At 64.6% G+C, this 113,653-nt stretch carries 98 protein-coding genes and 2 tRNA genes; 27 read left to right on the forward strand and 73 right to left on the reverse strand.

Going from position 1 to position 113,653, the window contains the following annotated elements; genetic code table 11:
• Positions 1-789: 789 nt before the first annotated feature.
• From LY622_RS21580 to LY622_RS21590, 3 genes are read right to left on the reverse strand one after another with little or no spacing between them, the layout of a single operon-like run.
• Complete coding sequence (locus LY622_RS21580; protein ID WP_234292781.1) at positions 790-4,707, reverse strand: ATP-binding protein; 3,918 nt, start codon at positions 4,705-4,707, stop codon at positions 790-792.
• A 32-nt stretch (positions 4,708-4,739) separates the two neighbouring features.
• The gene (locus tag LY622_RS21585; RefSeq protein WP_234292782.1) at positions 4,740-5,423 is read right to left on the reverse strand and encodes a MiaE family protein; all 684 of its coding nucleotides are present in this window, start codon (positions 5,421-5,423) and stop codon (positions 4,740-4,742) included.
• Positions 5,424-5,449: 26 nt separating this feature from the next.
• Positions 5,450-5,929: a DUF1289 domain-containing protein gene (locus LY622_RS21590; RefSeq protein WP_234292783.1), complete on the reverse strand. Its 480-nt coding sequence runs from the start codon at positions 5,927-5,929 to the stop codon at positions 5,450-5,452.
• Between the two features lie 313 nt (positions 5,930-6,242).
• On the opposite strand from LY622_RS21590, the gene acnB reads away from it, so the two are divergent.
• From acnB to rraA, 3 genes are all read left to right on the forward strand, one after another.
• Entirely contained in the window at positions 6,243-8,846 is a 2,604-nt protein-coding gene (acnB, locus tag LY622_RS21595) for a bifunctional aconitate hydratase 2/2-methylisocitrate dehydratase (RefSeq protein ID WP_234292784.1), read from the forward strand.
• 356 nt (positions 8,847-9,202) lie between these two features.
• A complete protein-coding gene (locus LY622_RS21600; RefSeq protein WP_234292785.1) occupies positions 9,203-9,805 on the forward strand; it encodes a porin family protein in 603 nt (200 codons plus the stop codon).
• Positions 9,806-9,958: 153 nt separating this feature from the next.
• Positions 9,959-10,447, forward strand: coding sequence for a ribonuclease E activity regulator RraA (rraA, locus tag LY622_RS21605; RefSeq protein ID WP_234292786.1), 489 nt, complete (start codon positions 9,959-9,961; stop codon positions 10,445-10,447).
• Between the two features lie 202 nt (positions 10,448-10,649).
• Here rraA and LY622_RS21610 read toward each other — a convergent pair whose 3' ends face one another.
• The gene (locus LY622_RS21610; RefSeq protein WP_234292787.1) at positions 10,650-10,859 is read right to left on the reverse strand and encodes a hypothetical protein; all 210 of its coding nucleotides are present in this window, start codon (positions 10,857-10,859) and stop codon (positions 10,650-10,652) included.
• Positions 10,860-11,307: 448 nt separating this feature from the next.
• On the opposite strand from LY622_RS21610, the gene LY622_RS21615 reads away from it, so the two are divergent.
• Positions 11,308-13,167, forward strand: a complete 1,860-nt coding sequence (locus LY622_RS21615; protein ID WP_234292863.1) for a glycerophosphodiester phosphodiesterase family protein — start codon at positions 11,308-11,310, stop codon at positions 13,165-13,167.
• 29 nt (positions 13,168-13,196) lie between these two features.
• Here LY622_RS21615 and ggt read toward each other — a convergent pair whose 3' ends face one another.
• Positions 13,197-14,966: a gamma-glutamyltransferase gene (gene ggt / locus LY622_RS21620; protein WP_234292788.1), complete on the reverse strand. Its 1,770-nt coding sequence runs from the start codon at positions 14,964-14,966 to the stop codon at positions 13,197-13,199.
• Between the two features lie 167 nt (positions 14,967-15,133).
• Positions 15,134-17,506: a phosphoenolpyruvate synthase gene (ppsA, locus tag LY622_RS21625; RefSeq protein ID WP_234292789.1), complete on the reverse strand. Its 2,373-nt coding sequence runs from the start codon at positions 17,504-17,506 to the stop codon at positions 15,134-15,136.
• Between the two features lie 235 nt (positions 17,507-17,741).
• On the opposite strand from ppsA, the gene ppsR reads away from it, so the two are divergent.
• Positions 17,742-18,575, forward strand: a complete 834-nt coding sequence (gene ppsR / locus LY622_RS21630) for a posphoenolpyruvate synthetase regulatory kinase/phosphorylase PpsR (protein WP_234292790.1) — start codon at positions 17,742-17,744, stop codon at positions 18,573-18,575.
• 3 nt (positions 18,576-18,578) lie between these two features.
• Positions 18,579-19,355, forward strand: a complete 777-nt coding sequence (locus tag LY622_RS21635) for a DUF3750 domain-containing protein (RefSeq protein ID WP_234292791.1) — start codon at positions 18,579-18,581, stop codon at positions 19,353-19,355.
• Positions 19,356-19,870: 515 nt separating this feature from the next.
• Here the strand turns inward: LY622_RS21635 and LY622_RS21640 are convergent.
• The 6 genes from LY622_RS21640 to LY622_RS21665 all read right to left on the reverse strand — a co-directional run bounded on the left by LY622_RS21640 (position 19,871) and on the right by LY622_RS21665 (position 27,812).
• Positions 19,871-21,091, reverse strand: coding sequence for a CaiB/BaiF CoA transferase family protein (locus tag LY622_RS21640; protein ID WP_234292792.1), 1,221 nt, complete (start codon positions 21,089-21,091; stop codon positions 19,871-19,873).
• Between the two features lie 26 nt (positions 21,092-21,117).
• The gene (locus tag LY622_RS21645; protein ID WP_234292793.1) at positions 21,118-22,299 is read right to left on the reverse strand and encodes an acyl-CoA dehydrogenase; all 1,182 of its coding nucleotides are present in this window, start codon (positions 22,297-22,299) and stop codon (positions 21,118-21,120) included.
• A gap of 118 nt (positions 22,300-22,417) precedes the next feature.
• On the reverse strand, positions 22,418-23,812 hold the full coding sequence (locus LY622_RS21650) for an MATE family efflux transporter (protein WP_234292794.1): 1,395 nt from the start codon (positions 23,810-23,812) through the stop codon (positions 22,418-22,420).
• 651 nt (positions 23,813-24,463) lie between these two features.
• Entirely contained in the window at positions 24,464-25,366 is a 903-nt protein-coding gene (gene mmsB, locus LY622_RS21655) for a 3-hydroxyisobutyrate dehydrogenase (protein WP_234292795.1), read from the reverse strand.
• A 57-nt stretch (positions 25,367-25,423) separates the two neighbouring features.
• Positions 25,424-26,578, reverse strand: coding sequence for an enoyl-CoA hydratase/isomerase family protein (locus tag LY622_RS21660; protein ID WP_234292796.1), 1,155 nt, complete (start codon positions 26,576-26,578; stop codon positions 25,424-25,426).
• 67 nt (positions 26,579-26,645) lie between these two features.
• A complete protein-coding gene (locus tag LY622_RS21665; RefSeq protein ID WP_234292797.1) occupies positions 26,646-27,812 on the reverse strand; it encodes an acyl-CoA dehydrogenase family protein in 1,167 nt (388 codons plus the stop codon).
• A 259-nt stretch (positions 27,813-28,071) separates the two neighbouring features.
• Here LY622_RS21665 and LY622_RS21670 point away from each other — a divergent pair, with 259 nt between their 5' ends.
• Together LY622_RS21670 and LY622_RS21675 are read left to right on the forward strand one after the other, a co-directional pair.
• A complete protein-coding gene (locus tag LY622_RS21670; protein ID WP_255762688.1) occupies positions 28,072-28,512 on the forward strand; it encodes a MerR family transcriptional regulator in 441 nt (146 codons plus the stop codon).
• Between the two features lie 115 nt (positions 28,513-28,627).
• Positions 28,628-30,331, forward strand: coding sequence for an AMP-binding protein (locus LY622_RS21675; protein WP_234292798.1), 1,704 nt, complete (start codon positions 28,628-28,630; stop codon positions 30,329-30,331).
• A 325-nt stretch (positions 30,332-30,656) separates the two neighbouring features.
• Here the strand turns inward: LY622_RS21675 and LY622_RS21680 are convergent, their stop codons facing one another.
• From LY622_RS21680 to LY622_RS21695, 4 genes are all read right to left on the reverse strand, one after another.
• Positions 30,657-31,235 carry a hypoxanthine-guanine phosphoribosyltransferase gene (locus LY622_RS21680; RefSeq protein WP_234292799.1) on the reverse strand — a complete coding sequence of 193 codons (579 nt, stop codon included), beginning with the start codon at positions 31,233-31,235 and terminating at the stop codon, positions 30,657-30,659.
• A 45-nt stretch (positions 31,236-31,280) separates the two neighbouring features.
• Positions 31,281-32,294 carry a beta-N-acetylhexosaminidase gene (gene nagZ / locus LY622_RS21685; protein WP_234292800.1) on the reverse strand — a complete coding sequence of 338 codons (1,014 nt, stop codon included), beginning with the start codon at positions 32,292-32,294 and terminating at the stop codon, positions 31,281-31,283.
• Positions 32,295-32,382: 88 nt separating this feature from the next.
• Positions 32,383-32,901, reverse strand: coding sequence for a L,D-transpeptidase (locus tag LY622_RS21690; protein ID WP_234292801.1), 519 nt, complete (start codon positions 32,899-32,901; stop codon positions 32,383-32,385).
• 1 nt (position 32,902) lies between these two features.
• The gene (locus LY622_RS21695) at positions 32,903-33,568 is read right to left on the reverse strand and encodes a TetR/AcrR family transcriptional regulator (protein ID WP_234292802.1); all 666 of its coding nucleotides are present in this window, start codon (positions 33,566-33,568) and stop codon (positions 32,903-32,905) included.
• A 193-nt stretch (positions 33,569-33,761) separates the two neighbouring features.
• Between LY622_RS21695 and lexA the strand changes: the two genes are divergently transcribed.
• Positions 33,762-34,406, forward strand: a complete 645-nt coding sequence (lexA, locus tag LY622_RS21700) for a transcriptional repressor LexA (RefSeq protein WP_234282988.1) — start codon at positions 33,762-33,764, stop codon at positions 34,404-34,406.
• Between the two features lie 49 nt (positions 34,407-34,455).
• The gene (gene dinB / locus LY622_RS21705; RefSeq protein WP_234292874.1) at positions 34,456-35,502 is read left to right on the forward strand and encodes a DNA polymerase IV; all 1,047 of its coding nucleotides are present in this window, start codon (positions 34,456-34,458) and stop codon (positions 35,500-35,502) included.
• Between the two features lie 87 nt (positions 35,503-35,589).
• On the opposite strand, the gene LY622_RS21710 is transcribed toward dinB, so the two are convergent.
• Both LY622_RS21710 and purU read right to left on the reverse strand, forming a co-directional pair.
• Positions 35,590-36,261: an energy-coupling factor ABC transporter permease gene (locus LY622_RS21710; protein ID WP_234292803.1), complete on the reverse strand. Its 672-nt coding sequence runs from the start codon at positions 36,259-36,261 to the stop codon at positions 35,590-35,592.
• Between the two features lie 21 nt (positions 36,262-36,282).
• Entirely contained in the window at positions 36,283-37,137 is an 855-nt protein-coding gene (gene purU, locus LY622_RS21715; RefSeq protein ID WP_234292804.1) for a formyltetrahydrofolate deformylase, read from the reverse strand.
• 248 nt (positions 37,138-37,385) lie between these two features.
• Between purU and LY622_RS21720 the strand changes: the two genes are divergently transcribed.
• Entirely contained in the window at positions 37,386-38,978 is a 1,593-nt protein-coding gene (locus LY622_RS21720; protein ID WP_234292876.1) for a ribonuclease J, read from the forward strand.
• Positions 38,979-39,524: 546 nt separating this feature from the next.
• Here the strand turns inward: LY622_RS21720 and LY622_RS21725 are convergent.
• The 7 genes from LY622_RS21725 to mobA form a co-directional block, all read right to left on the reverse strand.
• Positions 39,525-39,815, reverse strand: a complete 291-nt coding sequence (locus LY622_RS21725) for an H-NS family histone-like protein (RefSeq protein WP_234292805.1) — start codon at positions 39,813-39,815, stop codon at positions 39,525-39,527.
• 150 nt (positions 39,816-39,965) lie between these two features.
• Positions 39,966-40,964: a GTP 3',8-cyclase MoaA gene (gene moaA, locus LY622_RS21730; RefSeq protein WP_234292806.1), complete on the reverse strand. Its 999-nt coding sequence runs from the start codon at positions 40,962-40,964 to the stop codon at positions 39,966-39,968.
• Entirely contained in the window at positions 40,948-41,430 is a 483-nt protein-coding gene (moaE, locus tag LY622_RS21735; protein WP_234292807.1) for a molybdopterin synthase catalytic subunit MoaE, read from the reverse strand. Before moaE ends, moaA begins: the two co-directional genes overlap by 17 nt.
• 1 nt (position 41,431) lies before the next feature.
• Entirely contained in the window at positions 41,432-42,259 is an 828-nt protein-coding gene (gene moaC, locus LY622_RS21740) for a cyclic pyranopterin monophosphate synthase MoaC (protein ID WP_234292808.1), read from the reverse strand.
• The gene (gene moeA, locus LY622_RS21745; protein WP_234292809.1) at positions 42,256-43,527 is read right to left on the reverse strand and encodes a molybdopterin molybdotransferase MoeA; all 1,272 of its coding nucleotides are present in this window, start codon (positions 43,525-43,527) and stop codon (positions 42,256-42,258) included. The genes moaC and moeA overlap by 4 nt, the downstream gene beginning before the upstream one ends.
• Positions 43,524-44,105 carry a molybdopterin-guanine dinucleotide biosynthesis protein B gene (gene mobB, locus LY622_RS21750; protein WP_234292810.1) on the reverse strand — a complete coding sequence of 194 codons (582 nt, stop codon included), beginning with the start codon at positions 44,103-44,105 and terminating at the stop codon, positions 43,524-43,526. The genes moeA and mobB overlap by 4 nt, the downstream gene beginning before the upstream one ends.
• Positions 44,102-44,707 carry a molybdenum cofactor guanylyltransferase MobA gene (gene mobA / locus LY622_RS21755; protein WP_234292811.1) on the reverse strand — a complete coding sequence of 202 codons (606 nt, stop codon included), beginning with the start codon at positions 44,705-44,707 and terminating at the stop codon, positions 44,102-44,104. Before mobA ends, mobB begins: the two co-directional genes overlap by 4 nt.
• Positions 44,708-44,887: 180 nt before the next feature.
• Between mobA and LY622_RS21760 the strand changes: the two genes are divergently transcribed.
• Positions 44,888-45,469 carry a cupin domain-containing protein gene (locus LY622_RS21760; RefSeq protein ID WP_234292812.1) on the forward strand — a complete coding sequence of 194 codons (582 nt, stop codon included), beginning with the start codon at positions 44,888-44,890 and terminating at the stop codon, positions 45,467-45,469.
• Between the two features lie 51 nt (positions 45,470-45,520).
• Here the strand turns inward: LY622_RS21760 and LY622_RS21765 are convergent, their stop codons facing one another.
• From LY622_RS21765 to LY622_RS21795, 7 genes are all read right to left on the reverse strand, one after another.
• Complete coding sequence (locus LY622_RS21765) at positions 45,521-46,765, reverse strand: uracil-xanthine permease family protein (RefSeq protein ID WP_234292813.1); 1,245 nt, start codon at positions 46,763-46,765, stop codon at positions 45,521-45,523.
• 253 nt (positions 46,766-47,018) lie between these two features.
• Complete coding sequence (gene upp / locus LY622_RS21770; protein WP_234292814.1) at positions 47,019-47,648, reverse strand: uracil phosphoribosyltransferase; 630 nt, start codon at positions 47,646-47,648, stop codon at positions 47,019-47,021.
• A gap of 63 nt (positions 47,649-47,711) precedes the next feature.
• The gene (ung, locus tag LY622_RS21775) at positions 47,712-48,407 is read right to left on the reverse strand and encodes a uracil-DNA glycosylase (RefSeq protein WP_234292815.1); all 696 of its coding nucleotides are present in this window, start codon (positions 48,405-48,407) and stop codon (positions 47,712-47,714) included.
• A gap of 3 nt (positions 48,408-48,410) precedes the next feature.
• Complete coding sequence (gene gpt, locus LY622_RS21780; RefSeq protein WP_234292816.1) at positions 48,411-48,887, reverse strand: xanthine phosphoribosyltransferase; 477 nt, start codon at positions 48,885-48,887, stop codon at positions 48,411-48,413.
• A 7-nt stretch (positions 48,888-48,894) separates the two neighbouring features.
• A complete protein-coding gene (locus LY622_RS21785; protein WP_234280927.1) occupies positions 48,895-49,440 on the reverse strand; it encodes an adenine phosphoribosyltransferase in 546 nt (181 codons plus the stop codon).
• A 24-nt stretch (positions 49,441-49,464) separates the two neighbouring features.
• The gene (locus LY622_RS21790; RefSeq protein ID WP_234292817.1) at positions 49,465-50,769 is read right to left on the reverse strand and encodes an NCS2 family permease; all 1,305 of its coding nucleotides are present in this window, start codon (positions 50,767-50,769) and stop codon (positions 49,465-49,467) included.
• Positions 50,770-50,999: 230 nt separating this feature from the next.
• On the reverse strand, positions 51,000-51,629 hold the full coding sequence (locus LY622_RS21795) for a riboflavin synthase subunit alpha (RefSeq protein ID WP_234292818.1): 630 nt from the start codon (positions 51,627-51,629) through the stop codon (positions 51,000-51,002).
• A gap of 415 nt (positions 51,630-52,044) precedes the next feature.
• On the opposite strand from LY622_RS21795, the gene LY622_RS21800 reads away from it, so the two are divergent.
• The 4 genes from LY622_RS21800 to LY622_RS21815 all read left to right on the forward strand — a co-directional run bounded on the left by LY622_RS21800 (position 52,045) and on the right by LY622_RS21815 (position 55,153).
• Positions 52,045-53,118: a methionine ABC transporter ATP-binding protein gene (locus LY622_RS21800; RefSeq protein WP_234292819.1), complete on the forward strand. Its 1,074-nt coding sequence runs from the start codon at positions 52,045-52,047 to the stop codon at positions 53,116-53,118.
• Positions 53,099-53,752, forward strand: coding sequence for a methionine ABC transporter permease (locus LY622_RS21805; RefSeq protein WP_114575290.1), 654 nt, complete (start codon positions 53,099-53,101; stop codon positions 53,750-53,752). Before LY622_RS21800 ends, LY622_RS21805 begins: the two co-directional genes overlap by 20 nt.
• A 27-nt stretch (positions 53,753-53,779) precedes the next feature.
• A complete protein-coding gene (locus tag LY622_RS21810) occupies positions 53,780-54,595 on the forward strand; it encodes a MetQ/NlpA family ABC transporter substrate-binding protein (RefSeq protein ID WP_234292820.1) in 816 nt (271 codons plus the stop codon).
• Between the two features lie 99 nt (positions 54,596-54,694).
• Positions 54,695-55,153 (forward strand): free L-methionine (R)-S-oxide reductase MsrC, encoded by a 459-nt coding sequence (locus tag LY622_RS21815; RefSeq protein WP_234292821.1) that lies wholly within the window; start codon positions 54,695-54,697, stop codon positions 55,151-55,153.
• Between the two features lie 381 nt (positions 55,154-55,534).
• On the opposite strand, the gene LY622_RS21820 is transcribed toward LY622_RS21815, so the two are convergent.
• The 3 genes from LY622_RS21820 to glpK form a co-directional block, all read right to left on the reverse strand.
• Positions 55,535-55,611 (reverse strand) — tRNA-Val (locus LY622_RS21820).
• 37 nt (positions 55,612-55,648) lie between these two features.
• Positions 55,649-55,725, reverse strand: a tRNA-Val gene (locus tag LY622_RS21825).
• A gap of 72 nt (positions 55,726-55,797) precedes the next feature.
• On the reverse strand, positions 55,798-57,285 hold the full coding sequence (gene glpK / locus LY622_RS21830) for a glycerol kinase GlpK (RefSeq protein ID WP_234292878.1): 1,488 nt from the start codon (positions 57,283-57,285) through the stop codon (positions 55,798-55,800).
• A gap of 149 nt (positions 57,286-57,434) precedes the next feature.
• On the opposite strand from glpK, the gene LY622_RS21835 reads away from it, so the two are divergent.
• Complete coding sequence (locus LY622_RS21835; RefSeq protein WP_234279735.1) at positions 57,435-58,193, forward strand: DeoR/GlpR family transcriptional regulator; 759 nt, start codon at positions 57,435-57,437, stop codon at positions 58,191-58,193.
• Between the two features lie 160 nt (positions 58,194-58,353).
• Complete coding sequence (glpD, locus tag LY622_RS21840; RefSeq protein WP_234292822.1) at positions 58,354-59,856, forward strand: glycerol-3-phosphate dehydrogenase; 1,503 nt, start codon at positions 58,354-58,356, stop codon at positions 59,854-59,856.
• 9 nt (positions 59,857-59,865) lie between these two features.
• On the opposite strand, the gene LY622_RS21845 is transcribed toward glpD, so the two are convergent.
• Positions 59,866-61,245 (reverse strand): class II fumarate hydratase, encoded by a 1,380-nt coding sequence (locus tag LY622_RS21845; protein ID WP_234292823.1) that lies wholly within the window; start codon positions 61,243-61,245, stop codon positions 59,866-59,868.
• A gap of 349 nt (positions 61,246-61,594) precedes the next feature.
• Between LY622_RS21845 and LY622_RS21850 the strand changes: the two genes are divergently transcribed.
• On the forward strand, positions 61,595-62,122 hold the full coding sequence (locus LY622_RS21850; protein WP_234292824.1) for a hypothetical protein: 528 nt from the start codon (positions 61,595-61,597) through the stop codon (positions 62,120-62,122).
• Here LY622_RS21850 and LY622_RS21855 read toward each other — a convergent pair.
• Positions 62,114-62,812, reverse strand: coding sequence for a helix-turn-helix domain-containing protein (locus tag LY622_RS21855; protein ID WP_234292825.1), 699 nt, complete (start codon positions 62,810-62,812; stop codon positions 62,114-62,116). The two genes, LY622_RS21850 and LY622_RS21855, sit on opposite strands and share 9 nt — an antisense overlap.
• 562 nt (positions 62,813-63,374) lie before the next feature.
• Here LY622_RS21855 and LY622_RS21860 point away from each other — a divergent pair.
• From LY622_RS21860 to LY622_RS21870, 3 genes are all read left to right on the forward strand, one after another.
• On the forward strand, positions 63,375-64,322 hold the full coding sequence (locus LY622_RS21860) for a sensor domain-containing diguanylate cyclase (protein ID WP_234292826.1): 948 nt from the start codon (positions 63,375-63,377) through the stop codon (positions 64,320-64,322).
• Positions 64,323-64,457: 135 nt separating this feature from the next.
• A complete protein-coding gene (locus LY622_RS21865) occupies positions 64,458-64,838 on the forward strand; it encodes a phasin family protein (RefSeq protein WP_439649607.1) in 381 nt (126 codons plus the stop codon).
• A 152-nt stretch (positions 64,839-64,990) separates the two neighbouring features.
• A complete protein-coding gene (locus LY622_RS21870) occupies positions 64,991-65,524 on the forward strand; it encodes a carboxypeptidase-like regulatory domain-containing protein (RefSeq protein ID WP_234279729.1) in 534 nt (177 codons plus the stop codon).
• 53 nt (positions 65,525-65,577) lie between these two features.
• Here LY622_RS21870 and hda read toward each other — a convergent pair whose 3' ends face one another.
• Positions 65,578-66,279, reverse strand: a complete 702-nt coding sequence (gene hda, locus LY622_RS21875) for a DnaA regulatory inactivator Hda (RefSeq protein WP_234292827.1) — start codon at positions 66,277-66,279, stop codon at positions 65,578-65,580.
• On the reverse strand, positions 66,276-67,352 hold the full coding sequence (locus tag LY622_RS21880) for an AI-2E family transporter (RefSeq protein ID WP_234292828.1): 1,077 nt from the start codon (positions 67,350-67,352) through the stop codon (positions 66,276-66,278). The genes hda and LY622_RS21880 overlap by 4 nt, the downstream gene beginning before the upstream one ends.
• Positions 67,353-67,528: 176 nt before the next feature.
• On the opposite strand from LY622_RS21880, the gene purM reads away from it, so the two are divergent.
• The gene (gene purM, locus LY622_RS21885; protein ID WP_234292829.1) at positions 67,529-68,605 is read left to right on the forward strand and encodes a phosphoribosylformylglycinamidine cyclo-ligase; all 1,077 of its coding nucleotides are present in this window, start codon (positions 67,529-67,531) and stop codon (positions 68,603-68,605) included.
• Positions 68,602-69,360 (forward strand): phosphoribosylglycinamide formyltransferase, encoded by a 759-nt coding sequence (purN, locus tag LY622_RS21890; protein WP_234292830.1) that lies wholly within the window; start codon positions 68,602-68,604, stop codon positions 69,358-69,360. The genes purM and purN overlap by 4 nt, the downstream gene beginning before the upstream one ends.
• Before the next feature lie 549 nt (positions 69,361-69,909).
• Here the strand turns inward: purN and dcd are convergent.
• The 7 genes from dcd to LY622_RS21925 all read right to left on the reverse strand — a co-directional run bounded on the left by dcd (position 69,910) and on the right by LY622_RS21925 (position 75,324).
• A complete protein-coding gene (dcd, locus tag LY622_RS21895; RefSeq protein ID WP_043510379.1) occupies positions 69,910-70,476 on the reverse strand; it encodes a dCTP deaminase in 567 nt (188 codons plus the stop codon).
• A 97-nt stretch (positions 70,477-70,573) separates the two neighbouring features.
• Positions 70,574-71,377 (reverse strand): iron-sulfur cluster carrier protein ApbC, encoded by an 804-nt coding sequence (gene apbC, locus LY622_RS21900; RefSeq protein ID WP_234292881.1) that lies wholly within the window; start codon positions 71,375-71,377, stop codon positions 70,574-70,576.
• 135 nt (positions 71,378-71,512) lie between these two features.
• Entirely contained in the window at positions 71,513-72,631 is a 1,119-nt protein-coding gene (locus LY622_RS21905) for a coiled-coil domain-containing protein (RefSeq protein ID WP_234292831.1), read from the reverse strand.
• A 114-nt stretch (positions 72,632-72,745) separates the two neighbouring features.
• On the reverse strand, positions 72,746-73,498 hold the full coding sequence (locus LY622_RS21910) for an RNA pseudouridine synthase (protein WP_234292832.1): 753 nt from the start codon (positions 73,496-73,498) through the stop codon (positions 72,746-72,748).
• 52 nt (positions 73,499-73,550) lie between these two features.
• Complete coding sequence (gene arfB / locus LY622_RS21915) at positions 73,551-73,964, reverse strand: alternative ribosome rescue aminoacyl-tRNA hydrolase ArfB (RefSeq protein ID WP_066446644.1); 414 nt, start codon at positions 73,962-73,964, stop codon at positions 73,551-73,553.
• Between the two features lie 75 nt (positions 73,965-74,039).
• A complete protein-coding gene (locus LY622_RS21920) occupies positions 74,040-74,636 on the reverse strand; it encodes a hypothetical protein (RefSeq protein WP_234292833.1) in 597 nt (198 codons plus the stop codon).
• Positions 74,637-74,649: 13 nt separating this feature from the next.
• Positions 74,650-75,324, reverse strand: coding sequence for a spermine/spermidine synthase domain-containing protein (locus LY622_RS21925; RefSeq protein WP_234292834.1), 675 nt, complete (start codon positions 75,322-75,324; stop codon positions 74,650-74,652).
• Between the two features lie 156 nt (positions 75,325-75,480).
• Here LY622_RS21925 and LY622_RS21930 point away from each other — a divergent pair, with 156 nt between their 5' ends.
• Positions 75,481-76,533 (forward strand): serine hydrolase domain-containing protein, encoded by a 1,053-nt coding sequence (locus tag LY622_RS21930; protein WP_234292835.1) that lies wholly within the window; start codon positions 75,481-75,483, stop codon positions 76,531-76,533.
• A gap of 373 nt (positions 76,534-76,906) precedes the next feature.
• The gene (locus tag LY622_RS21935) at positions 76,907-77,830 is read left to right on the forward strand and encodes a YihY/virulence factor BrkB family protein (RefSeq protein ID WP_234292836.1); all 924 of its coding nucleotides are present in this window, start codon (positions 76,907-76,909) and stop codon (positions 77,828-77,830) included.
• 44 nt (positions 77,831-77,874) lie between these two features.
• On the opposite strand, the gene LY622_RS21940 is transcribed toward LY622_RS21935, so the two are convergent.
• The 26 genes from LY622_RS21940 to LY622_RS22065 all read right to left on the reverse strand — a co-directional run bounded on the left by LY622_RS21940 (position 77,875) and on the right by LY622_RS22065 (position 108,549).
• Positions 77,875-78,096: a LapA family protein gene (locus LY622_RS21940; protein WP_234292837.1), complete on the reverse strand. Its 222-nt coding sequence runs from the start codon at positions 78,094-78,096 to the stop codon at positions 77,875-77,877.
• A gap of 133 nt (positions 78,097-78,229) precedes the next feature.
• Positions 78,230-78,826, reverse strand: a complete 597-nt coding sequence (locus tag LY622_RS21945) for a HupE/UreJ family protein (protein WP_234292838.1) — start codon at positions 78,824-78,826, stop codon at positions 78,230-78,232.
• A 60-nt stretch (positions 78,827-78,886) separates the two neighbouring features.
• Entirely contained in the window at positions 78,887-79,519 is a 633-nt protein-coding gene (gene ureG / locus LY622_RS21950; RefSeq protein WP_234292839.1) for an urease accessory protein UreG, read from the reverse strand.
• 86 nt (positions 79,520-79,605) lie between these two features.
• Positions 79,606-80,340, reverse strand: coding sequence for an urease accessory protein UreF (locus tag LY622_RS21955; RefSeq protein WP_234292883.1), 735 nt, complete (start codon positions 80,338-80,340; stop codon positions 79,606-79,608).
• Positions 80,330-80,911, reverse strand: a complete 582-nt coding sequence (gene ureE, locus LY622_RS21960) for an urease accessory protein UreE (protein WP_234292840.1) — start codon at positions 80,909-80,911, stop codon at positions 80,330-80,332. The genes LY622_RS21955 and ureE overlap by 11 nt, the downstream gene beginning before the upstream one ends.
• Positions 80,912-81,242: 331 nt before the next feature.
• The gene (ureC, locus tag LY622_RS21965) at positions 81,243-82,958 is read right to left on the reverse strand and encodes an urease subunit alpha (RefSeq protein ID WP_234292841.1); all 1,716 of its coding nucleotides are present in this window, start codon (positions 82,956-82,958) and stop codon (positions 81,243-81,245) included.
• Complete coding sequence (locus LY622_RS21970; protein WP_234292890.1) at positions 82,955-83,287, reverse strand: urease subunit beta; 333 nt, start codon at positions 83,285-83,287, stop codon at positions 82,955-82,957. Before LY622_RS21970 ends, ureC begins: the two co-directional genes overlap by 4 nt.
• Positions 83,288-83,328: 41 nt before the next feature.
• Positions 83,329-83,631, reverse strand: coding sequence for an urease subunit gamma (ureA, locus tag LY622_RS21975; RefSeq protein WP_114478961.1), 303 nt, complete (start codon positions 83,629-83,631; stop codon positions 83,329-83,331).
• A 17-nt stretch (positions 83,632-83,648) separates the two neighbouring features.
• Positions 83,649-84,542 carry an urease accessory protein UreD gene (locus tag LY622_RS21980; protein ID WP_234292842.1) on the reverse strand — a complete coding sequence of 298 codons (894 nt, stop codon included), beginning with the start codon at positions 84,540-84,542 and terminating at the stop codon, positions 83,649-83,651.
• Between the two features lie 232 nt (positions 84,543-84,774).
• The gene (urtE, locus tag LY622_RS21985; RefSeq protein WP_234292843.1) at positions 84,775-85,473 is read right to left on the reverse strand and encodes an urea ABC transporter ATP-binding subunit UrtE; all 699 of its coding nucleotides are present in this window, start codon (positions 85,471-85,473) and stop codon (positions 84,775-84,777) included.
• Complete coding sequence (gene urtD, locus LY622_RS21990) at positions 85,473-86,312, reverse strand: urea ABC transporter ATP-binding protein UrtD (RefSeq protein WP_234292844.1); 840 nt, start codon at positions 86,310-86,312, stop codon at positions 85,473-85,475. Before urtD ends, urtE begins: the two co-directional genes overlap by 1 nt.
• Positions 86,309-87,454 (reverse strand): urea ABC transporter permease subunit UrtC, encoded by a 1,146-nt coding sequence (urtC, locus tag LY622_RS21995; protein WP_234292845.1) that lies wholly within the window; start codon positions 87,452-87,454, stop codon positions 86,309-86,311. Before urtC ends, urtD begins: the two co-directional genes overlap by 4 nt.
• 3 nt (positions 87,455-87,457) lie before the next feature.
• Entirely contained in the window at positions 87,458-89,131 is a 1,674-nt protein-coding gene (gene urtB / locus LY622_RS22000) for an urea ABC transporter permease subunit UrtB (RefSeq protein WP_234292846.1), read from the reverse strand.
• A gap of 79 nt (positions 89,132-89,210) precedes the next feature.
• Positions 89,211-90,581 (reverse strand): urea ABC transporter substrate-binding protein, encoded by a 1,371-nt coding sequence (gene urtA / locus LY622_RS22005; RefSeq protein WP_439649608.1) that lies wholly within the window; start codon positions 90,579-90,581, stop codon positions 89,211-89,213.
• 314 nt (positions 90,582-90,895) lie between these two features.
• On the reverse strand, positions 90,896-92,395 hold the full coding sequence (locus LY622_RS22010) for a tripartite tricarboxylate transporter permease (protein ID WP_234292847.1): 1,500 nt from the start codon (positions 92,393-92,395) through the stop codon (positions 90,896-90,898).
• 19 nt (positions 92,396-92,414) lie between these two features.
• Positions 92,415-92,897: a tripartite tricarboxylate transporter TctB family protein gene (locus LY622_RS22015; protein ID WP_234292848.1), complete on the reverse strand. Its 483-nt coding sequence runs from the start codon at positions 92,895-92,897 to the stop codon at positions 92,415-92,417.
• 92 nt (positions 92,898-92,989) lie between these two features.
• Complete coding sequence (locus LY622_RS22020; RefSeq protein WP_234292849.1) at positions 92,990-93,991, reverse strand: tripartite tricarboxylate transporter substrate binding protein; 1,002 nt, start codon at positions 93,989-93,991, stop codon at positions 92,990-92,992.
• A gap of 252 nt (positions 93,992-94,243) precedes the next feature.
• Positions 94,244-94,990, reverse strand: a complete 747-nt coding sequence (locus LY622_RS22025) for a response regulator (protein ID WP_234292850.1) — start codon at positions 94,988-94,990, stop codon at positions 94,244-94,246.
• Between the two features lie 69 nt (positions 94,991-95,059).
• A complete protein-coding gene (locus tag LY622_RS22030) occupies positions 95,060-96,790 on the reverse strand; it encodes an ATP-binding protein (protein ID WP_234292851.1) in 1,731 nt (576 codons plus the stop codon).
• 118 nt (positions 96,791-96,908) lie between these two features.
• Positions 96,909-98,369 carry a sodium-dependent transporter gene (locus LY622_RS22035; protein ID WP_234292852.1) on the reverse strand — a complete coding sequence of 487 codons (1,461 nt, stop codon included), beginning with the start codon at positions 98,367-98,369 and terminating at the stop codon, positions 96,909-96,911.
• 161 nt (positions 98,370-98,530) lie between these two features.
• Positions 98,531-99,631: a 4-hydroxyphenylpyruvate dioxygenase gene (gene hppD / locus LY622_RS22040; RefSeq protein WP_234292853.1), complete on the reverse strand. Its 1,101-nt coding sequence runs from the start codon at positions 99,629-99,631 to the stop codon at positions 98,531-98,533.
• A gap of 260 nt (positions 99,632-99,891) precedes the next feature.
• Positions 99,892-100,200 carry an MTH1187 family thiamine-binding protein gene (locus tag LY622_RS22045; protein ID WP_234292854.1) on the reverse strand — a complete coding sequence of 103 codons (309 nt, stop codon included), beginning with the start codon at positions 100,198-100,200 and terminating at the stop codon, positions 99,892-99,894.
• A gap of 356 nt (positions 100,201-100,556) precedes the next feature.
• The gene (locus LY622_RS22050; protein ID WP_234292855.1) at positions 100,557-105,464 is read right to left on the reverse strand and encodes a coiled-coil domain-containing protein; all 4,908 of its coding nucleotides are present in this window, start codon (positions 105,462-105,464) and stop codon (positions 100,557-100,559) included.
• Positions 105,461-106,324, reverse strand: a complete 864-nt coding sequence (locus LY622_RS22055) for a hypothetical protein (RefSeq protein WP_234292856.1) — start codon at positions 106,322-106,324, stop codon at positions 105,461-105,463. The genes LY622_RS22050 and LY622_RS22055 overlap by 4 nt, the downstream gene beginning before the upstream one ends.
• The gene (locus tag LY622_RS22060; RefSeq protein ID WP_234292857.1) at positions 106,321-107,838 is read right to left on the reverse strand and encodes a hypothetical protein; all 1,518 of its coding nucleotides are present in this window, start codon (positions 107,836-107,838) and stop codon (positions 106,321-106,323) included. The genes LY622_RS22055 and LY622_RS22060 overlap by 4 nt, the downstream gene beginning before the upstream one ends.
• A gap of 129 nt (positions 107,839-107,967) precedes the next feature.
• The gene (locus LY622_RS22065) at positions 107,968-108,549 is read right to left on the reverse strand and encodes an endonuclease dU (RefSeq protein WP_234292858.1); all 582 of its coding nucleotides are present in this window, start codon (positions 108,547-108,549) and stop codon (positions 107,968-107,970) included.
• Between the two features lie 59 nt (positions 108,550-108,608).
• Here LY622_RS22065 and LY622_RS22070 point away from each other — a divergent pair, with 59 nt between their 5' ends.
• Positions 108,609-110,633, forward strand: coding sequence for a RecQ family ATP-dependent DNA helicase (locus LY622_RS22070; RefSeq protein ID WP_234292860.1), 2,025 nt, complete (start codon positions 108,609-108,611; stop codon positions 110,631-110,633).
• A gap of 63 nt (positions 110,634-110,696) precedes the next feature.
• On the opposite strand, the gene LY622_RS22075 is transcribed toward LY622_RS22070, so the two are convergent.
• Positions 110,697-113,653 (reverse strand): SPM autocatalytic domain-containing protein (locus LY622_RS22075; RefSeq protein ID WP_234292862.1); only part of this gene is annotated, 2,957 nt, incomplete at its 5' end.

Here is a 113,653-nt window from a genome sequence, read left to right on the forward strand (position 1 = left end):
GCGGTGTTGCCAATGATCGCGGTAATAGCCAGCGACGGCGGCCTCCGCCGAGGCGCCTGACGGCGCCAGTCGCGATGCGGAGCAGCGCTCCAACAAGGTCGGCGACTACCCACTGTAGGAGGAAGCTTCAGCTCACGACTGGAGGCCGCAGGCCTCCCGGCGGTGTTGGAAAGGTTGCGGTTATCGCCGTGACGGCGGTCTCCGCCAAGGCGCCTGACGGCGCCAGTCGCGATGCGGAGCAGCGCTCCAACAGCTGCCTTTTCCTGTCATGGCAGGCGATGACCACCCTGTCGGAGCATCTTTAGATCCGGTCCGACGCATCGGCGACTGGAGGCCGAAGGACTCCTGGCGGTGTTGCCAATGATCGCGGTAATAGCCAGCGACGGCGGCCTCCGCCGAGGCGCCTGACGGCGCCAGTCGCGATGCGGAGCAGCGCTCCAACAGCTGCCTTTTACTGTCATGGCAGGCGATGACCACCCTGTCGGAGCATCTTTAGATCCGGTCCGACGCATCGGCGACTGGAGGCCGCAGGACTCCTGGCGGTGTTGCCAATGATCGCGGTAATAGCCAGCGACGGCAGCCTCCGCCAAGGCGCCTGGCGGCGCCAGTCGCGATGCGGAGCAGCGCTCCAACAAGGTCGGCGACTACCTCACTGTAGGAGGAAGCTTCAGCTCACGACTGGAGGCCGCAGGCCTCCCGGCGGTGTTGGAAATGTTGCGGTTATCGCCGTGGCGGCGGCCTCCGCCAAGGCGCCTATCGCCGCCTGCCACAAATGCAATCGCTCTATAGCTATGATTCCGCGTTTACCGCATGCGGCAGGCGCCTGTCCAGCAGGGTGCGCCAGCGCACCAGTACCGGCGCGTCGCTGTGGGTCACGTGGTTCAGCAGTTCGCGGAAGAGTTCGCGGGCGGCTTCGTCCCGGGTGTCGACCAGGGTCAACCAGACTTCCAGGGCGCAGAGTTCCTGATGTCGGTTCTCGTGCAGGCGGGCATATTCCAGCGCTTGTTCCACCAGCAGGCGTATCTCGGACTGCGGACGAGCCAGGTGGTGACGAACACGGGCCAGCTGTACGGCCAGCTCGGGCACGAACAGGGTGCTGCGGTCGCGGGCGATCAGCAGACACTGGTCGAGATAATCCTCGGCGCTGGCCAGCTCGTCGAGGGCAATGCAGGCGTCGCTGTACCAGAGGTTGGGGCGATGGTAGCGGTCGCGGCCGGTGATCTCGCCGAGTTCCTCCTGGGCACCATCCATGATCAGCAGACCATCCCGGTCGCCGGATAGCGCGCGGCGCCAGCCCAGCACCCCCTGCGCCGATACCTGCCACAGGTGTAGGTCGGGGGTCTCGGTCAGGGTGACCGCCTGCTCGGCGCGCTGCGCCGCCAGGTGAACATGGCCGAGCTGGCGGTAGAGTGCGGCGGCAAACAGCAGCGCCATGGCCAGCGAGCCGGGGTGGCCGATCCGCTCGGCCAGGCGAATGGCGGACTCGACCTGCTGTTCGGCGCGACGATAGTCGCCGCGCAGGCAGATCGCCCAGCCCTGGAAGCAAGCGGCGGCCACCTGCGGGTGTTCGGAGAACGGTAGCCACTCGATCATCATCGGCTGCTCGAGGGGGGCGATCTCGTCCAGGTGATCGTAGGCCTGGCTGATACGCCCGGCCCAGTATTCGCAGTTGGCACGCGAATAGTCGGCCAGGCGGCGGTAGCGCGGATCTTCCAGCCGGCCGGCGATGGATGCCAGGCTGGCGGCCAGCGAGAAGGCATCGGCATGGGCGTGGCGCTGGCTGCAGCCGACCCAGAGCCCCCATTTGACCAGAAAGGCCTGCTCCAGGTCTTCGGTGTCGTCGGCGCTGCAGCCTTCGCCCTGAACCAGCAGTTCACGGGCCCGGACGAAACTTTCGTGGGCCGTGGGCGACCCATGCCCTTCCAGGGCGAAGGCGGCCTGGCCGCGCACGGTGAGCAGGCTGATCTCGCGCTCGGCCTGCTCGTCGACGTGACGCAGGCTGGCCAGCCCGAAATCGGCCATCTTCAGTGCCGTTCGGTTGGCGCTGACCTTGAGGGCTTCACGGGCCGCCAGTTCGAAGTAGCGTGCGCCGCGGGCGTAGTGGCCGCTGCGGCGGAGATGGGTGGCGAAGTCGCCCGGGTGCCGGCCGATCCACATCGGGAAGCGCTCTTCGATCAGGCTCACCACCTGACGATGGATGCGCACGCGCACGTCCCGCGGGCAGGAGAGATAGGCGGCTTCCTGAAGCAACTGATGGCTGAACTGGAATTCACGGCAGCCGCCCTCGCCACCGGCGGGTTCGATGATCTCCAGACGACGCATCTGCTCCAGGGCACGGTTGAGCTGTGGCATTTCCCAGCCGCTGCATTCGGCCAGGAAGTCCAGGCGGAAGCGTCGGCCGAGCACGGCCGCCACGTGGGCCACTTCCCGGTCGCCGTCGAGCTGGTCGATACGCCCCGCCAGCAGGCCCAGCAGGCCACGCGGCAGCTCATCGAGATGAACGCTGCGCCCTTCCCGGCGATCGATCTCCAGGCGACGACAGATCTCCTGCATGTAGAGCGGCACGCCATCGCAGCGCTCGATGATCTGGCCACGCAGGCGCGGGCTGAGGTGCAGCCGGTAGCGTCGTGCCAGCTGGGAGAGCAGGCGCGACGACTGCATCGCGTCGAGGTGGCCAAGGGTGACCTGCTGGTCCCAGTGCAGACGCGTGGGCAACGCCTCGCGGCCGTGGTGGCTGGCCACCAGCAGGAAGGCGCAGTTGATCGGCAGCCGTGCCTGCAGGCCGGCCAGCACGCGGAAAGAGGGTTCGTCGAGCCACTGCAGGTCATCGATCATCAGCACCTGGGTGCGCTCGATGGCATGCCGCTCGATGACGCGGCAGAGCACGGCGACCACCAGGTCGGCCGCCTCGCCGCTCTTGGCGAGCTGTGCCACTTCGGGGGTTTCACGAACGCCCAGCGCCTCTTCCAGCAGGCTCAGCTGGTTACTGCTCAGGACCAGATCCGGGTGCTCCTCCAGCAGTGCGGTCAGGCTGTCGACATTGAGTTCGCCGTCCAGGCGCCAGCGCAGCAGGGTACGGGCCACGCCGTAGGGTTCCAGCACCGAGAGACGCGTGGTGGGCTGCCAGCAGATCGCCGCGTCGCGGCTCAGCTCCAGCTGGCGGAAACCCACCATCAGCGCCGACTTGCCCATGCCCGAGGCGCCGCGCACCAGCACGCTCTGGCGCAGGCCGATGCCGGCACGGGCCAGGGCGTCGCGCAGGGTGCGCAGCGGTGTTTCGCGGCCGACCAGGCTGGGCGGCATGGCGTCGCGCCCGCCTTCGTTGTGGCCCAGCACCAGGGCACGCAGACGCACGCGGCCGTCGCTCGCCACCAGCCGCGAGGAGAGACGCGGCTGCAGGTCCAGCGCCGGCGGCATGTGCTGGCTGGCCTCCTGGGAGATCACCAGTTCGCTGCCTTCCGCGGCGGTCATCAGCTCGAGGGCATTCTGGGTCACCTGGCCCAGCGGGTCGACCAGCTGGCGCTCGGGGAGGTAGACCACGCGGCCGCTGTTGAGGCCGGCGGCCAGTTCGATGCGCGGCGGTTCGCCTTCGCCGCTCCAGTGGCGCGTGATTTCGTCGGGCAGCACCCGGCGGCAGTGCTCGTACAGGGCGACCAGTTCGGCCAGCTGGTGGGCCGGACCGTGGGTACCGAAGCAGGCAAGGCCCAGGCCGCCGGTGGCGCCGGGCAACCAGAACCCTCCCAGGTGATGGCACTGCTGCTCCAGCCAGCGCATCAGCTCGATCTGCAGCGCCAGGCAGGCGCGGGTCTCGTCCCGGGCCGAGAATTCACCTTTCACGCGCAGGCGAATGGCCATGACCGAGAGCTGACGCTGCTCGATCTCGTCTTCGCGCAGCGGCGAGCTGCCGGCTGCCAGGGTGCGCGAGAAGGCGCCCTGCGGGGAGAGCCCCTGCAGGTCCGGATTGCCGTCGGACCAGTAGCGTGCGAGCTGCAGGAAGCCGGGCTCGGGCTGCTGTCCGGATAGGGCCAGCAGCTGCAGGTAGGCGCTGTACTGTTCATGGGCGGCCGCCAGTTGGCCCTGTTCGGCGAGCTGGCGCACCAGGCGTTCATGGAAGGGGCCGTAGCCGGAGAAGCGGCTGACCAGGGCCTGCAACAGGTGGTCGGGAACCTCGTCGTTGCTCTCGAGTATGGCCTCGGCAAAACGAATCACCCGCTGGCGCCACTCGTTGCGCAGCTGTACCAGCCAGCGCTGGAATTCGGTGCAGGACGGCAGCTGCAGCTCTTCCACCAGATCGCCACGGTACCGTTGAAGCAGCCGCTCCAGGGTTGCGATATCCTTGGGCCCATCGAGGAGCTGCTGGAGTTCGTGCAGATCGAAGCGCCAGGTCTCGGGCAGCCGGAAGGCGATGGTCTGGCGGGATACCACCAGCACTCGCTCGGCCTCCTCGCCCAGCGACTGTCGCAGGCAGTGCAGGGCATGGCGCAGGTTGGTGCGCCCGGAAGAGAGCCCCTGGTCCGGCCACAGCAATTCGGCCAGGCTAGCCCGGTTGACGGGTTGCTGGTGCAGCAACAGATAGACCAGTAGCGCCTTGACCTTGTCGTAACTGAACTGAGTGAGGACGTCATCGCCCAGTGTCAGAGAAAACTGTCCAAACAGCGCTAGCTGATCCCATTCGTTATTATGAACGTCTTGTGGAGCGTCCTGCATGTTGGGAACCCTGCATGGCGAAAGCGGCGGCCTCAGCCCGGCACACCACTGTGAAAACGAAACGCCTTGTCCGGCGTGGCTATCAGCTCTGCTTCGCGTTCGGCGAAAAAGGCAACCCGGTCGTCGATGGGCCCTGGAGCGAAATGCCGCGCCAACATTAGATAATCCTCGTAATGACGGCCTTCCGACTTAACCAGAGAGCGGTAGAACTTGGCAAGCTCGGCATCCAGGTGCGGAATGAGACGAGCGAACCGTTCACAGCTTCGTGCCTCGATATAAGCGCCAATAATAAGAATATCGACCAGTCGCCCCGGTTCTTGAGGCGTAACATGCCGACGCAGCCCTTCCGCATACCGGGAGGCGCTGAGATGCCGATAGACGATACCCCTCGCCTCCATCAGTTTCACTACCTGCTCGAAGTGCAGCAACTCCTCCCGGGCAAGCTGCGACATCTTGGTCAGCAACAACGGCTCATCGACGTAGCGATAGAGCAGGCTCATGGCGGTCGAGGCCGCCTTCTTTTCGCACTGCGCGTGGTCGATCAGCAGCAGTTCGGGGTTCTCGAGCGCCCAGGCGATCCAGGCATCGGGTGTCGCACAGGCGAGGAAATCGAGCAGGCCCGGTGGCAGCAGGGACTCGTCGCCTGGTGCTTCCCCTTTCTCTAAGATCGTTCCTGAAATCGGCTCGGAAATGGGCTTGGAAATAGTCTCGGGCATGGCATTGGCTCGAATGTGTGCTGTCGTTATGTCGATTTCGGAGGTACGACTAAAGAGACTCGGTTACTGTGCGCCTGCTGCTGTGCCTGGCGACATTCGGCGGCCTCGGTCAGCGCCTGGCTGAGCCGTGCGTGTAGTTCTGCGACATCCAGGCCAAGGGCCGCTTCGCCCGGCACCAGGCCGTAGCGCGACAGGTCCTGGATACGCGTGCGCCCCACCCGCAGCAGCTCCACGGCTCGCGAGAGCGCCGGCTGTTCGGGACGAAAGCGAATGCGGTAACGCAGCAGCTGAGCTTCGAGGCATTCGGCATCCACCACCTGCAGAAAGCGACCGGCCACGGTTTCCCGCAGGGCATCCAGTTCCGCCATGCGCGCTTCACGTTCGTCGCCAGACAGGCCGAACCAGTCGAGTATCTCGACATCGCCACGCTGGCAACCGCGACAAACCGGGTCGCCGAGAGTGGTGGAACAGAGCCCTACGCAGGGAGATGTGATGCTGGCAGCCATGTCGCTTCCGACCTCGATCAGTACCCTCTTTCGATCAATACCCGCTCTCATTCGGCGCCCATGGTAACGCGACCCGTCGCGACTGGCACCTGTCGAACTCCCTTCACTGTAGCGAGATTTGTAACCGAGCGAACATCCCGACGACCAAAGTTCAAGGCGGCCGCCAAGGGGGTCGCCTTAACATTGTCGACAGTTTGGCGTAGAATCGCCGCACCTAAGTGACCCGGTTGTTTCACTAGCCAGAGCAGCCATTTCGCCGATTCGGTTGCTGTATCGGCGTGCTTTGGCCACCACTATAGAAGAGGGCCCCCACGTGCTTGAAGCCTATCGCCAACATGTCGAGGAACGCGCCGCCGAGGGCGTCCCGCCGAAGCCTCTGAATGCCGAACAGGTCGTCGCTCTGGTCGAACTGCTGAAGAACCCGCCCGCCGGTGAAGAGGAGTTCGTTCTCGACCTGCTGACCAACCGCGTTCCGCCGGGCGTGGACGAGGCAGCCTACGTCAAGGCCGGCTTCCTGACCGCCATCGCCAAGGGTGAGGCCAGCTCTCCGCTGATCGACAGGGTGCATGCTGTCAAGCTGCTGGGCACCATGCAGGGCGGCTATAACATCGTCTCGCTGGTCGAACTGCTAGACGACGCCGACCTGGCCAAGGAGACCGGCGAGCAGCTCAAGCACACCCTGCTGATGTTCGACGCCTTCCACGACGTGGAAGAGCGTGCCCGCGCCGGCAACGCCGTGGCCAAGGACGTCATGCAGTCCTGGGCCGAGGCCGAGTGGTTCCTCTCCAAGCCGGCCCCGGCCGAGAAGATCACCCTGACGGTGTTCAAGGTGCCCGGTGAGACCAACACCGATGACCTCTCCCCTGCCCCGGACGCCTGGTCGCGCCCCGACATTCCGCTGCACGCCAACGCCATGCTCAAGAACGAGCGCGAAGGCATTGTGCCCGAAGTGCCCGGCACCACCGGTCCGCTCAAGCAGATCGAGGAAGTGAAGGCCAAGGGTTTCCCGGTCGCCTACGTCGGCGACGTGGTGGGTACCGGTTCCTCGCGCAAGTCCGCCACCAACTCGGTGCTCTGGTTCTTCGGCGACGACATCCCCAACGTGCCCAACAAGCGCGCCGGTGGCTTCTGCTTCGGCGGCAAGATCGCTCCGATCTTCTTCAACACCATGGAAGATTCCGGCGCCCTGCCCATCGAGATGGACGTTGCCAACATGGAAATGGGCGACGTCATCGACGTCTACCCCTATGAAGGCAAGGTGTGCAAGCACGGCACCGACGAGGTCGTCACGACCTTCGAACTCAAGACCCAGCTGATCCTCGACGAAGTGCGCGCCGGTGGCCGCATTCCGCTGATCATCGGCCGCGGCCTGACCGGCAAGGCGCGCGAATCGCTGGGCCTGGCGCCCTCCGACGTCTTCCGCCTGCCCGAGCAGCCCGTCGACACCGGCAAGGGCTTTACCCTGGCCCAGAAGATGGTCGGCAAGGCTTGCGGCATGGACGGCGTACGCCCGGGCATGTACTGCGAGCCGAAGATGACCACCGTGGGCTCCCAGGACACCACCGGCCCGATGACCCGCGACGAGCTCAAGGACCTGGCGTGCCTGGGCTTCCAGGCCGACCTGGTGATGCAGTCCTTCTGCCACACCGCCGCCTATCCCAAGCCGGTGGACGTGGATACCCACCACACCCTGCCCGACTTCATCATGAACCGTGGCGGCGTCTCGCTGCGCCCGGGCGACGGCATCATCCACAGCTGGCTGAACCGCATGCTGCTGCCCGACACCGTGGGCACCGGCGGCGATTCCCACACCCGCTTCCCGATGGGCATCTCCTTCCCGGCGGGCTCCGGCCTGGTGGCCTTCGCCGCCGCCACCGGCGTCATGCCGCTGGACATGCCGGAGTCGGTGCTGGTGCGCTTCAAGGGCAAGCGTCAGCCCGGCGTCACCCTGCGTGACCTGGTCCACGCCATTCCCTACTACGGGATCAAGAGCGGCCTGCTGACCGTGGCCAAGGCGGGCAAGAAGAACGCCTTCTCCGGCCGCGTGCTGGAGATCGAAGGTCTCGACGACCTCACCGTCGAGCAGGCCTTCGAGCTCTCCGACGCCTCCGCCGAGCGCTCTGCCGCCGGCTGCACCATCACGCTCTCCGAAGAGAGCGTCGCCGAGTACCTGAAGTCCAACATCACCCTGTTGAAGTGGATGATCAGCAATGGCTACGGGGAAGAGCGCACCATCGGCCGCCGCATCGCGGCGATGGAAGAGTGGCTGGCCAACCCGAGCCTGATGCGCGCCGACAAGGACGCCGAGTACGCCGAGGTCATCGAGATCGACCTGGACGAGATCAAGGAGCCGATCCTCTGCGCGCCGAACGACCCGGACGATGCCCGCCTGCTCTCCGAGGTGGCCGGCGAGAAGATCGACGAAGTGTTCATCGGCTCGTGCATGACCAACATCGGCCACTTCCGCGCCGCGGGCAAGCTGCTCGAGAAGCAGCCGGCCGGCAGCCTGAAGACCCGCCTGTGGCTGGCACCGCCGACCAAGATGGACCAGCACCAGCTGACCGAAGAGGGCTACTACGGGATCTATGGCCGCGCCGGGGCGCGCATGGAGATGCCGGGCTGCTCGCTGTGCATGGGCAACCAGGCCCGCGTTGCCGCCAAGAGCACCGTGGTCTCCACCTCGACCCGCAACTTCCCCAACCGCCTGGGCGATGGCGCCAATGTCTACCTGGCGTCTGCCGAGCTGGCCGCGGTCGCTGCCGTCGAGGGTCGCCTGCCGACGGTCGAGGAGTACCAGCGTTACATGGGAGAATTCGACGCGATGGCCGGAGAGATCTATCGTTACATGAACTTCCATGAAATCGAGGAGTATCAGAAAGCGGCCTCGAATGTGATTCCCGTAGCCCAGGAAGCCTGATAGGCTACGACCCCGGAAGCATTATTTCGACTCCGATGCTCGCAACATCGAAGGCCCCCATCCAAGGATGGCGGCCGGAGCCGATGACCAAAGCGCCCCTTTTTTTGGGGCGCTTTTTTTATGCGTGGCCAATCGTGGAACGCCAATGGCGACGGCAGCGAACCTTTCGTAACCCAAGTCAGCTTGTGGCGGCCTGACTCCGAGTCTACGTTATAGATGTCATAGGGGGTCACAGCTCTGCGTCTGCTTAACGTTCTGCATCAGCGCACCCACATTAGTGGGCAAACACCACATGACCACTACATAACGAAAAAAAGCCAAGGATATCAAGGCCAAGGGACATCAAGGAGAATAACATGTCGAAGAATGGACTACTGACTGCTGCGCTCGCCTCTGCCGCACTGCTGGCCGCCAATACCGCACTCGCCAACCCGCCGCATCAGCCATACGCCTATCTCGGCCTGGGCACCGGCTTCAGCTCGCTGGAAAACGACCGCGACGAGGTCGACAACTTCATCGAGAGCGAAGGTCGCAATTTCAGCATCGATGATGACGGCAACGTCTGGAAGGGCTTCGCCGGTTATCAGATCAACCGCTACCTGGCAGCCGAAGTCTTCTATGCCGACCTGGGCAGGGTCCGGCTGCGCGGCCAGGAGGGCGCCAGCACTGACCTGGAGTCCACCGCCTATGGTGCCAGTCTGGTCGGCCAGTTCCCGATAACGCCCTGGTTCAGCCCCTATGCCAAGATCGGTGCAGCCAACTGGGAGACCGAGGTCAAGGGCAACCTGGGCGATGCCGAGCTGGATCTGCAGGACAACGATGGCTTCGATCCGGTCTATGGCGTCGGCGCCCAGTTCAACCTCAACCCGATCATGGTGCGGGCCGAGTATGAGCGCTACGACTTCGATAGCGACTACACCATCGATACGTTCACTGCCTCGGTGGGGTTCCGCTTCTAGGCACTTCCCCTTCTGCCGCTACACATGACGCCGGGCCCTTGCCCGGCGTCGTCATATCTTGATGATAGCTGCGACGAAACGACGACGGAGACGCCGCAGGAACTGTGGCATCATCGTGTCATCACCCCCATTTCCCCAGGCAAGGAGCCCTGCATGAGCGCCATCATCACGCCCGACATCTGCGACGCCCACCCCGAGGTTCAGGTACTCGACCCGATCTTCGTCAACTTCGGCGGCCGCGAGGCATTCTGCGGACCGGTGCGTACCGTGAAGTGCTTCGAGGACAACTCGCTGGTCAAGGAGGCGGTTGCCGAGCCCGGAGACGGTGCGGTGCTGGTCGTGGATGCCGGTGGCTCCCATCGCTGTGCCATGCTGGGTGACATGGTTGCCGAGCAGGCGGTCGACAACGGCTGGTCCGGCGTGGTGCTCTACGGCTGCGTTCGCGATGTCGACGTACTAGCCGAAACCGACCTGGGGGTGCAGGCCCTCGGCACCCATCCGCGCAAGAGCGAGAAGCGCGGCGAAGGGCAGCGGGACGTACCCGTCACCTTCGCCGGCGTCACCCTCAAGCCCGGCCAATGGCTGTACGCGGACAACAACGGCATCGTCGTCGCCGAAGCGCGCTTGACCCTGGAGGGGTGACGAAGCTTCCGGTGTTGGCGGCGGTCGTTAACACTGGCAACACCGCCGCGGCATGAAGAGAGAGCAACTGTTGGAGCGCTGCTCTGCATCGCGACTGGCGCCGGTAGGCGCCTTGGCGGCGGCCTCAGCCACCGCGATAACCGCAACGTTACCGACACCGCCGGGAGGCCTTCGGCCTCCAGTCGTGAGCTGAAGCTTCCTCCTACAGGGTGGTAATCGCTTGCCACGGCATGAAAGAGCAACTGTTGGAGCGCCGCTCCGCGTCGCGACTGGCGCCGCCAGGCGCCTCGACGGAGGCCGCCGCCACGGCGATAGCCGCAACATTACCGACACCGCCGGGAGGCCTGCGGCCTCCAGTCGCGATCTGAAGATGCTCCGACAGCGGTGTAGCATCGTCGGAGAACAGAATCATTGTTGGAGCGCCGCTCCGCGTCGCGACTGGCGCCGCCAGGCGCCTCGGCGGAGGCCGCCGCCACGGCGATAGCCGCAACGTTACCGACACCGCCGGGAGGCCTGCGGCCTCCAGTCGCCGATGCGTCGGACCGGAGCTAAAGCTTCCTCCTACAGGGTGGTAATCGCTTGCCACGGTAGGAAAAATCCGCTGTTGGAGCGCTGGTTTCCATCGCGACTGGCGCCGATAGGCGCCTTGGCGGAGGCTGCCGCCACGGCGATAACCGCAACGTTACCGACACCGCCGGGAGGCCTTCGGCCTCCAGTCGCGATCTGAAGATGCTCCGACAGCGAACGTTTCTAGCGTCGGCAACGACACCATCGCCCTTGCCTTATTCACTTTTTCAATGCCACTCTAACATCATGAATCCCAACGACTCGCAAACGTGCTGACACCCTCATCGCTGGCAATGGACGTGCTGCGCAGCCTGCGCGAGCACCTGCGCCCTCTCGTGGCGTATCACCTGTTCTTCACCGTGCTCGCTTCGAGCCTGCTACTGCCGTCCGTTGCCTGGGCCCTGACCAGCCTGCTGGGCCGTATCAGCCAGCCGGTGATCACCAACGCGGAGCTGCTGGACCTGCTGCTCACGCCTGCCGGGATACTCTGGGCACTGGCGGCGATCGGCATGGTGTTCGTGGTGCTCTTCCTGCAACAGGCGGGGATGATTCTGGTAGCGGTTCGACGCCGCGACAACCACTACCAGCTCGCTTTCATCGCCCTGTGGCAGACCCTGCATCGGGCACCCGCGCTGATCGGCCTGGTGGTAGTCCAGGTCGGGGCTCACCTGCTGTTGATGCTGCCTATAGCACTGCTGCTCGGCTGGCTCTATGACCTGATCATTGGCGGGCTGGATTCCTATTATGTGCTCCGGGTACGCCCCCCTGCGTACTGGCAATACCTGGCCGCCGCTACCCCACTGGTCGCGGCCTGGGCCTTCGTGGCGGCGACGCTCTACTTCCGCTGGATTCTGGCGCTGCCCATCGTCACCCTTGAGCAGAAGTCGCCGCTGGCAGCCCTGGCTCGCAGTCGAGAGCTGACCCGTGGCAGCAAGGGCCACGTGGCGCTGGTCGTGCTGGTTCTGCTGGTGGTGATCGTCGCCCTGCCCTTCGTCGCCAGCTGGATCTTCGATCGCATCTTCACCCCCATGCTCTGGTGGCTGCCGGAGCGCAATGCGGTGTTGATCCCGGCCATGCTGGCCTACCTGACCGGCTATGTGCTGGTGACGCTGGCCATTACCTTCCTCGGTATCGCGGCCAACGCGCTGCTCTCCGCCTGCCTCTACCTGCGGCTGGCCCACCGGGAGCCCCGACCTGCCCCGCCGCCGCCTGACGCCCATCCAGGCCGCCTGGCATGGGGCGTGGAGCTGGGGGTCGTGATCTTCGCCCTGGCCCAGGCCTGGTGGATCGTCAACAGTTTCGAGCTGCGTGATGACGTGATCAACATCGCCCACCGCGGCAGTTCCATGGCGGCGCCGGAGAACACCCTGGCCGCTATCGAGCAGGCGCTCGTGGACCGGGCAGACTACGTCGAGATCGATGTGAGGATAACGGCCGATGGCGAGGTCGTGCTCTATCATGATCGCAGCCTGCAGCGGCTCACCGGCGACCCCCGCAACCTCCGCGACCTGACACTGGAGGAGCTGCAGGCCTTCGACGTGGGGAGCTGGTTCGGCGATGCCTTCGTCGGCGAGCGCATCCCCAGCCTGGACGAAGCGCTACAGGCGGTGAGAGGACGTAGCGCCCTGATGATCGACATGAAGCCCGACCCGGGCGGTGAGCTGGCGCTGGTGGAGGCGGTGCTCGCGTCGATCCGGCGAGAAGCGGCGGCAAGAGAGCAGTGCCTCGACATGCTTTCGCCGGCGCAATCCACGACCCGCTGCGGAGATCCCGATGTGATCGGCGAAACCCGCGTCGCGGTGATGTCGCCGGGGGTGGTGCGGATGGTGAAGGAGCACGAGCCCGAGCTGCGCGTGACCCTGCTGGCCCAGTTGGTCATGCCGGGCACCCTTGAGCGCCGCGGCTTCGATGCGCTGGGCCTGCGGCACAATCGCATCACCGATAACGAGATACGCCTGGCCCGTGAGCTGGGCTACGAGGTGCATGCCTGGACGGTGAACGACCGGGCCCGCATGTCGCAGCTGATCGACCTGGGGGTGGACGCCATCATCACGGACTACCCGGACCGCCTCACCGAACTGATGCGGGACCGGCGTGAACTCAGCGATGGCGCCCTGCTGCTGGTCAAGTTGCGCAACTGGTTGCGGAACTGATCCTCAGTCCCCGTTCTCAGTCCCCGTTCTCAGTCCCCCATGACCACCCCTTCGCGCCGCGGATCGGCACCGCCGAAGAAGCCCTCCTCTGTCCTCATGATCGCCTGCAGGCCACTGGTCAGCTCACGCTCGCTGGCGTCGTGGCCGCGCTGGTTCAGCGCTTCCAGCACCGCGGGGTCGAAACGCCCCTCCTCGAGGAAAGCCGGCCCCCCGAGGGTAATGGCATGGGGCAGGTCCAGCGCCTCCTGGGCGTTCAGCCCCCAGTCGAGCATCGCCACCAAGGCCTTGGCAGTGTAGTGGATGATCGCCGCGCCACCCGGCGAGCCGAGGCTGGCGATCAGCTCGTCGCTTTCCCGATCGAAGACCAGGGTCGGGCTCATGCTCGAGCGTGGCCGCTTGCCCGCCTCCACCCGGTTGGCGATCGGCGAGCCGTCGGCGTCCAGGGGGCGGAAGGAGAAGTCGGTCAGCTCATTGTTGAGCAGGTAGCCTCCCGGCAGGCCGGTTCCGCCATCGGTCAGCATGCGCGAACCGAACGCTGCTTCGATGGTGGTGGTCATGGCCAGGCCATTGCCCTCCTCGTCAATGATGCTGATGTGGCTGGTGCCGTATTCCGGCTGGCTCGGCTGTACCGCCCAGGAGGTTTCGATGGCACCGGGATTGCCCGGCCGGGCGCCATCGGGGCCCATGCTCTGCTCCTCGATGAGTTCGGCCCGCTGGGCCAGGTAGTCGGGCTCGAGCATGGCGCTCCAGCTCCCACCCGGGGGGTCGACGAAGTCCGGGTCGGCGATATACATCCCTCGGTCGGCGAAGGCGAGCCGCGAGGCTTCGAGGAAGCGATGCAGCCATTCGACGCTGGGCTGCCCCTCTTCCAGAGGCGTCTCCAGTTCCGGCAGATGCTCCATGGTCCCGAGGATCTGCATGATGGTCAGGTGGCCGGACGACGGAGGCGGAAAGCCGCAGACACGATAGGCCTGCCAGTCGGTGCAGATGGGATCGCGCTGCTTGGCCACATAGGTCGCCATGTCCTCGAGGCTGATGGCGCCCGGATGATTCGGATGGCTCTGGACCCGCTGCACCAGGTCCTCGGCGATGTCGCCGGTATGCATCGCCTTGCTGCCGTGTTCGGCAATCTCACGCAGAATGGCGCCCAGTGCCGGATTCTTGAGCAGGTGACCCTCCTCGAGCGGCTCGCCGTCCTCGGTGTAGTAGAAGGCACCGCCCCGGGCATCGTCGCGCAGCCGTTCTTCGCCGGCCAGGCTGGTGTGCAGCCGATGACTGACGGCAAACCCCTCCTCGGCGAGGGTGATAGCAGGGGCGAACAGTTCTGCCCAGGGCAGCTTGCCGTGCTCACCGTGTGCCTTCTCCAGCATGCGCACGGTGCCCGGCACGCCCACCGAAAGCCCGCTGGCAGCGGCATCCATGAACTCCAGCGGCTCACCATCCCCATTGAGGAACAGCGATTCACTGGCAGCCCTGGGGGCAGTTTCGCGACCATCGAAGGCCGTCACGTCACTGCCGTCGAAATGCATCAGGAAAGCGCCGCCGCCGATGCCGCTGGACTGAGGCTCGACCAGGGTGAGTACCATCTGCACGGCAATGGCCGCGTCTACCGCCGAACCGCCCGCCCTGAGCACCTGATAGCCGGCATCGGTGGCGAGCGGGTTCGCCGCCGCCACCGCGAAACGCTCCGTCGCCCACCCGGGCTTTTCGCTGTAGCCGGACGCCCTTTCCGGCTCGATGGCGGAGGCTTCGTACTGAAACGCAACGTCGGCAAGGGCAACCACCGGCAACCCCAGCATAGTTGCGGATACGACAATGCCTAACCAGTTTCGACGTAAAGAAACGGTCTGATAATCCATGGGAGCGGCCCTCAGTAACTCCGTGTAAGAGAGGCTTACAGCATAGGCGAAAAAAAGCCCGAATGACGACAATCAAACGGGCTCTTGAGTTACGTAATGTTGCGGGATTACTCGATCGTTTCACCCGCCAGCATGAACCAGGTTTCCAGTACCGCATCGGGGTTCAGGGACACGGAGTCGATGCCCTGCTCCATCAGCCATTTGGCCAGATCCGGGTGGTCGGAGGGGCCCTGGCCGCAGATGCCCACGTACTTGCCCTGGGCCTTGCAGGCTTGGATCGCCATGCTCAGCAGCTTGAGCACCGCCGGGTTCCGCTCATCGAAGAGGTGAGCGACGATGCCGGAATCCCGGTCCAGGCCCAGGGTCAGCTGGGTCAGGTCGTTGGAGCCGATGGAGAAGCCGTCGAAGTACTCGAGGAACTCGTCGGCCAGCAGCGCGTTGGCCGGCAGCTCGCACATCATGATGACCTGCAGGCCGTTGTCGCCCCGCTTCAGGCCGTTGGCCGCCAGCAGTTCGACCACTTCCCGCGCCTCGTCGGTGGTGCGCACGAAGGGCACCATGATCTCGACGTTGTCGAGGCCCATCTCGTCGCGGACCCGCTTGAGTGCCTTGCACTCCAGTTCGAAACAGGGGCGGAAGGCGTCGGAGATGTAGCGGGAAGCACCGCGGAAGCCCAGCATGGGGTTCTCTTCGCCGGGCTCATAGAGCTTGCCGCCGATCAGGTTCTCGTATTCGTTGGACTTGAAGTCCGACAGCCGCACGATGACGCGCTGCGGGTGGAAGGCGGCCGCCAGGGTCGAGATGCCCTCGACCAGCTTGTCGACGTAGAAGGTCACCGGGTCGGCATAGCCGGCGGTGCGCATGTCGATGGTCTGCTGCAGCTCCAACGGCAGGGTGTCGTACTCGAGCAACGCCTTGGGGTGGACGCCGATCATGCGGTTGATGATGAACTCCAGGCGCGCCAGGCCGACACCGGCATGGGGCAGCCCGGCGAAGCCGAAGGCACGATCCGGGTTGCCCACGTTCATCATGATCTTGAACGGGATCTCGGGCATGGCATCGACGGTGGAGACGCGACGGTCGTAATCGAGCAGCCCCTCGTAGACGTGGCCGGTATCGCCTTCGGCACAGGAGACGGTGACATCACGGCCATCCTGGAGACTGTCGGTGGCATCACCACAGCCCACCACGGCCGGGATGCCCAGCTCACGAGCGATGATCGCCGCGTGGCAAGTGCGGCCGCCACGGTTGGTGACGATCGCCGAGGCGCGCTTCATGATCGGTTCCCAGTCGGGATCGGTCATGTCGGTGACCAGCACATCCCCGGCCTTGACCTTGTCCATATCGTCCGGCGAGAAAACGACCTTCACCGCGCCACGCCCGATGCGCTGGCCGATGGCCCGGCCGGTGACCAGGGTGCGCCCCTTCTCCTTGAGGTGGAAGCGCTCCAGCTTGCCGCCCTCCAGCTGGGAGACCACGGTCTCGGGGCGTGCCTGGACGATATAGAGCTCACCATCGTCACCGTCCAGTGCCCACTCGATATCCATGGGTCGGCCGTAGTGCTCCTCGATGGTCATCGCCTGGCGCGCCAGGGCCATCACCTGCTCGTCGTTGATGCTGAAGCGGGCACGATCCTTCAGGGGAACATCCACGGTGGAGACCGACTTGCCGGCGCTGGCATCGTCGCCATAGACCATCTTGATCAGCTTGGAGCCGAGGTTGCGGCGCAGCACGGCCGGGCGACCGGCGGCCAGGGTCGGCTTGTGTACGTAGAACTCGTCCGGGTTGACCGAGCCCTGCACCACGGTCTCGCCCAGCCCCCAGGAGGCGGTGACGAACACCGCATCGCGGTAGCCGGACTCGGTGTCCAGGGTGAACATCACACCGCTCGAGCCGGTTTCGGAACGCACCATCTTCTGGATGCCCGCCGACAGCGCCACGTTCTCGTGGGCGTAGCCCCGGTGCACCCGGTAGGAGATGGCGCGGTCGTTGAACAGCGAGGCGAAGACCTCATGCACCGCACGCTTGATGTTGTCGAAGCCTTCGATATTGAGGAAGGTCTCCTGCTGGCCGGCGAAGGAGGCATCCGGCAAGTCCTCGGCGGTGGCCGAGCTGCGGACTGCCGCCTTGAGATTGGGATGCTGGGTGGCCAGCTTGTCGTAGGCGGTGCGCAGGTGTTCCTCGAAGGTGGGCGGCAGCGGCGTGTCGATCACCCACTGGCGGATCTCGGCACCCACCCGCGACAGCTCGGTGACGTCGTCGACGTCGAGCCGGTTGAGGGCCTGGTTGATGCGCTCGTTGAGCCCCTCGTGGGTGAGGAACTCGCGATAGGCGTGGGCCGTGGTGGCGAAACCGCCGGGGACGGTGACACCGGCTCCCGACAGGTTTGAGATCATCTCACCCAGGGAGGCATTCTTGCCGCCGACCCGTTCCACGTCGTCCATGCCGAGCTGGTCGAACCACAGGATGTAATCTTCCACGAGACCCCCTTGATCTTCGAAGCCTGGTCACAGGCAAATGGTGCAATGGTCGACACCTTAACCGGATGCTTCCATATTCGCCATTGGTCTAACATCGAAGTCAGTGGAGGATTTTTACAACAGTCGTCCCTTTTGCCGCGTTTTTGTAGTGAACACCGAAAGAGCCACGCCTTGCCCGAGACGCCACCAGCCCCGACAATGGGTATCGTCCCCGTACACGGAAGCCGCTTTCGCCATGTCCCGTACCGCCTTCTTCATTTCCGACGGCACCGGCATTACCGCCGAAAGCCTCGGCCGCAGCCTGCTGGCACAGTTCGAGAACGTCGATCTGCGCATGCTCACCAAGCCTTACATCGACACCGTCGACAAGGCGCGCACCCTGGTCGAGATCATCGAAGCCACGGCGGTACGCGACGGTGAGCAGCCGATCATCATCGACACCATCGTCGACGAGGGCATTCGCGACGTGATCCGTAGCGCCACCGGGTTCAAGGTCGATATCTTCTCGACCTTCCTCAAGCCGCTGGAGCAGGAGCTGGGCACGCACTCCAGCTACAGCGTCGGGCGCACCCACTCCATCGGCAAGGACGAGGTATACATGGACCGCATTCATTCGGTCCATTTCGCCCTGGACAACGACGACGGTGCCCGAACCCACCAGTACGATCAGGCCGACGTGATCCTGGTGGGGGTCTCCCGCTGCGGCAAGACCCCCACGTCGCTCTACCTGGCGCTGCAGTTTGGTATCCGCGCCGCCAACTATCCACTCACCGAGGACGACCTCGACGAGAACGGCACGCTCAAGCTGCCCAAGGTACTGGCGGCCCATCGACACAAGCTGTTCGGGCTGACCATCGATCCACGGCGGCTGACGGCGATACGCCACGAGCGCCGACCCAACAGTCGCTACAGCTCGCTGGACCAGTGCGCCCAGGAAGTCGAACAGGCCGAAGGGCTCTATCGCCAGATGCATATCCCCTTCATCGATACCACGCGCTTCTCGATCGAGGAGATCTCCACCCGCATGATCGCCGAGACCGGATTGAGCCGGCGGTTCTCCCCGCGCTAGCCAATGAAGAAACTGCTCGCATTCGTGATGGTGCTTGCGCTCTTCGGCGGAGGGCCCCTCTACCTGTGGTGGCTCGGCGATATCGACGCACGCGGCGACTGGCGTAGCGCCAATCGCGCCAGTGCCGGGCTGGCGCCCGCCCTGGAGAACACGCCCGAGGCCGTGGTGCAGGTCTACTCGGCGCGAGCCTTCAATTGGCGGGGTATCTTCGCCGTGCATGCCTGGGTCGTGACCAAGCCGCAGGGGGCTTCCCAGTACACCATTCATCAGGTTACCGGCTGGGGGCGCCCCACCCTCTCATCCCGCCCGGGGACGCCCGACCGCGCCTGGTTCGGCAGTACGCCCAGCGTCCATGCCACGCTCTGCGGCGCCGCTGCCGAACGCGCCATCGAACAGATCGAGGCGGTCCTGCCGGCATACCCCTATATGGATCGCTATCGCGCCTGGCCAGGCCCCAACAGCAATACGTTCGTGGCCTGGCTCATTCGGGAAGTGCCGGCACTCGACGCCGCCCTGCCCTCCACCGCCGTGGGCAAGGACTACCTGGGCCGCCAGGTCGTGGCCCGCAGCCCGAGCGGCACAGGGGTACAGGTTTCGCTGGGCGGGTACCTCGGCGGAGCCATTGGCATCGAGGAAGGATTGGAGGCACATCTGGGAGGGCTGGTGGTCGGCATCGACCCCCGCGCCCTGGGCATCAAACTGCCCGGCGTCGGCACGCTGGGGTTGCGGGGCGGGCAGGAAACCACAGGCCCGGCCGAGTGCCCGCGGGAGGGAGGATAAGTCAGTGCGCCAACAAGGTTGGCAGCCGCCGCCAAGGCGCCTGCCGGCGCCAGTCGCGATGGGAACCAGCGCTCCAACAGCGATTCTCTCCGCCAACGGTGCTACCCCGTTGTTGGAGTATCTTTAGATCACGACTGGAGGCCGAAGGCCTCCCGGCGGTGTTGCTATTGTTGGCGATCACTGCCAACGACGGCAGCCTCCGCCAAGGCGCCTGCCGGCGCCAGTCGCGATGCGGAGCAGCGCTCCAACAGCTGTTCTTTCCACCAACGGTGCCACGCCGTTGTAGGAGGAAGCTTTAGCTCACGACTGGAGGCCGAAGGACTCCTAGCGGTGTTGCCAATGCTGACTATCACTGCCAACGACGGCAGCCTCCGCCAAGGCGCCTGCCGGCGCCAGTCGCGATGGGAACCAGCGCTCCAACAGCGATTCTCTCCGCCAACGGTGCTACCCCGTTGTTGGAGTATCTTTAGATCACGACTGGAGGCCGAAGGACTCCCGGCGGTGTTGCCAACGCCTCAACGCACCACGCCTTCCCGCTTCAGCCTGGCGATATCGTCGGGCGAGAGCCCCATCTCGGCGAGTATCGCGTCGCTGTCCTGGCCGAGCCGGGGCGGAGCCACGTCGCTGGTGGCGTGCTGGCCGTCGAAGCGCAGCGGGTTGCTCACCTGGGGCACGTCGAGGTCGCCACGCTTAAGGGTGCGCTGCATTCCCCGATGACGAACCTGAGGGTCGTCGAAGACTTCGCTGATGGTGTTGATGGGCCCGGCGGGAATACCGCGGGCTTCCAGTTCCGCCAGCCAGTCGTCACGGGTCCGGGTGCGGAAGATCGCCTGGATCAATGGCACCAACTGGTCACGATTGCCCACCCGGGCCTCGTTGGTGGCATAGGCGGAATCCTCCGCCCACTCCGGATGACCGAACAGTTCCGCCAGCCTGGCAAACTGACTGTCGTTGCCCACGGTGAGCACCAGGTAGCCGTCGGCGCAGGCGAAGGCCTGGTAGGGAACGATGTTGGGGTGGGCATTGCCATGGCGCTGGGGCGACTGGCCGCTGACCAGCGCATTGAGCGACTGATTGGCCAGTGCCGCCACCTGTACGTCGAGCAGGGCCACATCCACATGCCGACCCAGCCCGGTACGCTCCCGCTCGTGCAGCGCTGCCAGCACGCCGATGGTGGCATAGAGCCCGGTGGTGACGTCGGTGATCGCCACCCCGGTCTTCATCGGCATGCCGTCCGGCTCGCCGCCGATGCTCATCAGCCCGCCCATGGCCTGGATCATGAAATCGTACCCGGCGCGGGGGGCATAGGGTCCATCCTGGCCGAAACCGGTGATGGAACAGCCGATCAGCCTGGGATTCAACGCATGCAGGCTGGCGTAGTCGAGGCCATACTTGGCCAGCCCACCCACCTTGAAGTTCTCCAGCACGATATCGGCGCCCGTCGCCAGCTGGCGAATCAGCGCCTGGCCATTCTTGGTGGCAATGTCCACCGCAAGCGACTGCTTGCCGCGATTGGCGCAGAGGAAATAGGCGGCCACCCGCTCGGGATCGTCGCCACCTGCCTCCAGGTCATTGCCGAGCCAGGGCGGGCCCCAGCCGCGGGTGTCGTCGCCGCGCTCGGGATGTTCGATCTTGATCACGCGTGCGCCGAGGTCGGCGAGTAGCTGGCCGGCCCAGGGGCCGGCCAGTACGCGCGACATATCCAGCACCGTAATACCTTCCAGCGGTCGGCTCATGGAGTCTCCTCGCGCATCACCGCCTATCAATTGGCGAAAGCCTGAATACCCGTCTGAGCCCGCCCCAGGATCAGGGCGTGTACGTCATGCGTACCCTCGTAGGTATTCACCGCCTCGAGGTTCATCATGTGGCGAATCACGTGGTATTCGTCGGAGATGCCGTTGCCGCCGTGCATGTCGCGGGCAACCCGGGCGATATCCAGCGCCTTGCCGCAGTTGTTGCGCTTGATCAGCGAGATCGCCTCCGGCACCAGCTGGCCGTCATCGATCATGCGACCTACGCGCAGCGCGGCCTGCAGGCCCAGAGCGATCTCGGTCTGCATGTCGGCCAGCTTCTTCTGGATCAGCTGGTTGGCGGCCAGCGGGCGGCCAAACTGCTTGCGATCCAGGGTGTATTCGCGGGCGGCATGCCAGCACGCCTCGGCGGCCCCCATGGTGCCCCAGGCGATGCCGAAGCGGGCGCGGTTGAGGCAGGAGAACGGCCCCTTGAGCCCGGTGACGCCGGGCAGGCGCTGGTCGTCGGAGACCTCGACATCCTGGATGGCGATCTGGCCGGTGATGGAGGCGCGCAGGCTGAACTTGCCCTCGATCTTGGGCGCGGAGAGACCGGGCATGCCTTTCTCGAGGATGAAACCGCGGACCACGCCCTCCTCGTCCCTGGCCCAGACCACGAACACGTCGGCGATGGGCGAGTTGGTGATCCAGGTCTTGGTACCGTTGAGGCGCCAGCCACCATCGGTGCGCACGGCGCGGGTGGACATGCTGCCCGGGTCGGAGCCGTGGTCGGGTTCGGTGAGACCGAAGCAGCCCACCCACTCGCCGGTGGCCAGCTTGGGCAGGTACTTGTCACGCTGGGCATCGGTGCCGAAGGCGTGGATCGGGTACATCACCAGGCTGGACTGCACGCTCATGGCACTGCGGTAGCCGGAGTCGACGCGCTCCACCTCCCGGGCGATGAGGCCGTAGCTGACGTAGTTCATGCCGGCGCAGCCATAGCCGTCGATGGTGGCGCCGAGCAGGCCCAGCTCCCCCATCTCGTTCATGATCTCGCGGTCGAAGTGCTCGTGGCGGTTAGCCTCCAGCACCCGCGGCATCAGCTTGTCCTGACAGTAGTCATGGGCGGTTTGCAGCACCATGCGCTCGTCTTCGTCCAACTGATCGATCAGGCGGAACGGGTCTTCCCAGGTAACGGGGGTGATCTGGCTCATTGGAGGCTCTCCGTGATAAATATCTACATTTTTATAGAATGTAGACCATGAGAGCCACCCTGCCAACCCCTCTGTCGCTATTTTTTCTGTACGGCATCCTGCATGACCACGGCCTCGACTAGCCTGGGGCCGGCATCTGCGGCGCGCGCTCTTGAAGACGACGGTGAATGAGTCGCCAGGCCACCAGCCCGATCAACAGGTTGGCGATAAACATACCGATGAAGATGCCGGCTGGCCCTGCCAAGACACCGCCCAGCCAGGCAAGCGGCACGGTCAGCAAGAAGAGCCGAATGACCGAGAGACGCATGGCCCGCCCGGGCTCGTGCAGGGCATTGAGCGATGAGACGGCGAGGATGACGACGCCCTGGGCTCCCAATCCCAATGGCACCCACCACAGGAAGGCCCGCAGGACCTCTGCCATGGCCTCACTGTCGGCATAGCTGCCTACCAGCCAGGGCGCCAGCAGCTGCAGCAGCAGCCATACGCCGAACTGCCAGGCGATCACGAAACCGAAGCAGCCGAAGATGGCGTGTCGCACCCGGTCGTGCTGAGCGGCGCCGATGTTCTGGCTCACCAGCGGTGGAAGCGTCATGGAGAGCGCCAGGACGGCGATTTGGGCGAAGGCATCGATACGCGTGCCGACCCCGAAGCCCGCTACCGCGTGGTGGCCGTGGTCGGCGACGATCCGCGTCACCAGGGCAAGCGCCAGTGGCGTAAAGACGCTGGTGATGGCAGCGGGAACGGCAATGCGCGACAGCTCACGCCAGGAAGCCAGCATGTCCGCCAGGGGCAGCTGCCGGAAGACCAGACAATCCCGCAGTTCGCGCTGAAAGAAGAGCGCCGCGGTCATCAATCCCCAGCTGAGCACGGTGGCGAGAGCCGCCCCCTGTACGCCCAGTTCGGGAAAAGGGCCCACGCCGAAGATCAGCAGCCAGTCGAGCAGCCCATTGAGCAGGGCCGCCAGCGCCATCATCAGCCCGGGGATCAGGGTATTGCCCTGGGCTCGCAACACGCTGTTGAGTACCCGGGGCACGATGACTGCCGCTGCCCCCAGGTACCAGATGCCCATGTAGTCGCGCACATGGGGCATGAGTGCCTCGTCGGCACCCAGCAGCCGGAACAGCGGGTCGATTGTCGCCAAGCCCAGCGCGGTGAGGACAAGGCCAACAACCAGCGCGAGCAGCGCCGCATCGGTGGCACGCCGGCGCACCGTGGCGAGATCCCCCTGCCCCAGTCTTCTGGCAACGACCGCCGAGGTGCCTATCCCCAGCCCGATCGCCAGGCTGATCACCGCGAAGACCACCGGAAAGGTGAAGGAAACCGCCGCCAGCGGCTCGGTACCCAGCCGTGCGATGAACCAGGAGTCCACCAGGTTGAAGCTGAGCATGGCGATCATGCCACCCACCACCGGCAGGCTCTTGCGCAGCAGGGTCGCCGCGATAGGCCCTTCGAGAAGTTCGCGGCGAACGGGACGGCGGGATGGCCGATCAGCGGATGGCGATGAAAGCGTCATGAAGCCTCGAATACATGAAACAGGCTCACGATTGTGCCCGCTTCCTGAAGACGTGCCAAAGGGGGCATCCGCCGAGGCGCCTGGCGGCGCCAGTCGCGACGCGGAGCAGCGCTCCAACAATGATCCTATCCACCAACGCGAACCGCACCGCTGTTGGAGCATCTTTAGATCGCGACTGGAGGCCGCAGGCCTCCCGGCGGTGTTGTCGATGCTGGCGACCACTGCCAACCTCGGCAGCCTCCGCCAAGGCGCCTGGCGGCGCCAGTCGCGACGCGGAGCGGCGCTCCAACAATGATTCTCTCCACCGACGTTACCAAGGCGCCTGGCGGCGCCAGTCGCGATGGGAACCAGCGCTCCCACAAGGTCAGCAGTAACCGCGCTGTAGGAGTATTTTTAGATCCGGTCCGACGCATCGGCGACTGGAGGCCGCAGGCCTCCCGGCGGTGTTGCCGATGCTGGCGACCACTGCCAACCTCGGCAGCCTCCGCCGGGCGCCTGGCGGCGCCAGTCGCGACGCGGAGCGGCGCTCCAACAATGATTCTCTCCACCGACGTTGCCAAGGCGCCTACCGGCGCCAGTCGCGATGCAGAGTCGGAGCGCCGAACCGAGCGCTCCAACAGCGATCTTTTCAACCAACGGTATCGCCCCGCTTCACTCCTCCTCGCCGGCGCGGAAGAGTTTCTGGATGCTGGAGAAGTCCTTGCCGCCGTTACCCTGGGATGCGTGAAGGGCGAAGAGGTTACGTGCCTGGGAGCCCATCGGCACCGTGGCCTTACTCTCCAGGGCGAGTTCCCAGGCGAGGCCCAGATCCTTGGCCATCAGGTCGGTCAGGAAGCCGCCCTGGTAGTCACGGGACGCCGCCGAGCCCTGCATGACACCGGGCCAGGGGTTGTAGACGTTCAATGCCCAGTTGCCGCCGCTGCTCTGCTTCATGATCTCTGAGAGCACAGCTGGGTCGAGGCCGTTCTTCACGCCCAGCGCCAGGGCTTCGGCGGTGCCGCTCATCAGTATCCCCAGCAGCATGTTGTTGCAGATCTTCGCTACCTGCCCCGAGCCGACTTCGCCCGCGTGGAAGATGTTCTTGCCCATGCCTTCCAGCACCGGCCTTGCCTGCTCGAACCCGTCTTCGGTGCCGCCGACAATGAAGGTCAGGGTGCCGGCCTGGGCACCGCCCACACCGCCCGAGACGGGGGCATCAAGGTAGGTCAGCCCACGCTCGGCGGCGGCTGCGCCGACGAAGCGGGCGTCCTCCGGCGAGATGGTCGAGGCGTCGATGATCAGCGGCTTGCCTTCCAGGGCATCGAACAAGCCCGGCGCCGTGTCACGGCCGAGATAGAGTCGTCTTACATGCTGGCCGGCGGGCAGCATAGAAATGACGACCTCCGCACCACTGGCAGCGCTCTGGGCGCTGGCGCAAGGGTGGGCACCGGCCTTCTCCAGGCTCTTCATGGCCGCATCCACCAGGTCGAAGACGCTGACCTCATGGCCGGCCTTGACCAGGTTGGCGGCCATCGGCGCGCCCATGTTACCCAGTCCGATAAAGGCGATTTTCATGCGAGTTGCTCCTGAGAGTCATTATTGATTGTTGGTTCCAGCCGGTAGACCGAGCGTTCAATTTACGCGCTCGCCTGTGCCGAGGTCACGCAACGGATGGGCCTCGCTGCTCCACAAGGGGACCATCAGGGCATCCAGGTCGGCCTGCGGCACGCTGTCGACATCGGCGTGCTGCCACTGGGGGTTCTGGTCCTTGTCGACCAGCAGCGCGCGCACGCCCTCGGCCACATCCCCCTGCCGACAGCACTGCACCGACAGGTTCAGCTCATCGCGGAAGGCGTCGGCCAGGCTGGTATGACGATGGCGATCCAGCATCAGCCAGACCAGGTGCGCGCTCAGCGGGCTGCCGGCCTCGAGCCGCGCGCGGTTGGCCGCAAGCCAGGGATCGTCTCGGCCATCGCGAAGAATTCGCTTCACCGCGGTGGGGGCATCGACCTGCCCCACCACGTTCTGGATGTGGTCTAGATGCGGCCCTACCTGAGGCTGGGGCGCCTGGGTGCGATCCTCCATCTCGTCGACCACCGTTTGCACGCCAGCGCGCAGGTCCCGTGGCGTTCGCGCGCCGTAATCGGCTTCGCCCAGGGCTTCGAGCAGGGTTTCCCGCCGCTCGCGGGGGACGAAGTGGTCCGCCATGCCCAGATCCAGAGCGTCCCGGGCGTTCAATTGGGCGCCGGTGATGCCCAGGTAGGCGCCGACACCAGGAGGCATGCGATTGAGGAACCAGCTGGCACCGATATCGGGATAGAGGCCGATGGTGATCTCCGGCATGGCGATGCGCGTGGTTTCGGTCACGATCCGGTGCGAGGCACCCGCCATCAGGCCCAGGCCGCCGCCCATGATGATGCCGTCACCCCAGAGCAGGATCGGCTTGGGATAGGTGTGAATCCGGTAGTCGAGCCGGTATTCCGTGGTGAAGTAGGTCTCGGCGAAGACGCTGTCACGGCCTGACCCACGGTTCTCGCCCTCTTCGGTCATGGAGCGATACAGCGCCACCACGTCGCCACCGGCGCAGAAGGCCTTCTCCCCCGCCCCCTCCAGCCATACCGCCACGATGCTGCGATCCACCGCCCAGGCGTCGAGCTTGGCCATGAGCTGCTGCGCCATTGTCAGCGTCAGGGCATTGAGCGATTTCGGCGCATTGAGGGTGGCAACGCCTATCCGCCCACCATCCCGTGTGGGGCGCTCGTCGAAGATGACCGCAAGTTCCGTCATGCAACTGCTCTCCTGGTTATTATCGGTAGCCTTACTGCAATGCCTCGTCTTACTGCAACGACTCGCCTTACTGCAACGCTTCGATGACGCCATCCGCCAGCAGGCGACGGGCCACGATGACCCGCATGATCTCGTTGGTGCCCTCGAGAATCTGGTGCACCCGGGTATCGCGCACCATGCGCTCCAGCGGGAACTCCCTGAGATACCCGTAACCGCCGTGGAGCTGGAGGGCATCGTTGCAGACATTGAAGCCCATGTCGGTGGCAAACCGCTTGGCCATGGCGCAATGGGCGGTGGCGTCGGGGTCGTTGTTGTCGAGCCGCCATGCCGCCTGACGAACCATCAGCCTGGCCGCCATCAATTCGGTAGCCATGTCGGCAAGCTTGAACTGCAGCGCCTGGAAGCTCGACAGCTCACGACCGAACTGCTTGCGATCGGCCATGTAGTCGCGCGACAGGGTCAGCGCATGCTGTGCGGCACCCAGCGAACAGCTGGCAATATTGAGCCTTCCTCCGTCAAGCCCCTTCATGGCCAGCTTGAAGCCCTCGCCTTCATCACCCAGGCGATTGCCGACCGGCACACGGACGCCATCGAAACTGACCAGTCGTGTCGGCTGGCTCTTCCAACCCATCTTCTCTTCGTTCTTGCCGTATTCGATACCTGGTGCATCGGCCGGTACCAGGATCGCGGAAACCCCGCCCGCACCGCTGTCGGGCCCGCCGGTGCGCGCCATGACGATAAGGACATCGTTGGCCCCGGCCCCCGAGATGAACATCTTGGAACCGCTGATGACATAGTCATCGCCGTCCCGGACGGCTTTCGTGCGCAGGCTGGCTGCATCCGAGCCTGAGCCGGGCTCGGTGAGGCAGTAGCAGCCCAGGCACTCGCCGCTGACCAGACGCTCCACCCACGTTTCGCGCAATGCCTCGCTGCCCCAACTGGCCACCATCCAGGCAACCATGTTGTGGATGGTAAGATAGGCGGTAGTCGAGATGCAGCCCTGGGAGAGCTGCTCGAAGATCAGCGAGGCATCCAGGCGAGACAGCCCCAAGCCACCGCGCTCTTCGGGGATGTAGATGCCGAGGAACCCAGCCTCGCCGGCGCGGCGGATGACCTCGACCGGGAAATACGAGGTGGCGTCCCATTCGGCGGCGTGGTCGGCCAGTTCGGCCCTGCTGAAGTCGGCGGCCGCCTGAACGAGCGCCCTCTGGTCATCGGTCAGGGAGAAGTCCATCGGAGTATCCTCATGTTTCGACTGAAAGGTTCGACCAAGATGTTCGATCCCGTAGTGGTAGCTGATAGGCCAGCACATTGCCATGGGTGCGCGACGCGCAAATCGGGCAGCGGATGGCAACCAACCTAGCACTTGCTAGGTTTTATCGCATACATCCCTTGGTCTACAAGCACTTTACGTTAACGTCAACGTCGTCTAGTGTTGCGGATACGTGGAGGGAAACCGCTAGACGGCCCACCAAGTCACAGGAAAGGTAGCCATGAGCACAGCCGAACCGGAAGCCACAACTGAAGTCAATGGCAGTCTGCCGCAACAGCGCCGCACCTACTCCATCGGCGAACTGGCCCGGATGTTCGAGGTGACCCCACGCACCATCCGTTTCTACGAGCAGGAGGGCCTGTTGGCGCCTGAGCGCCGGGGCCAGACTCGCATCTATCATGAAAAGGACCGGGTACGCCTCAAGCTGACCCTGCGCGGCAAACGGCTCGGCTTCTCGCTGGCCGAGATTCGCGAGGTCATCGAGATGTATGACGCCATGCCGGATGGGAACGCACGCCAGCTCAAGCGCCTCCTGGAAATCCTGGCCGACAAGCGCAGCAACATGGAGCGACAGCTCGAGGATATCCGCCTGATGCAGCGTGAGCTCGATGACGTGGAGATGCGGGCCCGCGACGTGCTCGCACGCCTGGCCAAGGAGTAATCCCTCCCGCCGGCTCTCCCACAGCGCGCCTTAGCCAGGCCACGTACCGTCATCCTGCAGCCAGCTCTTGCCCAGATTCACCACTAAATCTTGCAACAACAAGACGGGTAACACCATGACACGCCAACACTCACAGAATCGCGTCCAGAACAGCTACGTCAGCGGTATCAGCGACACCCCCCTCAAGGGACAGACCATTGGCGACTGCTTCGACGAGACGGTCGCACGTTTTCCCGATGGCGACGCCCTGCTCAGCCTTCACCAGGGCCTGCGCTATACCTGGACGGAGCTGCAGCAAGCGGTGGATGAGGCGGCCCGTGCCCTGCTGGCATTGGGCGTGGTAAAAGGCGACCGTGTCGGCATCTGGTCACCCAACTGCGCCGAATGGACCATCACCCAGTTCGCCACCGCCAAGATCGGCGCGGTACTGGTCAACATCAACCCCAGCTATCGTACCCACGAGCTGGACTATGCCCTCAAGCAATCGGGCGCCTCGACGCTGGTCCTGCAGGGGAAATTCAAGTCTTCCGACTACGTGGCTACCCTGGCTGAGCTGGCACCTGAGATACGAGACGCCGCACCTGACACCTTCAGCTGCGCCAGCCTTCCGGAGCTCAAGCGGGTCGTCTGCCTCGACGCGGACCTCGCCCTGCCCGGCATGCTCACCTGGCAGGGCATGCTTGGCCATGCCGACCAGGTCTCCGCCGAGGACCTGGCGGACGTCCAGGGCAGCCTCCAGTTCGACGACCCGATCAATATCCAGTACACCTCCGGCACCACCGGGGCCCCCAAGGGAGCCACCCTCTCCCACCACAACATTCTCAACAACGGCTTCTTCGTCGCCCGCACCATGGGCTTCACCGAGAAGGACCGCCTGGTGATTCCGGTGCCGCTCTACCACTGCTTCGGCATGGTGATGGGCAACCTGGGCTGCATGACCCATGGCGCCACCATGATCTACCCGGGAGACGGCTTCGAACCCGAGGCGACGCTGAAGGCTGTTTCCGAGGAGAAGGCCACGGCGCTGTACGGCGTGCCCACCATGTTCATCGCCGAACTGGAGCACCCAAACTTCGCACAGTACGACCTCTCGACCCTGCGCACCGGCATCATGGCAGGCTCCATCTGCCCCATCGAGGTGATGCGCCAGGTCATCGACAAGATGAACATGGAAGACGTCACCATCTGCTACGGCATGACCGAGACCAGCCCGGTGAGCTTCCAGACCCAGACCGATGCGCCGCTGGACAAGCGCGTGACCACAGTAGGCACGATCCATCCGCACCTGGAGGTCAAGCTGGTCAGCCCCGAGACCGGTGCGGTGGTGCCCCGTGGCGAGACCGGCGAGCTCTGCACCCGCGGCTACAGCGTGATGCTGGGCTACTGGCAGAACGAGGAAGCCACCGACAAGTCCATCGACGCGGCCGGCTGGATGCACACCGGCGACCTGGCCACCATGGATGAAGAGGGCTATGTGGCCATCGTTGGGCGCATCAAGGACATGATCATCCGCGGCGGCGAGAACATCTATCCCCGCGAGATCGAGGACTTCCTCTATACCCACCCGGCCATCTCCGACGTCCAGGTGATCGGCGTACCCGACGAGAAGTACGGCGAAGAGGTGATGGCCTGGGTCAAGCTCGGCGAAGGGCAGCAGCTGACCGGCGATGAGCTGAAGGCGTTCTGCAAGGGCAAGATCGCCCACTACAAGGTGCCGCGCTACGTGAAGTTCGTCGATGAATTCCCGATGACCGTCACCGGCAAGATCCAGAAGTTCAAGATGCGCGAGGAAGCCACCCACGAGCTGGGGCTGGCGTGATCGGATAATCGCTCTTGGTGCCGATGCTGGCTATTGTTGTCAGCGTCGGCAGCCTCCGCCGAGGCGCCTGGCGGCGCCAGTCGCGACGCGGAGCGGCGCTCCTACAAAGTCGGCGACTACCTCGCTGTAGGAGGAAGCTTTAGCTCCGGTCCGACGCATCGGCGACTGGAGGCCGAAGGACTCCTGGCGGTGTTGCCAATGATTGCGGTAATAGCCAGCGACGGCGGCCTCCGCCAAGGCGCCTGCCGGCGCCAGTCGCGACGCGGAGCGGCGCTCCAACAGCTGTATTTTCCTGCAATGGCGGTCACTGCCGAGACACTCTTCCCTACAACCCCTTGGGTGCGAAGATTCCCGGGGCGTTGCGCCAGTATCCCTTGTAGTCCATGCCGAAGCCGAAGACGTAGCGGTCGACGACTTCCAGGCCGCAGTAGTCGGCGCGCAGGTCGGGCACGGCCTTGCGGTCGTGGCGCTTGTCGACCAGTACCGCCGTCGAGACGCTCTTGGCACCTGCCTTGTGGCAGTAGTCAAGGATGGCAGCAAGCGTGGTGCCTTCGTCGAGGATGTCGTCGACGATCACGACGTGACGGTCGGCCATGGGCACTTCCGGCGAGACGCGCCAGAACAGGTCGCCACCACGGATACCACCGCGATAGCGCGTGGCATGCAGGTAGTCGACTTCCAGCGGAAAGCCCAGGCGAGTCAGAAGATGGCCGGTGGTGATCAGGCCACCGTTCATCACGCAGTAGAAGACCGGCAGCTTGTCGCCCAGATCAGCGGTGATCTGCTCCGCCATGCGATCGAGAGCAACTTCGACCTCCTCTTGCGTGATCAGGCAGTCGGCACTCTCCATGACATCGCGCATGGTGGTCAGGGACTGGTGGAAATCGGGATCGAGTTTGGGCATTGGGAGCTCATGTCGCTGAAGGGTAATCGGGACGGACGTGATCGTTCAGTCCTGGGCCATGGCCTCGAGGCGGGCGTGAACGCGGCGCCAGCGCCCCAGCGCTTCCAGGGCTTCAGGCTCCGGGCGAGCCCGGCCATAGCGCAGCCGGGTCGCCGGGCGTAGCGTGCGACCCTGGCAGGCGTCCAGCACCTCCAGGGCGGCAGCGCGATCGTTGCACACCAGCACCATGTCGCAGCCGGCGTCCAGCGCCGCCTGGGCACGCTCGCGAGGGCCGCCGGCGAATCCGGCGCCGGCCATGCCGAGGTCGTCGGAGAAGATCGTGCCCTTGAAGCCGAGCGATTCGCGCAGCAGCCCCAGCCAGCTGTTGGAGAAGCCGGCGGGGCGGGCATCGAAGGCACTGTAGATGACATGGGCGGGCATGACGCCGTCGAGTCGGCCGGCCAGGTTGGCGAAGGGCACCAGGTCATGGCCGCGGATGACTTCGATGGGTCGGTCGTCGACGGGCAGCTCCAGGTGCGAATCGGCGGCGACACCACCGTGGCCGGGAAAGTGCTTGCCGACTGCCGCCATGCCGGCCTCATGCAGGCCGGCCACGAAGGCTTCGGCCATGGCGGAAACCGCGACGGGATCGCGGGAAAAGCTGCGATCGCCGATCACGCTGGAGATGCCGCTGTCGACATCGAGCACCGGAGCAAAGCTGAGGTCGAGCCCACAGGCGGCCATTTCCATGCCCATCAACCAGCCGGTGTCCAGGCAGAGCCGCAGGGTGACTTCCGGGGCGACACCGTAGTCGCGGCCGATGCGTCCCATGGAGGGTATCCGGGTTACCCCCTGGCGCAGGCGCTGCACCCGTCCGCCCTCCTGGTCGACCGTCAATAGCAGCTCGGGGCGCAGGCGACGGATGCCATCACAGAGTGCGCGGACCTGGCGTGCATCCTCGATGTTGCGGGAGAAGAGGATCACCCCGCCCACCTCGGGGCGCAGCAATAGCCTGCGCTCGTCGTCAGTCAGTCGCGTGCCTTCCAGATCCAGCATCACCGGGCCGAGGGTCTGCGTCATGATCGGGTTCCTTGGGCTAGAAGGAGGCTGATTCTAGACCAAAGTTGGCCGAGGTGACAGCCATGCGCAAGGCCCTGGCGACTCCCCGTCAGTCATGCAACCACACGGGAGTCCCCGGGGTGGCCAGGGAGAAGACCTGGAGCAGCGACGGGGCGCTCAGGCGAATGCAACCGTGGGAGCGCGGTACGCCCATGGGCTGGTCGGGAGGCGTGCCGTGCAGGTAGATATAGCGCCGCTGGCTGTCGACCTCTCCGCCACGGTTGAATCCCCGCTCCAGCCCGCAGAGCCAGATGATGCGGGTGAGTATCCAGTCGCGGCGGGGATGAGCCTCGGCCAGCTCCGGGGAGTACCGTTCGCCGGTGGGCCGGCGCCCTCGAAACACCGTGCCCTGTGGCAGCCCGTCGCCGATGGCGGCGCGAACGTAGTGCCACCCCAGCGGGGTGCAGCCGCTCCCCTCCTGCTGGCCGGTTCCTGCCAGGGCGGTGGAGACGGCCCACTCGGCCAGGGGTCTTGCGCCCTGCCAGTGGACCAGGCACTGATTCACGACGTCGACTTCCAGCCAGGTGTCCGTTGCCGGCGGCAGCTCGGTCAGCCGCGGGGTACGCATGTCAGCTCGCCTCGGCCTTCGGCATGGGGGGCGGTGGGAGCGGTGCGTTCATGGCAGCCACCACCACCGGCCGCAAGCGGCGGATGAGGTCGCGCACGGTGACATGCTCCTGATAATCCTTTTCGGCGATATCACGCAACGCATCCAGCCCGGACAGGGTGAAGATGACGGTGCCCAGCACAAAGTGTAGCCGCCAGAAGCGCTCGGAGTCCGGCAAGTCGGGGGTCGCCAGTCGCACCAGCTCGGTGAAACGGGAGAACACACTGCCGTACTCTTCCTGGATGTAACGCCGCAGATGCCCCTGGGCCTGACTGTAGGCAAGCCCCAGCAGCTTCATGAATACCTTGAGGCTGTGGCGCTCGGCTGGCACGTCCAGGACGGTGCGGGCCATGGTTTCCAGCAGGACTTCCAGCGGGATGACGCCACCGGCATGCTGTGCCTCGAGCTCATCCAGGGCATGGTGGAAGCGTACCGTGAACGGATCCAGGTAGCGGGCAAATACCGCCTGAATCAGCGCTTTCTTGGAGCCAAAGTGGTAGTTCACCGCGGCCAGGTTGACTCGCGCCTTGCTGGTTATGGTCCGCAGTGAGGTTTCCGCAAAGCCACGCTCGGCGAACAATACTTCAGCCGTATCGAGTATGCGTGTGACGGTATCGGTTTGAGCCATGATCCTGGTCCCGCTGGAAACGAGTGTTTAAAACATTACAAAAGTCTACGTGATTTCGACGATTCACTCAAATCTATCAACGACCGGCTGTTTGAAACGCTGCTTGCCACAGGAGTGCACGCGCCTTTTTACTGGATAGACTTCCATGCTGTATACTTGAACAATACTCAAGGCACCGCTACCCGGAGGTCGCATGTCACGCCCCCTCACCGCCCGCCAGCAGAACGTCTTCGACTTCATCGTCAAGACGATGAACGAGTTCGGCTACCCGCCGACTCGCGCCGAGATCGCCCGAGCCCTGGGCTTTCGCTCTCCCAACGCGGCCGAGGAGCACCTTCGGGCCCTGGAGCGCAAGGGTGTCATCCGGGTCATCCGTGGCACGTCGCGGGGTATTCGCCTGCCGGCGCAGGATGCCGAGCCGGTCGGAGGCGAACCCGCCGTGGAAGGCTTGCCGATCATCGGCGAGGTAGCGGCCGGCAGCCCTATCCTTGCCGCCGAGCACATCGACCGCTACTGCCCCCTGCCCCCCGAATTCTTCACCCCCCGTGCCGACTACCTGCTCAAGGTCCGCGGCCTCTCCATGAAGGATGCCGGCATCCTCGAGGGCGACCTGCTGGCCGTGCATCGCACGGAGCGAGTGCGTGACGGCCAGATCGTCGTCGCCCGGCTCGAGGACGAGGTCACCGTCAAGCGCTTCCATCGCAACGGCCACCGGGTCGTCCTCGAAGCGGAGAATGCCGACTTCGCCCCCATCGAGGTGGACCTGCGCCACCAGCCGCTGGAGATAGAAGGAATCGGCGTGGGAGTGATTCGCGGCGGCAGCGGCCAGGCGCTGTGATGCCCCCGGTCACGCTCGGCTAGCGGTCGGACGGTCGCTCATGGATCCCGTGCGCAAGATACTGCATGCCGATTGCGACTGCTTCTATGCCGCGGTGGAAATGCGCGACAACCCGGCGCTGCGCGAGATTCCGCTGGCCATCGGCGGCAGCGCCGAGGGTCGCGGTGTCATTGCCACATGCAACTACCCGGCTCGCCGCTATGGCATCCACTCTGCGATGCCCACGGCGCGAGCCTTGCGGCTGTGCCCTCACCTCACCCTGCTCCCCGGCGACTTCGAACGCTATCGCGAAGCATCGCGCCGGATTCAGGCCATTTTCCATGAGCTGACTCCGCTGGTGGAGCCGCTGTCGCTGGACGAGGCCTTTCTCGATGTCACGGCGGTGACACGCTTCTCCGGCAGCGCCACCTGGATGGCACGCTGGCTGAAGGAAGAGTGCCAGCGACGCGTGGGCATTACCGTTTCGGTGGGCGCCGCCCCATCGAAGTTCCTGGCAAAGATCGCCAGCGACTGGGAGAAACCCGACGGCCTGACGGTGATCTCCCCGGACCGGGTCGGTGCCTTCATCGAGAAACTGCCGGTGACCAAGCTCCATGGCGTGGGCCCGGCCACCGCCAAGCGACTGAAGGCCCTGGATATCGACACTTGCCACGACCTGCAGCACCTGCCCCAGGAGCGGCTGATCCAGGAGTTCGGCAAATTCGGACATCGACTGTTCGAGCTGGCCCGCGGCATCGACAACCGCCCGGTAAGGATGGAGCGCGAGCGCAAGTCGGTCAGCGTGGAGACCACCTTCGCCAGCGACCTTCCCGGACTGGCCGACTGCCACGGGGAGCTTGCGTCGCTGTGCGATCGCCTCGAGTCCCGCCTCGCACGTCACGGCCACCCGCCGCTGGCAGGGCTGTTCGTCAAGGTGCGCTTCGATGATTTCAGCCTGACGACCATGGAGGGGCGTGGAAGCAGGCTCTGCAGCAGGACCTTCAGCGCCCTGATGGCGCAGGCCTGGGCGCGCAAGAAGCGACCGGTGCGCCTGCTGGGTGTCGGGGTAAGGCTGGTGTCGGAGGATGCCAGGCGACAGCTGACGCTCCCTCTGTAGCACCCACCCCATGGCACCCGCCCTACAAGATATGCCCCCGTTCTACAGCACTCTCACCAGATAGCCGCCAGGTAGCGAAACCCTGCCCTACTTGGTGTCGATATAGCGATGATCGTTGAAGGTGGCCACCCAGCCGGGATGGTAGACCATCAGGATACTGAGCAGCATGCCGGTCAGAAACGCCTCGGAGGGCATCAGCAGGGGTAGAAAGAGCGCGTATTCCCGCGCCAGGTAGATCGCTTCCGGATCGGTCGCCCCCAGCATGACCAGCCCCAGGCCGGCGAGCCCGGTGCCGAGCGTGGCCAGTGCCGCGCCGAAGAAGCCGCAGAGAAAGAGAAAGACCATCAGGTTGTCCGGCAGGTGCCGATCCACCAGCCGCCAGATCAGCACGGTGACGCCAACGGGTATCACGCCGGTCATCAGCACGTTGACACCCAATAGCGGCCAGGCAGCCTTGCCGAGCAGGACCAGGGCCAGGTTGGCGAGCAGGTTGGTGACCAGCGCCAGGGGCGCCTTGAAGACCAGCGTCAGCAGTGCCGTGAACATGAGATGCAGGGTCAGCCAGTCGACGGCCTGGGCGCGCAGCTGCCAGAGCAACAGCACGGCGACGGTCGCCCCCAGCCAGCGATGCTGCAACGCCCTGTCCGCCAGCAGCGTCTCCCACGGCCGCTGAGCCAGGGCCAGGCCCATGACGCCCAGCGACAGCACGCCGCAGGCGATCAACAGCCAGGGGGCCAGCATGGGCTCGGAAAACGACATGACCGCCTCCAGGATGCAGGCTCAGGCAAAGACGACCGTCTTGTTGCCGTGGATCAGCACGCGATCTTCGAGGTGCCAGCGCAGCCCCCGCGCCAGCACGGCTTTCTCCACATCACGGCCGAAGCGGACCAGATCACCGGGAGTGTGACAGTGACTGACCCGATGGATGTCCTGTTCGATGATAGGGCCGGCATCAAGTTCCTCGGTCACGTAGTGGCAGGTGGCGCCGATCAGCTTGACCCCCCTGTCGTGGGCCTGATGATAAGGGCGAGCGCCGGCAAACGACGGCAGGAAGCTGTGATGAATATTGATGACCCGCCCGGCGTATCGCTGGCACAGGCTGGGCGGCAGGATCTGCATGTAGCGCGCCAGTACCACCGTATCCGCCTCCAGCGCTTTCACTTGCGCTTCGATCTCGGCAAATGCTCGCGCCTTGTCGGCGGCATCGACGGGCACATGAAAATAGGGCAGTCCATGCCACTCCACCATGCCCCGCATGTCGGGATGATTGGATATCACACCGACGATATCGCCCTCCATCTCCCCCGCGGTCCAGCGATAGAGCAGGTCCACCAGGCAGTGTGATTCGCGAGACACCATGACCACTACCCGTGGGCGTTGGCGTGTATCGCGCAGTGCCCAGTCCATCTCGAATTCCCGCGCCACTGGCGCGAAGGCCTCTCTCAACTCGTCCCCCGTCATGTCGATGGAGTCGGCGAGGATTTCATAGCGCATGAAGAAGCGGCCCGACGCCAGGTCGGAGTGCTGACTGGCCTCGGTAATGGAGCCACCATGGCCGGAAATGAAACCGGAAACACGCGCCACGATGCCGCGACGATCAGGACAGGAAACGACCAGACGGTAGTAGTGGGACATGGGCAACCATCGACTTCTGAGCGTGGATCGGAGAGCGCGCATTGTAGCGAACTCAGGGGCGCGAGACACGTCGAAAACCCCGGCGGCCCCCGGGGGACTCACATTGTGGAGGGCCGCGCCGATCCCGTATAGTGAAGGTTCCATTGCCTGACCATGATGTGCCGATGATTGCATCCAGCGCCACCGTTCGCCCACGCCGTAGAAAGCCGCTTCATTTCCTGCCACTGGGCGGTTGTGGTGAGATCGGCATGAACCTTGGGCTCTATGGTCATGACGACGAGTGGATCGCCGTCGATTGCGGCATGATGATCCGACAGGACCTCCCCGACAGCCCGCTTCAGGTTCCCAGCCTGGATACCGCCGAAGCCCTGGGCATAACGCCTTCCGCCCTGCTCATCACCCATGGCCATGAAGATCACATCGGTGCCGCCGCCTGGCTCTGGCCGAAATGGCAGTGCCCGGTTCATGCCACTCCGCTGGCAGCCGGATTGCTGCGGGCCAAGTTCACCGAGCGCGGGCTTGCCACCGATGCCATCCAGGTGATCGAACCGGGCGAGGCGCTGGAAACGGGGCCTTTCACCCTGCGCTACCTGCCGCTGACCCACTCCATACCGGAGAGCTGTGCGCTGTTGATCGCAGCGGGTGGCTATCGGGTCCTGCATACCGGCGACTGGAAACTCGACCCCGAGCCCTTGATCGGCCCACCGATCAAGGGTGCCCTGTATCGAGCCCTGGCACCGGTGGATCTGGTGGTGGGGGATTCCACCAATGCCCCCCTCCCCGGCCATTCACGCAGCGAAGGTGAAGTGGCACGCGCCCTCGAGCATCGACTGAGCCAGTGCACCGGCCGGGTGGTGGTCTCCTGCTTCGCCAGCAACCTGGCCAGGGTGCTGGCGATCGCGCTGGCCGCCGAACGCTGCGGCCGCCGGGTGAGCCTGATGGGGCGGGCCATGGAGCGCATGGTCGGGGTGGCTCGCGGACTGGGGTATCTGGACGACATGCCACCGCTGGTGCCGGTCAGCGACCTGGGCTACCTGCCCGCGGAAGAGGTGCTGGTCATCGCCACCGGCAGCCAGGGCGAGCCTCGCGCCGCACTCAGCCGACTGGCCAGCGGAAGACACCACAGTCTCGAGTTGAGCGCCAACGATACCGTGATCTTCTCGGCCAAGGCGATTCCCGGAAACGAGCCGCAGATCGAACGACTGAAACATGGGCTCAGGCGCCTCGACGTGGCGATCTGGGATGAGTTCAACCATCCGGAGCTGCACGCTTCCGGTCATCCGGCCCAGGAGGAGCTGCGCATCTTCTACGGCTGGATCAAACCGAAGCATCTACTGCCGGTACACGGGGAACCACAGCATCAGCGCGCCCATCGAGCCCTCGCCGAGACCCTTGGCATCCAGGCGCCGCTGGCCCCCGTCAACGGCGACCTGATTCGCCTGGATGCCGATGGCCTGACCCTGGAAGCTCGGCACCCTCAGCGCCCTTGCATCGTTAGCCAGAATGCCGTTACACCGCTGCCGGGACTCGCGGCCGAGCGCGGTTCATCGCGCCACGGCATTCTTCATCTTGCGCTGCCAGTCGCATCGACCGGCTCGGGCTGGACGCGCATCGGCCGATTGATGCTGGATGCGCATCGCGTCAGTGCACTGGATGAAGAGGCTCTCGCCGACTGGCTGGATGAGCGCCTGGAGATGTTGCAAGCCGAAAGCCTGGCCGAACTTCGCCTGGCATTGCAGCCTTTGCTGACCGCCTGGCTTGCGGACCATCTGCGCCAGCTACCGGACATACACCTGCAATTACTGCCGGTGGAAGCCCCGGCGTTTGGCGAAAGGAACTGATCGTAGTACCGCCCAAAAGGAAACCTGATTACTCACCTCGATCAGCCATCGGGCCAATCTTGAGCCACACTGAAAGAGCTCGGATGGTCAAGATGTTATAAATCGTCCTCCCTTAGCGACTTTCTCCACCAACGTTGCCACGCCGCTGTAGGAGTAGCTTCAGCTCACGACTGGAGGCCGCAGGCCTCCCGGCGGTGTTGCCGGTATTCGCGACAACAACCAATCTTTCAGCCTCCGCCGAGGCGCCTATCGGCGCCAGTCGCGATGGGGACCAGCGCTCCAACAGCTGCTTTCTCCACCAACGTTGCCACGCCGCTGTAGGAGGAAGCTTCAGCTCACGACTGGAGGCGCAAGCCTCCTGGCGGTATTGCCGACGCCAACGATCACCGCCAACGCGGCGGCCTCCACCAGGCGCCTGCTGAGTCTTATGCGTAATCAGGAACGGAAAAAGGCACGGGGGTCTAGATAATGCGCCCCCCGCACCCCAAGTGTCGAATCGACAGGACAGCGGCTACTTTCCGCTCATGTATCCGCTCATGTGTCCGATCATGAACTGCCAGCGTTCTTCGGTGGACGCCCACGCTTACGGCGCGGCGGCTCGCCCACGAGATCTTCCACAGAGAGACCGGCATCGCTCATGGCTTCGCGGATCTCAGCCAGCTTCCTTTCCTTGTCCGCCTCCTCCTTTTCGCGGAGTTTGTCTTCTTCTTTTTTCTGCTCGATTACCTCGCCAATGACATCGGAGAGCTTGTTCAACTGCTCCATGCTCAACTGACGAGCAGCGGCACGAGCCACGTTCTTGTTGCGGGCGATGCGCTCCAGAGTTTCGCTGGACATTGGCCTCCTCCATACAGAAAACGACGAGCAAGCTGAATGGCTTGCTCGTCAAAAGTATATGTCGTGTTGACCAATTGGCAAGAAATGCAGAAGCAGGGTTGCTACTTTTTTCTTCAAATGAGCAACAAAAATGAAGGGATGAGCGGGCGCTTATCCACCCGTCATGTTCATGAAGCGCACGACCTGTACCTCGCCGTCCGTGGTGAAATGGTGCCGCTCGGGCTTGAGGGGCAGGGCCTCCACGATGGCCTTCTTCAAGGCATCGATATCGCCGGGATGACGGCGTAGCACGGCACGCAAATCGACGGAGTGTTCGTTGCCCAGGCAGAGCAGCAGGCGCCCCTCGACGGTCACCCTGACCCGATTGCAGGTAGAACAGAAGTTGTGACTGTGCGGTGAAATGAAGCCTACCCGGGAATCGCTGTCGCTCATGCGAAAATAGCGCGATGGCCCCAAGGTGGATTCCGTGGTCGGAATCAGGGGGTAGCGATTCTCGATAAGCGCTTGTACGTCATCGCTGGAGTAGAAGGTTTCGGCACGGGAATGGTCCGAGACATCGCCTAGCGGCATCTCCTCGATGAAGCTGATGTCGAGACCTTCGGAGCGGGCGAAGTCCACCAGGTCGACCACTTCATCGTCATTGCGCCCTTTCAGCACCACGGCATTGAGCTTGATGCGCTCGAAGCCTGCCGCCCGTGCCGCACGGATGCCCTCCAGCACGCGGGCCAGGTCACCGGTACGGGTCAATTGGCGAAAGCGCTCCGCATCGAGGGTATCGAGGCTGATATTGAGCCGCTTGAGACCCGCATCCCGCAGGCGCTGGGCATGCTTTACCAGGCCTGCTCCGTTGGTGGTCATGGCGAAATCCCTGAGCCCGGGAAGGCCGCCGATGTCTTCGACGAGGCGATCGATATCGCGCCTGACCAGGGGTTCACCGCCCGTCAGGCGAACCTTTTCGACCCCCATTTCCACGAAGGCCCGCGCCACCATGCCGAGCTCCTCCAGGGTAAGAACCTGGGCCCGGGGCAGAAAGGTCATCTCCTCGCTCATGCAATAGACACAGCGAAAGTCGCAGCGGTCCGTGACGGAAATGCGCACATAGCGCACGCGTCTGCCGAAGTCGTCGATTAGCTCAGAGGCTACTGTCATCATCGCTCTCCCAGCGGCTGGCATCCTGGTGATCCGAGTCGCGCTCCGCGACCCAGTAGTCGCCCGAGACACTGTGCTCCTTTTTCCAGAACGGGGCACGGGTCTTGAGGTAATCCATGATGAAGTCACAGGCCTCGAAGGCCGCGCGACGATGCGCGCTGGCCACGACTACCAATACGATAGGGTCTCCAGGGGTCATGCGTCCAACGCGGTGAATGACTCGGACCCCTTGAAGCGGCCAACGTGCCTCGGCTTCGGTGACGATCTCGCCCAACGCCGACTCCGTCATGCCCGGGTAGTGTTCCAGGGTCAGTGCCGTGACGTCGGGGTGCTCGTTGAAGTCGCGAACCAGGCCGGTGAAGCTCACGACAGCACCGATGTCGGAGCGCCCCGCCAGCAATAACCGCTGCTCGACCCCCGCATCGAAGGTCTCCTGCCGAACCTGGATCTTGGCTGCCTGCACCATGTCAGCCCCCCGTGACCGGTGGGAAGAAGGCGATTTCGTCTTCATTGGTAATGGGTGTGGTGTCCAGTGCCATCACCTGATTGACCGCACACAGGACACGCCCCTCGGAGAGGCGCGCGAAGCGCTTGTCCTGCTGGACCAGTGCCGCCTTCAAGCCGCCCACATCGGCGCTGGCGAGACTATCCAACGGCAGGGAGAGCTCGCTTGTGCCGAGTTGCTCACGCAGCTCGGCCAGGAACTTGACCCGCAGGCAGGGATCCTCGATATCGCAGCGCGTGCCCACGGAGACCTGCCCCGCCACGCCTTCACCGGTCACGATCGGTGCCGGTGCGGCGGTCATGTCGCGGTGGGAGGTCATGTCACGGCGATAATCCCCCGACTTGCCGCCGGTCTTGGTGTCGAGATGGATGCCGCCTATCTCCATGTCCTTGTCCACCGCCTTGCACATGTCATAGAGGGTCAGGCAGGCCACGGAAACCGCCGTCAAGGCCTCCATTTCGACACCGGTGCGGCCGTTGAGACGACAGGCAGCGTTCACCTCCACCCGGGACTCCGCCTCGTCGAGACGGAACTCGATGCTGACCTTGGACAGCGCCAGCGCATGGCACAGTGGAATCAGCTCATGGGTGCGCTTGGCGGCCTGTATACCGGCGATTCTTGCCGTGGCCAGCACATCCCCCTTGGGTAGCCCCCCCTCACTCAGCAGCGCGAGCGTCTCGGGCTTCATCTGGATGTAGCCGGACGCACTCGCCTCCCGGCGACTTTCCGGCTTGTCGGCGACATCCACCATATGGGCTTCGCCGCGTTGGTTGAGATGGGTCAATGTCATGAAGGCATGCCTCGGCAGATATCAGCAAACGGTTGTATGGTGACGGCGTCGCCCTGCGCAATGCGCTCGCAATCGGCGGCGATCTCGATCAGACAGTTGGCGGCCACCATGGAAGAGAGGATGCCGGATCCCTGGTGACCGGTACTGCGGACACGGAGTTGCCCGCGGGCATCGCAGTGAAAGATGCCGCGCAGGAAATCGACGCGCCCTTTCCTGCTCGGCAGATCGCTCTCCGCCAGGGCCGTGAAGCGGCATGGGTCTGTCGTCTGGCAGCCCTGCAGCCGCCTGAGCACCGGTGCGACGAACTGCAGGAAGGTGACCATGGCCGCCACCGGATTTCCCGGCAGGCCAAAGAACGGGGTGCGCTGTGCCCCGAGCCGCCCACAGGCCAGCGGCCGGCCGGGACGAATGGCAATCTTCCAGAAGCCCAGCTCCCCCACCTCGGCCAGGGCCGCACGCACCTGGTCGGCCTCCCCCACCGACACGCCGCCGCTTGTCATGACCAGGTCGGCATCGTGTGCGGCATCGGCAAGGGCTGCAACCATGACATCACGCTCATCGGGCAGGATACCGAGGTCGCACACCTCTCCGCCATGCTCGGCGATCAGCCCCGCCAAGGAGAATCGATTGGCGTCAAATATTCCAGCCGCCGGCAGCGGCTTGCCCGGCGCGGTAACCTCGTCCCCCGTGGAGAAAACGGCCACCCTGGGGCGCCGACGAACGAGTGCCTGTGCCATGCCCAGTGATGCCAGCAGCCCCAGTTCGGCGGCGCCCAGCCGTGTGCCCGCGGCAAGCGCGACGGCACCCCGGGCGATATCCTCACCGGCAAGGCGTACGTTCTGCCCCCTGCGCACCGCGTCGGGATGCGCGACCCGCACCCGGCCTTCCTGGTGCTCGATCTGCTCGCGCATGATGACCGTATCGGCGCCGGCAGGCAGCGGCGCGCCCGTGGTGATACGCACGCACTCGCCGGGTGCCAACGGTGTTTCATGCCGATGGCCGGCCAGCACCTCTCCCGCCTGCGCCCAGCTGTCGGGGCGCGCCGCCTCTGTTTCCGGCCAGGCCAGGGCAATGCCGTCCATGGCACTGTTGGTGTTCTGGGGCACATCGATGGGCGAGACGAGGGACTGGGCGAGCACCCGGCCGTGCAGGCTCTCGAGGGGTCGCCACTCGTCGCCCAGAGGCCGCGGCGCCAGTTCGAGCACGGCGGCTCTCGCCTCGTCCACCGTCAACATGCGCTCGCCGAAGTCGAAACAGGAGAGGCTCATGGCGCAAGCTCCCGTGGGGAGCGCTCGGACGGCCACCGTGCAGGCCAGGCCGCCACCCAGTCGACGAGCGAATCCAGGTCATCGAGGGGCAGCACTTCGACTCCCTTCGGCAACGTCAGCGGTGTGGCGCTGGCCACCGCCTTGACCCAGGGGTCCTCGGCAACCCTCAGGGGTTTGCCGACCGCCTCGCGATACAGCTCCAGCTTGGGCAGCGGCCAGGCCTTGAAGCCCTCCACCAGCACCAGGTCGGGACGCTGGGGACGCACCATCTCGATCAGCGTCGCGAGATCGGCTTCCTCCTGGTCCGGCGTCTCCATCATCAGCGCCAGGCGCGCCCGGGAGGCGACCAGCATGGGCGATGCTCCTGCCATTCGCAGACGGTGGCTGTCCTTGCCCGGCTGGTCGACATCGAAACCGTGATGGGCATGCTTGATCACGGCGACACGCAGGCCGCGGGCAGTCAATGCCGGCAGCAGTCGCTCCAGCAGCGTGGTCTTGCCGGTGCCGCTCCAGGCCGCAATGCCCAGCAGGGGCAGGCCTTCATCGAGCGGCAGCGGGGCATGGATCACGGCATTCATCCCGTACGAGCCTCCTCGCTCAGGCGCGCCTCGAGACGCTGCTTGTCATCCTCGGTGTTCAGGTTGGTGAAGCTCTCCGGGCAGTCGCTGAAGTCGACGCGATACCAGTCATGGCGAGCATACCAGCGGTCGATCTTGCGCTCGCCACCGGCCAGGGCCGCCTCGAGGTCATCGGCCAGCGAAACCCGCAGCAGTGCCACGACCGGATGCAGGCGCTCCCCGTCATGGGCCACGGCGATATCGCCCTCGCCGATACCCGCTACCAGGCGCTCCACGAGATCCATGGGCAGTGCGGGGGTATCACAGGGCACCACCAGCAGCCAGGGTGTCTCCGCGGTACGCAGGCCGGTATATATCCCCATCAGCGGGCCCTGGTAGTCACCCTCGATGTCGGCGACCACCCGATCGGCCAGGCCACGGTAGGTTTCGTGATGGCGATTGGCATTGATCCAGACGCTGGCTACCCTGCCTTCGAGTCGCGCCCGCACATGGGCCACCAGCGGGCGGCCGGCGAAAGGTTCCAGGCCCTTGTCCCGTCCGCCCATGCGCCGCCCCTGCCCACCGGCCAGGATCAGTCCTGTCACGTCGTGCCTAGGATTCATCGTCGCTCCTGCTGCGCGTTGCGGAATGATTCCCATGATGCCCTAGGTAGCGCTACGGTGCCACGGCGGGCCGCCCGATCGTGGCTTGCCATGATGCGGATCACTCCCGATGTTTATACGAGGCGTCGCCAGCAGGTATGATGTGTCAAACAAATCGAACGGACCCGACGGAAGCTGACCATGGAAGCACTGAATGTAGGCGCTCGGCTACGCGAACTGCGCAAGGCACGCAAGCTCTCACAGCGTGAGCTGGCCAAGCGGGCCGGCGTTACCAACAGCACCATCTCGCTGATCGAGCAGAACAGCGTCAGCCCCTCGGTGAGCTCGCTCAAGAAGATACTCGACGCCCTGCCGGTATCGATCAGCGCCTTCTTCGCCGGTGACGAGCCCGCCCCGCCCCGTGCCTTCTATTCCGCCGATGAACTCACCGAGATCGGCGACGGCAATCTCTCCTGGCGGCTGGTGGCGGCTCGCCGTCCCGACCGCAGCATATCGATCATCCACGAGCGCTACCCCCCGGGGGCCGATACCGGTACGGACATGCTGGAGCACGAAGGCGAGGAAGGTGGCGTGGTGATCTCGGGTGAGATCGAGATCACCGTTGCCGGAGAAGCCCGGGTGCTCGGCGCCGGGGACGCCTACTACTTCGACTCGCGGCTACCCCACCGATTCCGCAATACCGGGGACGTGGAGTGCGTCATCGTCAGTGCCAATTCCCCACCCACCTTCGCTGAGGGTGGCAGGGAAATTCACCACGCCTGACTGGCACCCGCGGCCTGCGCCGGGCGCCCTGTCAGGCAGCCGTCGGCGGCCTTACTCATCCTCGTCGGCACCGGGCAGCACCCAGTTCAGCACGATGCCGACCAGGGCGGCGAGGCTGACGCCTTGCAGGGTGAACTGGCCGCCGCCGAACTGCATGCCGCCGATGCCGAAGACCAGGATCAGCGATACCACCACCAGGTTGCGCGGGGCGGTCAGCGAGTGGCCGGCGCGTACCAGGGTGTTCATGCCCACCACGGCAATGGAACCGAACAGCAGGGTCATGATGCCGCCCATGACCGGGCCGGGAATGGTCTGCAGCAAGGCCCCCAGCTTGGCGACGAAAGCCAGCACAATGGCGATGAAGGCGGCCACCACCATGATCCTGGGATCGAAGGCTCGGGTCAGCGTCACCGCTCCGGTCACTTCGGAATAGGTGGTATTGGGCGGGCCACCGAAGAGCGCCGCCGTGGACGTGGCCAGGCCGTCACCCAGCAGGGTGCGGTGAAGCCCCGGCTTCTCCAGGTAATTCTTCTTCGTTACCGAGCCGATGGCCACCATGTCGCCGATATGCTCGACCGCCGGCGCGATGGCCACGGGGATCATGAACAGGATCGCCGCCCAGTGGAAACTGGGTGCCGTGAAGCCGGGGATCGCCAGCCAGGCGGCATCGCGCACCGGGGAGAAATCCACCACCCCCATCAGCAGCGCCAGCGCGTAGCCGCTGACGATACCGCCCATGATCGGGATCAGCCGCAGCAGGCCGCGGCCGAAAACCGCCAGCACCAGGGTCACCAGCAGGCTTGCCATGGAGAGGAAGATCGCTGGGCCGTAGCCGATATGGTCACTGGTCTCGCCGGTGGCCATGCTCACCGCCACCGGCGCCAGGGCCAGACCGATCACCATGATCACCGGCCCCACCACGACCGGCGGCAGCAGTCGATGCAGCCAGCCGGTACCCTTGAGCCGTACCGCCTGGGAGATCGCCACATAGACCAGGCCGGCAGCCATCAGGCCACCCAGGGTCGCCGAGACGCCGAAGCTGGCCACCGAGCCCTGGATCGGTGCGATGAAGGCGAACGACGACGCCAGGAAAACCGGCACCGTGACGCGAGTCACGCCATGGAAGATCAGCGTACCCACACCGGCGGTGAACAGCGCCACGCTGGGGTCGAGCCCGGTCAGCAGCGGTACCAGCACCAGGGCGCCGAAGGCCACGAAGAGCATCTGGGCCCCGGTCAGCAGGGTCTTGGGCAGGGAGTCGACCGGCGTCTGGGCCGCCGCCGCTTGTTCGTTCATGGGGTGTCTTCCTTCTTGTATATCGTTGCTATTGGTCGAAGGCGTCCTGCCAGAAAAACGCCCCTGGATCGCGATCTCAGGGGCGTGATGTTTCCATGCCTCGGTGCTAGGGGAAGCGCTGAACAAATCGGCGAGCGGAATGAAGCGCAAGGCGCACGGAGCGCAGGAACCGGAGCCTATGTGGTATAGGTGAGGATTCCGAGCACCGCGCAACGCAGCGATTTGTCCGCGCAGGCATTTGTACAGCGTTTCCCTAGCGGGTGCCGAAGATCTTGTCCCCCGCATCACCAAGCCCGGGGACGATATAGCCGTTCTCGTCGAGGTGATCGTCGATGCCCGCGGTGTAGATCTCGATGTCCGGATAGGCGTCCTGCACGCGCTTGATGCCCTCGGGCGCCGCCACCAGCACGATGACCTTCATGTGCTTGCAGCCACGATCCCGCAGCATGTCGAGGGTCGCCACCATGGTGCCGCCGGTGGCCAGCATCGGGTCGATGACCAGTGCCATGCGCTCGTCGAGGTCGCCGGCGAACTTGGCGAAGTAGGGAACCGGCTCGAGGGTCTCCTCGTCGCGGTAGAGTCCGACCACGCTGATGCGTGCGCTGGGTATCAGGTCGGTCACGCCGTCGAGCATGCCGAGCCCGGCACGCAGGATCGGCACGATGGTGACCTTCTTGCCCTTGAGCAGCTTCACCGGAATGGGCTTGCCGCTCCAGCCGTCGATCTCCTGGGTCTCGAGCTCGAGATCCTGGGTCGCCTCGTAGGTGAGCAGCTTGGCCAGCTCACCGGCAAGCTCGCGAAAGCTCTTGGTGCTGATGCCCGCTTCGCGCATCAGTCCCAGCTTGTGCTGGACCAGCGGATGATGGATGGCATGAACGCTCATGGGCAGACCTCTCAGGCGACGGGTGGGCGGGCGGAGGCATTCTACCTTCATCCGCCGTTGAGGTTAAGGCGCGGATTCGGGTGAGTCGGGTAGCTGCCAGTGAATCGGTTCACGCCCGTTCTGATCGAGGAAGGCGTTGGCCCGGGAAAAGTGGTGGTTGCCGAAGAATCCCCGATGGGCCGAAAGCGGCGAAGGATGCGGCGACTCCAGCACCAGGTGACGCCCGGTATCGACCAGCGCCTTCTTCTGGCGAGCGTGACTCCCCCACAGCAGGAAGACGCTCGGCTCGGCATGGGCGCTGACCGTAGCGATGGCGCGGTCGGTAAAGATTTCCCAGCCGCGGCCGCGGTGAGAGCCGGCACTGCCCTGCTCCACCGTCAGCGAGGTATTGAGCAGGAGCACGCCCTGCCTGGCCCAGGACTCGAGCGTGCCATGGGCAACCGGCCGGAAACCCACATCGTCGGCCAGCTCCTTGTAGATGTTCTTCAACGAAGGCGGCACCGGCACGCCGGGACGAACCGAGAAGCAGAGCCCGTGCGCCTGGTCGGGGCCGTGATAGGGATCCTGCCCCAGGATCACCACCTTGACCCGGTCCAGGGGAGTCAGCTCGAAGGCGCGAAACCAGTTCGACGAGTGCGGGTAGATGACCTTCCTGGCCGCCTTCTCGGCGGCCAGGAAATCACGCAGCGACTGCATGTAGCTCGCCTGGAACTCATCACCGAGCCACCGGCACCAGCTGTCGGGTAGCGGGCAACCCATGACTCAGCGCTTGACCTGGTCAACGAGGGGTTCCACATAGGCGATGCCCATGTCCCAGGGAAACTGGATCCAGCAGTCCTGAGCCACCTCGGTGAGATATTGATCCACCAGCGGACGCCCTTCCGGCTTGGCGTAGACCGTGACGAAATGCGCCTTGGGCAGCATCTCGCGCACCTTGCGCGCCGTCTTGCCGGTATCGACCAGGTCGTCGACCAGCAGCCAGCCATCCCCATCGTGGTCGACCCCCTTCAGCACATCGAGGCCACCCTGGTTCATGTGGTCGTAGCTGCTGATGCAGACGGTATCGATCAGCCTGACGTTGAGCTCGCGGGCGATCAGCGCCGCCGGGATGAGCCCGCCGCGGGTAATGGCGACGATACCCTTGAAGTCACGCTCGACCAGTCGATGGCAGAGCTCGCGCACGTCGCGATGGAGCTGATCCCAGGAGACGGTGAAGTGCTGGTGATACCGGTTGCTCATATCTTCCTCACTCGTCTTCATTGAAGGAGCAGACCGCGAAGACGCCGAAGCCGGCTTCGCGGATTCTGCTCGACCCACCGATCTCGGGCAGGTCGATGATGGTGGCGGTCTCGACCACATGCCCGCCGGAACGGGTGATCAGCTTGGCGGCTGCCAGCATGGTGCCGCCGGTGGCGATCAGGTCGTCCATGAGCAGGATCCGATCCCCGTGACGGAACGCATCGGAGTGCAGCTCCACCTCGCTCTTGCCGTATTCCAGCGTATAGGTCTCGCTGATGGTCTTGAAAGGCAGCTTGCCCTTCTTGCGTACCGGCACGAAGCTGCAACCGAGCTCGTAGGCCACCGGCGCACCGATGATGAAGCCTCGGGCGTCGATGGCGGCGATGGCATCGAGTTCCATGTCCTGGTAGCGATGCACGAAGCTGTCGATCAGCTTGCGAAAGGCCGAGCTGTTCTGCAGCAGCGGCGTGATGTCGCGGAAGTTGATCCCCGGCTGAGGCCAGTCGGGGACGGTTCGGATCACGGACTTGATATAGTCGCCGTAGATACTCATTGCAGCTCTCGGTGAGGAGGGTGATCAGTCAAGAAACAGGAATTTCAGTACGAACAGGATGGCCAGCACGATCACGGCCGGATTGAGGTCCCGGAACCGCCCCGACAGCGCCTTGATCGCGGCATAGCTGATGAAGCCCAGCGCAATCCCTTCGGCGATCGAGAAGGTCAGCGGCATGGCCAGGGCCGCGATCAGCACCGGTGCGGCATCGGTGGGGTCGTCCCAGTTGGCGTGGGCCAGGCTGCCGGCCATCAGTACGGCCACGTAGAGCAGCGCCCCGGCCGTGGCGTAGGCCGGAATGGAGCCCGCCAGCGGTGCGAAGAACAGGCTGATCAGGAACAGCACCGCCACGACCACGGCGGTGAGCCCGGTGCGTCCGCCGGAAGCGATGCCTGCCGTGGATTCAATGTAGCTGGTGGTGGTCGAGGTGCCCAGTGCGGCACCGGCCATGGAGGCCCCGCTGTCGGCCATCATGGCGCGCCCGAGCCGGGGCAGCTTGCCGTCCTTGTCCAGCAGGCCACCACGGTGCGCCACGCCCACCAGGGTGCCAGAGGTATCGAACAGGTCGACGAACAGGAAGGCAAAGATCACGCTGAGCATGGCGATATCCAGCGCGCCCATCAGGTCCATGGCCATGAAGGTCGGTGCAATGGAGGGCGGCATGGACATCATCCCGCCGTACTCGTTATGCCCCAGCACGATCGCCAGCACGGTAATGCCCAGGATACCGATCATCACGGCGCCGGTGACCTTCAGGTAGGCCATGGCGGTGATGACGAAGAAGCCCAGCAGCGCATAGATGGCCGCCGGCTCGGAGAGATCGCCCAGTGCCACGTAGGTCGCCGGATTGGAGACCACGATGCCGGCATTCTTCAGCGCGATCATCGCCAGGAACAGGCCGATACCGGCGGCGATACCCAGTCGCAGCGAGAGCGGTATGGAATTGATGATCCACTCGCGGATCTTGAAGATACTGAGCAGGAAGAAACAGAAGCCGGAGAAGAACACGGCACCCAGTGCCGCTTCCCAGGTGTAGCCCATGCCCAGCACCACGCCATAGGTAAAGAAGGCGTTGAGCCCCATGCCGGGCGCCTGGGCGATGGGATAGTTGGCCCAGAGCCCCATGATGAGACAGCCAACGGCCGCCGCCAGGCAGGTCGCCACGAAGACGGCGCCGTAGTCCATGCCGGCTTCGGAGAGGATGCTGGGGTTGACGAAGATGATGTAGGCCATGGTCAGGAAGGTGGTGATCCCGGCAATGACCTCGGTCTTCACGCTGGTATTGTGCTCTGTCAGCTTGAAGTGGTTATCGATCATTTTTTTCAGCATTGGAGGCATTCCTGCGCACTTGTTCTGGTTATCGTCCAGGGGGAGCGAGAAAAGCGGCACATGGTACCCAAAGGAGACCTGTGATGCGAGGTGATCCTTGCATCGACAATGCGGCACGGTTCGGTCTGCGCTTTTCTTCGCTTCGCTCTTCTCTTTTTAAGCAAACGCCAAGCCAAGTGCCAGCCAGGCCGCCAACGGAAACTTGACGAAACGGTCAATAGAGCGCGCCATCAGGGTTCGCGGGCGGCCAGCACGCGCTCCACGGTTTCCACGATGGCCTGTGTCTGGGGGTCGATTTCGATATTCACCCGGTCCCCGGGCACCCGATCCACCAGAATGGTGCGTGCCAGCGTCTCGGGAATCAGATCGACGCAGAACCGTGGCCCATGATCGACGTTGGCAGCCCTCACCTCGCCGATGGTCAGGCTGATGCCATCCACACCGATATAGCCCTTGGCGAAGAGGAAGCGGCCCAGCGCATGGGGAACCTCGAACCAGAGCCGACGATTGTTGGGGGCCTCATCCAGTTCCACCAGCTCGGCCATGGCCATGACATGGCCGGACATGGCATGGCCGCCGATCTCGTCACCGAAGCGGGCCGCGCGCTCGATATTGATCCGGTCCCCTACCCCGAGTGCCCCCAGGTTGGTCACCTTCAGTGTCTCGCGCATCAGATCGAACCGGACCTGCTCGCCCTCAATGGCCGTGACGGTCAGGCAGACACCGTTGTGTGCGACGGAGGCACCGGGCTCCAGCCCTTGGCGCAGCTCATCGGAGAGAGCCACGACATGGGTGCGGAAGGCCTCCGCCTCCTCGATCGCCACGATTTCCGCCGTTCCCTGAACGATACCTGTGAACATGGAGTTTCCTCGTGCAGCTCCCGAGCGGGAGGTTGAGATAGGGCTGGCAGTGTAGAAAGTCGCGGGTCCCACGTCCATCGCACCATGGCCATGCGCCGGGACTGCCACCATAAAAAGGCAGACCAATTCGCCACCTTCCAGCATATTTTACTGCCGTATTACAGGTCACCGCACAAGAAACACCGCCTCGATTGACAGCTTACGTCTTTGGTCGTAGCATTGGCCGTCACATTTAAAGGCGCCGATTTGTACCCGGATTGCGGGCGCCCATGTCGAAAGTGCTTACGAGCGCTCTTCGACGTGAAGTGCAGCTAAAAGGGTGTGTCCAGCGTTGATGGCCACCCGTCAGGGTGGCCTTTTTTTTTGACACCCACTGCTCGCCCCGCAATGAAACGGCCTGCTCAGTGGAAGCCAGATGATCACTTTACGCAACGTCTCCAAGACCTACCATATCAAGGGCGGCCACAAGGACGGCGCTCGAGGCCACGTCAAGGTCGTCGAGGCCCTGAAGAACGCCGACCTCCATGTGCCCCAGGGCAGCATTCACGGCGTGATCGGCCTTTCCGGGGCCGGCAAGTCGACCCTGATCCGCTGCGTCAACCTGCTCGAGCGCCCCACCAGTGGCAGCGTGACGGTGGACGGCCAGGAGATGACCCGCCTCTCCTCCTCGGCCCTGAACCAGGCTCGCCACCGTATCGGCATGATCTTTCAGCATTTCAACCTGCTGACCACGCGCAACGTATTCGACAACGTCGCCCTGCCCCTGGAACTGATGGGCATGAAGCGCACCGCCATCCGCGAGCGCGTGATGCCCCTGCTCGAACTCACCGGGCTGACGGACAAGATCAGCCAGTATCCCGCCCAGCTCTCCGGCGGCCAGAAGCAGCGTGTCGCCATCGCCAGGGCACTGGCCAGCGAGCCGCGGGTCTTGCTGTGTGACGAAGCGACCTCCGCCCTCGACCCCCAGACCACGGGCTCGATCCTTGAGCTGCTGCGCGATATCAATCAGAAACTGGGCCTGACCATCCTGCTGATCACCCACGAGATGGAAGTCGTGAAATCGATCTGCCACCGGGTCAGCCTGATTTCCGGCGGCGAGCTGGTGGAGGAAGCCGATGTCGGCGACTTCTTCACCGCCCCGGGCACGCAGCTGGGCCGCGAGTTCCTCAACGATTTCCTGCAGCTGGAACCCCCCAAGGGGCTGGTCGAACGCCTGCAAGCCGAGCCCGGCGAGCATACCCACCCGGTGGTGCGCCTGGCGTTCTCCGGCGATGCCGTCTCCACCCCGCTGATCTCTCGACTGGCACGGGACTGCGAGGTCGATGTCAGCATTCTCCAGGCCAAGGTGGAATCGATCCAGGAGCGCACCCTGGGCCTGATGATCGCCGAGCTGCTGGGGCCGGCCGAAAAGACGCGCCAGGCCATCGACTATCTCGAATCCCATGATCTTCACGTGGAGGTGCTTGGCCATGTCCAGCGCGATGATTGACCTCATCATCAAGGCCACCCTGGATACACTCTATATGGTGGGTGTCTCCGGCATCCTCGCGGCGCTTCTCGGCGTACCGCTTGGGGTGATGCTGTACGTCACGCGGCCGCGTCAGATACTCGCCCGCCCTGCCCTGAACCAGGCGCTGGGCATGGTAACCAACATTGGCCGCTCCATCCCTTTCATCATCCTGATGGTGGCCATCATCCCCTTCACCCGCATGGTGGTCGGCACCTCCATCGGCACCAATGCCGCCATCGTGCCGCTGACCATCGCCGCCATACCCTTCGTGGCCAGGCTGGTGGAAGGCGCACTCAACGAGATACCGCCGGGCCTGGTCGAGGCCGCCCAGTCCATGGGCGCCACGCCGGGGCAGATCATCACCAAGGTGCTACTGCCCGAGGCCCGCGGCGGTATCATCACCGGCCTGACGATCACCGTCGTGACCCTGGTGAGCTACTCGGCCATGGCCGGCGCCGTGGGCGGCGGCGGCCTGGGCGACCTGGGCATTCGGTACGGCTACAACCGCTTCAACCCCACCGTCATGCTGATCACCGTGGCGATCCTGGTGGTGATGGTCCAGGGCTTCCAGAGCCTGGGCGACTACCTGGTACGCAAGAGCGATCGCAAGTAAGAGAAGTCCCTTAAAAGGAGAGGTTATATGCAAGTCACCCTGACCCGCCTGCTCGGCGCCGCGACCCTGGCCGGCGCCACCCTGCTCGCCGGCTGCGGCGGAGACGACGCCGACACCGAGACACGCTCGATCAAGGTCGGCACCATGTCCGGTCCCGAATCCGAGGTGATGGAAGTGGCCGTCCAGATAGCCCGCGAGCGCTACGACCTCGAGGTGGAGATCATCGAGTTTACCGACTATGTATCGCCCAACTCGGCCCTGGCCGACGGCAGCCTCGATGCCAATGCCTTCCAGCACGAGCCCTACCTGCAGGGCATGGTGGATGATCGTGGCTATGACCTGACGGTTGCCGGCTACACCTTCGTCTATCCCATCGGCGCCTATTCGGAGAAGCACACCGATATCGAAGACCTGCCGGAGCGGGCCATCATCGCCCTGCCCAACGACCCCACCAACGGTGGACGTGCGATGATCCTGATGCACAACGCCGGCCTGATCGAACTTGACGATCCGGCAAACCTGGAGGCGACGCCGGTCAACGTGATCGACAACCCGAGCGACTTCCGTTTCCGCGAGATCGAAGCCGCCCAGTTGCCGCGGGTACTGCCCGACGTGGACCTGGCCTTCATCAACAACACCTTCGCCCAGCCCGCCGGCCTGCACCTGGATGACGCCCTGCTCAGGGAGGGGCCCGAGTCGCCCTACGTCAACCTGATCGCCGTGCGCAGCGGTGACGAGGAGCGCGAGGAGATCCAGCAGCTGGTATCGGCCTACCAGAGCGACGAAGTCGCCGCCAAGGCACTGGAGCTGTTCGACGGTGGCGCGGTGCCCGGTTGGCAGTAACGGAAACACGCCTCCTATCGGATATTCAACTGACCAGTATCCACGGAGCCGGCCTTGCGCCGGCTCCGTCAATTCCAGGCATGGTATCCAGGAGCCAAGATGACGCCCGACTACCCCCTCCTCGCCCGCCAGCTAGAAGCCCTCCTCGACAGCCGTGACTGGCTAACCAACAGCGCCCAGACCTGCGCGTTCATCATGCAGGAAGTACCGGAGCTCAACTGGGCCGGTTTCTACCTGCAGCGCAAGCCCGAGCTGCTGACCCTCGGCCCCTTCCAGGGGAAGCCGGCCTGCAACCCCATTCCCTTCGACAAGGGAGTTTGCGGTGCTGCCGCCCGCACGCAACAGACCCAGCGCATCGACGACGTTCACGCCATTGCCAACCACATCGCCTGCGACGCCGCCTCCCGCTCCGAATTGGTCGTGCCTATCATGACCAGGGACCGCCTATGGGGCGTTCTTGATCTGGACAGCCCTCGACGCGCCCGCTTCAACACCACCGACCAGGCGGGCATCGAAGCCTTGGTTGCGGTGTTCATGGCGCGCAGCGACCTGGAGTGACCCCAGGGACAGCGACGGCAGCTACCACTTTGTAGGAGTATCTTCGATCCGGTCCGACGCATCGGCGACTGGAGGCCGAAGGACTCCCAGCGGTATTGCCAATGGTCGCAGCTATTGCCAGCGCGGCAGCCTCCACCGGGCGCCTGGCGGCGCCAGTCGCGATGGGAACCAGCGCTCCAACAGCGAAACTCTCCACCGACGTTGCCACACCGCTGTCGGAGCATCTTTAGATCGCGACTGGAGGCCGAAGGACTCCCGGCGGTGTTGCCGAGGCTGGCGACACCGCCAACGCAGCGGCCTCCGCCAGGCGCCTGCTGAGCCTTATGCGTAATCAGGAAAGCAAAACGCCCCGCAGCAGGGCCGCGAGGCGTTTCGGGAATCTGGTAGGACCAGGCGGATTTGAACCGCCGACCTCCACGATGTCAACGTGGCGCTCTAACCAACTGAGCTATGGTCCTGTAGGAGTTCATTACCGTGATGCGCGGGCCGGAATGCTGGTAGGACCAGGCGGATTTGAACCGCCGACCTCCACGATGTCAACGTGGCGCTCTAACCAACTGAGCTATGGTCCTGCATCCCGCGGGCGACAAAGCGCCTCGGCAACGGATGCATATCTTACCGATATCGCTGAAGTTTGCAAGCTTTCAGGGCACGCTTTTCACGCGTTCCACCGCGGCCAACCAACCCTGGTAGAGCCGCTCCCGCTCCGCCTCCGGCATTTGCGGCAAAAAGCTCTTTTCGCAACGCCATAGCGCGGCGATTTCATCCAGATCCCGATACCAGCCGAGATGCAGGCCGGCCATGTAGGCCGCACCAAGTGCCGTGGTCTCGAGCACCGTCGGCCGGTCGACCTGCACGTCCAGCATGTCGGCCAGGAACTGGACCAGCCAGCCGTTCTTGACCATGCCGCCATCCACGCGCAGCTTGCCCGGCGACGCCTCCATGTCGTCGCGCATGCAGGCCTGCAGGTCACGGGTCTGGTAGCAGACCGCCTGCAGGCCGGCGGCGACGATCTCGGCGATGCCGGTATCCCGGGTCAGGCCGAAGATCGCTCCGCGCGCCTTCGGATCCCAGTGCGGCGCCCCCAGGCCGGTAAAGGCCGGCACCAGGTAGACGCTGTGGCCATCCCGGGTCTCGCGGGCCAGCGACTCCGTCTCGGCGGCATTGTCGAACAGCTTCAGGCCGTCGCGCAGCCACTGGACCGCGGCACCGGCCACGAAGATGCTTCCCTCCATGGCATAGGTCGGCTTGCCGGCAATACGATACGCCACCGTGGTCAGCAACCGATTACGCGAAACGGCGGCCTTGTCGCCGGTATTGACGATCATGAAGCACCCGGTGCCGTAGGTGCTCTTGCCCATGCCGGGCTCGAAGCAGGCCTGACCGACCAGGGCCGCCTGCTGATCCCCGACCACCCCGCCGATAGGCAGCGCCTCCCCCAGCAGGCTCGCCTCGGTATGGCCGAAATCCGCGCTGCTGTCGCGCACCTCGGGCAGCAGGGCTGAGGGAATATCGAACAGCGCCAGCAGGTCGTCGTCCCACTGCTGGGTATGGATATTGAACAGCATGGTCCGGGAGGCATTGGTGGCGTCGGTGGCGTGCACGCGCCCGCCGGTGAGCCGCCAGAGCAGGAAAGTGTCGACGGTGCCGAAGGCCAGCTCTCCCCGCTCGGCGCGCTCGCGGGCCCCCTCGATGTTGTCCAGCAGCCAGGCCAGCTTGGTCGCGGAAAAATAGGGATCGATGAGCAGTCCGGTTCGCGCCTGTACCAGGTCGGCATGGCCCCGATCCCGCAGGTTCTGGCAAGCGTCTGCCGTGCGCCGATCCTGCCAGACGATGGCGTTGTAGAGCGGCTCACCGGTTTGCCGATCCCAAAGCAGCGTGGTTTCACGCTGGTTGGTGATGCCGATGCCGGCAATCCGGGAAGGTGACGCACCGCTCTTCTCGATGACCTCTCTGCACGTCGCCAGAACGGTGCCCCAGATTGCCTCGGGGTCATGCTCGACCCAGCCATCGTGGGGAAACTGCTGGGGAAACTCTTGCTGAGCCACATGCGCCACGTTGCCACTGCGCTCGAAGAGAATCGCGCGGGAGCTGGTGGTCCCCTGGTCGATGGCAAGCAGGTAGTCGGCCATGATATGTCCTGTCATTGTATGTTCGTTTATGATCACCAAGGTTACTGCAGTGTGTTCGCATTGCTCTACGACTTTCGACGCACTTCCCGACCGCCTCTGCCGCCAACCCAGCGAATAGCTTACAATCGTGGGATCGAAAGGGAGCCGATATGAACCAACAGCAACGCCAGGATGCCATCGTCGACCTGGTCCGCCGCCAGGGCTATGCCAGTATCGAACAGCTTACCGAACATTTCGTCGTCACCCCGCAGACGATTCGACGCGACCTGAACGCCCTGGCAGAAGAAGGGATGATCCGTCGCGTCCACGGCGGCGCCGGCCTGGAATCGAGCACCGTCAATACCGCCTACAGCACCCGCAAGAACCTCAACCTCGAGGCCAAGCGCCGCATTGCGAGCCTGGTGGCCAGCCACATACCCGACCACTCCTCCCTCTTCATCAATATCGGCACCAGCAACGAAGTGGTGGCCGAAGCCCTGCTCGACCATCAGGGGCTCGAGGTGATTACCAACAACCTCAATGTAGCGGCCATTCTCCAGCACAAGGAGGATTTCAACGTCATCATCGCCGGCGGACAGGTTCGCTCACGCGACGGCGGCATCATCGGCGAAGCCACCATCGACTTCATCAACCAGTTCAAGGTCGATTACGGCATCATCGGCATCAGCGGCGTCGACGAGGACGGCTCGCTGCTCGAGTTCGACTACCAGGAGGCCCGGGTGGCACAAGCCATCATCCGCAACTCCCGCCAGGTCTATCTCACCGCCGACCATTCCAAGTTCCATCGCAACCCGGTGGTGCGCCAGGGCAACATTGCCCAGCTCGACGCCCTGTTCACCGATCGCGAGCCTCCCGAAGCGATCGTCCACTTGATGAAGGCACACGACGTGGCCCTGCACATCGCCTGACGGCTTTGCCATCGCTTCTCCTGCCGCCCACCGAGGCCCGCCCGATTCGCAGGCATGACACTCTGATTCCCCTTGATGTTCGGTTTCGATTCATCTATGTTCGTTTTCAAACACGACATGATGCCTGGCAATGGATGCCAGCAGAACGGAGCCTGCTTCCATGGCGGAAACCTCACGCGACCTACTCGACATGTTCATCATTGGCGGTGGCATCAATGGCACGGGCATCGCCAATGATGCCGCCGGCCGCGGCCTTGCTGTCGGGCTCTGTGAGCAGGGGGACCTGGCCGGCGCCACCTCCTCGGCAAGCAGCAAACTGATTCATGGTGGGCTTCGCTACCTGGAGCATCATGAGTTTCGCCTGGTGGGGGAAGCGCTGCGGGAGCGGGAAACGCTGCTCAAGAAGGCGCCGCACATCATCTGGCCATTGCGCTTCATTCTTCCCCACCGCTCCCACCTGCGCCCGGCCTGGATGATCCGCGCCGGCCTCTTCCTGTATGACCACCTGGGCAAGCGCAAGCAGCTACCGCGATCCCGCGGCGTTCGCTTCGATTCGGATTCGCCGCTGAAGCCTGAGATCATGCGCGGTTTCGAATATTCGGACTGCTGGGTGGACGATGCCCGGCTGGTGGTCCTCAACGCCATTCAGGCACGCGAGGGTGGCGCCGAGATTCTCGTTCGCACGCGCTGCACGGCGGCGCATGAGGAGCAGGGCCACTGGTGCATCGAACTCGAGGACCTGCGTACCGGGGAGCGCATGCGGCGCTATGCACGCACCCTGGTCAATGCCGCGGGCCCCTGGGTGGAAAGCGTGATCCGCGAACAGGCCGCCCGCACCTCGCGCTATGCCATCCGCATGATCCAGGGCAGTCACCTGATCGTGCCCAGGCTCAACGATGACGATCGCGCCTACATCCTGCAGAACAGCGATCGGCGCATCGTCTTCGTGCTGCCTTACGAGGATGACTTCAGCCTGGTCGGTACCACCGACCGCCGTTACGAGGGCGACCCTGCCCAAGTCACCATCACCGAGGAAGAGGTGGATTACCTGCTCGGGGTGATCAATGGCAACTTCCGCCGTCAATTGACCCGAAGCGACGTCATCAGCACCTTCTCCGGCGTACGCCCTCTTTGCGATGATGAATCGTCGGACCCTTCGGCAATGACCCGCGACTATACGCTGGCCCTCGATGAACGAGGCGTCCCGATGCTGTCGGTATTCGGCGGCAAGATCACCACCTACCGCAAGCTGGCCGAGGCGGCTCTCGAGATCCTCGCGCCACGTATTCCCGACATGGGCCACCCCTGGACCGCCACCGCAGCGCTACCGGGAGGTGACATCGTGAACCAGGCCGACTTCATGCGGCAACTGCTCGATACCTACCCTTGGCTGGGTGCCGACCGCGCCCGGCGCTTTGCCCGTAGCTACGGCAGCCTCTGCCTGCGCTTCCTGGGTGGCGCCGAGTCTGAGGCCGATCTCGGCGAAACCTTCGGCGCCGGGCTGACGGCGGCCGAGGTCGACTATATGATCGCTCACGAATGGGCCACGAGCACCGAGGACATCCTGTGGCGCCGCACCAAGCTGGGCCTGCGACTGACGCCTCGCCAACTCGAATCCCTCACCGAGTATGTCGAGGCGCATTGCCAGGTGCTGGCCGCCTGAGCGACGCGCTTACCGGGGTATACCACCATGGGTCAGGCTGGCGGGATTCAGCAGGCGCTCCAGCTCATCACGACTCAAGTCGGTCTGCTCCTCGGCCACATCGATGATGGGCCGACCCGCCTGGTAGGCCTGCTTGGCAATGGCCGCCGCCGCGTCGTAGCCGATGACGCCATTGAGAGCGGTGACCAGTATCGGGTTGCGCGCCAGCGGCTCGGCCATGCTCTCCTCTCTCACCTTGAAGGTGGCGATGGCGCGATCGGCCAGCAGGCGTGCGGTGCTGCTCATCAATGTGATCGACGTCAGCAGATTGCAGGCGACAAGAGGCAGCATGACATTCAGCTGGAAGTTGCCACTCTGGCCAGCCACCGTCACTGCGGCGTCCAGGCCGATTACCTGGGCCGCTGCCTGGGCCGCCGACTCGGGGATGACCGGATTGACCTTGCCCGGCATGATCGAGCTGCCGGGCTGCAGGGCTTCCAGCTCGATCTCCCCCAGGCCGGCCAGCGGCCCCGAGTTCATCCAGCGCAGGTCGTTGGCGATCTTCATCACCACGCAGGCCAGGCCCTTGAGCTGACCGGAGAGCTCCACGGCACTATCCTGCGATGCAAGGCTGGCAAAGAAACTGTCGTTTGGCTGGAGTGAAAGCCCCGTCTGCTCGCTGAGCTCGCGAGCCATCCGCTCGGCGAATTCGGGGTGGGCGTTGATGCCGGTGCCCACTGCCGTACCGCCCTGGGCGAGCCGGCAGAGGCGCAGCATGGCGCTGTCGAGGCGTTCGATGGCCTGGCCCAGCTGACTCGACCAGCCGCCCAGCTCCTGGCTCAGACGCAGCGGCATGGCATCCATCAGGTGGGTGCGCCCGGTTTTCACTACCCCATCGAGTTCCAGCGCTCGCTTGTCGATGGTCGCCCGCAGGTGCACCAGGGCGGGCCGCAGCCGCGTGGTGACTTCCAGGGCAGCCGACAGGTGGATGGCCGTGGGGATGACGTCATTGCTCGACTGCCCCATGTTGACATGATCGTTGGGCCCCACCGCCAGGTCGCTGCGACTCGCCAGATGGGCGATCACTTCGTTGACATTCATATTGCTCGAAGTGCCGGAACCGGTCTGGAAGACATCCACCGGGAACTGGGTGTCGTGCTTGCCCTCGATGATCGCCTCGGCCGCATCGACAATAGCCCCGGCCCGTTCGGCGTCCAGCAGCTGCAGGTCACGATTGACCCGAGCCGCCGCCAGCTTGATTCGCGCGATGGCGTGGATGAAGGCAGCCGGCATCGCTTGCCCGGATACCGGAAAGTTATTGATCGCCCGCTGCGTCTGGGCGCCATACAGGGCATCCTGCGGTACCTCCAGCTCGCCCATGCTGTCACGTTCGATACGATAGTCGCTCATCTCCCCTCCTCGCCGTCGATACTGTGACTTCACCATGGTTGCCGCTGCCACCTCTTGCAAGAAAGTATCCAGTGCTATTCGAAACCATCTAGTGCACCCCCCAGCTCGCCAGCGCGACAATCGGCAAGGTTATTACAAAATCAATACGTTTCAAGGGGGAATTAAATACAAATAAACCACATAACTAATGCCAACGACTTAACAACCCCCTCACCGCCGTTCAAGTTTCTACTTTCGACCCGGAAGTTGATAACTATCGTGGAAAGGTGGCGCACTTTCTCACTAGGATTGCCTCACTGAACCCCACTCAGTTCATGGCCTAACGGATAACGAGAACGGAGAACGTTCCATGGATCACATGACAGCACTCACCCTCCTGCCACAGGAGCAGCTCAGCATAGCCCACACCCACGAAACGGGGGAGCTGAACCGTTACCGGCGGCTGGCGCTCAGCTTTCTGCCTAGCGCCCCCCATATCAGCCGCCTGATGGCCGCTCTGGGAGTGGAGTGCGAACAGCGCATCCAGATTCTGCGGGACGTCGCCCGTCAGCTCGAACTCGATGCCTGCGTCTCTCTGGCTCCGCCTCAGGAGTCGCCGTTCCTGGCCCAGACGAGCCGCCACTTCTTCGTGGTGGATGCCGCCATGGGCCATGATGTCCTGATCGAGGCCGAGGAAGCTGCCGAGGTCACATACAGGCTCTTTGCCTGGCTGCTGGAAACCAATGCGACGCCGGAATTACATCGCCCCTTGCTGGCTTTCGTGGCCCAGAAGAACAACGAGTACCGTGTCATACAAGAGTGCCGGGAAGCAGGACGTCCCACCTGGCGCAGTCGCGTACCTGATCCCGATATGTCGCCAGGCGCCACGCTAAGATGAACATCGTTGCCTTTGGCGCCGGCCGTTGGCTTCCGCGAGCCGTTTCATGCGTTCGAGATCGAGAATCCGGAATTCGCGGCCGCGTGAGAGCAACAGGTTCTGTCGCTGGTATTTCACCAGGGTTCGACCCACGGTTTCAGGGGTCAGCCCCAGGTAGCTGGCCATGTCGCTTCGCGACATGGCCAGGCGGAAGTGGTGCGGGGAGTAGCCACGATGCCGGAAACGCTCGGAAATCGACACCAGAAAGCAGGCCAGCCGCACCTCGGCGGTGCGGTGCAGAAGCAGGTGCAGCCTCAAGCGCTCATCATGCATTTCATGGCTCAGGCAGCGCTGGATACGCCAGCGCACCTCAGGGGAGCGACCGCAAAGCTCGTCGAGCTTGTCGTAGGGGATCTCGCATACCGTGCTGGTCTCCAGCGCGACAAGCGAGCCTGGGTACACTTCCTTGCCGATGGCGTCCAGGCCAATCAGCTCGCCAGGCAGCCAGAGCGCCGTGACGAGATTTTCGTCGCTGTCGGTGACGATGACCTGCTTGAGGCTGCCCGTGCGGACGGCATACAGGCTGTCGAATGCCGTCCCCTGGGCCGCAAGGGCCTCGCGCTTGGCGAGCGTCACGGCCGGGCGAACGATGTCGCTGAGCTGTGCCATCTCCTCCAGGGGCAGTCCTGCCGTGAGGCACAGGGACTTCACTTGGCAGGAGAGGCACCTCAAGCCCTTTGGGTCACGGGTATAACTCTTGCCGCCGCTTGTCATGACAGCCCCCTTCCGTAGGGATTGGCCTCGGGAGTTGCACCCTGAAGTATAGAAAATCGCTGATACGGGTGAAGAGTGAAAGCTGTCATGCCTTAGTTTAATGAGGCTAAGGAGTAATGGCGCAAAGGGTGAAGAAAACCATACGGCAGTGGAGGCCCTATCAACTAAGCTTGATGCGGCATCGCGACAGATTTACAGAGGAGTCACATACAAGCGTGAATGTAAGCCGATCAAGGCTCCCAGCCACGTCATGACGTTACGTACCGATTCAACAGGACATTCAGAAAAACTATACAAGAAAACGGTGCAAGGAAACGATGCAAGACATTGCTAGTTTGGGAGTATGGCCATGCAAGGCTGCAGGGCCATACCGATGAACAGTTCCATGCAGGGGGCATCCATGGTCTCGTCTAACTCGCTAGCGCTTGATTTTTCTGGTCGCCTCGATAGTCACGCTGGAACGTTGATAAGGAGCTTCTGGGACTTTTTCCCGGAACAGATGTTCATCGTGCGCATCGAGGGGCGGGAGAACTTCGTCATCGAGGCGATCAACCCCTCCCAGCAGGCCAGGCTGGGAAATGAACCGACCTGTGTCGGCAAACACCTCGCCCACCTGCTTCCTTCGCCGTTCGGCGATGGCGTGATTGCCCAATGCGCCCGCTGTGTGGAAGAGGGTATGCCGGTTCGCTATGAAGCCACAGGCTGTTATGTCGACAAGGTGGGTGTGCGTCGCCAATGCCGCTGGCAGACGCTGCTGGTCCCGATCGCCAATCACCAGGGGGTCTTGACCCACCTGCTAGGCATCGTCCATGACCTCAACGTCCAGGACCCCAGCCTAGGCAGCTTTCCACGGACCCGCCCGCAGGACCGGGAGCTGGAACTGGAGCTTGAGCTGGAGCGCCGGGTCATGGCGCGCACAACCGAGCTGCTGGCCGCCAACCTGCACTTGACCTATCTGGCCACCCATGACTGCCTCACGGAAACCTATAACCGCCGACATCTGCTCGAGCTGGCAGACAACGAGTTCAGGCGAGCCTGCCGCTACGAGCTATCGCTGTGCCTGATGATGCTCGACCTCGACAATTTCAAGACGATCAACGATGTGAAGGGACACCTCGCCGGGGACCAGGCACTGCAAACCCTGGCCCAGGTGACGCTGGCCACGGTTCGCGATTGCGACCTGGTGGGACGCTACGGGGGGGACGAATTCATCATCGTGCTGCCCGAGACGGATATCGTGGGAGCCAGGGTAATCGCCGAGCGACTGAGCAACAGCCTGCGGGAGGCCGGCCAGCTCTCCGTCAGCATCGGCATCGCCACCCGCAAGCAAGTCGACCAGACGATGGACGAACTGATCAATCGGGCCGACCTGCTGCTGCTCGAGGCCAAGCGAAACGGCCGCAATCGAATCGAATGCCCCCGCATGCCCGACATCGCAGCGGAATGAGTTTGCGCAGGGAGTGTGCCGTTACGCTAAATTGCAAAATCGATGTTGCAGTGCACAAAAGGCTTTGCTATGGTGCATTGCAACAGAGCGGGATCTCCCGTTCAATGCCACACCAAGAACCCGGAGGTTCCTATCATGATGAACGCATTCAACTTCGATACGAAGCAGTTTGACACCAAGCAGTTCGAGACCATGTTCTTTGGCCCGGCACGCGCCTTTGCTGCGCTGAGCGTCGACTATACCGAGAAGCTGGTCAACGCCCAACTGGAAGCCACCAAGGCCTACAGCGATACCGGCCTGGCCCAGGTCCGTAGCCTGATGAACGTCAAGGACGCCGAAGGTCTGCGCTCTTACATGGAAGGCCAGCAGCAGGTCGCCAAGGAGCTGACCGAGCGCCTCAAGGGCGACGCCGAGAAGGTTGTCTCCCTGCAGCAGGACTTCGTGCAGAAGAGCCAGAAGCTGGCCGAGACCAACGTCAAGCAGGCCCAGGAAACTGCCACCAAGGCTAGCAAGTAAAGCCGGTGGCCGGCCCCTGAGGCCGGCATGACGACAAGGCCCGCCGATCGATGATCGGCGGGCCTTTTCTGTTATGGGGCTACGAGACTGTCGCCGGACCGGTGACATCGTTTATTCTCGTAGCGCACGGGCGAATCACGAGGAAGCAACACATGAAAGCGTGGATTCCAGTAGCTCTGCTCGGTCTCATCCTTGCTGGCTGCCAGATGATGGAACCCGGGCCACCGCCCGAACGCATCGAGGTCATCGACATCGGAGACGAGCGCCCACCGGAAGCCGAACCGACCGCACCGGACAGGGTCCCCCGCCAGGTCGCCTTTCCCGAGCGGGAGTACGCCAGCCTGCAACGATCAGGCTCTGCGGCGATCAGTGGTCGCCTGGCGTTGAACGGCATGCCTGGCGCGGGTGAAACCGTGGCCGTGGCACCGGTTACCACCTATTCCGCCGAAGCCGCCGAACACGCGCTGGCAGGCCGCGCGGTAGAGCCAGCCGACCCCAGGGCCCAGGCGTTCACCCATACGACCCGCACCGACGGCAACGGGCAGTTCAGCCTGCAGGGGTTACCTGCCGGTGAATTCTATGTAATGGGAAGCGTGGTGAATCCCGCCAACGGCCAGCGACAGGCCATCATTCGGCAGGTATCGCTGCGCAATGGCCAGCGCATGGAGGTCAACCTGAGCCGATAGCACTGAGTCGATAGCACTAGTCGATAGACTTGACCGATACCGTTGACTCAGGCCTACCAGCCCAGCGCTTGCTTGACGAACGGTATGGTCAGCTTGCGCTGGGCGGTGAGAGAGGCCTGGTCGAGCACCGCCAGCGCTTCGCACAGTTCGCCCAAGCCGCGCGGTCCGCGGTGCAGGATATAGCGGGCGACTTCGTCCGGCAGCTGCATGCCGCGAACCCGGGCACGCAGCTGCAATGCCTGCAAGCGTTCGGTATCGTCGAGCCCCTGGAGGTGGAAGGTAACGCCCCAGGTCAGGCGTGACGCCAGGTCCGGCAGCTTCACCGGCAGCTGCCGCGGCGACACCGCGGAGGCCATGATCAGATGCTTGCCGGCGTCGCGCAGTCGATTGAAGGCATGGAAGAGCCCCTCCTCCCAGCGCTTCCGGCCCACTACTGCATCCACGTCGTCGATGGCTATCAGGTCGAGCCGCTCGACCTCCTCCAGCATCAGCGGCGGAAAGTGCCCCAGCTCCTCCAGTGGCAGATAGAGCGCACGCAGGTCCCGGCTTGATGCCGCATGGCAGGCCGCCTGCAGAAGATGGGTACGACCGGTGCCCGTCGCTCCCCATAGATAGACGAAGGGCTCACCGCTCTCGTCAAGCTGATGGGTCAGTGTCTCCAGCAGGGTGGCGTTGGCGCCCGGCAGAAAGCTGTCGAAGGTGGCATCGTCACGCAGACTCACTCCCAGCGGCAGCTGCGCCGGTGCTCGGCTCATGGAGAATCCTCGTCGTGTCTTTTGCGTAGGCCGGCATCGTACAAGCTGCTGCGCTTGTAGCGATCCTTCAATTCACGCAAGAGTACCATGATCACCGCCGCTGCCGGCAGCGCCAGCAGGACGCCGGTAAAACCGAACAGCGTCCCCCCTGCCAGCACGGCAAAGATCACGGCCACCGGGTGAAGGCCGATCTTGTCACCCAGCAGCTTGGGTTGCAGCACGGTGCTTTCGATGACCTGCCCGAACGAAAACACGCCCACGACGCCAACCAGCGCCAGCCAGCTACCGAACTGAAAGAAGGCCACGATCAGCGCCACGCTGATGCCGACGATGAAGCCCAGGAACGGCACGATACTGGCCAGCCCCGCCACCATGCCGATCAAGAGGCCGAAGCGCACCCCCATCAAGGTCAGCCCGATGGAGTAAATCGCCCCGAGGGTCAGCATGACCAGCAGTTGGCCGCGCAGGAAGGCCGACAGCACATCGTCACAGCGGGAGACCAAACGCACCGCCTCCGGCTCCCATTGACGCGGTACCAGGTTGCGCAGGTTCGCGAGCAGCCGCCCCCAGTCCAGCAGCAGGTAGAAGGTCACCACGGGAATCAGGGCCACATAGGTCACCCAGGTGACGAAGGCCATGCCCGAGCGCCCGATCTGACCGAGGAACTGGGCAAGATAGCCGCCAGCGTCCTGCCAGTGTTCGGCGAGGGTCTCCTGCACGTTTGCGAGATCCGACGCCACGTCGAGCCCGGTCCAGCCCCGGATCTGGGGCGCCAACACCGTTTCCACCCACTCGAAGATGCCGGGCACCAGTTGGCCGAACTGCCTTATCTGCTGAACTGCCAGCGGAATCAGAACCAGCAGCGCCACGCCCAGTATCAGCACCATGACCAGAAAGACGCAGCAGACTGCCAGCGTGCGGGACACCCCCAAGCGCTGCAGGCGCGTGGCAAGCGGGTCGGCCAGGTACGCCAGGATCATGCCGGCGATGAACGGCATCAGCATCGCTTCCAGCTGAAACAGCAGCCACAACATCGCGACTGCAGCTATCAGAACCCACCACTCTCTGCGCATCCCACACTCCCTGCGTTGGACGACCACGACAATGCGGGCCGTGCGCCGTGATGCTACAATTCCCGCCCGATCTTGCCCACTGCTCGTCGATTCGCTCCGGGCAATCGACGCGCCATGCCGATGTTTGAGCGGCAGCGCTACACTAACCGCAACCGCGACTTTATACAGGACAGGCCATGACCGACTCCACTTCCGCCCAGCCGTCCAAGGCACCGCTCAGCTACAAGGATGCCGGTGTCGACATCGACGCCGGAAACGCCCTGGTCGACCGTATCAAGGGTGTTGCCAAACGCACCACGCGCCCGGAAGTGATGGGCGGGCTAGGTGGCTTCGGCGCCCTATGCGAACTGCCGGCAGGCTACCGCGAGCCGGTACTGGTGTCCGGTACCGATGGCGTCGGCACCAAGCTGCGTCTCGCCATGGACCTGGGCAAGCATGACACCATTGGCATCGACCTGGTCGCCATGTGCGTCAACGACCTGGTGGTCGCCGGTGCCGAACCGCTGTTCTTTCTCGACTACTATGCCACGGGCAAGCTGGATGTGGACATTGCCGCAGACGTGGTCACCGGTATCGGCGAAGGCTGCGAACGCTCGGGCTGCGCGCTGGTGGGCGGCGAAACCGCCGAGATGCCCGGCATGTACGAAGGCAGCGACTATGATCTGGCCGGCTTCTGTGTCGGCGTGGTCGAGAAGTCCGAGATCCTGGATGGCAGCAAGGTCGCCGAGGGCGACGTGCTGCTCGGCATCGCCTCCTCGGGCCCCCATTCCAACGGCTACTCGCTGATCCGAAAGATCCTCGAGGTGAGCGGCGCCTCCCTCGATATCGCCGTGGACGGCCAGGCCCTGGGCGATGCCCTGCTCGCCCCCACCCGCATCTACGTCAAGCCGCTGCTGTCACTGATCAAGGAGAGCGGCGTGGCGGTCCATGCGCTGTCCCATATCACCGGCGGCGGCCTGCTGGAGAATATCCCGCGGGTGTTGCCCGAGACCCTCGGCGCCCGTATCGACGTCGCCAGCTGGACGCGCCCCAAGGTATTCGACTGGCTGCAGGAGCAAGGCAACGTCGACGAGCATGAGATGCACCGGGTACTGAACTGCGGTATCGGCATGGTTGTCGTGGTTCCCGCCGACCAGGCCGACAAGGCACGTGCCCACCTTCAAGCCCAGGGCGAGACGGTCTATCGCATCGGCGAGATCACTGCCCGCCCAGAGGACGAGGAAGCCGTGCGGCTGGAGAACCTCAAGGCATGAGCGATCCCGACTTCACCCACGACGCCCCCCAGAGCGACACCCTGAACGACTTCACCCCCGAGCCCAGCGAGGTTCGGCGGGTAGTGGTGCTGATCTCGGGCAGTGGCAGCAACCTGCAGGCGCTGATCGATGCCCAGAGTCATGATGAACTCGGCGGTGAGATCGTGGCGGTCGTTTCCAATGTGGCGGATGCCCATGGCCTGGTGAGGGCACGAGATGCCGGCATCGATGCGGTGGCCCTGCCGCACCGGGAGTACGACAGCCGCGAGGCCTACGACGGCGCCCTGATCAAGGTCATCGATCGCCATCAGCCCGACCTGATCGTACTGGCCGGCTTCATGCGCATCCTGACCCCGCGCTTCGTGCAGCGCTACCTGGGGCGGATGCTCAACATCCATCCCTCGCTGCTACCCGCCTACCAGGGGTTGAATACCCACGCCAAGGCGCTTGCCGACGGTATCGCCGAACATGGCTGCAGCGTGCACTTCGTCACCGAGGAGCTCGACAGCGGACCGGTGGTGATCCAGGCCGCCGTGGACATCGTCGAGGGGGAAACCGAGGCCAGCCTCCAGCAGAAGGTGCATAGCCGGGAGCACCTGATCTACCCCATCGCCGTGAAGTGGTTCCTGGAAGGCCGCCTGCGACTGGAGGGCGACGGCGCGACCCTGGACGGCACCCGGCTGCCGCCCCAGGGGCTGCGTCTCTCCCATGCCGATGCGGCGGAAGAGCTCGACGAGGAACTGGACGAAGAGTAGACACCTGGGAGCCTGGCGGTGAACGCTAGCATCGGCGACACCGCCGGGAGGCCTTCGGCCTCCAGTCGTGAGCTGAAGCTTCCTCCGACAGGATTGTGTGGCACCGTCGGTGGAGAAGGCAGCTGTTGGAGCGCTCGGTTCGGCGCTCCGACTCCGCATCGCGACTGGCGCCGCCAGGCGCCCGGCGGAGGCTGAAAGGTTGGTTGTCGTCTCGAATACCGGCAACACCGCCGGGAGGCCTGCGGCCTCCAGTCGCGATCTAAAGATGCTCCTACAGATATTTGTCTCTCCTACGGTGGAGAGAATCGCTGTTGGAGCGCTGCTCCGCATCGCGACTGGCGCCGCCAGGCGCCTTGGCGGAGGCCGCCGCGTAGACGGTGATCGTTGGCGTCGGCAACACCGCCGGGAGGCCTGCGGCCTCCAGTCGTGAGCTAAAGCTACTCCTACAGCGGTGTGGCAACGTTGGTGGAAAAAGCAGCTGTTGGAGCGCTCGGTTCGGCGCTCCGACTCCGCATCGCGACTGGCGCCGATAGGCGCCTTGGCGGCACCTCAGGTTCGCGGCAGGGTCACGCCCCGCTGCCCCATATACTTGCCGCCCCGGTCCTTGTAAGACGTCTCGCAGATCTCGTCCGACTCCAGGAACAGCATCTGGGCCACGCCTTCGTTGGCGTAGATCTTGGCCGGCAGGTTGGTAGTGTTGGAGAACTCCAGGGTCACGTGCCCTTCCCACTCCGGCTCCAGCGGCGTCACGTTGACGATGATGCCACAGCGGGCATAGGTGGACTTGCCCAGGCAGATGGTCAGCACACTTCGCGGGATACGAAAGTATTCGACGGTGCGTGCCAGGGCGAAGGAGTTGGGCGGAATGACGCAGACATCTCCCTTGATGTCGACGAAGCTCTTCTCATCGAATGCCTTGGGATCGACGATCGCCGAGTGGATATTGGTGAATACCTTGAACTCGTCGGCACAGCGCACATCGTAGCCGTAGCTGGACGTACCGTAGGAGATCACCCGCTGGTCGTTGACGTAGCGAACCTGATCGGCCTCGAAGGGCTCGATCATGCCATCCCGCTCGGCCATGCGGCGGATCCAACTGTCGGCTTTGATGCTCATTGGGTCGTCCTGATGATGTCAAATCACGAATCGGGGCCGCCATGATAGCGGCCCCTGCGGCAGGCGTCACGGGTGCGTGTCGCGCCCAGTCACTGAATCAGTCACTGAAAGAGATGCTTGGCCCTTCATCGGCCTGCTGCCCTTCGACCTGCTCGGCGATCTGGCGAGCCATGGCACGGAAGGTGGCAGTCACGTCGCCGTCCGGATCGGCAACCACCGTCGGGCGCCCACCGTCGACCTGCTCCCGAATCGACAGAGCCAGCGGCAGGCGGCCCAACAGGCGCGTCTCGTATTCCGCCGAGATGCGCTCACCACCGCCCTCGCCGAAGATCGGCTCGGCATGGCCGCACTGGGTGCAGACATGCAGGCTCATGTTCTCGACGACGCCCAGCACCGGCACGTTGACCTTGCGGAACATCTCGATGCCCTTGCGCGCATCGAGCAGGGCGATGTCCTGGGGCGTGGTCACGATCACGGCACCGTCGACGGGGACCTTCTGCGCCAGGGTCAACTGGATGTCACCGGTTCCCGGCGGCATGTCGATGAACAGCACATCGAGATTGTCCCAGGCCGTCTGGGTCAGTAGCTGCTGAAAGGCGCCGGCCACCATGGGGCCGCGCCATACCATGGGCTCGCGGGTATCCACCATGAAGGCCATCGACATGGCCTGCAGCCCATGGGCCTCCAACGGAGTGAAGCGGTTCTCACCGGCCTGTTGCGGTCGTACTCCCTCTGCCACGCCGAGCATCTGGGCCTGGCTCGGCCCGTAGATATCGGCATCAAGGATACCGGTACGATACCCCTCGGCGGCCATGGCCAGCGCCAGGTTGACGGCAACGGTGGACTTGCCCACCCCGCCCTTGCCGGATGCCACGGCGACGATATGCTTGACCCCTTCGATCACGACTCGCTCCTTGTGCTTATGGGTGTCTCTGCGGTTGGGTTGAGCAAACTCTCTGCATTATAACGCGCTCACGACCCGTCAAACGACAAGCGGCGAGCCAGGCTCGCCGCTTGTTAGTACTTCGAGCCGGGCTCAGGACTGTTCGGCTTCTTCCTCGGCCTGCTCTTCCTCGTCCTGCTCTTCATCGGCCTGCTCAGGTTCATCTTCGCCCTGCTGCTGCTGGCGCTGTTGTTCCTGCTGCGGGGCCTGCGCCTGATCGGTGAAACGCAGTTCAAGATCGTCCAGTTCGCTGCGCCACTCGGCGAGTTGGCCTTCCAGGCGCTCGAGCTGTTGCTGGCGGCGATCGATCTGCTCGTCGAGCTGAGCCAACGCACTGCGCCCATCCTCGACCTCCTCCATCAGAGCCTCACGCTCGGCACGGGCCTCTTCCACCTCGGATACCGCTTCGTCGCGTTGGTCACGCGCCTCGCCGACTTCGCGCTCGACCTCATCACGCCAGGCTTCAAGTGCCTCTATGTCATTCTCTAGTGCCTCGAGGGTGGCCTCGCGCTCCTCGATCGCGCTATTCAGCGTGACCAGTCGCTCTTCGGAAGCATCGGTCTCCTCACGGATGGCGGCCAGGTCGGCTTCGGCCTGCTCCCGCGCCTCTTCGGCTTCCTGACGAGCCACTTCTGCCTCTCGGCGCTCCTCCTCCGCAGCCTGGCGAGACGCCTCGGCTTCCTGGCGAGCGCCCTCGGCATCCTGACGTGCCGCTTCAGCGTCCTCGCGAGCCTGGTCGACCGCCTCGTACTCGTCACGCAGAAGCGTCGCCGCCTCATCGAGCTCGGCTATCTCGGACTGTCGGGCCTCTATGTCGGAGTTCAAGGCTGCCCGCCGTTCCTGCAGCTCACCCAGCTGCCCCTCGGCCTCGGTCGCTTCGGCCTCGAGCCGAGCGATCTCACTGCGGGCGGCTTGCTGCTCATCGGCCAGTGCCGCCTCGGCGGCCTGCTGCTCCTCATCGAGCTGCGCCAGGCGGGTTTCGAGGGCTTCGATGTCCTCTCCTGCCGCATCACGCTCCTGTAGCTGGGCAGCGAGCTGCTGGCGCTCGTCCTGTACCGACGCCAGTTGCTGCTCGAGGGCTTCACTGCGATCACGATGGTTGCCGGCACTGTTGTGGGCGAAAATCGCCCAGATCACCGCAAGCAGCGCCACGGCCACCAGGGCCTTGACTCGATTGTCCTTGTAAAGTGGGCTCTGGGTATTTTCCGACATGGGCAAGACCCTCTCTCTGGTAAAGGTTGTCTGCCATCGGGCGATGACAAACGCGTACCGTCATAATTCAGCATACATAGGCATTACCGATGGGGAAAGGAAGGCAGCTACGGTTCAGAAGCGCTCGCCAACCTTCAGGTAGCGCCACTGCCCCAGCGGTACACGCCCCAACGACACCCCGCCGATACGCAGGCGCTTGAGCCCTTGCACCGTCAAACCGACGCTCGAGCACATCGCTTCAATCTGCCCTGGCACCATCCCCTTCACAGCAAAGCGTAGATGGGTCTCGCTCTGCCGGCTGACTTTGCAGGGTGCCAGCTTCCTGCCTGGCTCAACCTTGCCTCGGCGCAGTATCTCCAACTGCTCATCGCCAAGCGTGCCGTCGACTTCAGCCACGACCTCCTGCTCGAGCCGCGCCGTATCCTCATCGAGCCGCCTCACCACACGCCGATCCTGGGTAACGACCAGCAGTCCCGAAGCGCCTTCCTCCAGTGGCAGCATCGGCTGCAGGCCACGGAAATGTGCCTTGAGTGGAGTCAGCCCGGCGGGATCGTCCTGCCAGTGCGTCCCCGACGTAACCAGTTCCCGAACCCACTCCGCGCCGTCGCGGACAGCGAGCCCGGGGGGAGCGTTCATCAGCAGTGTGACGGGCGGGATTTCATTTGCCCTGGCGCCGGGACGTAACTCGACACGCTGATCGCCGACCTTGAACTGCGGCTCCTCCACGATGTCGCCATCGACCATCACCCAGCCCCCGGCAATGTAGAGCTCGGCCTCGCGGCGTGAGCAGGGCAGCTGTCGCGCCAGCCGCTTGGAGAGCCGTTCAGTGGTGGATGGCATGGGTGCAGTGTTATCAACAGCGGTCATGAGATGTCTCGAATGGTGTGAGGGTAAGGCAACAGCGCCGCCTGACGAATGCTCAGGTTTCCACCTTGCCGCGCATGGCCTTGTGCTTGCCGCGCTTCTTCTTGCTGTCCAGTCGGCGCTGCTTGGCCCCCTTGCTCGGACGGGTCGCGACCCGCTTCTTGGGTGCGTACATCACGCTCTTGATCAGGGCCTTGAGTCGACCGAGCGCTTCGGTACGGTTCCGCTCCTGGGTACGGTGCGACTGGGCCTTGATGATCACCACCCCGTCACGCGTGATGCGCTGGTCGTTGAGCGCCAGCAGCTTCTCCTTGAAACCTTCGGGAAGACTGGAAGCGCGAATGTCGAAACGCAGGTGAATCGCCGTCGACACCTTGTTGACGTTCTGGCCGCCCGCGCCCTGGGCACGTACCGCCTGCATGTCGATTTCGTGGTCGGCAAGCATGACCTGACGAGAAAGTTCCAGCATGTTGTCTGCCTTATGCCGCGTCACGCCGAAGCGCGGGGCAACGTGAATTTTGACCGGACGAATGTGCAGCGGCGGTCAGCGGGCGTCCTGCGGCGATTCGATCCGCCAGCGGGAGTACCAGGGAATGCCCTGGATATCGATGTCCAACTGACGAAGCCATCCCGCCACCACCAGGTTCGACTGGTGGGCGGCCCAGTAGGCTCGCGGGTGCGGCACGAATTGGAGGCCGAATTCTTCACTGTATACCGGCTCGACCTCACCTTCGAAATGCGCATCGAGTCGGCGCTGCAGCGCCCTGACCCGGGCCGCCTCTGCCTGGAGCGGATAGGTCCGGACCAGGCCTTCCGGCGCCAGCCTCGAAAAGTCGCCGGGCCCCGTCACGTCCTCGTGAACGCCACGTCCCAGTGCACTGGCGGTCGGCACCAGCATTGCCGCGGCGCCCGCCAGGAAGTGGCGGCGCCCTTCCACATACCACCGCCATTCGCCATAGCTGTAACGCACCATGCCGCCCTCCTCCCGCGGCAGCACCAGGCTGGCATGGCGGCCGTGATCGATCAGGTAGACATCCAGCGGCTGCGCGATGTCCACCGGAGCAGGTGGCATGACGCGGCCGGTACAACCAAAAAGCAGCAGGACAACCAGCAGCAGATATACCCAGCGCAGTGTGGCCATGAACGAATTCATATCAACAAGCCAGCCATATCCTGTGTTTCGCCCCTTTCCCCGGACGATGAGCGCGCACGGTGACCTCCTCCACCAGAAGCCCGACTCGCCGCAGACGCTCGGTGAACGCGGGGTCCTGCCCCGCCGACCAGATCGCCAGCACGCCATCCGGACGCAGCGCCTCCTGGGCGGCGGCGAGACCTTGCGGTGAGTATAGCCAGTCGTTCTCCTTGCGCGTCAGCCCCTCGGGGCCATTGTCGACGTCGAGCATGATGGCGTCGAAGCCGCCAGGCTCCCGGCGCAGCAGCTCACCGACATCGCCCAGGCTGACGACGGTACGAGGATCGTTCAGGGGATAGCCAGCAGCGGCTCCCAGCGCTCCCCGGTTCCAGTCGACCACGCCGGGCACCAGCTCCGCGACGACCACCTCGGCGCTGTCGGGAAGCGAGCGTAGCGCGGCCGCCAGCGTAAACCCCATGCCAAGACCACCGATCAATACCCGGATATCGCCACGATCCGCGATACGCTGACAGGCCAGCTCGGCCAACGCATCCTCGGAGCCGTGAAGGCGGGTATTCATCAGCTCACCAGGACTGCCCGCGATGCGAATGGAGAATTCGTCATTGCGCTGCAGCAGGCGCAGCTCACTGCCCTTCCCAGGAATACTGGCAGTACCGATCACTTCGAATTTAGCCATGGTGCCTCATTGGCGAGGGGGAACGCGCAAACGCCCGCAGCCATGCCAGGCACCCTGCCGCTGTACAGCATCCGACAGGGGAACCAATCATCCCGCCCCGGCTCGAAACTCGGACCGCAAGTGCATCGACACCTGGACGGAGAGCGAGGGGGAACCATGACAACGGTGGCAACGCGACGACGGCTACCCAAACGGTACCCGATACTCCTCACCATTATGCTGGCCTTGACGGCGACTTGCCATTCACTCGCGAGCGAAGCCGACTTTCAGCCGCTGTACCAGAGCGCTCTCCAGCGCCTGGAATCCGAAGCCGGCGATATCTCACGCCTGCACTCCCTGGTCGTCGCCGAGGAGGGCGAGATCGTATTCGAGCGCACTTACGCCGGTCCCGGAAGCGACCGTCCGGTCAATATCAAGTCTCTCTCCAAGACCGTCCTCGCCGCTCTGGTCGGCGCCGCCATCGAGCAAGGCGTGATCGAGGGCGTCGACCAGCCCGTCGTGGACCTGCTCGGCCCCCTGGCGCCCAATGACATCGATCCGCGGGTGGAGGATATCACCGTCGGTCATCTGCTCTCGCTGCAGGCCGGGCTCGAACGCACCTCCGGCGCCAACTATGGCGCCTGGGTAGCAAGCGACAACTGGGTCGCGTATGCCCTCAGGCGTCCTTTCGTCGACCGCCCGGGCGGGCGGATGCTCTACTCTACCGGCTCGAGTCATCTGCTCTCTGCCGCCCTGGCCCAGGCCAGCGGCGACAGCACGCTTTCCCTGGCCAGGCAACTGCTGGGCGACCCGCTGAATATCACCATTCCCGACTGGCCCCGCGATCCGCAAGGTATCCATTTCGGCGGCAACGACATGCAGCTGTCGCCCCTGGCGCTGATACAGGTTGGCGAACTCTACCGGCTAGATGGCGTGATCGATGGCAGGCGTGTGTTGCCTGAAGGCTGGGTGGAAGCTTCGTGGACGCCCCGAGGCACCTCGCCCTGGACCAGCGACGGCTACGGCTATGGCTGGTTCGTTACCCGCCTGGGCGGCGAACAGGCCTACTATGGCCGTGGCTACGGTGGCCAGGCGCTCTATGTGATTCCCGACAGGAAATTGACGATCGCCATCACCGCCGATCCCCTGCCCCCCTCACCGGGGGGCAGCTTTCAGCACAGGCTGAATCGGCTGGTCGATACTCTGGTGAGCGATAAGGATGAGCGATAGGCCCACTACCCGGCCTGTCGCTCAGCGGAGCCCAAGCATCGAGAGGATAAAGAGGACAACGACGATCAAGCCGATGATATAGATGATATTGCGCATTCAGCACTCCTTGCTGGCAGGATAAAAGGGAGAAACCCGTGACGAATCCGATGACTTCGTCAGCTTCCAGTGTAGCGAACCTGCTGGATTCAGCCAGCAAGGCAATAAATCAGGCCCACCCTGGTTGTCGATTTTCGCGTAGCCTAATACCTTTATCAGATACCTTTATCAGAATGAAACGTGGCCTGACGGTGACAGGGGCGTAACATGGGAGAACGTCGAAGTACTCGCTGCTGACGGTCGGTTACAGCAAACTGAGCACAAGGACGGCAAACGCATGTCTCGAGTACGCAAAGCGCGGAACGTCGTCTTCGTTATACTCCCCCGCGTGGGGAGCTTTGCCTGGCGCGTCTTGTCCGCCTTTCTGCGCAACCACGGCATCCTGCTGGCCGGAGGGGTCGGCTACAATATTCTTCTCTCCATCGTCCCCTTGTTCGCCCTGATAACGGTATTGTTGACCCAGGTCGTTCAGGAACAGATCCTGCTCGATGTGCTCAGCGTCCAGGTGCTGCACCTGGCCCCGGCCCACGCCGAGCTACTCATGGATGCTGTACGCGCCCTGCTCGACTCCCGCGATGCCATCGGGCTGTTCGGCCTGCTCGTGCTCCTGGTCTTCAGCTCCTTCGCCTTCCGTATGCTGGAGGATGCGCTGGCGATCATCTTTCACGCCCCCGACCCGCACAAGGGACGCAGTATCTGGGTCTCGGTGCTGCTTCCCTACGCCTTCATGCTGGTACTGGGCACCGGCCTGATGGCACTCACCCTGCTGGCCACCCTGGCTGAAGTCATCAATGCCATGTGGCTAGCCATCTTTGGCCGAAACATGCCTTTTGCCGGCCTCTCGGAGCCGCTGCTCAACCTGTTCAGTTTCTTCGGCGTCTTCATCCTGTTCAGCGCCATCTACAAGGTGCTGCCTGTGGTGAAGATCGCATTGAGGCGCGCCATCGTGGGCGGCTTCGTGGCGGCACTGCTGTGGGAGGGGGTGCGGCTGATACTAGTGTATTACTTCGTCAACCTCTCCTTCGTCAACGTCGTCTACGGCTCCCTGGCCGCCCTCATCGTGGTGTTGTTGAGCCTGGAGGTGGGCGCGATCATCCTGCTGCTGGGTGCACAGGTGATCGCAGAGCTGGAGTACAACGCACGTCGAGGGCTACCGTGGCACGTGGACTCACGCCGGCAGCCGGTCACCCACCTGGATTGAAGCAAGCAGCACAATAATGGCAGGCCATGCCCCGATGGCCTGTCTCAAGGCCGATGGGCCCGGTCGGTGCGCAGGCGCCGGATCAGCGTCCACAGGCTCTTGCCAGTGAGCATACCCAGCAGGTAGATGACCACCAGGAGTATTGCCATGGGCAACCTGAGGCTCCAGGTGAGGAATCGCACTTCAACCATGACGATATTCTGTACGACGAGAATCAGTACCAACGCCGCAATAAAAATCTTGACCGCCAGCAACAGCTTATCCATGCACGCTCTCCGTCGAATCGGACTCCTTCAAGCTGAGCCCAGGCGCGTCGCCTGTCAACTTCCTGCTTTCAACCACCAGCCGTCAACAAGCCACCCGTACCTTCCCGGGTGGCCGCAGGGTAAAGCAGGTGGCTCAGCCCAGGGCGAAGAGTGCCCCGGCAGCGGCAATCGCGACCCCGAGGCCACGCACGAGACGGCTCTCGCGCGCCATCAGGATGCCGCCGAGCAGGCGACCGGCGTAGGTAATGGCAAGCGTGGCCAGGGTGAAACCCGCCAGGTAGGCGAGCATCGAGACGCCGTGGGGCATCTCGTTACCGTGGGCATGGCCGTGAAACAGCATGAACAGCACGACCACCCCGGCACCAAGCACACTGGGCACCTTGACCAGGGCGGCGATCAGCACACCGGCCAGCAGCACCGACAGGGCGATCCCGAACTCGACCCCGGGCAGGGCCAGGCCACCCCAGGCAAGGCCGGCACCCAGCAGCATGCCGCCGGCCGCGAGCAGGGGCGCCCCCAGGCGCAGCGGGCGAGACTGGCGAAGGCTCCAGAGGCCGATGGCCAGCATCGCCAGCAGGTGGTCGAGCCCCAGCAGCGGGTGACTCAGGCCGGCCGCAAAGCCGCCTTCGTGGTGATGACCGGGGTGGGCAACGGCCAGGCCGGCTACCAGCAACAGGGCCGGCGCGGCGGCCAAGGCCGCCCGGGTGGCGGGGGAAATAGCTGACATCATGAGAACGTTCTCCTGAGCGATGACTGGAACGATGGTGAGGCGATGATGGGAAGTCGGTTGTCAGACGGCCGCAGCCTGGGGCCGGCGCTCCGGCAGCATGCCGCGGTCGAGGATGAAGCGGATGATCGTCTCCAGGCCCACCCCGTCATAGAGATTGGTGAAGACGAAGGGGCGCTCGCCACGCATCTTCTTCGAATCCCGCTCCATGACATCCAGCGAGGCATGCACCTGCTCAGCGATATCGATCTTGTTGATGATCAGCAGATCCGACTTGGTGATGCCGGGCCCGCCCTTGCGCGGAATCTTGTCGCCGGCCGAGACGTCGATCACATAGAGGGTGAGATCGGAGAGCTCGGGGCTGAAGGTGGCCGACAGGTTGTCGCCGCCGGACTCCACCAGCACCAGCTCCAGGCCGCGATGACGCGCCTGCAGGTCGTCGATGGCCGCCAGGTTCATGGAGGCGTCCTCGCGAATGGCGGTATGCGGGCAGCCGCCGGTTTCCACCCCGAGAATGCGATCCGCCGGCAGCGCATCGTGCTTGAGCAGGAAGTCGGCATCTTCGCGGGTATAGATGTCGTTGGTGACCACGGCAATATCGTAGTGGTCACGCAGCGCCAGGCAGAGCTGCTTGAGCAGTGCCGTCTTGCCGGAACCCACCGGGCCGCCGACGCCGATACGTAAACAGTGTGTCATGTCGATCTCTCCTTGGCCGCTTGGGCGGCTTTGTCAGGTTCATGGGATGCCGGGCCAACTGCTGCCTGGTGACATCCGCTGTTCCATCAACTGCGAAACAGCCGCGAATATTGGGTTTCGTGTAGTGCGCTGGCCAACGCCAGGCCAGGCAGCACAGGTCCCAGCTCGTCGTCCTCCAGGGCCAGCGCCTCATCCACCGCCGTCACGAGGGCCGGGCGCAGCCGCTCCACCAGCCGCTGGGCCGAGGTATGGCCAAGCGGCAGCGCCTTGCAGGCCACCGCCAGCTGGTTCTCCAGCCAGGCCCAGGCGAAGCCGAGCAGCGCCTGGCGCACCGGCACGCCACGGACATGGGCCGTCCAGGCGAATGCCGTCACGTAGCCGGCCCCCGGCGGCAGCGCGGGCGACGCTCTCGAAGGACTTTTCTCAGGGCTATTCGGCAGCAGGTCGAGGCTGCCCAGCAGCCGGATCAGCGAAGCCCCCAGGCGCGAATCTTCCGCCGCCAGCTCGGCGGTTTCGCGGTTGGCCGCAAGCCACCGGTCCCACTCGGCCACCGCTTCCCCATCGCCTGCCGCCCAGGCCGCCTGAAGACGCGCCAGCACCGGCAGCTCGCACCGGGTCAGGCCGTCCTCCAGCACCCCTTCCAGCCACTCGCCGAGGCTCGCCTCATCGCTGACCCAGCCCAGCTCGAAGGCACTCTCCAGGCCCTGGGAGAAGGCGAAGGCGCCGATAGGCAGTGCCGGGCTGACCAGTTGCAGGAGCCCCAGCAGGGCGAGGTCATCGCCCCCTCCCTGCCCCGCCACCGCTGCCCGTTCAGTGGGCATGGGTGTGGCCATGTCCATGGGGGTGGCTATCATGATCGTGCTCGTGGTCGTGGTCGTGGTCGTGGTCGTGGTGATGAGCCTGAGAGTGTGAGTGTGAGTGAGGGTGTGAGTGCCCATGACCCAGCTGGTTATAGGCACCGGGCTCGGGGTCGAACGGTGCCTGATGCCGCTCAAGGGTCGCCCCCAGCAGCTCGGCCAGTTCCTCCAGCACATGGTCCGGCGGGAAGCGCACCCAGCCCTGGTCGGGCCTGGCATCGTCGCTGCCCAGGGCTAGCTGCACATGGCGATTGCCCAGGTGGTAGGCCAGCCGCGCCAGCGGCAGGCCGGCGGCTACGCGTGCCGTGACTACCGGTTCGATGGCCGCCCTGATGCGCACGATCTCGCCGCTCTCCGCACGCAGCCCCTCGCCGTCGCGCAGCACCGGGCCCCGGTCGAGGAACAGGCCGAGCTCTCGGCCGGCAGCGCTTTTCGCCTTGAGCCGGCCGCGAATACGCAGCTCAAAGGGCAGCGTCAGGGTGTCGCTGGCCTGGTCGGCCGCGATGGGTCCCAGGCGTTCGGTCAGTTTCAGCATCGTTCATGTCCTTTTTGAGCTTCGAATCCGCAGCCCATTAACCGCGGCTAACCCGGCGACAGGTCTAGGCGGGGGCGCTGTAAATACTTCCCTGTACGCTACCGATTCCTTCCCTGGAATCGGACCCCCGCTGCGACCTGCCCCCGGCGCCGCTAATGTTGGTGGTCATTGCCCCGGCTTGCCTCGAACTTCATCCATGAAGCTCGACTCGAAGCAATCGGCGAGCGTGATGTAGCGCGCGAAGCACGGAGCGCAAAAACCGGAGCATAGTGGGCTATGTGAGGATTTTGAGCACCGCGCGACAAAGCGATACGCACGCGCAGCCATTGGTTCAAAACAGGTGGTAGCGCTGGGCCAACGGCAGCTCGGTGGCCGGCTCGCAGGTCAGCAGCTCGCCGTCGCAGTGCACCTCGTAGGTCTGCGGGTCGACGGTCAGCTCCGGGCAGGCGTCGTTGAGTTTCATGTGCTGCTTGCGCACGCCGCGCACGTTGCGACACGCCGAAAGCTCACTGTGCAACCCCAGCCGCTCCTTGATGCCGGCCTCGATGGCCGCCTGGCTGACGAAGCTGAGGCGAGTGGCGCTGGCCGCACGGCCCAGGGCACCGAACATGAAACGGTAATGCACCGGCTGCGGCGTCGGGATCGAGGCATTGGGGTCGCCCATGGGGGCACCGGCGATCATGCCGCCCTTGATGATGAGTGCCGGCTTGACGCCGAAGAAGGCCGGGTCCCACAGCACCAGGTCGGCCAGCTTGCCCAGCTCGATGGATCCCACCTCATGCGCGATGCCGTGGGTGATGGCCGGGTTGATGGTGTACTTGGCGATATAGCGCTTGGCGCGGAAATTGTCGGCGCCCAATGCCGCGTCTTCCGGCAGCAGCCCGCGCTGCACTCTCATCTTGTGGGCGATCTGCCAGGTGCGGCACACCACCTCGCCCACCCTGCCCATGGCCTGGGAGTCCGAGGCGATCATGGAGATCACCCCCAGGTCGTGAAGAATGTCCTCGGCAGCGATGGTCTCACGGCGAATGCGCGAGTCGGCGAAGGCCACGTCCTCGGGTATGTTCGGGTCCAGATGGTGGCACACCATCAGCATGTCGAGATGCTCGTCGATGGTATTGACCGTGTAGGGCCGCGTCGGGTTGGTGGACGACGGCAGCACGTAGGACTTCGCGCAGGCGGTAAGGATATCCGGCGCATGGCCGCCCCCCGCCCCCTCGGTATGGTACGTATGAATGCCGCGCTCCTTGAACGCCGCCAGCGTGTCCTCGACGAAACCCGACTCGTTCAGGGTATCGGTATGAATCGCCACCTGGACGTCGTACTCGTCGGCGACGCTCAGGCAGTTGTCGATGGATGCCGGGGTGGTGCCCCAGTCCTCGTGGAGCTTGAGGCCCATGGCGCCGGCAACGAGCTGGGCCTCCAGCGCCTCCGGCAGGCTGGCGTTGCCCTTGCCCAGCAGGCCGATGTTCATGGGCATCTCGTCCACCGCCTGGAGCATCTTGCCGATGTGCCAGGGCCCGGGCGTGCAGGTGGTGGCCTTGGAGCCGGTGGCGGGCCCGGTACCGCCCCCGAGCATGGTGGTAATGCCACTCATCAGCGCCTCCTCCACCTGCTGGGGGCAGATGAAGTGGATATGGGCGTCGATACCGCCAGCCGTCAGGATCATGCCTTCGCCGGCGATGATCTCGGTGCCGGGGCCGATGACGATCGCCACATCGGGCTGGGTATCGGGATTGCCCGCCTTGCCGATGGCTTTGATGCGGCCGGCCTTGAGCCCCACGTCGGCCTTGACGATGCCCCACCAGTCGAGGATCAGGGCATTGGTGATCACGGTATCCATCACCGCGTCGTCATGGCGCTGGCTCTGGCCCATGCCATCACGGATCACCTTGCCGCCGCCGAACTTGACCTCGTCGCCGTAATGGGTCGCATCGTCCTCGACCTGGATCCACAGCTCGGTGTCGCCCAGGCGCACCCGGTCGCCGGTGGTGGGGCCGTACATGTCGGCATAGGCCTGGCGGCTGATCTTGTTATCGGGCTTCATGGCTTGCCTCCCTTGTCCGCCGTGTCGATCACGCCCATCACCTCGCCGCGGAAGCCATACACATGACGACGGCCGACGAAGGGAATCAAGGTCACCTCGCGGGACTGGCCGGGCTCGAAGCGGATGGCCGTGCCCGCCGCCACGTCGAGGCGGTGCCCACGCGCGCGGTCGCGATCGAAGGTCAGCGCCGGATTGGCCTCGGCAAAGTGATAGTGGGAACCGATCTGGATCGGCCGGTCGCCGGTATTGGCGACCTCGATACTGATCCGTTCACGCCCCTCGCAGAGCGCGATCTCGCCATCCTTCAGTTGATACTGTCCTGGAATCATGGGGCCGGGAATCATGGATGTTTTCCCTCCTGCAGCCAGTGTTAGACGATGGGCGAATGAACCGTGACCAGCTTCGTTCCATCCGGGAAAGTCGCTTCCACCTGCACCTCGTCGACCATCTCGGCCACGCCCTCCATGACGTCATCACGGCTGAGGATCTCGCGGCCGTAGCTCATCATTTCGGCGACGGTGCGGCCGTCACGGGCGCCCTCCATGATCTCGGCACTGATCAGGGCCACCGCCTCGGGGTAGTTGAGCTTGAGCCCGCGCGCTCGGCGACGTTCGGCAAGCAGGGCGGCGGTAAACAGCAGCAGCTTGTCCTTGTCTCTGGGGGTCAGTTCCATGAGATTCTCCTGGAGAGTCAGGTAAACCAGATACGGGGGGGATGGGCACATGTACCGCTCAGCAGCGGCCTGAGACACGCCCAGGCCTGCTGGCAGATTTCCCATGCCTCATTGCGTTCGTTGCCCAGATAGCGCAGCAGCAGGACGCCATGACGCACCGTCACCGCCCAGCGTGGGCTGGTGGCTATGGCATCACGCAACGCTTCGATGGCCTCGCCCTCGTCGCCCAGCCCCACCGCCCATAGCGTGGCCTGCACCGTGGCGCCACCCTGCCCCCAGCGCCCGGCGAAACGCGGGTGCAGCGGGTCCAACGGCTGGCGTTCCAGCCAGAGCGGCTTGCCGTCTCGCATCAGGCGAAAGCGCTGGTCGATGCGGCCGGAGACATAGGGCAGGTCGCTCGCCGGACGCCCCAGCGCCAGCACCTCCCAGCCCAGGCAGCGCGCCGAGCCGGCAAGGTCGATATGCGTCGACTGCTCTCCCATGGAGCCGTCGAAGGCGATGGTCTCCTGGGGCAGCCATTCGAGAATGGCGCCGTCGGCCACTTCAAGGTGGGTCTGCTGGCCCCAGGCCACGCCATGGCTGTCGGCGCGGTAGAGCTTGTTGGCGGCGGGCGTAGTCAGCAGCGCACGGGCATCCGCGCCCACCCGGGCCGAGATCGCCAGCCTGTCGCCACTGACCAACCCTCCCGGCGGATGCAGCAGGTAAACGTGGCAGGTGCCCGACCGTCCTTCGGGATAGAACGGCCGCTGTACCCGTAGCGGCCCCTGGTGACGCGCACGAACCATGCGCGTGACCCCGTCACGTGCCTCGAAGGCGAGTGCCAGCGAGGCCGCCCAGTGGCGCCCCGCATCGAAGCGGTGGCCGGAATCCGCCGTCGGCATGTTGTCCAGTGAGGTTTCGCAGGCAGTCATGGGTGCCCCGTGGCAAAGCGTGTCTGACTCTGTCTCAGCAAAGGTCGTACCAGAATGGTGAATGCCCATGTTTGCCATTCTGGAACAATGCTTTACGACGAAATGAGAGGGCGAATAGACCGGCTGTCGACGCTTCGTGGTGCATGAAGCCGCCTGGCGACGCACCATGTCAGTGCGGTGGCCGCCAGGCAAACGCCATTACAGTGCAGAGGAATGGACACCTGGCTGTCCGCTACACCGTCAGGTGCTCCTTTATCAGCCCGTCCGACAGCTCCCCGATGTCTCCCTTGGCCACCGGGCGACCACGGTTCATGATCACGAAGCGATCCGCGTACTTGCGGGCGAAGGGCAGCTTCTGCTCCACCAGCAGCACCGTGAGGCCATCCTCGTCGATCAGCTTGCGGATCACCTCGCCGATCTGGGCGACGATATTGGGCTGGATCCCCTCCCCCGGCTCATCGAGGATCAACAGGCGGGGCTCGATCACCAGCGCCCGGCCGATGGCCAGCTGCTGCTGCTGCCCCCCGGAGAGATCACCGCCACGGCGGTGTTTCATCTCGGCGAGCACCGGGAACAGCTCGAACACCCGTTCCGGGATGCTGCGCTTGCCATCGCGGCGTGCCGCCAGCCCGGTACGCAGGTTCTCCTCCACCGTCATCAGCGGAAATATCTGGCGTCCCTGGGGCACATAGCCGATGCCCAGGCGCGAGCGCTCCTCAACCCGCTTCCTGGTCAGCTCAACGTCATCCGCGTAGCGGATGCTGCCGCTGGAGATGGCCACCTCGCCCATGATCGCCTTGAGCAGCGTGGTCTTGCCGACGCCGTTGCGCCCCATCACGCAGGTGCACTGGCCGGCAGGCACGTCCAGTTCGAGGTCCCACAGGGTATGGCTCTCGCCGTAGTACTGGTTGAGCTTGTCGACGGTCAGCATCAGGCCACCTCCTCTTCGGCGTCGGCCCCCAGGTAGACCTCGACCACTTTCGGGTCGTTGGACACCTGGTCCATGCTGCCCTCGGCCAGCACGCTGCCCTGATGCAGCACCGTCACCTTGCGCGCAATGGAGCGCACGAAGCCCATGTCGTGCTCCACAACCACCACCGACTGCTTGCCGGCAAGGCCGGTGAGCAGCTCGGCGGTGCGCTCCATCTCCTGCTCGGTCATGCCGGCCACCGGCTCGTCGACGAGCAGCAGACGCGGCCGCTGCATCAGCAGCATGCCGATCTCCAGCCACTGTTTCTGGCCATGGGAGAGGATGCCCGCCGGACGCAGGCGAAGCTCGGCAAGGCCGATGGTTTCCAGCACCTCCTCGATACGATCGCGAATGGCCGGCGTCATTCTTGCCGTGAGGGTCGGCAGGATGCGCTTGTCCGCCGCCATGGCCAGCTCCAGGTTCTCGAACACCGTCAATGCCTCGAACACGGTGGGCTTCTGGAACTTGCGGCCAATGCCGAGGCTGGCGATCTCCGGCTCGTTCATGGTCAGGAGATCATGGCGGCTGCCGAACCACACCTTGCCGGCATCGGGGCGGGTCTTGCCGGTGATGATGTCCATCATGGTGGTCTTGCCGGCCCCGTTGGGCCCGATGATGCAGCGCAGCTCGCCGTCGTCGATGGTCAGGTTCAGGTCGTTGATCGCCTTGAAGCCATCGAAGCTGACCGTGACGTCCTCGAGGTAAAGGATGGGCCCATGGCGCACATCCACCGGCGATGCCGCCGGCACCAGGAAGTCGAACACACGATCCCGGTCGGCCAGTGATCTGAGAAAGTTCATGCCGATACCTCCTTGCCGCGGGGAGTGGGCGATGCGTCGTCCTCGCCCCGGTGTTTCCGGCGCCGGACACGATAGGCCAGCAGCCCAGCCACCCCCTTGGGCAGGAATACCGTCACCAGCACGAACATCGCGCCCAGGGCGAACAGCCAGGCATCCGGCATCACCCCGGTGAAGACCGTCTTGGCGTAGTTGACCAGGATGGCGCCGATCACCGCGCCGTAGAGCGTCGCGCGGCCGCCCAGCGCCACCCAGAGTACGATCTCGATGGAGAAGACCGGCGAGAATTCGCTGGGGTTGATGATGCCCACCTGGGGTACGTAGAGCGCCCCCGCCAGGCCGGCCAGCATCGCCGAGACGACGAAGACGAACAGCTGGAAACGCTCGACCCGGTAGCCGATGAAGCGCGTGCGAGCCTCCGCATCGCGGGTCGCCACGCAGACCCGGCCCAGCTTGCTGCCGACGATGGCACGGCACAGGACGTAGCCCACGGCCAGGGCCACCCCGGTGGCGATGAACAGCCCCAGCCGGGTGGCATCGCTGCGCAGGCTGAAGCCGAGGATGTCGCGGAAGTCGGTCAGGCCGTTGTTGCCGCCGAAGCCCATCTCGTTGCGGAAGAAGGCCAGCATCAACGCGAACGTCAGTGCCTGGGTGATGATCGAGAGATAGACGCCGGTCACCCGCGAGCGGAAAGCCAGGAACCCGAACACCAGTGCCAGCAGGCCCGGTGCCAGCAGCACCATGATGAAGGCGAACCAGGCCATGTCGAAGCCGGTCCAGTACCAGGGCAGGCTGTCCCAGTTGAGGAACACCATGAAGTCCGGGAGTTCGGGGTGACCGTAGACGCCGCGGTCGCCGATCTGGCGCATCAGGTACATGCCCATGGCATAGCCGCCCAGGGCGAAGAAGGCGCCGTGCCCCAGGCTGAGTATCCCGAGGTAGCCCCAGATCAGGTCGACCGCCACCGCCAGCAGCGCATAGCTCAGGTACTTGCCCAGCAAGTTAACGGTATAAGCACTGACATGGAGCGGGTGCCCCTGGGGAACGGCCACGTGCAGGATCGTCACCAGGGCCAGGGCGGCGAGCAGCACGCCGAGGAACAGCTGGGTCGATCGCTCGGTAAAGGGTCTTCCAAGCCAATGCATGCGTTAGCCCTCCGCTGCCCGGCCCTTCTGCGGAAAGAGTCCGCGGGGGCGCTTCTGGATGAAAAGAATGATGAAGACGAGCACGATGATCTTGGCCAGCACGGCACCCGCCCAGGGCTCGAGCACCTGGTTGATCACGCCCAGCGACAGTCCCGCCACCAGGGTGCCCCAGAGGTTCCCCACCCCGCCGAAGACCACCACCATGAAGGAATCGATGATGTAGTTCTGCCCCAGGTTGGGGCCGACGTTGGTGAGCTGGGAGAGCGCCACCCCGGCCAGGCCGGCCACCCCGGAGCCCAGGGCGAAGGTCAGGATGTCGACCCGGGTCGCACGGATGCCCATGGAGCGTGCCATGGCCCGGTTCTGGGTCACGGCGCGCACCTCCAGGCCGAGCCGGGTGCGTCGCATGACCAGCATCAGCCCGGCAAATACCACCAGCGCAAAGCCAAGCACATACATGCGGTTCAGGGTCAGCGACAGGGCGTCGTTGATCACCAGGGAGCCGCTCATCCACTCGGGGGTGATGACGGTTCTGTTGAGTGGTGAGATGCCGGTTCTCACCAGCTGCTGGAGAATCAGGCTGATACCGAAGGTGGCCAGCAGCGTCTCCAGCGGGCGCCCCTTGAGGAACTGGATCACGCCGCGCTCGATGGCGATGCCCGCCAGAGCGGCGACCATGAAACCGGCGGGAATCGACAGGATCAGCGCCAACCCCGGCTGGCCCGGCAGCAGCTGCTGCATCGCCCAGGTGGTATAGGCGCCCAGCATGATCAATTCACCATGGGCCATGTTGATCACGCCCATCACGCCGAAGGTGATGGCCAGGCCGATGGCGGCGAGCACCAGCACCGAGCCCAGGCTCAGGCCGAAGTAGAGGGTCTCGAGTCCGCGGTTGATGCGCAGGTTCTGCTCGATGCTGTTCAGCGCCGCCTGGGCGGCGTCGGCGACCACCGGGTCATCGCCCATTACCGCACGATTCAATGCCACCCGCACCCGGGGATGGAGGCTCCCCTTCAGGTCGGCAACGGCATCGACTTCCCCCTGCTCCAGGCGGTGGATCGCCAGCGCCTGGGTCAGCCTGGCACGCACCCGGCGATCCTCCTCCTGCTCGATCACACCGGCCAACGGCTCCGCCAGGTCGGCATCGACCTCGCCGAGCAGCCGTTCCGCCGAAGCGCGGCGCAGCGCCAGGTCGGCCGAGTAGAGGTCGACCACGGCGATGGCGCTGCGCAGCTGATTGCGCAGGGCATTGTTGATACCGATGCGATCCAGCTCGCGGCGGGACATCTCACCGAGTGCCTCACCGGACAGCGCATCCTCCACCGGCCATTCGCGGCCACGGTTGTCGAGCACCACCACGAAGCGGCCATCGTCGGTACGCTGCAGGCGACCGTCGAGGAGTGCCGAGAGCCAGTCGCGGGCGCGCGGATCGTCACTCTGGACGATGGCGTCGATGGCTTCGCCCTTGGCCGGATAGGAGGCGACATCCAGCGCTTCGAGCAGCTCGAGGGCCGCGGCGTCATCGCCGGCCTCGGAAGACTGTGCTTGTGCAGCCCCGGCCGTGAGACACAGGGAGAGCAGCAGGATCAGCAGCGCCAGGCAGCGAGAAGGTCGGCCAGCAGCGCTGCCGGCACTCGCCTTGACCGCCACTGGCCAGGGCAACGGGAAAATCCTCATCGGAGCTTTCCTTTGGATAGAGACAAGATGGCGTGCGCCCCGCCGCCCGGCCGGACGGCGGGGAGATCGACTGACCGGCTTATTCGGCCAAGGCAGCCTCGGCTTCTTCGGCCGCAGTGCTGCCGCCACAGGAGCCGGTGGCGACATTGAAGTTGCCGCAGCGCATCGGTGCACGCCAGTCGGCAATCAGGTCACGGGAGCCGGGCAGGTAGTCGGACCAGGCGTCGCCGGCCACGGTGGAAGGCGTCTGCCAGACGATGTCGAACTGGCCGTTGTCCTGCACCTCGCCGATCAGCACCGGCTTGGTGATGTGGTGGTTGGGCATCATCGCCGCATAGCCGCCGGTCAGGTTGGGCACGGTGACGCCGATGATCGCCTCCTTGATCGCGTCGACGTCGGTGGTGCCGGCCTTGCGCACCGCCTCGGCCCACATGTTGAAGCCGATGTAGTGGGCCTCCATGGGGTCGTTGGTCACCGCCTCCTCGTCGCCGGTGTAGTCGATCCAGGCGTCGATGAAGTCATAGTTCTCGTCGGTGTCGACGCTCATGAAGTAGTTCCAGGCCGCCAGGTGGCCGACCAGCGGAGCGGTGTCGATGCCGGAGAGCTCCTGCTCGCCCACCGAGAAGGCCACCACGGGAATGTCGGCGGCGTCGATGCCCTGGTTGGCCAGTTCGCGGTAGAACGGCACGTTGGCATCGCCGTTGATGGTGGACACCACCGCGGTCTTCTTGCCCTCACTGCCGAAGCGACGAATCTCGGCGACGATGTTCTGCCAGTCTGAGTGACCGAAGGGCGTGTAGTTGATCATGATGTCGTCGTCGGCCACCCCGTGCTCTTCCTTGAGGAAGGCCTCGAGGATACGGTTGGTGGTGCGCGGATAGACGTAGTCGGTGCCGGCCAGCACCCAGCGCTCCACGCCCACCTCGTTCAGCAGGTACTCGACGGCGGGAATGGCCTGCTGGTTGGGCGCCGCTCCGGTATAGAAGACGTTCTCGGAGGACTCCTCGCCCTCATACTGCACCGGGTAGAACAGCAGGCCGTTGAGCTCCTCGAAGACGGGCAGCACGGCCTTGCGCGAGACCGAGGTCCAGTTACCGAAGACCACATCGACTTCATGCTGGGCCAGCAGCTCGCGGGCGCGTTCGGCGAACAGCGGCCAGTTGGAGGCCGGGTCGACCACCACCGCCTCGAGCTGGCGACCCAGCAGGCCGCCCTGCTCGTTCTGCTGTTCGATCAGCATTTCCACGGTGTCCTTGAGGGTCGACTCACTGATCGCCATGGTGCCGGAAAGGGAGTGGAGGATGCCTACCTTGATCGGGTCCTCCGCCAGCACCTGGGCGCTGAAGCCTAGGCTAGCAGTGGTGACCAGGGCGGCGGCCGCCAGCTGCGAGGGACGGAGATTGGTACGGAGATAGGGACGGGACAGAACCTTGCGTCGGGATGCGTTCACTTGTCACTCCTTGCACCTTCCTGCAGGAAGGTTTCATTGTGATGGCATCGCATCGGGGTCGATGGACCGCCGGTGCGGGTCTCAGCCATCAGCCTTTGCAAGGCTTGCGCCATCCGCTCGCGTAAACCGATAAAGCAAAGCGTTTCAATGAAATGGAGCTACCTCGTCGCACCCTCGACATGCCTCATGGCACCGCCATGGTGCAGCAAAAGCGCCTCGCCTCGCCTCGCCCTGCACCGTTGGCGTGCACGACGAACAAAAAAGGGGCACCGGTCTGCACCGGCACCCCCAAGGACGAAACGTTATGCAATCGATCAGGCGCGTGCGCTGCGAATCCGAGCCATGCCCTGCTTCACCACCGGCAGCAGCAGTGACAGCGCGGCGATGATCAGCAGCCACATGGAGATCGGCTTGTCGATGAAGATCGACCAGTCGCCACCGGAGATCTGCAGTGCCCGGCGCATGGACTCTTCCATGATGGCACCGAGGATCAGCGCCAGGATCAGCGGCGCCGCCGGGAAGCCGAACAGGCGCATGCCCAATCCCACCAGGCCGAATCCCAGCAGCAGGAGAAGATCGAAGACGCTGAAGCTCATGCCGTAGACCCCCACCATGCAGAAGATCAGGATCAGCGCCAGCAGCAGCGGCCGCGGCATCTCGAGAATCTTGGCGATATAGGGAATCAACGGCAGGTTGAGCACCAGCAGGAAGATGTTGCCGATGTACATACTGGCGATGACGCCCCAGAACACGTCGGGACGGTCCACCAGCATGGCCGGCCCCGGGCTGACGCCCATGACCAGCAGCGCGCCCAGCAGCACCGCCGTGGTGCCGGAACCGGGCACGCCGAGCGTCAGCAGCGGGACGAAGGAGCCGGTACAGGCGGCATTGTTGGCCGCCTCGGGGGCCGCGACGCCCTTGATATTGCCCTTGCCGAAGGTATCCCCGTCCTTGGCCAGGCGCTTCTCCATGCTGTAGCCCAGGAATGAACCGATAGTGGCACCGGCCCCCGGCAATACGCCGGTGAAGAAACCGAGCACGGAGCTGCGGGCGATGGGCGGCGCGATCTCGCGAACCTCGCTGCGGCTCAGCTTCAGCGAACCGATGGCATTGCGCGGCTGCTCCTTGCCACCGCCACCGCGCAGCAGCATGTAGAACACTTCGGCCAGGGCGAAGATACCCAGCGCCACGACCAGGAAGTCGATGCCGTCGAGCAGATGAGCGGTGCCGAAGGTGAAGCGCTCCGTGCCGGTCTGCAGGTCGATGCCCATGATCGAGATCATCACCCCGATCACGGCGGCGATCAGCCCCTTGACCAGTGACTTGTCGGAGAGCGACACCACCGCGGTCAGCCCCAGCACCATCAGGGAGAAGTACTCGGCCGGCCCGAAGCTGACCGCGACCTTCGACAGCATCGGTGCCACCAGCATCAGGAAGACGATGGAGATGGTGCCACCGACGAAGGACGCATAGGCGGCGATGGCCAGGGCCTTGCCCGCCAGCCCCTGCTTGGCCATGGGATAGCCGTCGAACGAGGTCGCCACGGTACCGGCAACGCCCGGCGCGTTGAGCAGGATCGACGAGCTCGAGCCACCGAAGATGGCGCCGTAGTACACCCCTGCCATCAGGATCAGGCCGGACGAGGGCTCCATGGCAAAGGTGATCGGGATCATCAGCGCCAGGGCACTGATCGGCCCGAGGCCCGGCAGCATGCCGATGATGGTGCCGGCAAAGACCCCGGCGAAGACGTAGACGATGTTCATCGGCTCCAGCGCGATACCGAAGCCGTACATCAGGTTGTTCAGCGATTCCATGGGAGACTCCGGGCCGTGGTCAGAGCGGCAGCAAACCGGTGGGCAGATAGACGCCCATGATCCGGGTCATGGTCAGGTAGAGAGTCAGTACGACGCCCAGCGAGGTGGCCAGGTTGACCCCATGGCGGCGATAGCCGTAGTACCAGGCCAGCCCGAAGACCAGCGATACGGAGGCCAGCACGAAGCCTACCGGCACCAGCAGCAGCGCGTAGGCCACGATGGCCAGGGTGGTCACGATGACCCGCGACCATGGCTTCAGCAGCAGCGGGGCGGCCTGCTCTTCGGGGTCCAGCTCCTCGGGTATGTCCTGTGCCTTGGGCTTCTCCAGGAACAACAGCAGGGACAGGCCCAGCAGCGTGAAGCCCAGCACCTTGGGAAACATGTCGGAGTCGATCGGCCTTGGCAGCGGAAAGGGACGGATCTGCCAGGCCATGGCCAGGTAGCCTACCGCTAGCGCGGCCAGCACCAGTGCAATGATCTGGTTGGTATTGAGTCGAGTCATGGCGGACCTCGAGCCTGAAGGGCTCAAGCAGTGCTGAAGGTACGGACGAGAGCCCCGTTGCGGGGCCCTCGCCGACGATGGCTCGTAACGGTTTACTCGCCGAGCAGACCGAGTTCGCTCAGGACTTCGCTGAAGAGTTCCTTCTGCGCATCGAGGAACTCGCCGAACTCCTCGCTGTTCTGGTAGGCGTCGAGCCAGCCCAGCTGGTCACGAGCATCCTGCCAGCCGTCGGTTTCCAGCATGCGGGCAAACAGGTCCTCGTAGTAGGACACCGCCTCGGCCGGCATGTCCGGGGCACCCATCACGCCACGCCAGATATCGAAGGTGTAGTCGATGCCCTGCTCCTGGTAGGTCGGAATGTCGGCCAGGACGCCGCCCATGCGCTCGGGGGCCGAGACGCCCAGCGCCCTGACGTCGCTGCCCTCACCCAGCTGACCGGAGGCTTCGCCGGCGCCGGTGATGACCGCCTCGACGTGGCCACCCATCAGGCTGGTCATCGCTTCGCCGCCACCGGAGAAGGGAATGTAGTTGACCTCTGCCGCGTTCAGGCCGGCAGCCGAGGCCAGGCCGGCGATGGAGATATGGTCCATGGAGCCCGGCGCACTGCCGCCACCGATGCTCAGGCCCGGGTTCTCTTCGACGGCCGCGAACAGGTCGTTGAGATCCTGATACTCGGAATCCTGCGCCACCAGTACGATGGAGTAGTCGGTGATGAGGCGGGCGATCGGCGTAAAGTCGGTATGATCGTGGCGCGAGGTACCGGCCAGCGGCACCAGGATGATCGGCGGGCTGGTGGCGAACAGCTTGTGGGGGTTGCCGCTGTCGCGGGCGATCTGGGCCCAGGCGACGGCACCGCCACCACCCGGCACGTTGATGGCCGCGAAGTTCTGATCGGCCAAGCCCTCTTGCTGAATCACCCGCGAGGTGGTGCGCACCAGGGTATCCCAGCCACCGCCCGGGTTGGCCGGCGCGATGAACTCGATGGAACGAGTCGGGGTCCATTCATCGGCACTGGCAGCAGTCGTTACACCGGCGACAGCGGCCAGCGGCAAGGCCAGCAGCGTCAGGCGCTTGAGGGAAAGCTTGGTAGTCATGGCGTTCTCCGGGTTCGGCATCTTGTTGTGTGATCTGTTGCGTGATCGTTATGTGGTCGCCCTTGGGCGCTACCATGTGAACGTTAGAAGAGCGCCACCTTGGCCACAAGCTTCTGAACATAAATGACAAATAGTCCTTTACGCCCATTCTGTCCATTCTGTTCACGGAGGCCTTCCCACTCGCCTTCCCCCCTCCACGCCCCTCTTCAACTGGCCTTTCTCAGCTAGCCTTCTTCAACTAGCTTTCCTCAGCTAGCCTTCTTCACACCAGGGCGACGTATCGCCCAGCAGTCGGTAGCGACGCTCCGGTCGGCCCACGTCACCGTAGCCCAGCTCGGCGCCCACCACCTGCACCGAAACCAGAAACTCCAGGTAGCGACGGGCCGTGGAGCGGCTGGCGCCCATGGCGCGGGCCACCTCCATGGCGGCCAGCGGGGATGCGGCTTGCTCGAGCGCCGACACCACGGTGCGCAGCGTCAAGCGATCGATTCCCTTGGGCAGGCTGCGCGCACCGCCTCCCGGCGCCCCCTCGGGACGCAGCCGGGTCAATGCCCTGTCGAGCTCCTCCTGGCTCATCTCGCTGCGGGCGGTCAGGGCGGCACGCTCGCGACGGAAGCGCGCGAGCATCTGCGCCATACGAGCGGCCTGGACCGGCTTGATCAGGTAGTCGAAGACCCCGCCACGCAGGGCCTCGGCGATGGTTTCCACCTCCCGGGCAGCGGTAATCATCACGATATCCACCTGCAGGTAATCCCGGCGCAGCGACCAGAGCAGTTCGAGCCCCTCCACGTCCGGCAGGTAGGCATCGAGCAGGACCAGATGTACCGTATCGGCCTGTCGGGACATCAGCGACCGCGCCTCGGCACCGCTTCTGGCCATGCCCACCACCCGGAAGCCTTCGCTCTGCTCGATGAAGGCTCGGTGGATATCGGCAATGCGAAAGTCGTCCTCGACGATCAGGATGCCAAACTCCGCAGGCGAATCGTCCGATTCATGCATATCATTACCCCCGCGATGTCTTCTGCATCGTCTTGTGCTTATGGTTGTGCTTATGGGTTGTGCTTGTGGTCATGTACGATTCATGGTCTGCCCTGTCGCGGCGGCTGGCCCTGCCCCCGCTGACGGCGACCGGCACAGGGAGCGATCGAGCACGGCGATGAAGCAGGCCCCTCCCAGCTCGCTCTCCTCCAGCGTAATGGCGCCACCGTTCTCCCGACACAGGCGGCTGACCAGGGCCAGGCCGATGCCGTGATGCTTGCCCGGCTTGGTGGAGAAGCCTTCCTGGAAAATCGCCTCGACGTGCTCGTGGGGGACGCCGGGGCCATTATCCTCCACCTCGATGAGCAGCTGCTCACCCAGATCGGTGAAGAACAACCTCACCCGCGGCCCCTCCTCGGCATGACGGTCGCCCTGTAGCGCCGCATGGCAGGCATTGTCCAGCAGGTTGCCGATCACCGTCATCAGGACCTCCTGGCCCGTCACCGTGAGCGGTTCGACCAGCGAGCTCTGCTCGTCGATCTCCAGCTGCACGCCAAGCTCCCTGGCCCGGGTCAGCTTGCCGAGCAGGGTGCCGCTGACCACCGGGTCGCCCACATGCTTCATCAGGAAGGTCATCTGGGCCTGCTGATGCGCACTCTCCTGATGAATCAAGGCGATGGCATCCTCGATACGGCCGAGCTGGAGCATCCCGGAAATGGTATAGAGCTTGTTGGAGAACTCATGGGCCTGGGCACGCAGCATGTCCACGTCCCGGCTGGCGGCATTCAACGCATTGGAGAGCTCGACGATCTCGCGCCGGCTGCGGAAGGTCGCCACCGCCCCTTCGACCTCACCCGCGTGATGGATAGGCACCCGGTTGACCACCACCGGATGGTCCCCCAGCCACATGTCCTGGTCGAACTGATGCTCGCCTCGCTCCATGACCTCGATCAAACGCGAGTTGGGAACGATGTCCTGAACCGGCTGCCCGACGACCGCATGCACCGGCGGCAGGCCCAGAAAGCGCCGCGCCTGCTGGTTGACCAGGGTGATCTGGCCCTCGCGATTCACCGCCAGGATCCCCTCGTGAATCGACTGCAGGATCGCCTCCTTCTCCATGGCCAGGCGGGCTATCTCGTAGGGCTCGAGGCCCAGGATCACCCGCTTGAGATGGCGCGACAGGCCATAGGCACCGGCAAAGCCGAGCACGATCATGAGTGCCACCAGCCACCAGCCCAGGCTGGTGTGCTCGACCACGTCCATGGCCACCCGGTCGAGCATGAAGCCCACCGACACGATACCGATGATATTGCCCTCGGCGTCGAGGACCGGCGTCTTGCCGCGCATGGCCTCGCCCAGCGACCCGGTGGCTTCCGAGACATAGGACTCGCCATGCAGCAACGCCCGGTCGTTGTCACCGCCGACCATCGGCTGGCCGAGCCGCTCGGGCAGGGGATGGGAATAGCGAAGCCCCTCGTTATTGCCCACCACCACGTAGCGCGCACCGGTCTCCCGCCGGATGCGCTCGGCAATGGGCTGGATCGTGGCGCTAGGATCGGGGTCGTCGAAGGCGGCAATGAGCTCGGGGATGCTGGCCACGCTCAGCGCCACGGCCAGGGCTCGCTGGCCAATCTGGTCGCTGATGATCTCGCCCTTGCGGTGGTTGAGGTAGGCACCCTGGGCCAGCAGCATGCCGGCCAGCAGAACGCCGACCAGCAGCATCACCTGCAGGCGGAAGCTGCGCGTGAGCCAGCCGCGCCGCGGTCGGCCACGACGCATACGCTGGAGCTCGGCAATGGATTCTCTGCGCGGGGAGGACATGGGCTGAGGCTCGGCGCTGGTGAAAGCATCATTGTCGCATGCTGCCGAAGCCGAGGCACCCCAGCGATTCCGGGCAATGGGCAAGCCCATCGGACGATACCGACGGGCTTGCAGGCAATCATCCCACCATCGCTTGCCGTAGACGAGGGCTCGCCAGCTCACCGATCAACGTGACCAGCGCCAGTGCAGCCAGCAGCCATGGCCAGTGGATGCCGAACTCGATGCGAGCGATACCCAGCGCGTCGACGAAGATCACCAGGATGCCCAGGGGGCTGACATAGCGCACCATGAACAGCCAGAGAGCATGCCAGCGTGGCGACAGGCCCAACTCATCACGGAAGGTCTCGTTCTTCAGCACGAAGCCGGCCAGCAGCACCATGCCCAGGCCTCCCAGCGGCATCATCCAGCGCGAGGTAAGGTAGTCGAGCCAGTCGAAGAAGTGGCGCCCCGCCAGCGTCCAATCCGCGCCCAGGTTGAACGACAGCATGGCCATGGTGCTGATCAGCCACAATACGATGCCGGTCCCCCAGGCCGCCGCGCGGCGCGAGAACCCCTTGTTGTCGCACAGCCAGGAGACGGTGGCCTCGACCATGGAAATCGATGAGGTCAGCGCCGCCATGGAGAGCATGACGAAGAACAGGATCCCGAAAAGGGTGCCCATGGGCATGGCCTGGAAGGCCAGCGGCAGGCTCATGAAGATCAGTCCAGGCCCTTCCCCCGGATCCATGCCGTTGGCGAAGATCACCGGGAAGATGGCCAGCCCCGCCATCAGCGCCACCAAGGTATCGGCCACGGCGACACTAAAGGTGGTGCGCACGATGGAGGCCCGCGCCGGCAGGTAGCTGCCATAGGTGAGAATCGCCCCGGAGGCCAGCGACAGGGTGAAGAAGGCATGGCCCAGGGCGGCCAGCATGCCATCGCTGGAGAGGCTTCCGGTATCGAAGGAGAACAGGAAGCGCCAGGCTTCCCCGAAGCCCCCGGAAGTCATCCCGTAACCGATCAGGATCAGCAGCATGATCACCATGCCGGGCATCATCCAGGTCACGCTGCGCTCGATCCCGGCCTGCACCCCCTTGCCGACGATCAACATGGTCAGCACCACTACCAGGGTGCTCCAGAAGCCCAGGTTGAGGGGGTTTTCGTTATTGGCAACGAAGATCGCCACCATGTCGTCGACGCCGCTGCCGGCCAGGCCGCCTGTCAGCATCTTCCACAGGTAGGAGAACGACCAGCCGGCCACCACCACGTAGAACGACAGGATCATGAAGCCGGCCAACATCGCCAGCCAGCCCAACAGCGACCAGGCCGAAGAGCGGCCCGACTCGGTCACCACCCGGCGAACCGCGTCGATGGGGCTGCCACGACCGCGACGACCGAAAGCGATCTCGGTCATCATCACCGGCACACCCACCGCGAGAATGCAGGCCAGGTAGACGAGCACAAAGGCCCCGCCGCCGTGCTCGCCGGTGATGTAGGGAAACTTCCAGATATTGCCCAGGCCGACGGCGGAACCGGTTGCCGCCAGCACGAAGCCCCAGCGGCCGAGCCACTGAGCGCGAGGTTGTTGAGGAGTCGTCATGGATCACCAGGGGATGCGTTGTTAGCAATTGACGCAGCAATATGACCGGCATAATACCAATCTTGCAACGCAATTTTATTGTTTAGTTTCAGTAATTCGGACGTTAAACCTGACAAGCAAAAAGAACGGCCCCCATCGGGTGACGGGGGCCGCTTCATCGATCAGTCGTCCTTGAGCACACCGCGACGGATCTGATCCTCCTCGATGGATTCGAACAGGGCCTTGAAGTTGCCCTCGCCGAAGCCGTCGTTACCCTTGCGCTGGATGATCTCGAAGAAGATCGGTCCGATCACGGTCTCGGTGAAGATCTGCAGCAGCACGCCTTCGTCGGGGCCGCCATCGATCAGCAGGCTCAATTCACGCAGGTCCTCGACATTCTCCTCGTGGTTGGGCACACGCTGGTCCACCTTCTCGTAGTAGGTGTCCGGCGTGGAGAGGAAGGTCACGCCGTTGGCGCGCAGGGCACGCACCGTGGCGTAGATGTCGTCGGTGGCCATGGCCAGGTGCTGGATGCCCTCGCCGTTGTACTCGCGCAGGAATTCGGCGATCTGCGAGGTGTCGTCGGCGGACTCGTTGATCGGGATGTGCATCTTGCCGCAGGGTGCGGTCATGGCGCGGGAGTGCAGCCCGGTCTTCTTGCCCTTGATATCGAAGTAGCGGTTTTCGCGGAAGTTGGCGATATCGGTATAGAAATTGGCCCAGAAGTCCATCTGGCCACGGTCGACGTTGTGGGTCAGGTGGTCGAGCACCTGCAAACCCACGCTGCTGTCCTGCGGGGTGCGGCCGGGGATGGGCTCGAAGTCGATGTCATAGATGGTGCGCCCTTCACTGTCGACCTTGTTGTCGACGAAGTAGAGCAGCGAACCGCCGATACCGCGCACCGCGGGAATCCCCACCTCGCCGGGGCCGACCGGGTTCTCCATCGGCTCGGCGCCGTGAGCCACGGCGTAATCGAAGGCCTGCCTGGCGTCGGCCACCTTCCAGGCCATGGCACAGGCACTGGGGCCGTGCACGCGAGCGAACTCGGCGGCGTGGCTCTCCGGCTCGGCGTTGAGCACGAAGTTGACGTTCTCCTGCTGGAACAGGAACACCTGCTTGGAGCGGTGCTTGCGGGTCTCGGTGAAGCCCATGCGGTTGAACAGCGCACGCAGTTCCTCGATGCCCTCGGGGGTAGGGGCGGTGTACTCGACGAACTCGAAGCCGTTGGTGCCGATGGGGTTTTCTTGGCTGATGGGAGCGACGGTCTTGGCAGGCGCGTTCATGGAAATTCTCCAAGGGTTTGGCCAGGGTTTGACACAGTTGTTATTGGCGCCCTGCGGCGCCGTGATGTGCCCCCAGCCTAGTGCCCCGCCGCTCCCACCGGAACGTCCAGACACCCCCTTGCTACCCCTGTCGGCGTCGGCGCCACCCCGACCGCCGTAAAGCAATGCTTACACCCTGCCGAAGCCGGTCTGTCGCGCAGGAACGTCGGTTCAAAAACCTGACAGGGCGTAACGAAAACCTGACAGCCCAAACGTCGCACTCACTCTTGACCGGCGAGTTTGTCCTCAACGCTCGTCACCTTGTCGCCCATGCTCTGCTCACGGTCGGTCCGGGTCCCCAGTTTGATGGTGGTGGTGATGCGCGGCGCCCCCATTTCGTGCACCACTTCATGGCAGCGCTTGACCACCGCCATCACCTCGTCCCACGGCCCCTCGATATTGGTGCCATAGGCGTGCATATGATGCTCGAGGCCCGATGCCTGAATGACACGCTGGCAGGCGGCGATCTGCGGCGAGACCGATACCCCCACGCCCAGTGGTACTACGCAAAGATCGATGATGACGTGCATGCCGTGTACTCCTCGTCTAATAAGAAAGTTGCTGTAGGAATTAGCTTTAGCTCGCGACTGTAGTATTGCCGACGCTGGCGAACACTGCGGCCGTTGCGGCCTCCGCCAAGGCGCCTGGCGGCGCCAGTCGCGATGCGGAGCAGCGCTCCAACAAGGTCGGCAACTACCGCACTGTTGGAGCAGCTTCAGCTCGCGACTGGAGGCCGAAGGACTCCCGGCGGTGTTGCCAACGTTCGCGACCATCACCACGCTTCAGCCTCCGCCAAGGCGCCTGACGGCGCCAGTCGCGATGCGGAGCAGCGCTCCAACAGCTGACTTTTCCTGCCATGACAAGCGATTGCCACCCTTATGATCCTTCACTCCACCGCCTCTGTGACGTGAATCCCGAACAGGCTGGCTTCGCCCTGGCTGCGCCCTACTTCCTCGGGGGCGGTGATGCGGCCGTCGCGCACCATGACGTGGCCACCCTGCCCCTGGGCGCCGCCGATGACGCTGCCCACCAGATAGGTGGGAAAGATCTCGGGGTCGTTCTCGTAGTTGGGGTTGTGGATCAGGCCGATCATCTGGAAGCGCCCGCGGGTATTGCGCAGCGATTCGAGGGAGTCCTGAATCAGCCGACGATGCGACAGCTTGGAGAATAGCCCGTCGAGCAGGATCACGCTCTCGCGGCTGCTGCGGGCACGGCGCTTGTGGTGGCCCGGCAGTTCGCGGAGCTCCCGCTCGATGGCGAATTCCGAGAGCTTGACCAGCCACATCAGCGACACGGCCTCGCGCTGGCCCTCCGACATCTCCTCGTTGAGCGAGAAGAGCCGGCCGTGGGGGCGGATGGCGTCGTGCTTGAGTCGGATCGAGACATCGTGGAAGAGCCCGCGATAGATGCGTCGCCGAATCTGGCGCAGCAGGTCGTCGTCGCGACGCCGCGATTCGCCGTCGACCACGCCGCCATCGCGCTCGGCACGACGCCGCATGGCGGCCTGGTGCTCGTCGATATCGGCCAGCAGGGTGGTGATCAGCTCGCGCAGCTGGTCGGGGCCGATCAGCGCCGCCTTGACCTCGAAGAAGGCACCGCCCTCGCCGCTGCTGCGGGCCACCCGCCGGAGAATGTCGAGGTTGCCGGCGGCATCGCTGATGATCGAGCTGAGACGCTCGACCAGGGTGCCCTCGATCTGCTCCCGGGAAGCGTGCAGCCGATCGACCCGCTGGCGATGGTCGCCAAGCTGGTCGAAGAGCTGTTCGTGAAGTGCGAGCAGGTCGTTCAGTGCGGCGGCGCTGGCACCCTTGAGCATGGCCAGCCTGGCGCGCTCGGTATCGCTGAACAGCCGGCTGTGGGCCGCCTCTTCCAGGGACTCCGCCAGCCGCCGTTCGCTCGTCTCGACCTGCTTCGCCTGACGCTCCCGGTTGCGGGCCCGCTCGCCCAGGTTGAGTTCGCCGAGGGCGTCCAGCAGGGTTTGCTGGCAGGCTTCCAGGGCGGTGACATCGAGCTCGGACGTCTCCCCCGCCATGGCATGCCAGGTCTCGAGCGCGGCGTCACGGGCCTCGTGGTCGCCATCGTCGTGGGGCCAGCGGCTGGCGTCGGCCAGGTCCTCCAGTGCCGCCAGGCGACGCGCCCAGCCCTGTGGCAGCTCACGCAGCGCACGCAGCCAGTCGACGGCGAGTTGATCGACCCACTCCAGGGCACGACGCTGATCGTTCAGGCGACCCTCCACCGCATCGCGCTCGGCGGCCTTGGCCTTGCGCGCGTCACGCGCCTCGCCCAGCTCGCGCTTGACCCGGGCGATCTCACGCTCCAGCTTCTGGCTGCCACCGCCGGCATCGCGCACATCGAGATAGGCGCGTATGCGGCTGAAATCGAAGTCGGCGCGCCGGCTTGCCTGCGCCAGCGCCGCTTCGAGTTCGGCCTGTACCTCGGCGGCACTGGCCATGAAGGCGACCCCGCCCTCCTCCTCGAAGGCGGCCAGTGCCCGCAGGCGGTCGCGTTCCCCATCGCCGAAGATGCGACGCCGCTGCGCCTCGGCATCGGCGTGCTGCTGATTCAGCAGCTCATTCCTCTCGACGGCGGCTTCCAGCCGCTCGGCGGCCTCGGCCAGGTGCCGTTCAAGCTCGGCTAATCGCGCCTCGAGCGCCTGCAGCCGCTCGACACCGCCGGCATCGTTGAACTGTTCGGCCGCGAGCCAGGTCTGGCCGTGGGCCTCAAGCTCGCGGGTGGCACGCTCCCGCTCCGGCGTCAGCTCGGCCAGTGCCGTCTCGGCCTCGAGACTGGCCTCGGCGGCCTCCTCCAGGGCGAGATCGCCCCCCTCCTGCAGGTAGCGCTGGAAGTCGTCGATACAGGCCAGTGCCGCATCGGTCAGCCGCGGCGCCAGCGCCGCCTGGCGTTCAGCCAGCTCGCCCTGGGCCGCCCCCAGCGCCTCCAGCAACGCCTCGACACCCTCCTCGTCGGCAGCCCGCGCCTCCAGCGCCAGGGCATATCCCTCGCCATGGGGGTCGAGACGAGCGCACTCGGCCGCCAGCGCCTTCTGCCGTTCGCGGTCCGCGGCCAGGCGTTTCTCGGTGGCCTCGCGCAGGGCTTCCAGATAGCTCGGGTCCAGGGCGGCCTTCACCGCCAGGGTCTCGACGCCCTGCACGGCGCCCAGCGGCGGCTCGCCGCAATCCAGCAACGAGGAGAGCCGCTCGGCCTCGAAGACCGGCACTGCGAGCCCGGCCTCGATCAGCGCGGCGGCGGCATCCTGCGCCGCGCCGACGCCGGCCACCACCGGGGCGAACAGCAGGCCGGCCGCCTGGACCAGCCATTCACGCCGCCGCTCCAGCGGGGAGTCGGCATGATTGAGAACCTCGTGCAGCGGCTGCCAGGCGACGCCCGTGTCGTCGAGCAGGCGGTGCGCCTCGGCCTCGACCGCGCGGCGCTCCAGCGGGTCGCCGGCCAGGCTCTCCAGGTAACGCTCCCGCGCCTGGATATCGTCTTCCAGCGTTTCCGCCTCGCGCAGCAGGCGTGGATAGCGACGCTTGGCGTCCTGCAGCCAGGCCTCCGGCGTCAGTTCGCTGTTATCGGCGAAGGCGAGCCGTGCCCGGTGTAGCCGCCGCAGCCGAGTCTCTTCGGCTTCCAGGCGGTGCTTCTCGTCGGCCAGGGTGCGCTCCCGGTCGCGCAGGCGCTGGCGCAGATGCACCGGGTCGTCGTCGCCGTGCAATTCCTGGTAGTGGCGTGCGGCCTGGGCCAGCGGGGCCAGCCGCGTCCGGGTACGCTCGGCATCCTGCCGACGCCGGTCGGCCTCACGGCAGCGGGTGTCGAGTTCGGCCAGGGCGGTCTTGCGACGGGACCAGAAGCCGCCGATCTCCTCGTTGGGCCAGCCTTCGACAAAGGCCCGCCAGGGTGCCTGCCCCCGGACCAGCAGCCCCTGCTCGCCGGCCAGTCGCTCACGCTCGCCGCTCAGCCGTTCGCGTTCGCCTCGGGCCCGTTCCAGGGCCACGGTCGCGTCGTCGCGCTCACGGGCAAGCCCCTCCAGGGTTTCCTCCAGTTCCGCCTCGCGTTCCTGCTTCTCCTGTAACAGCTCGCCGGGCATGGCACCCGGCTGCTGGCGCTGGAAGGCCTCGTGCCAAGCGGCGACCTGCTTGAGTTCACCGATGCGCCCGAGGTGAGCATTGAAGGCCTGCCTGGCGGAAGCCGCCTGCTCCCGGGCCACCTCTGCGGTGCCCTCCGGCACCTCCAGCTCGGCCTCATCGAATAGCCCTTCGGCCAGTGCCTGGGTGTAGAAGCTCTGGTTATCGACGAAATCCCGCTGCTGCGACTCGAGCCGCTCGCGGGCCTGCTCCAGGCCATCGCGGTGCTCGTCCAGCCCGGCCAGGTCACGACCCAGTTCCTCATGGTAGAGGGTGTCGGCGATCACCTCCTCGCGGAAGCGGTTGCCGTCGAGGGCCTCGAATGCCTCGGCGCCTTCGTCCAACGCGCTCAGCGCCCGGTAGCGCGCGCTGTCGTCATTGAAGGCGAGGCTCTCGGCGAGCCAGTCGCGGGCAGCGGCGAAGGCCACATGGCCGATATCCCGGCCCGCCGGCCAGTCGGCCTCGGCCAGGTGAATCAGGCGGCGGTGAACGTCCAGGCGCGCGCCCCGCTCGGAGAGCGCCTGGCGCACGGCGCGCTCGGTGAGCCCGGAGAGCCGGGCCAGCAGCCAGGTGGAGACCCGCGGACGGCCGGTATCGCCCACGGCCCAGGCGAAGCCCTGGACGGTCTCGTGCTCGCTTGGCTCTGTATCGGCAGCATCCTGACCATCGACAGCAGCGGGCCGCCGCGGCAACCCCGGCAGGCCGAGCAGGGCCTGCCCGCCGAGCAGGGCCTCGCTCGCCGCCAGCCCGCGGTCGAGCTCGAGCAGCTGGTCACGGGCGGCGCGCAGCGTTTCGCCCTGGCCCTTGAGGGCGGCCAGGCGCTCGACCTTGTCGCTGGCACGGCGTTGGTCGCTCTCGGCCTCCTCGAGCCGGTGGCGCAGCTCGGTGATGTTGGTGCCGGAGTTGAGGATCACCTCCTCGATCAGCTCCTCGCTCTCGTCGGTCTCGCCCCGGGTGGCACCGGAGAGGATCTCGGGGGCCAGCACCTCGAAGAAGAAGGCCTGATCCGCCTTCTCGCCCTGGCGCGGCTTGATGGCATTGAAGATCTGGCTCTTGTCGGCGCCGCCCTCCTTCTGGAAGGCGGCGAGCTGGGCGAGCTCGCGGCGGGAGACATGGGCGCCCACCGCCTCCAGCCACTCCTCGCGGTTGTGGGTCAGGCGCACGCCACGCTGGCTCATGGCCATCTTGATATCGCTGTTGGCGTGCAGGGCAAGCTTGCCGTCCCGGGTCAGGTGATGAACCGGAATGTCCTCCAGCCGACCGGCATAGTGATAGAAGGAGAGCCCGCTGCCATCGCTGTAGCCATAGAAGCCGAAGACGAAGGTCTCGCCGGCGACCTCCTCCCCCGCGGCGGCCAGCATGTCGTCCTGGCGGGCACCGCCGCTGCGGGAGCGAAACTCCACCCGCAGGTGGCTCCAGCTGCGCCCTTCGCCCGCCACCGATGAGGGGGTGCACTTGCGCCGGGTGCGCGCCAGCAGGGTGCGGTCCCGGGAGAGCAGCCCGATCAGCGCCTCGGCCAGGGTGGTCTTGCCGAAGCCGTTTTCCATGCTGATGGCGCTGGACTGGCCGCGCAGGTCAAGCAGCAGGTGACGCATCTTGGCGTCCCAGGGCGAGGCAACGTCGCCGTGCTTGTTGAGCAGGTTGGCGATCTCGATACGGTTGATCACGCTCATGCGGTTGCCTCCTCGTCGTGACCGTCGCTCTCGATGCCATCCTCCTGAGCGTATCTCTCTTGACCACTACCCGGCGCTTCCTCCAGCCCTCTGGCCAGTGCCTGGAGATGCCCAAGCTGGTGGATACCGATCTGTTCGCTTTCCAGGGCGCCCAGCAGCGTCTGCTGCCAGACCTCGCCCACGCTCTCGCCGTCGGGGTCCACGGCCGACGCCTCGCCGGAATCCCGCGGGCTCTCCAGCAGCCCGGCCCGGACCTGCAGCTCGATGAAGGCGCGCACCCGACGGGTGATATCCTCGCCGCGCTCCTCGAGCAGCCCGCGGCTCGTCTCCGGCGCCGCCTCGCCCAGGGCACGCAGCGCTTCGAGCTGCTCGCGCATCAGCTCGGCGAGCTCCACGCCGCTGAAGGTGGCCTCCTGGTAGCGGCTGACGTCGGAGAGCGCTCGGTTGTAGCGGGTATATAACAGGGTGTGCATCAGCAGCCAGAGCTGCAGGTACCACTGGGCCAGCTCGGCACGGCTCTCCTGGCGCAGCTTGAGCGCCTCGAATACCGGCTCGCGGGTATAGAGCGGCGGCTGCTCCAGCTCCGGGTCCGGCAGCAGGGCGTAGTAGCGCGAGCCGGGCGCGATGCCGGGGTAGTCGCCGGTCTCGAACACCTTGAGCCGCAGCCCCTGGCCGGCGAGGAAGTCGCGCAGGCCTTCGCGCTCGATATCGCTGGCATCATCGATCAGCGCACAGACATCGCGCTCGGAGAGCTGGCCCTCCCGCGCGGCACGCCGCTTGCGGCCGCTGCCGGGCAGGCGTTCGGCGCTGCGATAGCGCAGCAGGTAGGCGACTACCTCGCCCATTTCGGTCATGTTCATACGGGCTCGTCCTGATCGATTCGGTTGGTAGCGCTGTGTTCATTGCCGGTCGCCTGAAAAAAGCCAAGCGAGGGGGTCACCGCACCGTCGATACGCCGGCCGTCGGCCAGCAGCAACGTAAAGGGCTCACTGTCGATGCCTACCGTGAGACGACGATCGAGCAATTCGGTGTCGACGAAGGTGTTAAGCAGCTGCGCCAGACAGTCGCCCTCCTCGAAACGGTGCCAGCCCTCTTCCAGCGCCTGGGGCAGCGACAGCGGGGCCTGGTGGATCCGCTCGCGCAGCGCCGGCCCGCGAGCCTCGAGGAAGCGTGCCAGCAGCGGGTCTTCCGGCCTGGCATCGTGCTGTTCGTCGAAGACCAGCGCGGCGTGGCTCGCCTCGGCACGGCGACTCTCCAGCAGCGGCACCAGCGGCGCCAGGCGGGGAAACACCGCCTGAGCATGCAGCGGCATCATGCGGCGCACCACCGCCTCCTGCAGCCGTGGCGATGCGGGCGCGGCCAGCAACTCGCGCGCCATGTCCTGGAAGTCCACCACGCCCATGGACTGAATTCGGCCCTCGGCGATATCGGCCAGCAGCTCAGAGAGTCGCCGCGACAGGTTCTCGATGGCGTTGAGCACACGGCCGATGGCGCCGGAGAGCACGCGCAGATCCCACTCGTCGGGCTGGGCCTCCCGCCAGACGTCGAAGCGCTCCATGAGCTTGGGGGTCGTCAGCTGGGCCCGGCCGTCGAGCAGGGTCTGCTGGATGCTGGAGAGCGCGTTATGGTAGTGGCGCTCGTTGTCGAGCAGCGCGATCAACTTGCCCTCGCGGGTGGGATTCTCGCGCACCCGGCGCAGCTCCTGGGTCAGGGCGCGAATGGCCAGCAGGATCTGGTTGGTGATATCGGGAATACGGGCGAAGTCGCCCCGGGCCAGCGCCGCCAGCACCTTGGCGGCATCGTATTCGGAATAGAGCAGGTCCTCGACCTGGCTGGCCAGGGTCACCGCCTGGCGGCCGCTCGGCGTGAGGCGCACCTGGCCCGTCTGGCCCTGCTTCTCGATCAGCGCCGTACGCTTGGTGCTGCGCCGCGAGCGCACCGCACCGCTCGCCTCACCGGCATCTGGATTCGAGGACGGCTCACGCGCCTCCGGGGTCGGGGACGCCTGGCGCGCATCCGGGGTCGGGGACGGTTGTCGCGCGTCCGGGGTCGGGGACGGCTGACGAAAGTTCAGCTCACTCGGCGTCGACAGCAGGTTGATGACGAAGGTCAGGTCGTCATGGGGCAGCTCGGGATAGGTATCGCGCAGGTGGTTGAGGCAGCGCGTCTGGGAGACGAAGGCGCTGTTGGTGGCGAAATCCACATCCAGCAGGTAGTCCAGCAGCAGGCAGCCGAGGTCGAGCCAGTAGCCATCACGCAGGCCTCGGCGCTGCTCCTGGCTGACCTGCACGAAGGCCGAACCCGGCTCGTGGGCGCTGTCGTGCAGGTCGATCAGCCTTGTGGTGGCGACGAGCAGTTTGCTCCAGGCGGTCATGGGTCTTCCCTGCGGGCAAAAGGGGCATTATGCCAACCTGGGGCGGCCGGGTCATGACAAGCCTTGTCATGTCTCATTCCACGCAGCGGTTTCGATGCTCAGGGCGGGTCCACCGTTACGGCGAATCGTTCATGTCCGCCCCCTGCTCTCGCCAGTCGCCACCCCGCCGGCAATGAGATGCGCTACCCTCAGCGGCTCGGGAATCTTGCCATGGGGCGTGGTCGCACGGATCACCGCTACCGCCTCTGCCTCGCTCAGCCCAACACGCTGAACATAGACTCCCGCCAGCGGCTCCATCTCGCCCAGGCGTTCGACCAGCGCCCACTTGCGGCTCCCGCCGGGAATCCGTTCGAGCAGCGCCCGGCGCATGGCCTCACGGCGAGGCGCACGGCGCGCCACTACCAGCACCGGCAGGCCCAGCTCGGCATGCAGGTGCGGCACGTCGACCACGTTGAAACCGGCCAGGGCGATGCCCTGCAGCAAGACAAGCTGCAGGTGGCCGGCAAAACAGGAGCCGCCGGCCAGGCGAATCAGCTCGCGGGTGCTGTTGACGCCATCCCGCCGCACCCGACCCGACAGTACGCCCTCAAGGCGCAGCCCCGAGAACACCGTGCCGACGATGGCGACGTCGCCCCGATGCCCGCGCGGGAACGGGCAGTCGTCGAAGCCGACAATATGCGAGAATGTTCGGTGTCGCTCGGTGGTCGCCATGGCCTCCGCCTTCAGAACATGACTTTCAGGACAATAACAGCAGCGCAGGGAGTGCCTACATGATCGACCAGACGTTACAGCAGGTCTTCGGCTACGGCGACTTCCGCCCCGGCCAGCGCCCGGTGATCGAGGCGATAACGGCGGGCCGTTCGGCGGCGGCAATCTTTCCCACCGGCTCCGGCAAGTCGCTCTGCTACCAGCTCCCTGCGCTGCACCTGCCCCACCTGACCCTGGTCATCTCGCCGTTGCTGGCACTGATGCAGGACCAGCTGGCGTTCCTCGAGCGCCACGGGATCGCCGCCGCCAGCATCGACTCGGGCCAGAGCCGCGAGGAGGCCGCCGCCGTGATGGAGGGCGTCAAGCGGGGCGATATTCGGATCCTGATGATATCGGTGGAGCGGCTCAAGAACGAACGCTTCCGCGCCTTCATCCGCCGCGTACCGATCTCGCTGATGGTGGTTGACGAGGCCCACTGCATCTCGGAGTGGGGCCACAACTTTCGGCCGGACTACCTCAAGCTGCCCGACTACCGGCGCGAGTTCGGCATTGCCCAGGTACTGCTGCTGACCGCCACGGCCACCCCGCGGGTGATCGCCGACATGCGCTCGCGTTTCGACATCGCCGAGAGCGACGTCACCGCCACCGGTTTCTATCGTCCCAATCTGAACCTGGAGGTGGCGCCGGTGCCGGCCGAGACGCGGCCGAGACGCCTGGTCGAGTGGCTGCGACCCAAGCTCGACGCACAGCCACCCGCGCCTACCATCGTCTACGTCACCCTGCAGCAGACCGCCGAACGCCTGGCCGCCTACCTGAGCAAGGCCGGGCTCCCCGCCACCGCCTACCACGCCGGGCTCGACAGCGAGATCCGCGAGCGCATCCAGCGCGACTTCATGGCGGGCCAAATGCCCTGCATCGTCGCCACCATCGCCTTCGGCATGGGCATCGACAAGGCCGACATTCGCAACGTGGTGCACTTCGACCTGCCCAAGTCGATCGAGAACTATAGCCAGGAGATCGGCCGGGCCGGCCGCGACGGCCAGCCTTCCGACTGCCTGATGCTGGCCGGGCGCGACCACCTCAACGTGCTCGAGAACTTCGTCTTCGGCGACACCCCGGAACACTACGGCATTCGCCAGGTGATCGACGAGGTGGTCGCGGTGAGCCGGGGCGGCGCCGGCAGCCAGTGGGAACTGATGCTCAACAGCCTCTCGCAGCAGAGCAACATTCGCCCACTGCCGCTGAAGACCCTGCTGGTTCAGCTGGAGCTGCGCGGCATCATTGCCCCGCGCTACAGCTACTTCGCCGAGTACCGCTTCCGCCTGCACGAGGAGCCCGAGGTTCTGGTCGCCCGCTTCGAGGGCGAACGTGGCGCCTTCGTCCAGGCGATCCTCGATGCCTCCCAGCGCGCCCGGACCTGGTACACCCTGGATTTCGAGGCACTCGCCCGCCTGGGCGGCGAACGGGGCGTGAACACCGAGCGCGGCCGGGTGATCACGGCACTGGACTACTTCGTCACCAAGGGCTGGATGACGCTGGAAAGCAAGCAGATGACCGAGGTCTACGAGGTGCTGCGCCAGGACATTGATCCGGCCGCCCTGAGCGATGAACTGCATGGCTATTTCCGGGACAAGGAGCAGGCGGAGGTGGAGCGACTCCACGCCATGCTGGCCCTGTTCGAAAGCGAGGCATGCCTGAGCCGCCGCCTGGCCGAGTGGTTCGGCGATGACCGGGCGCCACAGCACTGCGGCCACTGCTCCGCCTGTCATGGGCAGGTCGCCCGCCTGCCCCAGGGCGAGGCGCCACCACCGCTGGCAATCGACGCCATCGAGGGGCTGGCGGGCGAGCTGATCCAGCAGCTCACCGCCAGCCAGGATCGTCACCCGCTCACCCCCGACCTGATCACACGCTTCCTGTGCGGCCTCACCACGCCGCTGCTCACCCGACTCAAGGCGCGGCGGTTAGCCGGCTTCGCCGCGCTGGAAGCCCACCACTACGCCGAGGTGCGAGCACAGGCCGCGGCGCTGACGGGGGGCTTGACAAACACTAACTCGCAGCAAGTTCGTCAGCTGTCAAGACCACGATGAGAAGGAGCGCTGGCTTTACCCAGCGCTCCTTATGTAACAAGATCGCGTATTACCCGGCCCCAGTTAGACCTCCAAGTTCTGGTTTTCAAGCAAGGTGGACAGATCAACGCCGGTCACCCCCTGGAGAATCACCAGGTCGATAGCGCCATATTCATCACCGTCACCGTCCCGATCCACACTGATTACGGTATTTCCCTCCTCTTCGCGAACCTGTACGAAGGCCTCAAGCAATGAGTTTTCAGGATCGTAGCCATCGAGCAGATCGGACAGCACCAAGGTATCGGCATCCTCTCCCAGGCCGACGGTGAAGTCGGTGATGGTATCGACGCCACCACCATCGACAGGCCGGAAGATGAAGATATCGTTGCCGCCACCTCCGGTCATGGTATTGGCACCACCGCCACCGGTCATGACGTCGTTGCCACTTCCACCGATCAGGACATCGTCACCCATCCCGCCGTAGAAATGGTCATTCCCGCCGCCACCGATTAGCGTGGTACCCACACCGCTACTGATCAGGATGTCGTTACCCTCGTCGCCAACCGCGGTGCCACCGTCTTGTTCGGCAACTCGCACCATGGTGGTACTGGTCTCAACCAGCTCGACCGCCGCATAGTCACCCTTGCTACCATCGGCATAGACGAACTCGCCACGCGCCAGGACGGTCTGCCCATCGATGGGGTCACCGCCGATTTCGCCATCCAGATTGATGGCCACGATGCCGAGCTCGCCCAGGCTGAACAGTTCGCCCTCATCGCTGACCCCGTCGCCGTTGGCATCCACCCAAAGTTTCAACGACTCGAAAGCTTCATCGTTCTCATCGATGACGCCGTCGCCGTTGCTGTCGAGCGTTGCCAAGGCAGCCATGGCGTCGCGGTGACCACCCTCACCGAAGTCCGGGGAGAACACCTCGCGTCCGGACTCGATGACACCCGAGCCATCGAGGTCCATGACCAGGATGCCGTCCTGCCCGTTGGTCCAGGCCAGTTGCTGGGCACGGCCATCGTCGTTCATGTCGAACATCGCCGAGCCGGTCAGGGAGATGCCAGGATCGCCAAGGTCGAAGATGATGGGATCCTCGACGCCTGTGACGGTTACATGCCCACTGCTGGCATCATATCCGAATCCAATCGTTCGACTTACGCCACTCCCACTAGTGTAATTGCTATCAGAAGAGTAATTTTCAATAACCTTGTAGGAATTATCATCGTATCCAACTAAATGATTGTTACTCGTCCCCAAGCTAAAGATAGGGCCACGGCCGTTGCTATTCTGTTGATGGTGGGCAATAGAGTACGTAAACTCCAAATCCATATTACCGGATACAGGGACATCCTCTATTTCCAAAACTATCCACCTGCCGGAATTTCCTGACAGTGTGATTTCCCCTGTTGCTTCATTATAACTACCGCCAGCCCCGCCAACCGCGCTGAATTCATATTCATGCCCCCCTAACTTGACCATAAAATTCTCAAAGGTCTGCGCAGAGTTCACTCCACTGAAAGTCGGCTGATCAATTCGCAAGTAGAGAGTCTGGGTGGGCGATGCTTCCACTCCTGCCTCCACAACTACCAATTCATTTGAGAATGCAGTACTTCCGCCGGTCTCGAGCGCTGAAACCTTTTGCCCCGCAACACCGTTGGTCTGATCCCAGGCTCGGAACTCAAGCGAACCATTTTCACCACTGCCGGGCTCGTAGTAGACTAGAGTGTTATCATTAGCTGCCAACAGCAGCGCTTGGGACTCGGATACGGCCCCTACCTCTTGCCAATTATCACCACCATTCAGGGTATACCACCAGGTGCCATCTCCCGAGGTACTGGTTAGCGCAAGTCCTTCCTGAGCGTTATTGTCTACATCGGAGACATCAGCTTCTGCTAGCAGCTGGGAAACCAAGGTCCCAACGTTTCCTTCCGGTTCACCTGAACCTTCCATAACAGAATAAAGCGTTATGGCATCAGTATTGCCGATCACCGGCGCATCGTTAGTGCCGGTCACCGTCACGGTGATGTCCTGGGTGACCGTGCCGCCATTGCCGTCGTCGATGGTCACCGTAAAGGTCTCGAGGGCCTCTTCACCTTGAGCCAGGTACTGCACAGCGGCATTGGCCACCGTGTAGGTCCAGATCACCGTGCCGTCACCGGCGCCGGTGGCAGGATCACTGATCGCGGCAACCAGGCCACCGCCCAGGGCGTTGCCCGCGGCACCGCTCACGCTCACCGTGTGAGTGTCGCTCAGGTCGACGTCATCGAAGGTGATGGTGCCGCTGTCGCTGAGGTTGCCGTCCATCACGCCGCTATCCTCGGTCACCGCGCCGCTGTCATCGGCGGCGGTGATCGTCGGGTCGTCGTTGGTGCCGGTGATGGTGATGGTCACCTCACGACTGTCATTGGCGGTACCGTCGCTGACTTGAACGGCATAGGTCAGGACCAGCGTCTCGCCAGCGGCCAGATAGTCGAAGGCTTCACTGTCGGAATCAAACGTCCAATCCAGGCTGTCGCTGGTCTCACCGGCAGCGATGATGGTGGTGGCATCCAGGCTGAACATGGCTTCCAGAGCCGCTTCGCTGAGCGGCGAGTCGGGGCCGGTGCCACCCACCGTCAGGCCGGTTACCGTGGCGGTAACGCTGTCGCTGAGATCGAGGTCTTCCACCGCCAGGCTGCCAGCGGCGCTCAAGCTCGCGTTGGTCTCGGTCAGGCCGGCGCTGTCGTCGCCACTGCCGATCACCGGGGCGTCGTTGGTGCCGGTGATGGTGATGGTTACTGCCTGAGTCGCTGCCTCGCCCTGGCTGTCAGTGGCGGTGATGGTGTAGGTCAACTCCAGGCTTTCGCCGTCGGCCAGGTAGTCGAAGGCCTCGTTGCCGGAATCAAACATCCAGCTCAGCGTGCCGCTGTCGTCACCGCTGGCAACCCCACCGGTCACCGCGAGCATGTTTTCCAGGGTGGTATTGTCCGGGGCACCGGCGGTGTCACCACTGGCTACCACGCCGGTCACCGCGGCCGTCACTTCGTCGCTGAGGT

This window comes from Halomonas alkalisoli (assembly GCF_021412585.1).
Classification (GTDB): domain Bacteria; phylum Pseudomonadota; class Gammaproteobacteria; order Pseudomonadales; family Halomonadaceae; genus Halomonas; species Halomonas alkalisoli.

Bases quoted from the DNA above. Each gene is read 5' to 3' on its own strand.
- LY622_RS21640 (WP_234292792.1), bottom strand. From the start codon at position 21,091: ATGAGCCGACCGCTGGAAGGTATTACGGTGCTGGATATGTCGCGCGTA.
- LY622_RS22060 (WP_234292857.1), bottom strand. From the start codon at position 107,838: ATGACCGCCTGGAGCAAACTGCTCGTCGCCACCACAAGGCTGATCGAC.
- purU (WP_234292804.1), bottom strand. From the start codon at position 37,137: ATGTCCCACTACTACCGTCTGGTCGTTTCCTGTCCTGATCGTCGCGGC.
- LY622_RS21610 (WP_234292787.1), bottom strand. From the start codon at position 10,859: ATGATTCTGTTCTCCGACGATGCTACACCGCTGTCGGAGCATCTTCAG.
- LY622_RS22010 (WP_234292847.1), bottom strand. From the start codon at position 92,395: ATGGAATCGCTGAACAACCTGATGTACGGCTTCGGTATCGCGCTGGAG.
- LY622_RS21765 (WP_234292813.1), bottom strand. From the start codon at position 46,765: ATGAACGAACAAGCGGCGGCGGCCCAGACGCCGGTCGACTCCCTGCCC.
- mmsB (WP_234292795.1), bottom strand. From the start codon at position 25,366: ATGAAAATCGCCTTTATCGGACTGGGTAACATGGGCGCGCCGATGGCC.
- LY622_RS22070 (WP_234292860.1), top strand. From the start codon at position 108,609: ATGATCGACCAGACGTTACAGCAGGTCTTCGGCTACGGCGACTTCCGC.
- ggt (WP_234292788.1), bottom strand. From the start codon at position 14,966: ATGCTGGGGTTGCCGGTGGTTGCCCTTGCCGACGTTGCGTTTCAGTAC.
- LY622_RS21675 (WP_234292798.1), top strand. From the start codon at position 28,628: ATGACACGCCAACACTCACAGAATCGCGTCCAGAACAGCTACGTCAGC.
- LY622_RS21815 (WP_234292821.1), top strand. From the start codon at position 54,695: ATGACGCCCGACTACCCCCTCCTCGCCCGCCAGCTAGAAGCCCTCCTC.
- urtD (WP_234292844.1), bottom strand. From the start codon at position 86,312: ATGAACTTTCTCAGATCACTGGCCGACCGGGATCGTGTGTTCGACTTC.
- LY622_RS21910 (WP_234292832.1), bottom strand. From the start codon at position 73,498: ATGACCGCTGTTGATAACACTGCACCCATGCCATCCACCACTGAACGG.
- LY622_RS21955 (WP_234292883.1), bottom strand. From the start codon at position 80,340: ATGCCCACTGAACGGGCAGCGGTGGCGGGGCAGGGAGGGGGCGATGAC.
- LY622_RS21930 (WP_234292835.1), top strand. From the start codon at position 75,481: ATGACAACGGTGGCAACGCGACGACGGCTACCCAAACGGTACCCGATA.
- ureC (WP_234292841.1), bottom strand. From the start codon at position 82,958: ATGAAGCCCGATAACAAGATCAGCCGCCAGGCCTATGCCGACATGTAC.
- hda (WP_234292827.1), bottom strand. From the start codon at position 66,279: ATGAGCCGAGCACCGGCGCAGCTGCCGCTGGGAGTGAGTCTGCGTGAC.
- purM (WP_234292829.1), top strand. From the start codon at position 67,529: ATGACCGACTCCACTTCCGCCCAGCCGTCCAAGGCACCGCTCAGCTAC.
- LY622_RS21920 (WP_234292833.1), bottom strand. From the start codon at position 74,636: ATGGCCACACTGCGCTGGGTATATCTGCTGCTGGTTGTCCTGCTGCTT.
- LY622_RS21940 (WP_234292837.1), bottom strand. From the start codon at position 78,096: ATGGATAAGCTGTTGCTGGCGGTCAAGATTTTTATTGCGGCGTTGGTA.
- LY622_RS22050 (WP_234292855.1), bottom strand. From the start codon at position 105,464: ATGAGCGTGATCAACCGTATCGAGATCGCCAACCTGCTCAACAAGCAC.
- LY622_RS21615 (WP_234292863.1), top strand. From the start codon at position 11,308: ATGGACGTGCTGCGCAGCCTGCGCGAGCACCTGCGCCCTCTCGTGGCG.
- ureA (WP_114478961.1), bottom strand. From the start codon at position 83,631: ATGGAACTGACCCCCAGAGACAAGGACAAGCTGCTGCTGTTTACCGCC.
- mobA (WP_234292811.1), bottom strand. From the start codon at position 44,707: ATGAATCCTAGGCACGACGTGACAGGACTGATCCTGGCCGGTGGGCAG.
- LY622_RS22020 (WP_234292849.1), bottom strand. From the start codon at position 93,991: ATGACTACCAAGCTTTCCCTCAAGCGCCTGACGCTGCTGGCCTTGCCG.
- LY622_RS21905 (WP_234292831.1), bottom strand. From the start codon at position 72,631: ATGTCGGAAAATACCCAGAGCCCACTTTACAAGGACAATCGAGTCAAG.
- mobB (WP_234292810.1), bottom strand. From the start codon at position 44,105: ATGAATGCCGTGATCCATGCCCCGCTGCCGCTCGATGAAGGCCTGCCC.
- LY622_RS22015 (WP_234292848.1), bottom strand. From the start codon at position 92,897: ATGACTCGACTCAATACCAACCAGATCATTGCACTGGTGCTGGCCGCG.
- moaC (WP_234292808.1), bottom strand. From the start codon at position 42,259: ATGACATTGACCCATCTCAACCAACGCGGCGAAGCCCATATGGTGGAT.
- LY622_RS21865 (WP_439649607.1), top strand. From the start codon at position 64,458: ATGATGAACGCATTCAACTTCGATACGAAGCAGTTTGACACCAAGCAG.
- LY622_RS21635 (WP_234292791.1), top strand. From the start codon at position 18,579: ATGAAGAAACTGCTCGCATTCGTGATGGTGCTTGCGCTCTTCGGCGGA.
- LY622_RS21665 (WP_234292797.1), bottom strand. From the start codon at position 27,812: ATGGACTTCTCCCTGACCGATGACCAGAGGGCGCTCGTTCAGGCGGCC.
- LY622_RS21695 (WP_234292802.1), bottom strand. From the start codon at position 33,568: ATGGCTCAAACCGATACCGTCACACGCATACTCGATACGGCTGAAGTA.
- arfB (WP_066446644.1), bottom strand. From the start codon at position 73,964: ATGCTGGAACTTTCTCGTCAGGTCATGCTTGCCGACCACGAAATCGAC.
- LY622_RS21935 (WP_234292836.1), top strand. From the start codon at position 76,907: ATGTCTCGAGTACGCAAAGCGCGGAACGTCGTCTTCGTTATACTCCCC.
- LY622_RS21645 (WP_234292793.1), bottom strand. From the start codon at position 22,299: ATGAGCCAGATCACCCCCGTTACCTGGGAAGACCCGTTCCGCCTGATC.
- moaA (WP_234292806.1), bottom strand. From the start codon at position 40,964: ATGACAGTAGCCTCTGAGCTAATCGACGACTTCGGCAGACGCGTGCGC.
- LY622_RS22045 (WP_234292854.1), bottom strand. From the start codon at position 100,200: ATGCACGTCATCATCGATCTTTGCGTAGTACCACTGGGCGTGGGGGTA.
- LY622_RS21805 (WP_114575290.1), top strand. From the start codon at position 53,099: ATGTCCAGCGCGATGATTGACCTCATCATCAAGGCCACCCTGGATACA.
- upp (WP_234292814.1), bottom strand. From the start codon at position 47,648: ATGAGCGTTCATGCCATCCATCATCCGCTGGTCCAGCACAAGCTGGGA.
- LY622_RS21590 (WP_234292783.1), bottom strand. From the start codon at position 5,929: ATGGCTGCCAGCATCACATCTCCCTGCGTAGGGCTCTGTTCCACCACT.
- LY622_RS21795 (WP_234292818.1), bottom strand. From the start codon at position 51,629: ATGTTCACAGGTATCGTTCAGGGAACGGCGGAAATCGTGGCGATCGAG.
- LY622_RS21945 (WP_234292838.1), bottom strand. From the start codon at position 78,826: ATGATGTCAGCTATTTCCCCCGCCACCCGGGCGGCCTTGGCCGCCGCG.
- LY622_RS21680 (WP_234292799.1), bottom strand. From the start codon at position 31,235: ATGCCCAAACTCGATCCCGATTTCCACCAGTCCCTGACCACCATGCGC.
- LY622_RS21650 (WP_234292794.1), bottom strand. From the start codon at position 23,812: ATGACGCTTTCATCGCCATCCGCTGATCGGCCATCCCGCCGTCCCGTT.
- ureE (WP_234292840.1), bottom strand. From the start codon at position 80,911: ATGCTGAAACTGACCGAACGCCTGGGACCCATCGCGGCCGACCAGGCC.
- LY622_RS21845 (WP_234292823.1), bottom strand. From the start codon at position 61,245: ATGAGCGACTATCGTATCGAACGTGACAGCATGGGCGAGCTGGAGGTA.
- dcd (WP_043510379.1), bottom strand. From the start codon at position 70,476: ATGAGCATCAAAGCCGACAGTTGGATCCGCCGCATGGCCGAGCGGGAT.
- glpD (WP_234292822.1), top strand. From the start codon at position 58,354: ATGGCGGAAACCTCACGCGACCTACTCGACATGTTCATCATTGGCGGT.
- purN (WP_234292830.1), top strand. From the start codon at position 68,602: ATGAGCGATCCCGACTTCACCCACGACGCCCCCCAGAGCGACACCCTG.
- LY622_RS21980 (WP_234292842.1), bottom strand. From the start codon at position 84,542: ATGACTGCCTGCGAAACCTCACTGGACAACATGCCGACGGCGGATTCC.
- LY622_RS21880 (WP_234292828.1), bottom strand. From the start codon at position 67,352: ATGCGCAGAGAGTGGTGGGTTCTGATAGCTGCAGTCGCGATGTTGTGG.
- LY622_RS21870 (WP_234279729.1), top strand. From the start codon at position 64,991: ATGAAAGCGTGGATTCCAGTAGCTCTGCTCGGTCTCATCCTTGCTGGC.
- LY622_RS21785 (WP_234280927.1), bottom strand. From the start codon at position 49,440: ATGAGTATCTACGGCGACTATATCAAGTCCGTGATCCGAACCGTCCCC.
- LY622_RS22065 (WP_234292858.1), bottom strand. From the start codon at position 108,549: ATGGCGACCACCGAGCGACACCGAACATTCTCGCATATTGTCGGCTTC.
- LY622_RS21925 (WP_234292834.1), bottom strand. From the start codon at position 75,324: ATGGCTAAATTCGAAGTGATCGGTACTGCCAGTATTCCTGGGAAGGGC.
- ureG (WP_234292839.1), bottom strand. From the start codon at position 79,519: ATGACACACTGTTTACGTATCGGCGTCGGCGGCCCGGTGGGTTCCGGC.
- LY622_RS21810 (WP_234292820.1), top strand. From the start codon at position 53,780: ATGCAAGTCACCCTGACCCGCCTGCTCGGCGCCGCGACCCTGGCCGGC.
- urtB (WP_234292846.1), bottom strand. From the start codon at position 89,131: ATGAGGATTTTCCCGTTGCCCTGGCCAGTGGCGGTCAAGGCGAGTGCC.
- ppsR (WP_234292790.1), top strand. From the start codon at position 17,742: ATGTCCCGTACCGCCTTCTTCATTTCCGACGGCACCGGCATTACCGCC.
- LY622_RS22055 (WP_234292856.1), bottom strand. From the start codon at position 106,324: ATGAACATGACCGAAATGGGCGAGGTAGTCGCCTACCTGCTGCGCTAT.
- urtE (WP_234292843.1), bottom strand. From the start codon at position 85,473: ATGCTGACCGTCGACAAGCTCAACCAGTACTACGGCGAGAGCCATACC.
- urtC (WP_234292845.1), bottom strand. From the start codon at position 87,454: ATGCATTGGCTTGGAAGACCCTTTACCGAGCGATCGACCCAGCTGTTC.
- LY622_RS21835 (WP_234279735.1), top strand. From the start codon at position 57,435: ATGAACCAACAGCAACGCCAGGATGCCATCGTCGACCTGGTCCGCCGC.
- LY622_RS21970 (WP_234292890.1), bottom strand. From the start codon at position 83,287: ATGATTCCAGGACAGTATCAACTGAAGGATGGCGAGATCGCGCTCTGC.
- LY622_RS21760 (WP_234292812.1), top strand. From the start codon at position 44,888: ATGGAAGCACTGAATGTAGGCGCTCGGCTACGCGAACTGCGCAAGGCA.
- LY622_RS21580 (WP_234292781.1), bottom strand. From the start codon at position 4,707: ATGCAGGACGCTCCACAAGACGTTCATAATAACGAATGGGATCAGCTA.
- LY622_RS21790 (WP_234292817.1), bottom strand. From the start codon at position 50,769: ATGCTGAAAAAAATGATCGATAACCACTTCAAGCTGACAGAGCACAAT.
- LY622_RS21670 (WP_255762688.1), top strand. From the start codon at position 28,072: ATGAGCACAGCCGAACCGGAAGCCACAACTGAAGTCAATGGCAGTCTG.
- LY622_RS21725 (WP_234292805.1), bottom strand. From the start codon at position 39,815: ATGTCCAGCGAAACTCTGGAGCGCATCGCCCGCAACAAGAACGTGGCT.
- LY622_RS22030 (WP_234292851.1), bottom strand. From the start codon at position 96,790: ATGTCCTCCCCGCGCAGAGAATCCATTGCCGAGCTCCAGCGTATGCGT.
- moaE (WP_234292807.1), bottom strand. From the start codon at position 41,430: ATGGTGCAGGCAGCCAAGATCCAGGTTCGGCAGGAGACCTTCGATGCG.
- ung (WP_234292815.1), bottom strand. From the start codon at position 48,407: ATGGGTTGCCCGCTACCCGACAGCTGGTGCCGGTGGCTCGGTGATGAG.
- rraA (WP_234292786.1), top strand. From the start codon at position 9,959: ATGAGCGCCATCATCACGCCCGACATCTGCGACGCCCACCCCGAGGTT.
- LY622_RS21800 (WP_234292819.1), top strand. From the start codon at position 52,045: ATGATCACTTTACGCAACGTCTCCAAGACCTACCATATCAAGGGCGGC.
- LY622_RS21720 (WP_234292876.1), top strand. From the start codon at position 37,386: ATGAACCTTGGGCTCTATGGTCATGACGACGAGTGGATCGCCGTCGAT.
- LY622_RS22035 (WP_234292852.1), bottom strand. From the start codon at position 98,369: ATGACGACTCCTCAACAACCTCGCGCTCAGTGGCTCGGCCGCTGGGGC.
- LY622_RS21710 (WP_234292803.1), bottom strand. From the start codon at position 36,261: ATGTCGTTTTCCGAGCCCATGCTGGCCCCCTGGCTGTTGATCGCCTGC.
- moeA (WP_234292809.1), bottom strand. From the start codon at position 43,527: ATGAGCCTCTCCTGTTTCGACTTCGGCGAGCGCATGTTGACGGTGGAC.
- gpt (WP_234292816.1), bottom strand. From the start codon at position 48,887: ATGAGCAACCGGTATCACCAGCACTTCACCGTCTCCTGGGATCAGCTC.
- LY622_RS21600 (WP_234292785.1), top strand. From the start codon at position 9,203: ATGTCGAAGAATGGACTACTGACTGCTGCGCTCGCCTCTGCCGCACTG.
- lexA (WP_234282988.1), top strand. From the start codon at position 33,762: ATGTCACGCCCCCTCACCGCCCGCCAGCAGAACGTCTTCGACTTCATC.
- LY622_RS21850 (WP_234292824.1), top strand. From the start codon at position 61,595: ATGGATCACATGACAGCACTCACCCTCCTGCCACAGGAGCAGCTCAGC.
- LY622_RS21860 (WP_234292826.1), top strand. From the start codon at position 63,375: ATGTTCATCGTGCGCATCGAGGGGCGGGAGAACTTCGTCATCGAGGCG.
- glpK (WP_234292878.1), bottom strand. From the start codon at position 57,285: ATGGCCGACTACCTGCTTGCCATCGACCAGGGGACCACCAGCTCCCGC.
- nagZ (WP_234292800.1), bottom strand. From the start codon at position 32,294: ATGACGCAGACCCTCGGCCCGGTGATGCTGGATCTGGAAGGCACGCGA.
- LY622_RS21690 (WP_234292801.1), bottom strand. From the start codon at position 32,901: ATGCGTACCCCGCGGCTGACCGAGCTGCCGCCGGCAACGGACACCTGG.
- LY622_RS22025 (WP_234292850.1), bottom strand. From the start codon at position 94,990: ATGCATGAATCGGACGATTCGCCTGCGGAGTTTGGCATCCTGATCGTC.
- hppD (WP_234292853.1), bottom strand. From the start codon at position 99,631: ATGAACGCGCCTGCCAAGACCGTCGCTCCCATCAGCCAAGAAAACCCC.
- LY622_RS21660 (WP_234292796.1), bottom strand. From the start codon at position 26,578: ATGACGGAACTTGCGGTCATCTTCGACGAGCGCCCCACACGGGATGGT.
- LY622_RS21585 (WP_234292782.1), bottom strand. From the start codon at position 5,423: ATGCCCGAGACTATTTCCAAGCCCATTTCCGAGCCGATTTCAGGAACG.